The 115,343-nt window shown below is 65.1% G+C and carries 89 protein-coding genes and 6 pseudogenes (1 of these 95 running past the window's edge); 49 read left to right on the top strand and 46 right to left on the bottom strand.

Translation table 11 applies throughout. The annotated features are described in order from the left end of the window. The first annotated feature begins 226 nt into the window (after positions 1 to 226). Entirely contained in the window at positions 227 to 2,125 is a 1,899-nt protein-coding gene (locus Q5H91_RS07615) for an AI-2E family transporter (RefSeq protein ID WP_305172771.1), read from the top strand. A 200-nt stretch (positions 2,126 to 2,325) separates the two neighbouring features. Here the strand turns inward: Q5H91_RS07615 and Q5H91_RS07610 are convergent, their stop codons facing one another. From Q5H91_RS07610 to Q5H91_RS07595, 4 genes are all read right to left on the bottom strand, one after another. Further along, positions 2,326 to 2,850 carry an anthrone oxygenase family protein gene (locus tag Q5H91_RS07610; RefSeq protein ID WP_305172770.1) on the bottom strand — a complete coding sequence of 175 codons (525 nt, stop codon included), beginning with the start codon at positions 2,848 to 2,850 and terminating at the stop codon, positions 2,326 to 2,328. A gap of 302 nt (positions 2,851 to 3,152) precedes the next feature. Continuing rightward, positions 3,153 to 3,818 (bottom strand): dihydrofolate reductase family protein, encoded by a 666-nt coding sequence (locus tag Q5H91_RS07605; RefSeq protein ID WP_305172769.1) that lies wholly within the window; start codon positions 3,816 to 3,818, stop codon positions 3,153 to 3,155. A 68-nt stretch (positions 3,819 to 3,886) separates the two neighbouring features. After that, the gene (locus Q5H91_RS07600) at positions 3,887 to 4,177 is read right to left on the bottom strand and encodes a hypothetical protein (protein WP_305172768.1); all 291 of its coding nucleotides are present in this window, start codon (positions 4,175 to 4,177) and stop codon (positions 3,887 to 3,889) included. 56 nt (positions 4,178 to 4,233) lie between these two features. Then, positions 4,234 to 4,608 (bottom strand): HIRAN domain-containing protein, encoded by a 375-nt coding sequence (locus Q5H91_RS07595; protein ID WP_305172851.1) that lies wholly within the window; start codon positions 4,606 to 4,608, stop codon positions 4,234 to 4,236. 168 nt (positions 4,609 to 4,776) lie between these two features. On the opposite strand from Q5H91_RS07595, the pseudogene Q5H91_RS07590 reads away from it, so the two are divergent. Further along, positions 4,777 to 5,019, top strand: a pseudogene (locus tag Q5H91_RS07590) (IS6 family transposase); the annotation flags it as partial. Positions 5,020 to 5,174: 155 nt separating this feature from the next. Beyond that, positions 5,175 to 5,393 (top strand): hypothetical protein, encoded by a 219-nt coding sequence (locus Q5H91_RS07585; protein WP_305172766.1) that lies wholly within the window; start codon positions 5,175 to 5,177, stop codon positions 5,391 to 5,393. Positions 5,394 to 5,560: 167 nt separating this feature from the next. Here Q5H91_RS07585 and Q5H91_RS16575 read toward each other — a convergent pair. Then, positions 5,561 to 5,671 (bottom strand): annotated as a pseudogene (locus tag Q5H91_RS16575) (PEPxxWA-CTERM sorting domain-containing protein); the annotation flags it as partial. 708 nt (positions 5,672 to 6,379) lie between these two features. Here Q5H91_RS16575 and Q5H91_RS07565 point away from each other — a divergent pair. Then, positions 6,380 to 7,100: pseudogene (locus tag Q5H91_RS07565) on the top strand (IS6 family transposase). Positions 7,101 to 7,261: 161 nt separating this feature from the next. Here Q5H91_RS07565 and Q5H91_RS07560 read toward each other — a convergent pair. Continuing rightward, positions 7,262 to 9,997 carry a TonB-dependent receptor plug domain-containing protein gene (locus tag Q5H91_RS07560; RefSeq protein ID WP_305172761.1) on the bottom strand — a complete coding sequence of 912 codons (2,736 nt, stop codon included), beginning with the start codon at positions 9,995 to 9,997 and terminating at the stop codon, positions 7,262 to 7,264. Positions 9,998 to 10,260: 263 nt separating this feature from the next. On the opposite strand from Q5H91_RS07560, the gene Q5H91_RS07555 reads away from it, so the two are divergent. The 4 genes from Q5H91_RS07555 (at position 10,261) to Q5H91_RS07540 (ending at position 16,705) form a co-directional block, all read left to right on the top strand. After that, a complete protein-coding gene (locus Q5H91_RS07555; RefSeq protein WP_305172760.1) occupies positions 10,261 to 10,977 on the top strand; it encodes an IS6 family transposase in 717 nt (238 codons plus the stop codon). A gap of 221 nt (positions 10,978 to 11,198) precedes the next feature. Next, entirely contained in the window at positions 11,199 to 13,451 is a 2,253-nt protein-coding gene (locus Q5H91_RS07550) for a PAS domain-containing sensor histidine kinase (RefSeq protein WP_305172759.1), read from the top strand. Between the two features lie 50 nt (positions 13,452 to 13,501). Further along, a complete protein-coding gene (locus tag Q5H91_RS07545) occupies positions 13,502 to 13,876 on the top strand; it encodes a response regulator (RefSeq protein ID WP_305172850.1) in 375 nt (124 codons plus the stop codon). A 372-nt stretch (positions 13,877 to 14,248) separates the two neighbouring features. Beyond that, positions 14,249 to 16,705, top strand: a complete 2,457-nt coding sequence (locus Q5H91_RS07540; RefSeq protein WP_305172758.1) for a PAS domain S-box protein — start codon at positions 14,249 to 14,251, stop codon at positions 16,703 to 16,705. Between the two features lie 237 nt (positions 16,706 to 16,942). Here Q5H91_RS07540 and Q5H91_RS07535 read toward each other — a convergent pair whose 3' ends face one another. Then, complete coding sequence (locus tag Q5H91_RS07535; protein WP_305172757.1) at positions 16,943 to 17,851, bottom strand: LysR family transcriptional regulator; 909 nt, start codon at positions 17,849 to 17,851, stop codon at positions 16,943 to 16,945. A gap of 137 nt (positions 17,852 to 17,988) precedes the next feature. On the opposite strand from Q5H91_RS07535, the gene Q5H91_RS07530 reads away from it, so the two are divergent. Genes Q5H91_RS07530 through Q5H91_RS07515 form a run of 4 tightly spaced genes read left to right on the top strand, consistent with a single transcriptional unit; the run spans position 17,989 to position 20,419 of the window. Then, a complete protein-coding gene (locus Q5H91_RS07530; RefSeq protein WP_305172756.1) occupies positions 17,989 to 18,477 on the top strand; it encodes a (R)-mandelonitrile lyase in 489 nt (162 codons plus the stop codon). 4 nt (positions 18,478 to 18,481) lie between these two features. Continuing rightward, positions 18,482 to 18,736 carry a tautomerase family protein gene (locus Q5H91_RS07525; RefSeq protein WP_305172755.1) on the top strand — a complete coding sequence of 85 codons (255 nt, stop codon included), beginning with the start codon at positions 18,482 to 18,484 and terminating at the stop codon, positions 18,734 to 18,736. Further along, a complete protein-coding gene (locus tag Q5H91_RS07520; protein WP_305172754.1) occupies positions 18,733 to 19,623 on the top strand; it encodes an aldo/keto reductase in 891 nt (296 codons plus the stop codon). Before Q5H91_RS07525 ends, Q5H91_RS07520 begins: the two co-directional genes overlap by 4 nt. A 40-nt stretch (positions 19,624 to 19,663) precedes the next feature. After that, positions 19,664 to 20,419: an SDR family NAD(P)-dependent oxidoreductase gene (locus tag Q5H91_RS07515; RefSeq protein WP_305172753.1), complete on the top strand. Its 756-nt coding sequence runs from the start codon at positions 19,664 to 19,666 to the stop codon at positions 20,417 to 20,419. Positions 20,420 to 20,602: 183 nt separating this feature from the next. On the opposite strand, the gene Q5H91_RS07510 is transcribed toward Q5H91_RS07515, so the two are convergent. From Q5H91_RS07510 to Q5H91_RS07495, 4 genes are all read right to left on the bottom strand, one after another. Further along, positions 20,603 to 21,436, bottom strand: coding sequence for an SDR family NAD(P)-dependent oxidoreductase (locus tag Q5H91_RS07510; RefSeq protein ID WP_305172752.1), 834 nt, complete (start codon positions 21,434 to 21,436; stop codon positions 20,603 to 20,605). Continuing rightward, positions 21,433 to 22,419, bottom strand: a complete 987-nt coding sequence (locus tag Q5H91_RS07505; RefSeq protein ID WP_305172751.1) for an aldo/keto reductase — start codon at positions 22,417 to 22,419, stop codon at positions 21,433 to 21,435. The genes Q5H91_RS07510 and Q5H91_RS07505 overlap by 4 nt, the downstream gene beginning before the upstream one ends. 4 nt (positions 22,420 to 22,423) lie before the next feature. Then, positions 22,424 to 23,437, bottom strand: a complete 1,014-nt coding sequence (locus tag Q5H91_RS07500) for an aldo/keto reductase (protein ID WP_305172750.1) — start codon at positions 23,435 to 23,437, stop codon at positions 22,424 to 22,426. Positions 23,438 to 23,811: 374 nt separating this feature from the next. Next, positions 23,812 to 24,873, bottom strand: coding sequence for an SDR family oxidoreductase (locus tag Q5H91_RS07495; protein ID WP_305172749.1), 1,062 nt, complete (start codon positions 24,871 to 24,873; stop codon positions 23,812 to 23,814). A 91-nt stretch (positions 24,874 to 24,964) separates the two neighbouring features. On the opposite strand from Q5H91_RS07495, the gene Q5H91_RS07490 reads away from it, so the two are divergent. Beyond that, entirely contained in the window at positions 24,965 to 25,345 is a 381-nt protein-coding gene (locus Q5H91_RS07490) for a winged helix-turn-helix transcriptional regulator (RefSeq protein ID WP_305172748.1), read from the top strand. A 113-nt stretch (positions 25,346 to 25,458) separates the two neighbouring features. Here Q5H91_RS07490 and Q5H91_RS07485 read toward each other — a convergent pair whose 3' ends face one another. From Q5H91_RS07485 to Q5H91_RS07465, 5 genes are all read right to left on the bottom strand, one after another. Next, positions 25,459 to 25,902 carry a hypothetical protein gene (locus Q5H91_RS07485; RefSeq protein WP_305172747.1) on the bottom strand — a complete coding sequence of 148 codons (444 nt, stop codon included), beginning with the start codon at positions 25,900 to 25,902 and terminating at the stop codon, positions 25,459 to 25,461. 108 nt (positions 25,903 to 26,010) lie between these two features. After that, entirely contained in the window at positions 26,011 to 27,399 is a 1,389-nt protein-coding gene (locus Q5H91_RS07480) for a glycoside hydrolase family 47 protein (protein WP_305172745.1), read from the bottom strand. Between the two features lie 202 nt (positions 27,400 to 27,601). Next, positions 27,602 to 28,177: a YdeI/OmpD-associated family protein gene (locus Q5H91_RS07475; protein WP_305172743.1), complete on the bottom strand. Its 576-nt coding sequence runs from the start codon at positions 28,175 to 28,177 to the stop codon at positions 27,602 to 27,604. A gap of 92 nt (positions 28,178 to 28,269) precedes the next feature. Further along, the gene (gene uvsE / locus Q5H91_RS07470) at positions 28,270 to 29,445 is read right to left on the bottom strand and encodes a UV DNA damage repair endonuclease UvsE (RefSeq protein WP_305172742.1); all 1,176 of its coding nucleotides are present in this window, start codon (positions 29,443 to 29,445) and stop codon (positions 28,270 to 28,272) included. Next, positions 29,442 to 30,518, bottom strand: coding sequence for a single-stranded-DNA-specific exonuclease RecJ (locus Q5H91_RS07465; RefSeq protein ID WP_305172741.1), 1,077 nt, complete (start codon positions 30,516 to 30,518; stop codon positions 29,442 to 29,444). Before Q5H91_RS07465 ends, uvsE begins: the two co-directional genes overlap by 4 nt. A 361-nt stretch (positions 30,519 to 30,879) precedes the next feature. Here Q5H91_RS07465 and Q5H91_RS07460 point away from each other — a divergent pair, with 361 nt between their 5' ends. Beyond that, positions 30,880 to 32,964, top strand: coding sequence for a beta-galactosidase (locus tag Q5H91_RS07460; RefSeq protein WP_305172739.1), 2,085 nt, complete (start codon positions 30,880 to 30,882; stop codon positions 32,962 to 32,964). 193 nt (positions 32,965 to 33,157) lie between these two features. Here the strand turns inward: Q5H91_RS07460 and Q5H91_RS07455 are convergent, their stop codons facing one another. From Q5H91_RS07455 to Q5H91_RS07440, 4 genes are all read right to left on the bottom strand, one after another. Continuing rightward, on the bottom strand, positions 33,158 to 34,705 hold the full coding sequence (locus Q5H91_RS07455) for a cation:proton antiporter (RefSeq protein ID WP_305172738.1): 1,548 nt from the start codon (positions 34,703 to 34,705) through the stop codon (positions 33,158 to 33,160). A 672-nt stretch (positions 34,706 to 35,377) separates the two neighbouring features. After that, positions 35,378 to 37,075, bottom strand: coding sequence for a recombinase family protein (locus Q5H91_RS07450; protein WP_305172737.1), 1,698 nt, complete (start codon positions 37,073 to 37,075; stop codon positions 35,378 to 35,380). Continuing rightward, positions 37,072 to 37,485, bottom strand: a complete 414-nt coding sequence (locus tag Q5H91_RS07445) for a DUF2924 domain-containing protein (RefSeq protein ID WP_305172736.1) — start codon at positions 37,483 to 37,485, stop codon at positions 37,072 to 37,074. Before Q5H91_RS07445 ends, Q5H91_RS07450 begins: the two co-directional genes overlap by 4 nt. After that, complete coding sequence (locus Q5H91_RS07440) at positions 37,482 to 37,991, bottom strand: DUF3489 domain-containing protein (protein ID WP_305172735.1); 510 nt, start codon at positions 37,989 to 37,991, stop codon at positions 37,482 to 37,484. The genes Q5H91_RS07445 and Q5H91_RS07440 overlap by 4 nt, the downstream gene beginning before the upstream one ends. A 291-nt stretch (positions 37,992 to 38,282) precedes the next feature. Between Q5H91_RS07440 and Q5H91_RS07435 the strand changes: the two genes are divergently transcribed. Together Q5H91_RS07435 and Q5H91_RS07430 are read left to right on the top strand one after the other, a co-directional pair. Next, positions 38,283 to 39,518: a M48 family metalloprotease gene (locus tag Q5H91_RS07435; protein WP_305172734.1), complete on the top strand. Its 1,236-nt coding sequence runs from the start codon at positions 38,283 to 38,285 to the stop codon at positions 39,516 to 39,518. After that, positions 39,515 to 40,237 (top strand): hypothetical protein, encoded by a 723-nt coding sequence (locus Q5H91_RS07430; RefSeq protein WP_305172732.1) that lies wholly within the window; start codon positions 39,515 to 39,517, stop codon positions 40,235 to 40,237. The genes Q5H91_RS07435 and Q5H91_RS07430 overlap by 4 nt, the downstream gene beginning before the upstream one ends. Before the next feature lie 116 nt (positions 40,238 to 40,353). Here Q5H91_RS07430 and Q5H91_RS07425 read toward each other — a convergent pair whose 3' ends face one another. From Q5H91_RS07425 to Q5H91_RS07410, 3 genes are all read right to left on the bottom strand, one after another. Beyond that, entirely contained in the window at positions 40,354 to 40,569 is a 216-nt protein-coding gene (locus Q5H91_RS07425) for a DUF5818 domain-containing protein (RefSeq protein WP_305172730.1), read from the bottom strand. 455 nt (positions 40,570 to 41,024) lie between these two features. Beyond that, complete coding sequence (locus Q5H91_RS07415; RefSeq protein ID WP_305172728.1) at positions 41,025 to 41,228, bottom strand: hypothetical protein; 204 nt, start codon at positions 41,226 to 41,228, stop codon at positions 41,025 to 41,027. A gap of 46 nt (positions 41,229 to 41,274) precedes the next feature. After that, complete coding sequence (locus tag Q5H91_RS07410) at positions 41,275 to 41,892, bottom strand: hypothetical protein (protein WP_305172726.1); 618 nt, start codon at positions 41,890 to 41,892, stop codon at positions 41,275 to 41,277. Positions 41,893 to 42,045: 153 nt separating this feature from the next. Here Q5H91_RS07410 and Q5H91_RS07405 point away from each other — a divergent pair, with 153 nt between their 5' ends. Then, a complete protein-coding gene (locus tag Q5H91_RS07405; RefSeq protein WP_305172724.1) occupies positions 42,046 to 42,348 on the top strand; it encodes a hypothetical protein in 303 nt (100 codons plus the stop codon). 11 nt (positions 42,349 to 42,359) lie between these two features. Here the strand turns inward: Q5H91_RS07405 and Q5H91_RS07400 are convergent, their stop codons facing one another. The 3 genes from Q5H91_RS07400 to Q5H91_RS07390 are packed head-to-tail and all read right to left on the bottom strand — an operon-like array spanning position 42,360 to position 47,846. After that, the gene (locus Q5H91_RS07400; RefSeq protein WP_305172848.1) at positions 42,360 to 45,635 is read right to left on the bottom strand and encodes an error-prone DNA polymerase; all 3,276 of its coding nucleotides are present in this window, start codon (positions 45,633 to 45,635) and stop codon (positions 42,360 to 42,362) included. Next, on the bottom strand, positions 45,635 to 47,419 hold the full coding sequence (locus tag Q5H91_RS07395; protein ID WP_305172722.1) for a Y-family DNA polymerase: 1,785 nt from the start codon (positions 47,417 to 47,419) through the stop codon (positions 45,635 to 45,637). The genes Q5H91_RS07400 and Q5H91_RS07395 overlap by 1 nt, the downstream gene beginning before the upstream one ends. Next, positions 47,337 to 47,846 (bottom strand): ImuA family protein, encoded by a 510-nt coding sequence (locus Q5H91_RS07390; protein WP_305172720.1) that lies wholly within the window; start codon positions 47,844 to 47,846, stop codon positions 47,337 to 47,339. Before Q5H91_RS07390 ends, Q5H91_RS07395 begins: the two co-directional genes overlap by 83 nt. Before the next feature lie 721 nt (positions 47,847 to 48,567). Between Q5H91_RS07390 and Q5H91_RS07385 the strand changes: the two genes are divergently transcribed. Then, complete coding sequence (locus tag Q5H91_RS07385) at positions 48,568 to 49,194, top strand: SOS response-associated peptidase family protein (RefSeq protein WP_305172718.1); 627 nt, start codon at positions 48,568 to 48,570, stop codon at positions 49,192 to 49,194. A 27-nt stretch (positions 49,195 to 49,221) separates the two neighbouring features. Here Q5H91_RS07385 and Q5H91_RS07380 read toward each other — a convergent pair whose 3' ends face one another. After that, positions 49,222 to 49,548 (bottom strand): DUF427 domain-containing protein, encoded by a 327-nt coding sequence (locus Q5H91_RS07380; protein WP_502619619.1) that lies wholly within the window; start codon positions 49,546 to 49,548, stop codon positions 49,222 to 49,224. A gap of 89 nt (positions 49,549 to 49,637) precedes the next feature. On the opposite strand from Q5H91_RS07380, the gene dinB reads away from it, so the two are divergent. From dinB to Q5H91_RS07350, 6 genes are all read left to right on the top strand, one after another. Further along, positions 49,638 to 50,720, top strand: coding sequence for a DNA polymerase IV (gene dinB / locus Q5H91_RS07375; RefSeq protein ID WP_305172714.1), 1,083 nt, complete (start codon positions 49,638 to 49,640; stop codon positions 50,718 to 50,720). After that, on the top strand, positions 50,717 to 51,280 hold the full coding sequence (locus Q5H91_RS07370) for an alpha-ketoglutarate-dependent dioxygenase AlkB (RefSeq protein WP_305172712.1): 564 nt from the start codon (positions 50,717 to 50,719) through the stop codon (positions 51,278 to 51,280). Before dinB ends, Q5H91_RS07370 begins: the two co-directional genes overlap by 4 nt. Next, on the top strand, positions 51,277 to 51,732 hold the full coding sequence (locus Q5H91_RS07365) for an exonuclease domain-containing protein (RefSeq protein WP_305172710.1): 456 nt from the start codon (positions 51,277 to 51,279) through the stop codon (positions 51,730 to 51,732). The genes Q5H91_RS07370 and Q5H91_RS07365 overlap by 4 nt, the downstream gene beginning before the upstream one ends. 116 nt (positions 51,733 to 51,848) lie before the next feature. Then, entirely contained in the window at positions 51,849 to 54,221 is a 2,373-nt protein-coding gene (locus Q5H91_RS07360) for a glycoside hydrolase family 31 protein (RefSeq protein WP_305172708.1), read from the top strand. Then, complete coding sequence (locus tag Q5H91_RS07355) at positions 54,221 to 57,889, top strand: family 43 glycosylhydrolase (protein WP_305172706.1); 3,669 nt, start codon at positions 54,221 to 54,223, stop codon at positions 57,887 to 57,889. The genes Q5H91_RS07360 and Q5H91_RS07355 overlap by 1 nt, the downstream gene beginning before the upstream one ends. Positions 57,890 to 57,898: 9 nt before the next feature. Continuing rightward, entirely contained in the window at positions 57,899 to 58,615 is a 717-nt protein-coding gene (locus tag Q5H91_RS07350; RefSeq protein WP_305172704.1) for an IS6 family transposase, read from the top strand. 130 nt (positions 58,616 to 58,745) lie between these two features. On the opposite strand, the gene Q5H91_RS07345 is transcribed toward Q5H91_RS07350, so the two are convergent. The 3 genes from Q5H91_RS07345 to Q5H91_RS07335 form a co-directional block, all read right to left on the bottom strand. Next, positions 58,746 to 59,012 carry a hypothetical protein gene (locus Q5H91_RS07345; RefSeq protein WP_305172702.1) on the bottom strand — a complete coding sequence of 89 codons (267 nt, stop codon included), beginning with the start codon at positions 59,010 to 59,012 and terminating at the stop codon, positions 58,746 to 58,748. Between the two features lie 263 nt (positions 59,013 to 59,275). Next, a complete protein-coding gene (locus Q5H91_RS07340; RefSeq protein WP_305172700.1) occupies positions 59,276 to 59,689 on the bottom strand; it encodes a response regulator in 414 nt (137 codons plus the stop codon). Between the two features lie 217 nt (positions 59,690 to 59,906). Then, positions 59,907 to 60,056, bottom strand: coding sequence for a hypothetical protein (locus Q5H91_RS07335; RefSeq protein ID WP_305172698.1), 150 nt, complete (start codon positions 60,054 to 60,056; stop codon positions 59,907 to 59,909). A 392-nt stretch (positions 60,057 to 60,448) separates the two neighbouring features. Between Q5H91_RS07335 and Q5H91_RS07330 the strand changes: the two genes are divergently transcribed. Beyond that, the gene (locus Q5H91_RS07330; protein WP_305172696.1) at positions 60,449 to 60,985 is read left to right on the top strand and encodes a helix-turn-helix domain-containing protein; all 537 of its coding nucleotides are present in this window, start codon (positions 60,449 to 60,451) and stop codon (positions 60,983 to 60,985) included. Between the two features lie 295 nt (positions 60,986 to 61,280). On the opposite strand, the gene Q5H91_RS07325 is transcribed toward Q5H91_RS07330, so the two are convergent. Then, positions 61,281 to 61,730 (bottom strand): DUF3617 domain-containing protein, encoded by a 450-nt coding sequence (locus Q5H91_RS07325; protein ID WP_305172694.1) that lies wholly within the window; start codon positions 61,728 to 61,730, stop codon positions 61,281 to 61,283. A 703-nt stretch (positions 61,731 to 62,433) separates the two neighbouring features. On the opposite strand from Q5H91_RS07325, the gene Q5H91_RS07320 reads away from it, so the two are divergent. The 4 genes and pseudogenes from Q5H91_RS07320 to Q5H91_RS07305 all read left to right on the top strand — a co-directional run. Next, entirely contained in the window at positions 62,434 to 65,247 is a 2,814-nt protein-coding gene (locus Q5H91_RS07320; protein WP_305172692.1) for a TonB-dependent receptor, read from the top strand. A 459-nt stretch (positions 65,248 to 65,706) separates the two neighbouring features. After that, positions 65,707 to 65,895, top strand: a pseudogene (locus tag Q5H91_RS07315) (GntR family transcriptional regulator); the annotation flags it as partial. 33 nt (positions 65,896 to 65,928) lie between these two features. Next, positions 65,929 to 66,378, top strand: a complete 450-nt coding sequence (locus Q5H91_RS07310) for an FCD domain-containing protein (protein WP_305172847.1) — start codon at positions 65,929 to 65,931, stop codon at positions 66,376 to 66,378. Positions 66,379 to 66,385: 7 nt separating this feature from the next. Then, positions 66,386 to 66,769, top strand: a pseudogene (locus Q5H91_RS07305) (IS6 family transposase); the annotation flags it as partial. Positions 66,770 to 66,839: 70 nt separating this feature from the next. Here Q5H91_RS07305 and Q5H91_RS16550 read toward each other — a convergent pair. Further along, complete coding sequence (locus Q5H91_RS16550) at positions 66,840 to 67,157, bottom strand: PilZ domain-containing protein (protein WP_370655241.1); 318 nt, start codon at positions 67,155 to 67,157, stop codon at positions 66,840 to 66,842. A gap of 4 nt (positions 67,158 to 67,161) precedes the next feature. Further along, positions 67,162 to 68,877, bottom strand: coding sequence for a FecR domain-containing protein (locus tag Q5H91_RS07300; RefSeq protein WP_305172689.1), 1,716 nt, complete (start codon positions 68,875 to 68,877; stop codon positions 67,162 to 67,164). Between the two features lie 134 nt (positions 68,878 to 69,011). Between Q5H91_RS07300 and Q5H91_RS07295 the strand changes: the two genes are divergently transcribed. The 4 genes and pseudogenes from Q5H91_RS07295 (at position 69,012) to Q5H91_RS07270 (ending at position 74,236) form a co-directional block, all read left to right on the top strand. Further along, on the top strand, positions 69,012 to 70,664 hold the full coding sequence (locus Q5H91_RS07295; protein WP_305172687.1) for a ShlB/FhaC/HecB family hemolysin secretion/activation protein: 1,653 nt from the start codon (positions 69,012 to 69,014) through the stop codon (positions 70,662 to 70,664). Between the two features lie 3 nt (positions 70,665 to 70,667). Then, the gene (locus Q5H91_RS07290; RefSeq protein ID WP_305172685.1) at positions 70,668 to 72,962 is read left to right on the top strand and encodes an EAL domain-containing protein; all 2,295 of its coding nucleotides are present in this window, start codon (positions 70,668 to 70,670) and stop codon (positions 72,960 to 72,962) included. 71 nt (positions 72,963 to 73,033) lie between these two features. Further along, a pseudogene (locus tag Q5H91_RS16545) lies at positions 73,034 to 73,745 on the top strand (IS6 family transposase). Between the two features lie 245 nt (positions 73,746 to 73,990). Continuing rightward, positions 73,991 to 74,236 carry a hypothetical protein gene (locus Q5H91_RS07270; RefSeq protein ID WP_305172677.1) on the top strand — a complete coding sequence of 82 codons (246 nt, stop codon included), beginning with the start codon at positions 73,991 to 73,993 and terminating at the stop codon, positions 74,234 to 74,236. Here the strand turns inward: Q5H91_RS07270 and Q5H91_RS07265 are convergent. The 4 genes from Q5H91_RS07265 to Q5H91_RS07250 form a co-directional block, all read right to left on the bottom strand. Further along, positions 74,219 to 74,668: a (deoxy)nucleoside triphosphate pyrophosphohydrolase gene (locus Q5H91_RS07265; RefSeq protein ID WP_305172675.1), complete on the bottom strand. Its 450-nt coding sequence runs from the start codon at positions 74,666 to 74,668 to the stop codon at positions 74,219 to 74,221. The two genes, Q5H91_RS07270 and Q5H91_RS07265, sit on opposite strands and share 18 nt — an antisense overlap. 56 nt (positions 74,669 to 74,724) lie before the next feature. After that, entirely contained in the window at positions 74,725 to 75,228 is a 504-nt protein-coding gene (locus Q5H91_RS07260; protein WP_305172673.1) for a Ros/MucR family transcriptional regulator, read from the bottom strand. Between the two features lie 58 nt (positions 75,229 to 75,286). After that, complete coding sequence (locus Q5H91_RS07255) at positions 75,287 to 75,856, bottom strand: GDSL-type esterase/lipase family protein (RefSeq protein ID WP_305172671.1); 570 nt, start codon at positions 75,854 to 75,856, stop codon at positions 75,287 to 75,289. A gap of 128 nt (positions 75,857 to 75,984) precedes the next feature. Next, the gene (locus Q5H91_RS07250; RefSeq protein ID WP_305172853.1) at positions 75,985 to 76,299 is read right to left on the bottom strand and encodes a hypothetical protein; all 315 of its coding nucleotides are present in this window, start codon (positions 76,297 to 76,299) and stop codon (positions 75,985 to 75,987) included. On the opposite strand from Q5H91_RS07250, the gene Q5H91_RS07245 reads away from it, so the two are divergent. The 4 genes from Q5H91_RS07245 (at position 76,250) to Q5H91_RS07230 (ending at position 79,659) form a co-directional block, all read left to right on the top strand. Then, entirely contained in the window at positions 76,250 to 76,717 is a 468-nt protein-coding gene (locus Q5H91_RS07245) for a sterol desaturase family protein (RefSeq protein ID WP_305172669.1), read from the top strand. The genes Q5H91_RS07250 and Q5H91_RS07245 overlap by 50 nt on opposite strands. 116 nt (positions 76,718 to 76,833) lie before the next feature. Continuing rightward, the gene (locus Q5H91_RS07240) at positions 76,834 to 77,451 is read left to right on the top strand and encodes a fatty acid desaturase (protein ID WP_305172667.1); all 618 of its coding nucleotides are present in this window, start codon (positions 76,834 to 76,836) and stop codon (positions 77,449 to 77,451) included. Between the two features lie 262 nt (positions 77,452 to 77,713). Further along, complete coding sequence (locus tag Q5H91_RS07235) at positions 77,714 to 78,634, top strand: alpha/beta hydrolase (protein ID WP_305172665.1); 921 nt, start codon at positions 77,714 to 77,716, stop codon at positions 78,632 to 78,634. 44 nt (positions 78,635 to 78,678) lie between these two features. After that, positions 78,679 to 79,659, top strand: a complete 981-nt coding sequence (locus tag Q5H91_RS07230; RefSeq protein WP_305172663.1) for a substrate-binding domain-containing protein — start codon at positions 78,679 to 78,681, stop codon at positions 79,657 to 79,659. 13 nt (positions 79,660 to 79,672) lie between these two features. Here Q5H91_RS07230 and Q5H91_RS07225 read toward each other — a convergent pair whose 3' ends face one another. Continuing rightward, positions 79,673 to 80,605, bottom strand: coding sequence for an alpha/beta hydrolase fold domain-containing protein (locus tag Q5H91_RS07225; RefSeq protein WP_305172661.1), 933 nt, complete (start codon positions 80,603 to 80,605; stop codon positions 79,673 to 79,675). Positions 80,606 to 80,757: 152 nt separating this feature from the next. On the opposite strand from Q5H91_RS07225, the gene Q5H91_RS07220 reads away from it, so the two are divergent. The 10 genes from Q5H91_RS07220 (at position 80,758) to Q5H91_RS07175 (ending at position 94,780) form a co-directional block, all read left to right on the top strand. After that, positions 80,758 to 83,037, top strand: a complete 2,280-nt coding sequence (locus Q5H91_RS07220) for a TonB-dependent receptor (RefSeq protein ID WP_305172658.1) — start codon at positions 80,758 to 80,760, stop codon at positions 83,035 to 83,037. Positions 83,038 to 83,043: 6 nt separating this feature from the next. After that, positions 83,044 to 84,681 carry an alpha,alpha-trehalase TreF gene (gene treF / locus Q5H91_RS07215; RefSeq protein WP_305172656.1) on the top strand — a complete coding sequence of 546 codons (1,638 nt, stop codon included), beginning with the start codon at positions 83,044 to 83,046 and terminating at the stop codon, positions 84,679 to 84,681. Further along, on the top strand, positions 84,678 to 86,000 hold the full coding sequence (locus tag Q5H91_RS07210) for an acetyl-CoA hydrolase/transferase family protein (RefSeq protein WP_370655240.1): 1,323 nt from the start codon (positions 84,678 to 84,680) through the stop codon (positions 85,998 to 86,000). The genes treF and Q5H91_RS07210 overlap by 4 nt, the downstream gene beginning before the upstream one ends. Continuing rightward, the gene (locus Q5H91_RS07205) at positions 85,997 to 87,250 is read left to right on the top strand and encodes an MFS transporter (RefSeq protein ID WP_305172654.1); all 1,254 of its coding nucleotides are present in this window, start codon (positions 85,997 to 85,999) and stop codon (positions 87,248 to 87,250) included. Before Q5H91_RS07210 ends, Q5H91_RS07205 begins: the two co-directional genes overlap by 4 nt. A 4-nt stretch (positions 87,251 to 87,254) precedes the next feature. Then, positions 87,255 to 88,298: an alpha/beta hydrolase gene (locus tag Q5H91_RS07200; protein ID WP_305172652.1), complete on the top strand. Its 1,044-nt coding sequence runs from the start codon at positions 87,255 to 87,257 to the stop codon at positions 88,296 to 88,298. Between the two features lie 2 nt (positions 88,299 to 88,300). Continuing rightward, positions 88,301 to 89,896: an AMP-binding protein gene (locus Q5H91_RS07195; RefSeq protein WP_305172650.1), complete on the top strand. Its 1,596-nt coding sequence runs from the start codon at positions 88,301 to 88,303 to the stop codon at positions 89,894 to 89,896. A gap of 108 nt (positions 89,897 to 90,004) precedes the next feature. Beyond that, positions 90,005 to 91,189 carry a lipid-transfer protein gene (locus Q5H91_RS07190; protein WP_305172648.1) on the top strand — a complete coding sequence of 395 codons (1,185 nt, stop codon included), beginning with the start codon at positions 90,005 to 90,007 and terminating at the stop codon, positions 91,187 to 91,189. 282 nt (positions 91,190 to 91,471) lie between these two features. Beyond that, entirely contained in the window at positions 91,472 to 92,629 is a 1,158-nt protein-coding gene (gene dgoD / locus Q5H91_RS07185; RefSeq protein ID WP_305172646.1) for a galactonate dehydratase, read from the top strand. Next, positions 92,623 to 93,357 carry an SDR family NAD(P)-dependent oxidoreductase gene (locus Q5H91_RS07180; protein WP_305172644.1) on the top strand — a complete coding sequence of 245 codons (735 nt, stop codon included), beginning with the start codon at positions 92,623 to 92,625 and terminating at the stop codon, positions 93,355 to 93,357. The genes dgoD and Q5H91_RS07180 overlap by 7 nt, the downstream gene beginning before the upstream one ends. Position 93,358: 1 nt before the next feature. Then, positions 93,359 to 94,780 (top strand): sugar porter family MFS transporter, encoded by a 1,422-nt coding sequence (locus Q5H91_RS07175; RefSeq protein ID WP_305172642.1) that lies wholly within the window; start codon positions 93,359 to 93,361, stop codon positions 94,778 to 94,780. Positions 94,781 to 94,805: 25 nt separating this feature from the next. On the opposite strand, the gene Q5H91_RS07170 is transcribed toward Q5H91_RS07175, so the two are convergent. The 3 genes from Q5H91_RS07170 to Q5H91_RS07160 all read right to left on the bottom strand — a co-directional run bounded on the left by Q5H91_RS07170 (position 94,806) and on the right by Q5H91_RS07160 (position 100,235). Then, a complete protein-coding gene (locus tag Q5H91_RS07170; RefSeq protein ID WP_305172640.1) occupies positions 94,806 to 97,700 on the bottom strand; it encodes a DUF8487 domain-containing protein in 2,895 nt (964 codons plus the stop codon). Between the two features lie 283 nt (positions 97,701 to 97,983). After that, positions 97,984 to 98,685, bottom strand: coding sequence for a SapC family protein (locus Q5H91_RS07165; RefSeq protein WP_305172638.1), 702 nt, complete (start codon positions 98,683 to 98,685; stop codon positions 97,984 to 97,986). An 8-nt stretch (positions 98,686 to 98,693) separates the two neighbouring features. Beyond that, entirely contained in the window at positions 98,694 to 100,235 is a 1,542-nt protein-coding gene (locus Q5H91_RS07160; protein WP_305172636.1) for a tryptophan halogenase family protein, read from the bottom strand. Positions 100,236 to 100,399: 164 nt separating this feature from the next. Here Q5H91_RS07160 and Q5H91_RS07155 point away from each other — a divergent pair, with 164 nt between their 5' ends. Further along, positions 100,400 to 103,288: a TonB-dependent receptor gene (locus Q5H91_RS07155; protein WP_305172634.1), complete on the top strand. Its 2,889-nt coding sequence runs from the start codon at positions 100,400 to 100,402 to the stop codon at positions 103,286 to 103,288. Between the two features lie 362 nt (positions 103,289 to 103,650). Here the strand turns inward: Q5H91_RS07155 and Q5H91_RS07150 are convergent, their stop codons facing one another. From Q5H91_RS07150 to Q5H91_RS07135, 4 genes are all read right to left on the bottom strand, one after another. Then, on the bottom strand, positions 103,651 to 105,726 hold the full coding sequence (locus tag Q5H91_RS07150) for a beta-galactosidase (RefSeq protein ID WP_305172632.1): 2,076 nt from the start codon (positions 105,724 to 105,726) through the stop codon (positions 103,651 to 103,653). Between the two features lie 38 nt (positions 105,727 to 105,764). Further along, a complete protein-coding gene (locus Q5H91_RS07145; protein ID WP_305172630.1) occupies positions 105,765 to 107,330 on the bottom strand; it encodes an alpha-L-fucosidase in 1,566 nt (521 codons plus the stop codon). Between the two features lie 228 nt (positions 107,331 to 107,558). Next, complete coding sequence (locus Q5H91_RS07140) at positions 107,559 to 109,043, bottom strand: tryptophan halogenase family protein (protein WP_305172845.1); 1,485 nt, start codon at positions 109,041 to 109,043, stop codon at positions 107,559 to 107,561. Positions 109,044 to 109,303: 260 nt separating this feature from the next. Beyond that, positions 109,304 to 112,351, bottom strand: coding sequence for a TonB-dependent receptor (locus tag Q5H91_RS07135; RefSeq protein WP_305172628.1), 3,048 nt, complete (start codon positions 112,349 to 112,351; stop codon positions 109,304 to 109,306). Between the two features lie 431 nt (positions 112,352 to 112,782). Between Q5H91_RS07135 and Q5H91_RS07130 the strand changes: the two genes are divergently transcribed. Beyond that, positions 112,783 to 113,580 (top strand): IclR family transcriptional regulator, encoded by a 798-nt coding sequence (locus tag Q5H91_RS07130; RefSeq protein ID WP_305172626.1) that lies wholly within the window; start codon positions 112,783 to 112,785, stop codon positions 113,578 to 113,580. Between the two features lie 102 nt (positions 113,581 to 113,682). Here the strand turns inward: Q5H91_RS07130 and Q5H91_RS07125 are convergent, their stop codons facing one another. Continuing rightward, positions 113,683 to 115,343: the 3' portion of a TonB-dependent receptor domain-containing protein gene (locus tag Q5H91_RS07125; protein ID WP_305172624.1), read on the bottom strand. It continues 1,183 nt past the right edge of the window; the window shows 1,661 of its 2,844 coding nt (coding positions 1,184-2,844); the start codon falls outside the window, past its right edge; its stop codon occupies positions 113,683 to 113,685.

The raw sequence follows: 115,343 nt of genomic DNA, 5'->3' as shown, positions 1-115,343 counted from the left end.
ATCAACGCCCGCTTGAGCGCCGGTGTCCGTTTGGCGGTTCGCCGGGCCGACCTGAAATGAACGAGCGACCGCTTCCGGGGAACGCGCGTGTCGGACTCAGTGACCGATTGTGGGTCGTCACTCCGTAACAGCCGTGGACATAGAGACGCCAATTTCCAGTCCCGACTGACAATCTCTCGGACCGAACCCTGCCAGCATGAGTTTGCCCATTTCGAAGGGGATAGGAATGGCGATCGGGACGGACAAAGCGGTAGAGGCAAGTGGCGTAGTCGCAGCCAAAGTGCCGAGCAGAGACGGATTGCTCGGCCTCGCGGTCGCGGTTGTGGTGATCGCTGGGCTCTTCCTGGCGAAGGACGTGCTGGTGCCCGTCACTCTCGCAATCCTGTTGTCCTTCGTCCTCTCGCCTATCGTCCTCTTGCTCCGCCGTTTGCACATGCCAAAGGGGCTGGCGATCTTCGTCGCCGTATTGGGTACGTTGGGCGTGCTCGGCGGAATCGGCACGCTGGTTGGCACGCAGGCCGCGTCGCTGGCCGACCGGGCGCCGACCTATGTCGCGACGATCCAAGCCAAGGTCGACGGGGCGAGCGGCTATTTGACACAGCGTCTGCCGTTCCTGCGGCCGGCGGCCACCCAATCTCTGGCCAGCGCCGACGCCAATGTTCAGCGCGGCACCAGGAGCCATCCGCTGAACGTCCGCGTGGTGGAAAAGGAGACCCCGGTGCTGGAGGAGGTGGGTGGCTATCTCAGCCCGGTGGTGGCGCCGTTCGAGACGTTCGTGATCGTCCTCGTCGTCGCCGTCTTCATCCTCATGCAGAAGGAGGATCTGCGCGATCGCCTGATCCGCCTATTCGGTTCGTCGGATCTTCACCGCACGACCGCGGCGATGGATGAGGCCGGCGCGCGGCTCAGCCGCTACTTCCTGTCGCAGCTCGCGGTGAACGCCAGTTTCGGGCTGACGGTGGGCATCGGCCTGTGGCTGATCGGCCTGCCGGTCCCCGCGCTCTGGGGCATCCTAGCCGGCGTCTTGCGCTTCGTGCCCTATATCGGTGCGTTGCTCGGCGCCGCGCTGCCACTGGCCGTGGGGGCCGGCGCGGATCCCGGCTGGTCGACGATGCTGATGGTCGCGGCGCTGTTCCTGGCGCTCGAACCACTGATCGGCTATGTCGTCGAGCCGCTGCTCTACGGCCACTCCACCGGCCTATCGCCCTTGTCGGTCGTGCTGGCGGCGGTGTTCTGGACGTGGATTTGGGGGCCGGTCGGGCTGGTCTTGTCGATGCCGCTCACGCTGCTGCTGGTCGTGCTGGGGCGGCACATCCCCAGCCTCGAGTTCCTCGACGTGCTGCTCGGCGATCGGCCGGCGCTCACGCCCGTCGAGCGCTTCTACCAGCGCATGCTCGCCGAAGACCCCGACGAAGCGCTGGAACAGGCGGAAAGCCAGCTCGCGACCCGGTCGCTCACCGCTTATTACGACGAAGTGGCTCTGGCGGCGCTGAAGATGGCGGCCGCGGACGTCGAACGCGGCGCGATCACACGCGAGCGCGCCGCGAAGGTGGTCGATTCGATGCTCGTGTTGGTCGACGAATTGCGGCAGCAGGACGACACCGCCACCCCTTCCAAAGCGGGTGGGAGCCTGCTGACCCCGTTGCCGGACAGCGGCGCGGGGTTCCAGGAGACGGCACCGTCCATGCTGCCCTCGGCACCGGCGGCGTGGCATGCGGACGGCCGAGTGCTGTGCATCGCCGGACGCGGCGTCCTCGACGATGCGGTTACCGCGATGCTGGAACAGTTGCTGGCCAAGCGCGGGTTTGGCGTCAACCGCGTGTCCCACGAGGCGGGATCCCGCGCGAACGTCGACCGGCTCGATGCCTCACAGGCGCGCCTCGTCTGCATTTCCTACCTCGAGATTGGCGGATCGCCTTCGCATCTGCGCTATCTCGTGCGGCGAATCCGTTCTCGCGCCGGCAACGTGCCCGTCCTCGTCGGCCTGTGGCCGGAAGGCGAGGCGGCTCTGACCGATCGCGAAATCCAGCGGATCCTTGGCGCCGATCTCTATGTCGGCAGCCTGGGCGCGGCTGTGGAGGCATGCCTCGATTACGCCACCAGTAACCTGGAGCGGGCGGCGTGACCGCGCCCGATCCGAGCGCCAAAGAGGGCTGGTCTCTGAACAGCAGCATTATCGAGCTGGTTAGCCTACTCCGGCGTAAAACGCTGAGCGTTGACCTGTAGATGAATGGACGGCCGCTTCAGGGAAGCCGTTTGCTCATGCTGGACAACTGCAAATGGGTCCTCAGCGCCGCGGACCTGACGCAGAAGTCGCAACTCGTATCACACGTTCGACACGAACCACACAATGAATCCCGCCACTCCAACCACGGCCACAGCGAGCGCAACCCGGACAAGGGGCGGATCTCTCGGTGCGACTTCTGTAGGCCACGACACGGTGAGTGCCCGCAGGGGTCCGACGAAGGCGGCGGTTGCGCCCGCGACGCGAACCCAGTCCAGCACCACCCAGCGCTGCGTCATTGCAATCGACTGAGCGTCCGTGATCGTGTCTTTGGGTGAGCCGATACCGTGATAGTATAGCGCGGCGTTCATCGGCCAGAACGCGACAACCGTCAGGATGAGCAGGAGCAATATGCCAATCGACGGCAGGCAAAGCAGCCATCGATAGCGCCACGGGGTGCGCCACCCGGCGGCGAGCGCCCCAAACCCGGCGATCAGCATGCCCGCCGAGAATGGAATGAAGAACACGCCGGTGTCGACTGGCCACGCCTTCCCGTAGGGCATCATCGCGAGAGACGCAGGCGGACGAGCGCTCCATGCGCCAGCAAGAACGAGAAGATCGAACAACTTGGCGCCGAGCAGCGGTCCTCCCGCTAAGACCGCAAGCCACAAGAATGCTCGGGTGACATTTTGCCTTCTTGCCATATCGCCCTCAGCCAAACTCGCGCGCAGTAGTCCGCTCGATTGGAATCATCTCCTGAAAGCTGCCCGGCGGCAAGCCAGCACTCGCGCCGTGCGTTTTCTCAAAAGTGGCCGTTAAGCAGACGGCGAATGCGGAGAAGCGAGCGGCCGCTTTCCGGAGGCAGGCGAGCGCGATTGACTGGCAGAGTTTGGGTCGAGGGGACGAGGCTAGAAGCCCAAGCGGAAGACTACCATGTGCCTTCCGCCATTCGTTTCTGGCGCTCGACCTCAGCTGCGCTGGTGCTCGGGTCGGGATGGTTGGCGGTCGGAACCGGCCCGGCCGGTGCCCAACGTGTGACGATCACGCCCTTTTCGCCAACCTGCTGTTGGAGCAGGCGCCACGCGCCCGGCGGCGTCCCGTCGCCGAACAGACGCTTCCCGGTTCCTAGCACGACAGGGAATGTCATTAGCACCAGCTCGTCGATCAGCCCCGCAGCGAGAAGGGGCGGGTAGAGCGTCGACGATCCCTGGATCAGCAGGTTGGGACCGTCGCTCTCCTTGAGCATTCGTACCGCAGTGGTGCCATCAAGGCGGTGGCTGTTGTCCCAGCCGAGCGGCTGGTCTCTATGCGTCACGACGTGCTTATCGGCTGCGGTCAGCGCCTCGCCCATGCCGGCCATCTCGCCCTCGACGTACGGCCAATAGGCGGCAAATATTTCGTAGGTACGCCGACCGAGCAGCAGAGCGTAAGGCGCGCCGAACAGGCTGTCCAGCACTGGGTCGATCACATCGTCGCCGATGCCGAACACCCAGCCCCCTTGGTCGAAGCCGCCGGTCGGGTCCTCAGTCGGCCCTCCAGGTGCCTGCATCACACCGTCGAGCGATAGAAAGACTGCGCCAGTTAGCTTACGCACCAATCATTCCTGTCCAAGACGCCTCGCCGACAGCCATACTTGACCGGAACACATCGAGCAGCAAGCGATCAAGTTCGGCTCAGAAGCGCTTGAACAAACGACCGCTTACGAGCAGCGGCCCTGCGCCGCGGAACGTTGGCTTCTGGGTCGAGGCAGCCGGTACGATCTCGGCCTGCAATGCCGTCAGTTACCAGTGCCAACATCCCGATCGGTACGCCGGTGAACGGGTTCATGGACGAGGATGTGCCAGTGGCGTTCTCGACCGCGACGCCGCAGCCGATGATCGTCAGCTCGCCTGCCGCACCCCAGACCGCTTCGGCCGTTCTGACAACGATCTCTACGCCGGCAAAGTAATTCATGCCCCGCTGTTCGAATGGTCGGCAGCGGGGCCAGCCTTTGATGGGCATGTCGGTGATTAGCTGCCGAACAAGCGGCGCATGAAGCTGGGCTTTGCCGGCTGCTCACCTTTCAGGTTCAATCGGATGAGGACACCCCGGCTCGGCTTACCCTTCGTGCCGCCGTGAATGCGCTCGATCAGCGCCAACGCGTGATGCCCGTCGTCGATCTTACCGCCGATCCAGCGGGCATGTTCAGCAGCGACGTAGCCGATCTGAACACCTCGAACGCTGTGCACCGCCACCGCGTTGGTGTCGTGACGGTTGTCCGGCTCGCGGGTCAGGGTCACGGCTTCTCCCGCCCTGCAACGCGCTATCTCAGTCTGGCGACTAGACCCATCCGGATTGCGATAGCTCTCGCCGACCACGTTCAGCGACCAGTCGTTCGTTCCCATTGGCCAAGTTTCTTGTCGATAACGGCGTAGGTCAACCGCCATGCCGTTCGACACCGATAGGGGAAGATCGGATGAGGCCCCCGGCTCGACTTACCTGTCATGCCGCCGGACTGCGTCAAACCAAATGCACTGGCTGGTAATCGGGTGATGGTGGGTTAGGGAGGGGGCATGCCACGCCCGCGCAAGCCAGCCTCGCCGTTCCGCTACCTCAACTCCTCGCCAGAGGTGATCCGGCTTGTGGTGCTAATGTACGTGCGCTTTCCACTCAGCCTGCGGAACGTCGAGGACCTGCTGTTCGAGCGCGGGATCGACATCTGCCATGAGACGGTGAGACTCTGGTGGAACAGGTTTGGCCCGATGTTCGCGAGCGATATTCGTCGAGCGCGGTTGAGCTGCATGCGGGGCTTCCAGGATGGCGTCCTCAAAGACCGACGTGCATCGTGGTGAGCGGGTCGCGTTAGACTAACAGCACCATTGAGAAGGCAACCAGAGTGGAGGAACTGTCAACTAAACGGATCTGCCGGCTCCGGAGCCGCGCATGGCTGACAGTCTCGAGCATCTAAGTTATGGCTTTCGCTTCTGGTGCTGCGAACTTGCTTGGTATTCGCGAGCTCGGCCGCCGTTTATTTAATAAGCAGCGAGCATACGGGCAAAAATCCGCCTTCGATCGGCCGTGTGCCGTTGCTTTGACGGCACCTTCCTGGTTGAAGGCGGCGAAGCTGCGTCAAGCATTTTCCAATGGCGATACTGCGCTGTGCTTGATCCGTCGCGCCGATCTCGCTTAATCGTTCTATATGACTGGAGAGCCACAATGATCCATGCTCCCCTAGGACAGCCCAGATTGCTTTGGCCTCGTCCATCTCCGCACTAGGTGACATCTTCGCCCTCCCAACTAACCGAAAAGGCCGCCGGATCGCTCCGACGGCCTCCTCTTGGTCATCCTCGCGGAGGATCAGGCGTAAGCTGCCTTGGTGCTGCGACGACGGTAGCGGGCGGCACCGGCGACCATACCGAACCCGACGAGCATCATCGCCCAAGTGGCAGGCTCAGGAACGGCTGCAGTAATTTCCGAAATGGTCACGGAGGTGAACGAGCCGGTGTTGTTCTGATTTCGACCGCGGATAAAAAGATAACCGCCGTCATAATACAGGTTGAACGGCGAGCCGCCCTGTGCGGTTGTGAAGCTCACACCCGCGAGGTCGAAATACGGTGCCGTCGTCTTCAGGATGTTGTCGTTCGAAACGACACCGTCAACCGGGTAGGTGCCTACCGCCGACAGACCATTGATGGTCTGCACATTGTTGCCGTTCCCGGCCGGCTTCACCGTTCCAGTGATGCCAGTGATCAGGTATCCGGTGTTGTTGCTATAACCGACGTTGTCCGAGCTGTCGGTGGTCGTCAGCGTGGCATCGATGTTGAAGCTGCTGCCAGTCGCAGTCAGCGTGAACATGCGAGCAGCCATAGCCGGCGTAGCTGCGCTCAGCGCGATGAGAGCGGCACTAGCCGCCAATGCAAACTTCTTCATTGCTTCCCCCTTTTGAGAGCCGGCCGGCAAGTCCGACATGGCCGATTTGTGCTATCAAAGGCGCAGAATTTTCATAGGGGTGATTAACCTCCTGTTCATAGTGAAATCTAAGATCCTGTACCATATCGGTACATGGTATCTGTTCGATTATGCTCAAACCTTGGATGGCTCCGACTGACAAATGCAACTGCTGGGATACTGTAAAGCCGACGTGGCATGCGGGGTAGAGGCTGATACTGGCCCGGAATGCTCCGCAGATCACGAGCGCTCCGGCCTAGCCCGTTCCGCCAGTTTATCTCGTCACCCGAGGTGATCCGGCTGGTGGCCCTGATGTACGTGCGCTTTTCGCGCAGCTTGCGCAACGTCGAGGACCTGCTGTTCGAGCGCGGGATCGACATCTGCCATGAGACGGTGAGGCTCTGGTGGAACAGGTTCGGTCCGATGTTCGCCGGCGATATCCGCCGGCAGTGGTAAGCCGCATGCGAGGGTTCAGACACTGGCGCTGGCACCTGGACGAGATGTACGTGAAGCTGAACGGCGAGGTGGTCTACCTGTGGCGAGCGGTAGATCATGAGGGAGAAGGCTGGAGAGCTACGTCACCAAGACCCGGGACAAGGCAGCCGCGCTCACCTTCATGAAGAAGGCACTGAAGCGGCACGGCTCGCCTGAGGCAATCACCACCGATAGTTTGCGCAGGTACCGTGCCGCGATGAACGAGCTCAGCAATGCCGACAAGCAGGAAATCGGCCTCTGGGCGAACAACCGGGTGGAGAACTCACACCTGCCATTCCGACGACGAGAGCGGGCGTTGCTGCGGTTCACGCAGATGAAGACGCTACAGAAGTTCGGCTCCGTCCACGCCAACATCCACAACCAGTTCAGCCCGGAGCACGACCTCACTGATCGCAAGACCTACAAGGAACGACGCTCTGCTGCCCTGGCGGAGTGGCAGATCCTCTCGAGCTAGGCTGCTAGCCATAAAGACCAGGGTGCATTGTGTGGAAAGCGGTCCGCGTTGCCGACAGGGCCGCCACACACTTTAAATCATTCAAAGCGCGAGCACATCTCGAAATTTCCGGCGCAAATACGTGCCTGCTCCGTGATATTTCTGATCCGATCATAAATTCTTTAGAACTGAGCAGTGACCCGCCCGTAGATGAAGCGCCCGTTAAATCCGAAAGGCGAGAAGCCGCTGTAAGGTATATAGATCTGGTTTGCTGGATTTTGGCCGCCGACAGAGGCAGCGCGTGGGCCGAAGGGCAAGCGCGTCGGATAGACGTCAAACAGGTTGTTCGCACCGATCGCGAAGGTCATGTGCTCCTTGAAAGTGTAGCGGGCTTCCAGATCGGTGATCCACTTCGGCCGGAGAAATACGTCGTCGGGTCCATAATCGCTCAGACCGAGGGTGGTGCCCGTGAGCGAGGTCGCAGTGGGAGCGATGACGCGGCCATAGCGCGTGGAGCGCGCAGTGACCCCGAACACGCCGAGATCGCCGTCGGCTGACAGCACCACCTTATCGCGGGGCTGTCCCTTCTCGAACCGAATGCCTTCCACCCGGCCGAACAGGATGATGTTAGGGTTCGACGCGAGCGGCCCTAAGTTATTCAGGCGCTTGTCAATTTTGTTTTGCGTGTAGTTGTAGGCGGCCGACAGTGACCAACTGCCCAGATCGCCGAGGCGCAAGCGATAGGTGCCGACCACATCGACGCCCTGCGTGGTCGTGTCCAGCCCGTTGATGAAGAAGCGCGCGGCGCCGACCGAACTGAAGCCGTTAGCGTTGAGCGCCGCCCGCGCCGCAGCGTCCGTCACCGCGTTGCCCGACGACCCCAGATTCTCGGTCAGAACGATGCGGTCATTAATCTTGATGTGATAGTAATCGGCGGTCAGGTTGAATCCACGGAACGGGTTCGAAGTGATGCCGGCCGAAAGATTGATCGACTTCTCCGGATCAAGCGGCTGAGAGCCAAGTGCGCGGGCGATGGGGCTCGAGACCTGCGCCGTTACGATGTCGACCGGAACGCCCGCTACGAAATTGGTCGAGGTGGTGGTGAAATATTGTTGGTGCAGCGAGGGGGCTCTGAAGCCGTTGGAGATCGAGCCGCGGACCGCCAGCGCAGGCGCGAACTCGTAACGCAGCGCGAGCTTGCCGTTCAGCGTGTCGCCGAAGTCGCTGTAATGCTCGTAGCGCCCGGCTGCGGTGGCAGTCAGTCCAGCAAATAGATCGGTATCGAATTCGATGTACCCGGCATAGCTGTCGCGGCTGTTGTCAGTCGCGGCGGCCGCGGGGATGCCGGGGAAACCCTGCTGGCCGATCGCCGCTCCGCGTGAGGCGAACGGACCGGCAGCGTAGGACTCGACCTGGCCGGCACGCTCTTTAAAGTTCTCGTGTCGGTACTCAGCACCGACAGCGAAGGTTAGCGGCTTGACAAATCCCAGGTCGAACTCGCGCGTGACATCCAGGTTGGCGGTGAACTGGCCGAAGCGGATGCCGCCCGCATCGACGTTGCGTGGTCCCGCCGATCCAAAGGAGGTGTTGATGCTGTTGAGAGTGCGGTAGTCTATCTCGTTGTGGCCGTAGACGCCGGACAGGTCGACGGACCACGGACCAAGGTCGCCCTTCACGCCGGCTGCGATGGAATAATCGTCGTAATCCGACTGGATCAGCGGCAGAAAACCGTCCGCATAGATCGCCACGAAATTAGCGTTCGTCAGCGCGACGTTCGCAGGGACGGCGGAATAGTCACGATTGGCGGCATTGGATGCCTGGCGGTAATTCGCCGCCGACAGCCCGTCACGATGCGCGTAGCTGCCAAACGAGTAGAACTCGAAGCCGGAATTGCCTAGCGGCATGCCGGCGTTGACGAAGACGTTGTAGTCCTCGGTCTTCGGGTCGCCGAGCTGAAAATTGAGACGGTTGAAGGTGAGTTCGCGCGCGTCGAAGGTCGTCGTGCTCGGGCGGAGGTAATTGGGGCGAGTGTCGTAACCTGCGCGGTTCACCGCGTCGCGGTCGCGGTACTCGCCCGTCACGTTCAGATAGCCCGGGCCGATCGGAATGCCGATATTTGCGCCCAAAACCCATGTATCACCATCGTTGCGCTTTGCATCGCCGCCATAGTTGCCGGCGAGATAGCGCGAGCCTGCGGCCGCCTGACCGTTGACCGCGGCGACGGCATCGTTGGGATCGAAGAACGGCTGGCCGCCCGACGTTTGCAGACCGAGCAGTTCTGGTACGCCTGCCATGTGCGTCACGTACTTGCCGTAGCTGACCTGCGCCCGGCCGGTGTTGACGCCCCTCTTTAGCTGGACGTTGATGACGCCGGCAATCGCGTCCGAACCGTATTGCGACGAGGCGCCGTCCCGTAGCACCTCGATCCGCTCAATCGCGAGGGCCGGGATCGTGTTAAGATCGACCGCCGCCGAACCGCGCCCGACCGTACCGTTGATGTTGAGGAGCGACGAGACATGCCGGCGCTTGCCATTGACCAGTACCAGCGTCTGATCTGGCGACAGTCCGCGAAGCGTCGCGGGGCGGATCACATCTGAACCGTCGGCGATTGAGGGCTGGGGGAAGTTAAACGATGGAACAAGCTGGTTCAGGATCTTGTTCGTGTCGCCCGTGCCTGTCGCATTGGTCAACGCTTCGGAAGAGATGACGTCGATCGGCACATTCGATTGAGCGACGGTACGATTAGACGCGCGGGTACCGGTCACTACGATCTCGGACTGCGGGTCGATCGCGGTAGGTTCGGTGCTGTCCGTCTGGTCGATGGTCGGCGGCGTCGCGGTTGATTGCGCGATGGCGGCGCTCGCCATCACGAGCGACGAAGCGGATACCGCAAGCACTGCCGTGAACGACTTCAACATGGTTTTCCCCCTGCTAGCCCTAAGTTGCAACCTCCGGGATTTTGGGTGCGTGGCAACATGTTAAAGTCATCCAGCAGATGTTTCGGTAACAGCTGTTGCATAATGGCGACAACGCTTGCGATTGCAGACCGGAGCCGAAGGGCGGGCTCCGTCAAACCAAATGCACCAGCTGGTAATTGGGTGATGGTGGGATAGGGCGGGGGGGCTCCGTCAAACCAAATGCACCAGCTGGTAATTGGATGATGGTGGGGTAGGGCGGGGGCATGCCCCGCCCGCGCAAGCCAGCTTCGCCGTTTCGCTACTTCAACTCCTCGCCTGAGGTGATTCGGCTGGTGGTGCTGATGTACGTGCGCTTCCCACTCAGCCTACGCAACGTAGAGGACCTGCTGTTCGAGCGAGGGATCGACATCTGCCATGAAACGGTGCGGCTTTGGTGGAACAGGTTCGGTCCGATGTTTGCCGGCGACATCCGCCGCCAGCGCGTGAGCCGCATGCGTGGCTTCCGGCACTGGCGCTGGCACCTGGACGAAATGTACGTGAAGCTAAGCGGCGAGATGGTCTACCTGTGGCGAGCGGTCGATCAGGAGGGCGAGGTGCTGGAGAGCTACGTCACGAAAAGCCGAGATAAGGCAGCGGCGCTCACCTTCATGAAGAAGGCACTGAAGCGGCATGGCAGCCCTGAGGCAGTCACCACCGATGGCCTTCGCTCCTATCGTGCAGCGATGAATGAGCTTGGCAATGCCGAGAAGCAGGAGGTAGGCCGCTGGGCCAACAACCGGGTGGAGAACAGCCACCTGCCGTTCCGACGACGAGAGCGGGCGATGCTGAGGTTCAGGCAGATGAAGACGCTACAAAAGTTCGCCTCTGTCCACGCCAACATCCACAACCACTTCAGCCTGGAGCGCCACCTTACTGATCGCAAGACCTACAAGGAACGACGCTCTGCCGCCCTGGCAGAGTGGCAGATCCTCGCGAGCTAGGCTGCTGCCCTCAAAGACCAAGGTGCATCGTGTGGAGAGCGGTTCGCTTTAGACTGACAGCACCCACCCAAGACGGCAGGTGCCGAGCTCCGCCGCTGCTGCGGGATGGGCAACCACCCGCTGGAAATCGGATGAGGATGCAGCTACTTGGATCGCGGTAGGGGCGGCCCGCCGATAGTTCGCAAGAACGCTCTGCCAGGCAGTCTCGGAACCAAACCTCTATGCTCTCCAATCCGGCTCACTCGTCCAGCCCTTTTCCGCCGAGCGGTGGCGAGTGCGCCGCCATCCTACGCGACATCGACTGGTCAACGCATCCGCTCGGCGATCCGGTGGGCTGGCCCCCCGAATTGAAGACGGCGATCCAGACAGCGCTCACCTCGCGCTTTCCATCCATGGTGCACTGGGGCGACGAGCTCTTCACCTTTTACAACGACGGCTACGCAGCCATACTCGGGCGCAAGCACCCGGGACATCTGGGCCAACCCGCGCAGGCATGGTGGTCCGAGATGTGGGACCAGCTCACCCCATTTTTTGCCCGCGTGTTGGCCGGCGAGAGCTTCTATACCGAGGATGCGCTGTATACCCCTGACCGGGACGGCACTCCGCAGGCCGCGTGGTTCACTCACAGCCACAGCCCACTCTGGAATGACATCGGCGAGGTTTGCGGTATCTTCGTCACAGCGATAGAGACCACGACGCGTGTCCGCGCCGAACTGGCACGCGCCAGCGACGAGCGGCGCAACCGTCAGGTCCTCGACAGCGCAATTGACTACGCGATCATCGCCACCGACATTGAGGGTCGCGTGACCCGCTGGAATGAGGGCGCTCGGCGCATCCTCGGCTGGACCGAGGAGGAGATGGTGGGGGAAACCGCCGAGCGCTTCTTCACGCCGGAGGACGTGGCGGGCGATCGGCTCCAGGTGGAGATGGACGCGGCGGTCGCATGCGGCCGCGGCAACGACGAACGCTGGCACCTGCGCAAGTCCGGCGAGCGCTTCTGGGCACAGGGCGAGATGACGGTGCTCCGCGACGAGCACGGCAACCACGAGGGCTATGTGAAGGTGCTGCGCGACCGCACCGAGCAGCACCTGACCCAGATGAAGCTGGAAGCGAGCGAGACGCGGTTCCAGCTGGCGCTCGGTGCCGCAGGCTTCCTTGGCTCGTGGGATTGGGACATTGCCGCGGATAAGGTCTACGCCGATCCGCACTTCGCCGAGTTCTACTCGGTGCCACCTGAGCAGGCTGCCGAGGGCCTCCCGCTTGCCACCTTCGTGGCCGGCATTCATCCTGACGACCGGGATTGGGTCGGGGCAAGGATCGCGGAGACGGTCGCCACCTGCGGCGAGTTCGCCGAGGATTATCGGCTGCAACGCCCGGACGGGCGCGTGTCGTGGGTTGCCACCCGTGGGCGGGTCTTCTGCGACGACGAGGGCAAGCCTACGCACTTCCCGGGCGTAGCCGTCGAGATCACCGAGCGGCGTGCCATGGAAGATGCGCTGCGGGCGAGCGAGGCGGGCACCCGGCTGGCACTCGATGCTGCCGACATGGGTATCTGGCAGACCGCGCTCGATCTCAGTGACCAGCAGTGGGACAGCCGCACGCGTGTGCTCCTCGGCCACGATGCGGACGAGGACGTCGGCTTCGACAGCTTCCTAGACCGCGTCCATGCGGGTGACCGCGACCGGGTTCAGGCCGAGATCAGCGCAGCACTCGGTTGCGCCACCGAAAGCCTCGACATGCAGTACCGCGTTCTCGATCGTAAAGGCGGACAGCATTGGGTTCACGTCCGCGGCAGGATCGTTGGCGATGGAGGTGGACCGGCACGACTGGTAGGCACCATCCGAGACATTACGCCGCAGAAGGCAGCAGAAGAGCAGAGTGCCTTGCTCGCGAAGGAGCTGAACCACCGCATCAAGAACACGCTGGCGGTGGTACAATCCATCGTCAGTCAGTCACTCCGCCGTGCTGACACGCCGGAGCAGGCGCGCGACGCCATTGGCGAGCGCCTTGGTGCTCTCGGGCGAGCGCACGACCTGCTGACGCAAACCAGCTGGATGGCAGCGCCTCTCCGATCCGTCGTCGAGGGCGCAACGCAGGTAGACGGTAGGGCGACAAGCCGGGTCTCCGCTGAAGGGCCTGAGGTACGGTTGAAAGCGAAAGCCGCACTCGCTTTTTCGATGGCTCTTCATGAGCTCACGACCAACGCAATGAAGTATGGCGCGCTGTCCACCGAGTGGGGTGCTGTTGCGGTCCAGTGGCGCACAACGGTGGAGGCAGGCGCACGGGCGCTTGAGTTTAGGTGGATCGAAACCGGCGGTCCGCCGGTGACGGTTCCAGAGCGCTCGGGCTTCGGCTCACGACTGATGAAGGGTCTTGCGCGTGACCTTGGCGGGGAGGGCCAGGCCGATTACCAGAGGTCGGGCTTCAGATGGCTTCTAAACGCCAATCTGGAAGCGATCGAAGAAAACGCGTAAAACCGTAGCTTGCAGGGAACACAGCCGTACCCGGCCTGTTGAAAGCACCTATGTCCGCAGATACAAGTCAACGTAGGGTCGTCCTCGTCGTAGACGATGAGCCGTTCATCCGGATCAACGCGATCGACGTGCTGACCGACGCGGGCTTCGATGTTCTCGAAGCTGCTGATGCCGATGAGGCGCTGGAAATCATAGCGACTCATTCAAAGATCGGCGTGCTGTTCACCGACATCAACATGCCAGGGTCCATGGATGGCCTCGACCTCGCGCGGCGGGTGCACAGCATGCGGCCGGACATTCATCTCATCCTGACCTCGGGCAAGGTCCGGCCGAACGTCGAGCAGATACCCGACTCTGGCAAGTTCATCGGCAAGCCCTACCAGGAAAGGCAGTTCGTCGCCTTGGTGCAGGCGGCGTTCGCCTGACGAAACAAACTTCGCGTCTGTTGATAGCGCTGTGGCGAACTATTGCTCGTCCACGTTCACTTCGACGCCTCGTCGTGACGCGCACGAACCTAAACGAACATCCGCTGTCAAATTCAGCGGGAGCCCTCCTGAACGTCTTCAATCGTGTTACATTTCGCGGCTTGCTAGCGATCAGCGGTACGACCGCGGCGGAGGGTCTCTGCTGCCTCCCAGGTCCAAATGCCTGTGCCTTCCGGACGTCAGCGGCGCGCAGTCGCAAGTTCCTGAGACGTCGCCTCACGGTTGAAGCGGAGCGTTTCTGGACAGGTCGAGTTTGACCGTGGCAGGCACCAGCTCGACGACAGAGCCGCGCCGTGAGGGCCTGGACCATTGATGAACGTGGACCACATGGACGAGCGTGGAACCGAGCGTGCGGCGGCGTTGGCCTACTATGAGATCCTCGACAGCCCGCGGGAGGAGGCGTTCGACGAGTTGGCGGCGCTAGCCGCCAAACTGTGCGACACGCCAATTGCGGTCGTGAATCTGATGGCGGCAGACCGTCAATTCTTCAAGGCGGAGGTCGGGCTCGACGTGCGCGAGACGCCGTTCGATAGCTCGTTCTGCGCCAAGGCGCTGCACGAGGAGGACTTCCTCCTCGTGCCGGACACGACCAAGGATGCCAGGTTCGACTGCAACCCCCTCGTTGTGGGCGAGCCGTACATCCGCTTCTATGCAGGCGTGCTGCTGAAGACGCCAGAAGGCGTGCCGATCGGCACGTTGTGCGTGATGGACTTCCGTCCGCGCGAGATGTCCGCGCTTGAGCAGGAGACCCTGCGCGTGTTCGGCCGCCAGGTTATGGCGCAGCTTGATCTGCGCCGGACCGCGCTGGAGCGGGAGCGAGAGCAGGAGGCCGCCTTCGCGAGCGAGTCACGCTACCGGGTCCTGTTCGAGTCCATCGAGTCCGGCTTCTGCTTGGCGGAGGTCAGGCTTGGGGATGGAGACGCTCCGACCGATTACCGCATCGTCGAAGCCAATCCGGCCTTTTACCGACAGACCGGCTTTCCCGAGGCGATTCTGGGGCAATGGCTGCGCAGGGCCGCGCCGGGCCTGGAGGAGCATTGGTTCGAGACCTATGGGCAGGTCGCGCGCACCGGCGAGCCCATCCGCTTCGAGGACGGCGCGATCGCGCTGGACCGGTGGTTCGATGTTTCCGCGTTCCGGGTCGGCGAACCGGACGAGTACCGCGTCGCAATCCTGTTCAACGACATCTCGGCGCGACGCCTCGCCGAAGAAGCGCTGCGGCAGCTGAATGAGACGCTGGAGGACCGCGTTGCTACGCGAACTGCCGAGCGCGACATGCTGTGGCGCAACACGCAGGACATCCAGGTCACTCTCGACGGAGCGGGCCTGTTCCAGTCGATAAATCCCGCTTTCACCGCGATCCTGGGCTGGGAGCCCGACGATGTGCTCGGCAAGCCTGTCTTCGACTTCGTGCTGCCCGAGGACGAGGAACTGACCGATCAGGCGCTTCAGCATGCGCGGACGTCGGCGCTGCCGATCGTGGAGAACCGCTACCGGCACAAGGACGGCGGACTGCGGTGGATCTCTTGGGTAGCGGCGCCGGCGGAGGGACTGATCTACGCGAGCGGTCGGCACATCACCGCCGAGAAGGAGCAGGCTGCGGCGCTGAAGCAGTCCGAAGACGCGCTCCGCCAAGCGCAGAAGATGGAGGCGGTGGGTCAGCTTACCGGTGGTCTGGCGCACGATTTCAACAACCTGCTCACCGGCATGATGGGCAACCTTGAATTGTTGCAGTTGCGCGTCGCGCGCGGGCGGCTGGAGGACCTCGATCGCTTCATCAACGCGGCGCAGGGCGCGGGGCGGCGGGCGGCATCGCTGACTCAGCGCCTGCTGGCCTTCTCACGACGCCAGACGCTCGATCCCAGGCCTACGGACGTGAACAGGCTGATTCTTGGCCTAGAGGAGATGCTCCAGCGCACGATGGGAGCGACGACCGACATCGAGATCGTCGGGGCGGCGGGATTGTGGGCGGCCGAGATCGATGCCGGCCAGCTGGAGAACGCCATCCTCAACCTGTGCATCAACGGGCGCGACGCGATGCCGGGCGGCGGACGGCTGACGATCGAGACGGCCAATAAGTGGATCGATGACCGGACCGGCCGCGAGCGCGATCTCCCGCCAGGTCAGTACATCTCCGTGTGTGTTACCGACTCGGGAACCGGCATGAGCCCGGAGACGATCGAGCGGGCGTTCGAGCCCTTCTACACGACCAAGCCGATCGGACAGGGCACCGGTCTCGGCCTGTCGATGATCTATGGCTTCGCTCGTCAGTCTGGCGGGCAGGTACGGATATACTCCGAACTCGGGCAGGGAACGACCATCTGCATTTACCTGCCGCGCCATCATGGAGAGGCTGTGGACGAGGTGGGCAATGATGTTGCCGCCCTGGTGGAGGCGGGGTCGGGGCAAACCGTTCTGGTCGTGGACGACGAAGCCACGATCCGTCACCTGATCGACGAGGTTCTCGACGAGATCGGCTACACTGTGATCGGCGCGGCCGATGGCGCAGCCGGGATCAAGGTGCTGCAATCCGGCGCACGGATCGAGCTGCTGATTACCGATGTCGGCTTGCCCAATGGAATGAACGGTCGCCAGGTCGCCGACGAGGCGCGTCGGCTGCGGCCGGGGCTGAAGGTGCTGTTCATCACCGGCTTCGCCGAGAACGCCGCAGTCGGCAACGGACATCTCGAGCCCGGCATGGAATTGCTCACCAAGCCGTTCACGTTGGAGGCGCTGTCGGCCAAAGTGGCTCAGATGTTGAGCGGTTGATCGCCGATCCGACGTGGAGAGGCGTCTGCGGAGGTGTGAGTTTAGACCGACGCCGCTCGCTTATCTGTTGTCGCTGCGTGTCCCTCTAAACGCGGCGCACCAACTCAGCATGGCGGCATACCCGCGAGATGAACGAGCGGCCGGTTTCGGTTATTGCCTGAAAGGCACTGGACGGCCGACTTTGGGTCCGTGCTGTCACAATCGGCCGAGCAGCAGCCTTGAAACTTGACTGCTAGTTCAACTTCGTAACGGCCTAATCTCCCGGATGAGATCGATCAGCAGGCGCAGCCCGGTGGGCAGATGCCGGCGCCCTGGATAATAGACGTGGAAACCGTTTCCCGTCGTCGTCCAGTCCGGCAGGATCGCCACGAGCGTGCCGCGCTCGAGATGCGGGCGCAGCACCGCTTCCGTGGCGTAGACGATCCCGACGCCCGCCAGTCCGAACGCCAGCGCGGCGTGGCTGGCGTCCACCGTCAGCGGGCCGGGCGTCGCGATCGCGACCTCCTCGCCATTGCCTTCGAACTCCCACTGGTAGAGCTGGTCGTTGCCCAGCCGGATGCCGACGCAGCGATGGTTCCGCAGGTCCCGCGGATTGGCCGGCGCCCCGAAGCGGTCGAGATAGGACGGGGCCGCCGCCGCCATCCAGCGCAGATCCGGCGACAGCCGCTGCGCGATCATGTCCTCCGGCACAGTGCCGCCGTAGCGGATGCCCGCGTCAAAACCGCTGCCGACGACGTCGATCAGGCGATTGTTTACGCTGATGTCGACCGTGACGTCGGGGTAGCGATCGGCGAAGATCGGCATGACCGGTTCGAGCAGCAGGCCGACCGCATCCTCCAGCACGTTGATCCTGATCCGCCCCGCCGGCGCGTCGCGGTGGCGGTCGAGGGTCTCGCCTGCCGCCTCGATCGCCCGCATCGGCGCTTCGATCGCCAGGCGAAGCTCCTCGCCCGCCGCGGTCAATGTGACACTGCGCGTGGTCCTGTTCAGCAGTCTGACCCCGCGCCGCCCCTCCAGAGCGGTGATCGCGTGGCTGAGCGCGGAGGGGGTAACGCCCATCGCGAGCGCCGCCTGCCGGAAGCTGCCATGCCCCGCGATCGTGAGGAAATAGGCGAAGTCCGCGAGGTCGGCCCGGCTCAGCTGCATGGCGGTGGCGTACACCATTGTTGAGCGGCGTTCACCGGCTCGTTGCGGGTCCGCGCGCTAATCGCCCCGGGCGCAAGCGCCTACATTCAACTCCAGAACGGTCGTCACGGTGGCGATCGACCACTCAGGAGGCGTCCATGATCAAGCGGAGCCTGTGCCTGGCCGTGCTGCTGCTGCCGATCGGTACCGCGCACGCACAGAAGGGAGCTAACGGAATGACCATCGAGCGCAAGGCGGACATGAAGACCGTCGACGGCGGGACCGAGAACTTCACCGGCAAGGCGACCATCACCGGCCAGTTCCAGCGCGAGGCGCCGTCACGCGTCACCGGCGCGATCGTCCGCTTCGAGCCCGCCGCGCGCACCGCGTGGCACACCCACCCGGCTGGCCAGACGCTGATCGTGACCGAGGGCGTTGGCTGGACCCAGATCGCCGGCGGCCCCAAGCTGGAGTTCCACGCCGGCGACGTCCTGTGGTGCCCGGCCGAGCACAAGCACTGGCACGGCGCGACGCCCCACGGCGCCATGACCCACGTCGCGATCCAGGAGTCGGTCGACGGTTCGAACGTCACCTGGATGGAGAAGGTCAGCGACGAGGACTATCTTGCGCCGCTGGGCAAGGAGTGAGCCGGTGCCGCACGTCGTCGTGAAGCTCTGGCCCGGCAAGTCCGATGACCAGAAGCGCCGCCTGACCGACGCGATCGTCCGGGGCGTGACCGACACGCTCGGCTACGGCGAGGACGCGGTGTCGATCGGGCTGGAGGAGGTCCCTCCCGCCGACTGGACGGCCCGCGTCTACCAGCCCGACATTCTGGCCAAGTGGCCAAGCCTGACCAAGCAGCCCGGCTATGGCGAACGGCCGCCGGCGCGAAAGGACGCGCGATGATCTTCGACGAAGCATACACCCTTGCGGGCGGCGTCGCGATCCCAAAGCTGGGGCTCGGCACCTGGCGCATCGACGACGACGCCGTCGGTCAAGTCGTCCGCGCGGCGATCGCGATCGGCTTTCGCCACGTCGACACCGCGCAGGCCTATGGCAACGAGCGCGGCGTCGGCGAGGGGCTACGCGCCACCGGCGTGGCGCGCGACGCGCTGTTCGTCACCACCAAGCTCGCCGCTGAATCGAAGAGCTACTTGGACGCGAAGGCCCGCATCGACGGCTCGCTGCGGGCGCTCGGGCTCGATCACGTCGACCTGATGCTGATCCACAGCCCGCAGCCCTGGGCCGCGTTCCGCGAGGGCGGAGACTTCGATGCCGGCAATCTGGAGGCGTGGCGCGCGCTGGAGGAGGCGCACCACGCCGGCAAGATTCGCGCGATCGGCGTCTCCAACTTCGAGCGCGCCGACCTCGACAACATCCTGAGGCACGGCACGGTACGGCCGGCCGTCAATCAGGTGCTGGCGCATGTCGGCAACACGCCGTTCGACCTGATCGACTATTGCCGCGAGCAGGACGTGCTGGTCGAGGCCTATTCGCCGATTGCGCATGGCGCGGCGCTGGCCAAGGCCGAGCTCAAGGCGATGGCCGCGGGCTACGGCGTCGATGTTGCGCAACTGTGCATCCGCTACTGCCTGCAACTCGGGCTGCTGCCGGTGCCCAAGTCGACCGACCCCGACCACCTGCGCAGCAACGCGGCGGTCGACTTCGCGATCGGCGCGGACGACATGGCGCGGCTGACCAGCCTGTCGGGCGACGTCGACTATGGCGAGGCGAGCGCCTTTCCCGTCTTCGGCAAGCCGCGCCAGGTCCCCGCCGCGAACACCAACGGCTGATCGGCCGCTACTCTCCCACCAGTTCGAAAGGTCATCCGCCATGTCCGACGCTCATCGCTTTTCCGGCAAGGTCGCCTTCGTCACCGGCGCGGCGAGCGGCATCGGCCGCGCCACCGCACTCGCCTTCGCCGCGGAGGGCGCCCGCGTCGCCATTCTCGACCGCACCGAGGATGCGCTGGCCGACACCGCCGACGCGGTGCGGCGCGCGGGCGGCGAGGTGCTGGTGATCGCCGGCGACGTGTCCGAGCCCGATCACGTCGAGGCGGCGGTGGCGCGCGTGGTCGCGACATACGGCCGGCTCGACATCGCCTTCAACAATGCCGGCGTCGAGAACAAGGCCGCCCCGGTCCACTCGATCGAGCTCGCCGAATGGGACCGCATCCTCGACATCAACCTGCGGGGCACCTTCCTGTGCATGAAGCACGAGCTCGCGCAGATGGTACGCCAGGGCGGCGGCGTGGTGGTCAACACCTCGTCCGGCGCGGGCGTCCGCGGCGTCGCGGGCGGCGCATCCTACGCCGCCTCCAAGCACGCCATCATAGGCCTCACCAAGTCCGCCGCGCTCGACTATGCCAAACAGAACATTCGCGTGAATGCGGTCCTGCCCGGCAACATCGAATCCCCGATGATGGACCGCTTCACCGACGGCGACATCCAGAAGGCCATTGACCTGGAGCCGGTCGGACGCCTCGGCAAGCCGGAGGAGATCGCCGACGCCGTGCTGTGGATGAGCGCCGATCGCGGCGCGTTCGTCACCGGTGCGGCTATCTCAGTGGATGGGGGCTGGTCACTTTAATAAGCCGGGTCTCGGCTGATCCAGCCTTCAATTTGACGATTGTCGCTGTTGGAGCGCTTGGGATTCCATGCTTGCCGCGGATGAACAAGCGTCTGGTTCTGGCACGCTGACAAGCGGCGCCGAGCGTCCGAAACTGGGTCTTGTTACATCTTCCAAGTCCTGTGAATTGCCGACATCGACCGATCAGTCGCGCATGAAGCGCGCGAATGCATCCTTCCAGGCGGGGTGCCACCTCGACAGGGCCGGACGATTGTCAACCAGGTCTCGCGCCGCCCAGGCGATGCGCTTTGCGTCCTGTTCGGGCGTTGTCTCATTGTCCGGGCACAGGATGTAGAAGTCGCCGCAGGCGAGCCGCTCCATCATCAGCGCCACGACCTGTTCAGGCGTCCATGCGGCGGCGGGCTTTTCGGACAAACGGGACGCGGTCATGCCGGTCCAGGTGAAACCGGGGACGAGCAGATGAGCGCTGACCCGGTCACCGGTACGTTCGCGCAAGGTGTGGGCGAGCCCTTCGGTCAGCGCCTTCACGCCCGCCTTGCTGACGTTGTAGGCGGTGTTGCCGGGCGGTTGCGTGATGCCCTGCTTGGAGCCCGTATTAATCACCAGCGCTGGCGCTTCGCCATTGATCATCGCGGGGACGAACGCCTGGACGCCGTTGAGCACGCCGAAGAGGTTGACGCCGAGCACCGCGTCCCATGCAGCAGGGTCTGCGAAAGCGTCGCCGCCTGCACCGATGCCGGCGTTGTTCATCAGTATCGACACCGGACCGTGGTGCTCCACCACTGTCCGGGCCAGCGTGTCCATGGCGGCGCGATCGGCAACGTCGGTGGGCAGCGCGGTCGCACCCTCGATCGACGCAACCGCATCGTCCAGCGCCGCACTGGGGCGATCGACGAGCACGACACGCATGCCAGCCCCAGCAAAGGCCCGCGCCGCTGCCAGCCCAATGCCGCCGGCGGCGCCGGTTACGACCGCGACCCTGTCGGGCGCAATGGCAGCGAACGATGCCGCGCTCACCGGTTTACGCTCGCCATGGAGGCCTGGGGGTAGCGGGTGCCCTCGGCCGCTCCGGGCGGCAGCACCTCGTCAAGGCGGGCGAGGTCGGCATCGGCCAGCCGCAATTCTAGTGCGCCCAGATTGTCTTCCAGATACGTCCGCCGCTTGGTGCCGGGGATCGGCACAATGTCCTCGCCTTGACGCAGCACCCACGCGAGCGCCAGCTGCGCGGGCGTGCAACCTTTGTCGCCCGCCATGGCGCTGATCGCGGCGACCAAGTCGAGGTTCTTGCCGAACGCTTCGCCCTGAAAGCGGGGATGGTTGCGGCGGGTATCGCCTGCCTCGAGATCGTCGGACGATGTGATCTGGCCGGTCAAAAAGCCGCGTCCGAGCGGACTGTAGGGCACGAAGCCGATGCCGAGTTCGCGGCAGGTCGGCAGGATCTCGGCCTCCACGTCGCGGCTCCACAGCGAGTATTCGGTCTGAAGCGCTGTGATCGGGTGCACCGCATGCGCACGGCGGATAGTCGCGGGCGCGGCCTCGGACAGCCCGAGATACTTCACCTTGCCTGCCGCCACGAGCTCGGCCATCGCACCCACCGTTTCTTCGATCGGCACGTCCGGGTCGACCCGGTGCTGATAGTAGAGGTCGATGATGTCGAGGCCCGTGCGCCTCAGGCTCGCGTCGCAGGCGGCACGCACATAGTCGGGACGGCCGTTGACGCCCTTGAAGCTGCCGTCCTCGCCGCGAACGTTGCCGAACTTGGTGGCGACGACGACCCACTCGCGCCTCTGGCGCACCACGCGGCCGACCAATTCCTCATTGGCGCCGACACCATACATGTCGGCGGTGTCGAGAAAGTTCACGCCGAGATCGATCGCGCGGTTGATCGTGGCCATCGACTCTGCCTCGTCGCGGCCGCCGTAAAAGTCGGACATGCCCATGCAGCCAAGGCCCAGGGCGGACACTTCGAGGCCTTGCTGGCCGAGCTTGCGGGTCTGCATCGTATCAGTCCTTGTTGACCGGTGTGGCAGCGTCGGGGTGAAGGATGCCAGCTGAGCGGAGCTCTTCCCAGAAGGCAGGCGGGATCTTGGCCCGGAGCGCGGCGTGGTCCGCGAGGATGTGCGCCGGACTGGCGGTGCCGACGATCAGCGCAGACGCGACGTCGGGAGCGAGGCTGAATTGGAGCGCAGCTGCGACCAAGTCGACCCCGTGGCGGTTCGCGATTTCGCGCAGCATCGTCAGCCGCTCGCGCTTGTCGTCGGGGATCAGCGTGTTCTCCTCCCCGTAATTGTACCGTGGCTCGCCGCCCAGAAAGCCTGCGTTTAGAGCAGAGCCGACTACGAAGCTGACGTCCGCCGCGCGTGCTTTCGGAAAGAGCTGCTCCACCGCATTGGCGTGATCGACGAGCGAATACTGGCTGGCGAGCAGATGGACGTCGCTGTCCGCCGTCTCTAGGCAGCGCAGGATTGGCTGCGGACAGTTGACGCCCATGCCCCAAGCGTCGATCACGCCTTCCTTGCGCAACCGGGTCAGCGCCGGAAAGGCGCCTTTCTCCGCGACCGGCCACAGCGCTTCCCAGTTCTCCGGGAGGTACTTGTTGTCGGGCGACAGGTCGTGGACGAAAACGATGTCGAGCCGGTCCAGCCCGAGCCGCTGCAGGCTGTCCTCAATCGAGCGCAGCACGCCGTCGGCCGTATAGTCGAAGTGCGGCGTGTTGGGGGACGTGCCAAAGGGGAAGTATTTCTTCGATTGATTGTCACGGCTGGCGCGCAGCAGCTTGCCGACTTTGGACGATAGGATGAATTCGTTGCGAGGTTTGCGGGCCAGGAAGCGGCCAAAGCGACGTTCTGCGAGTCCGAGACCATACCAGGGCGACACGTCGAAATAGCGCACCCCGGCATCCCAGGCTGCGGCTAACGTCGCCTCCGCCTGCTCATCGGTCGCGAACTGGAACTCGTTGCCGATCGCCACGCCGCCGAGGCCGAAGTCATGTGGGGGACGGTAGTGCTGGGCAGGCATGACGGACCTCCTCGAGATAGAACGCGTAGAACCCTGTGGCGTGGCCATGTTTCCGCACGACCTTTGAAGGAGCGGGCAGATCGTCGAACCGTGGAAGAACGTGAGCCTGAAGGCAGCGCTGGCCCAGATGCATTCTTGGCACCTACATCAGGATGAACGAGTGAACGGAGTGGGGGGAGCGGTGAGCAGCTGCGAACGTCTGGGTATGGGTCGCTGTGGGCGCTGTTTGTGCTCAAGGAGCGATACTCGAAAGCACGAACTTCGCAGGTTGATGATGGTCGCGACTGGCTAAGCGGACGTCTCGCTTTCACCCAGTGGCGCCCAGGAAAGGCAATGCAGACTGTCGGTGCCTTTGACGTCCGTCATCGACGTTCTCACGGGATCAAGCGGTCGGCGCGGAGTCGTTCGAAGAGAGCGTAGAACGCATCGTCGGTGGGCTGGTAACGGGTGAAGCCCAGGCGACGGCTCTTGCTCATGTCCGTGACCACCTCAAAGGGACGGCCGAGGTCCGCGTCGGTATGCCAGGGGGAGGCCAAGCGGTCGAGGTCGTGTTCGACCAGCCTCTCGCGTTCCGCGATCTCACGCCACAGTCCGGCATCGTCTGTCATCTGCTCCTCGAGCGGCCGCACGGTGCCGTCGAACGGTGCCGCCTCCACACCGAACCAGTCGGCGATGCGGCTCCACATCCACTGCCAGCGGAAGACATCGCCGTTCACGATGTTGAACGCTTGGTTGTGCGCCGGCTCGGTCTCCGTCGCCCAGAGAAGGTGGCGGGCAAGCTGCGCAGCATCGGTCATGTCGGTCAGCCCCGACCATTGCGCGGCGGAACCGGGAAAGGTGAACGGTCGTCCCGTCTCACGGCACAGGGTCGCATAAACGGCAAGCGTAGTGCCCATGTTCATCGCGTTGCCGACCGCGAGCCCGATCACGGTGTGGGGGCGATGCACACTCCAGGTGAAGCCGTCGCGCTCTGCCGCGGCGAACACTTCATCTTCTTGCGCATAGTAGAAGTTGTCGACGTCGAGCCGCCCTTGCTCCTCCCGGAACGGAGTCTGCGGCAGCCTTCCCTTTCCATAGGCCTCGAATGGTCCGAGATAATGTTTGAGTCCGGTGACCAGCGCGACGTGGCGCGGACCGGTGGTCCCGCGCAGCCCCTCGAGCAGGTTGCGCACCATGGCCGAGTTGACGCGGATATTCTCCGCCTCGCTGTCCTGGCGCAACCAAGTGGTGATAAATACCGCGTTCGGATTTAGATCACCCAACGCCGTCGCGGTCCCCGCCGCATCCTGCAGGTCGGCCGCGATCGGCTGCACACCCGTCTGCGTAGTGGGGCGCCGGGCGAGGCCGTGTACCGTCCAGCCTTGCTCCACCAGCAGCGCCGCCGTCGCGCTGCCGACGATCCCGCTCGCGCCCACCACCAATGCCGTCTTCGTCATGGATGCTCCTTCTCTGCGTCAGAGCTAGGCATGGACGGCCGGCGCTTCTAGACGGCACCAATCAGGCCCCCAGGCACTAAAAGGTAACCACATGCAGCCCGGAACTCCGGATGAGGAATGGCGGGAGGATTGCGCCCCGCGCCGCGTGCTGGAGCTATTCGCGACCAAGTGGACCAGCATGGTTCTGCACACGCTCCATGCCCGTCATGACGGTGTTGCGCGCACCGGCGTACTTCAGCGCAGCCTGCCGGGCATTTCAAAGAAGATGCTGACTCAGACGGTGCGTGATATGGAGGCGAGCGGGCTGCTGAGCCGCCATGTTCAGAGCACGATCCCGCCGATGGTTGAGTACCGCCTAACCGATCTAGGCCGGCGCTTCGTAGAGCCGGTCGAGCTGCTCTACGGCTGGGGACGAGACAACCCCGATGCGCTGGATCGCTTGGTGCCTCGACGAAGCTCACGACGGGCGTAGTTGGGGCAACGGGCAGCTCACATGAACCAACGCCTGGAACTTGGGAGCCGAAGATTGGCTCTAAGCGACCATTGTTGGGTCGTCGGCATGCTTCTGATTTTAGCAGATGGTTCTTATCGGCTTAGCCGCTGCCGGGTGAGACGAGGATCCTCATAGAGGTCGCGGCAGGCACGCAGCCGGAACCGGTTCCACCAGCGCTGCCACCGGTGCTCGGCGGCAGCGTGGAGGGTCTGGCAGCGTTGGCATAACGCCTTGAGATTGCCGGGCGTGCTGTTGCCCGGATCATGGTCAAGATGCGCGCAGGCAAGTACCACCTTGGTCATCCGCACCGCACCGAGCGCGATCCCGGTTCTGATCGCGTTGCGCCGGCCGCGATCGCTCCGCCAGCAGCGCGCCTCGCCATCCCTCCAGCGCCCATCGCCGAGATGCGCGACACGGCGCAGATGCGGCCGTCCGCATTGTTCGCAGCGCGCGCCGGCGCGGCGGAAGCGCACAGTCGCCGACAGCTGCTGCCAGTCTATCGGGTAGAGCCAGCGGTTCTCGGGGCGGATCGGCATGCCAATTCTATGAGTCAGTTGTGGGCAGAGCAAAAGGGAATCTTCCGGCGAGGTGATCGTTCGGTGGACGAGCTACTCAGATGAGACGGGGTGGGTGTAGCTTCTATCCTACGCTTGGTTGTGACGCAGGCCTTTGAGAATGTTGCCTTCGGTCGACAGGTAGTTGTCGCAATAGTCAAAGCGCGGCGTATCTGCGAACAGCAGGTAGTAGTATTTCATCTGCTCGGACCACCAGTAACCGGGGCAGTGATCGGCCTGACGCTTTGGCGTGACTGTCACGTCGGCTAGGTCCGTGTAGCCATAGGGAGCCTTGTTCCACCGCTTCATCGCCTCATAGTGGAGGCGACCAATCTCGCGCCAGCGTGGGTTTCGATCGATCAGCCAGAGTGTGAAGGCCGCGTCGGCGAGTTCGGGGCGCAGTGCGTTGGTGACCTGGGTCGGTCGTGATGTCGCATAGTCATAACCTTCCGGCAGGACACCATAGCGCGCCTGCACCTTGGCCCAGCTCTCGGTGTAGGCGGCACCCTGTTTGAGCGCGCCACCCTGGCCAAGCAGGCCACCATAGAAGGAGGCGAGCTCGTCCTGCTCGGTCGAGACCACGGCGCCGCTCTCGAAATCGACGTCGGCGAACCACAGCTGATGGTCCTTCCAGACCTGCTGATGCTTAAGGATGGCGGCAGTGCATACATCGTACATGCGCTTCCATTCGGCATCGCCGAACAGCTGCCAGCTATCCCACAAATACTCGAAGAAGCTGTCGCAATAGGAGCCGATCGTCGCGGTGCGGGAGCGCCAAGCGCCGCTCAGCACGTCGATCTTGGTCGCCACCAGATCGAGGGGCGAGCGCCGCTCGAAGACCGCGATCATCGCCTTGCGTGCGGCTGCCGCATAACGAGGATCACCGGTCAGGCGGCTGAGCGTGCCCCATTCGGGCAGATAGGTGGCAATATCGGCAGGACTGGTGACCGCCTCGCGCGGCACGCCGGTTCTGAGGTTGATGAAGCGGTAGGGCATGCCGGTCGGCGTCGCGAAGGCCGGCAGCAGCCGGTCCGCCAGATCGCGCGCCTTGGCGAGCAACACCGCGTCGCCGCACGCGAGGTGGGCGGAGAGCAGCCCGCCGACGAGACGGATCGATGTCTCAAACACCGAGACCTCGCCATCGACGTTTGCGTCGAAGTGGGTTTTGACCCACGCGACGCCGTCCTCGAACCGGGAGTCGAGACCCATCACCCACAGCGTGTCGAGCGCCTCGATTAGGCTGAGCCCCAGATGATGCGTCTTGAGCGGAAAGCTCGAGAAGGTGCCGCTCACCGGCTTGATCTCGTCCTTGCCCCAGGCACGATCACGGTAACAATCCCAGGACCATGCCATCTGCGCTTTCACATCCCCTGCTAGCGCACGCCACCGCGCGTCGTCTCGCGCGTAGGATGAATCCGATATCGCTGTACCGGTCAGCGCAGTTGCCGCGCCGATGACGGTTCGCCTGGTAATCTGCACTCGGCCTCATCCTCTTTCGTTGCGACTTTATGCAGAGGAATGCAGCCTGCTGTTCCCGACGTCTACCGGCGGTGATTGCTACAGGCTCATCCGAAAAGGGTAACCGGCTGACCCACTCGGCGAGGAACTGCCGTTCAACCAGATTAACGAAGGTCCGGAAGTGAGAGGCGGGGAAGGGCGCTCGGATGTCGACTTGTGGGTCTCAGTGGAAGCGCTCACCTCGAGCGAGCTGTTCGAGTATTAGCTGCATCCTGCGCGCTCGCATTTCCGGCCGCTTGGCCGTCTGGAGCCGGTAGTAGATGGAATATAGGTTCTTGCGGTCGAGCGTCCGGAAGAACGCTTCAGCCTCGGGCAGAGCTGACAGGGCTTCTAAGAAGTCTGATGGGATGACCATGGCGGCCGAGCCCTCGTAGGCGAAGTTCCAGCGCCCATCTGCGCGCGCGGCCTCGACATGGGCGAGCCCAGCCGCAGTCATGCGCCCTTCAGCTATCAGCCGGTCTGCGTGATCACGGTTTTTAGCGGACCAGCTCGATCCTGACCGGCGCGGCGTCAGGCGCTGAAGGTAGGAGCGCTCGTCACCTGGCCGCTTCAAGCCGTCGATCCAGCCGAAGCGGATCGCCTCCACGACGCACTCGGTCCATGTGACCGATCGCTGTCCCGAAGCGGCCTTGTAGATGCGCACCCAAAGTTCGTCGCTCATCGCGTGGTGCTCAGCGAGCCAACCCGCGAGATCCTCAGGGGCCTCGAACGCAAGGGCATTGGCTTGAATGATCGTCATTGCCTGAAGCTAACCAATGCTCATCCTTCGGAGAAGCAGTATGGCGTTCCTCCCATCCTCCCACGCTTGGCGAAGCGTGCCTCTCCCGCCAGCTATGCCGTCCCTGCCAGCTCTCCTTCATCGACGTCCGCCTCTGCCTCAGCATCGACGCCGCGCTCCAGCCTAGCTTCGTCGGCGGCGAGAGCCGCGGCATCCTGATCCGTGATCCCGAACCTGGCCGCAACATCTGGCGCAAAGCGCAGCAGGTCCGGGCGGAGGCGCAGCAGGCTGAGATCCTTGGATTTGCCCTCCATCATCACATCAAACACCAGCCCTTCGGCCATGCGCATGAAGGTCGCGAATTCGAAAGGATTGGTGAAGTCGGCATGTCCCGTCCAGATGGGCGGACGCAGCACAGTCTTCACGCGGGCGGTCGGCTTGACCGGCGCCTTCAGCAATTCACCGTTCTTAGCCTTCGCCTTGCCCGCCTTTGCTGCGGCACGCGCTTTGGAGGTGATCTTCTGCTTAATCTCCCGCAGCTCCGTACGTGGAGAGGAGAAATGGATCTTTGGTCGCACGCCAGTAGGCCAGGTGGCGAGAAAACGTTCCAGCGTCTGGCGCATATCCAGCCGCTCAGGGTTGAGGCACCACATGTGCTGGTAGTCGAAGATCAGCCGAACGCCGGTGCGCTCGTGAATCCACAGCACGTCGGCAGCCGAGAAGCGGATATCGTCATTCTCCAGGACAAGCCGGCGCCGGACGTGCTCGGGGCATTGCTCCCACCCCTCGATCCAGCGGGCGCGGCTTGCCTCGTGATCGTCGTACACGCCCCCGACGTGGGTGATCATCACCGCTTCGTCATCCAGTCCCATCCTGTCGAGCATCTCGGCCTGGCTCGACAGATCCCAGATACTCTTCTTTGTCAGCTCCGGATTGGGCGAGTTGAGCAGGACGTACTGCGACGGGTGGAACGACAGTCGGATGTCGTACTCCTTCGCCTTGGTTCCAAAGGCGCGAAGCTCCGCATCGCTATCCGCCACCATCGAGTGGAACTGCGGCATGTCGGGATGAGTGGCATAGGGGGCGATGTCCGAGGACAGCCGGTACATGTCGAGCTTCTCGGACTTGAGGTAGTCGAGCACCTTGTCGAGCACCTTGTCGAGCAGCTCCAGCGAGCATTTCAGATGCGGATCCTTCTGCCACCGCCGTGTGTCCTGGCTCTTGAGGTCGGGCCTGCCCATTACCTTGACGGGGAAACCGAGACGCAGGGGACGGTTCGTGCCGGTCATGCTTCTACCTGTGCTTGGGGCAGGCCGAGGCCTGCTATAAACTCGTTCCAGACGGCGATTGGCAGCGCGCCGCCGGTGGCCTGAGCATGCCCATTGCCATAGCGCCCGTCGGCGCTGGCCGGTCGGTGCTCGGCCAGAAAGGCTATGAGGTCGCGACCGCTTGCCGAGCGTGCGGCGAAATGCACCCACCCAGCCCGGTAGCCCCGGTTGGCGGCGATCACGATCTTGTCCTTAAGCCGGCCGCGCCACTGCTGCGCGATCAACGGGTGGATCTGACATGGCGAGTTGAGCGCGATCAGCGCAACGTCGCCTGCGACGAGCGGGGGCACGCGCTTGCCCTCGTCCATCGCCGCGCGGACCTCCGCCTTGGCGGCATGGAGCGCCTCGGCATCGGCGTCGTCACCCTTGGTGATCCGTTTGGGACCATCCGCGCTCAGCAGAAGGCGGAGCGCCGGGCCGGCGTCGGCCGCCGCCGTCCGGCGGGGCGCGTTGATCAACGACGTCGCATCTCGCAGCGCCGTCTTGCCCCAGCGCACTTGTGCTTCGGCTAGTTCCGGAAACTCCGAACCTTCCGCCATGTCACCGATCAGGCCGATGGCTGCCAGCCATAGGAGATCCGACTGGTTGCCCAGTGCCCCTGCCGCCCACCACGCCAGCAGCGCCGATGTCGGCTCGGGATCGAGCCCGTTGCCGCTGATCGTTATGGCTTCTTCAGGCTCGCCCGTTGGCACGTGATGGTCGATCACCAGGGTAGGGCAGCCGGGAAGCACAGGCTCCGCTCGGGTGCCGAGGTCCGTCACGATCAGGCCTGTGGGCCCCAGCGCCCGAAGGCGGTTGCGGGTATCTGCTTCCCATGGCGATCCGGTTTTACCGATCACCATCGGTTCCGCGGCCCAGCCCGCTTGGCGAAGAGAGCGTATGAGCATCGCGGCAGCGCCAAGCCCATCCGCATCGAAATGGCTAAGCACGATAACAGGGCCATGCTGTCCGAAAGAGGCGAGTGCGTCGGCCATGGCGCTTCGCGCTGCGGCTCGAACGTCATCCTCTTGAGAAAGCCTGCCGATCATCGCCATGCAACGCAGTATGAGCCACGCGGCTCCGGCATCTTCTTCAAAGGCAGGGTTTAGCCTGTGGTACGCCGCCGCCTGCAGCCCGTCGATCTCATCTCAGCTGCTTGCGCCTCGGGCGCGTGTTATGGTGAGGCTGAACGAACGGCAGAAAGCGGGAAGTCGAAGCTGGGCCACGACTGTCTGATTGGGGGTCGCACGAGATGTGGTAGCTCACGGATTGGCGATCATGCTTGACGTAGGTTGTGCGTACAGCCGGCTTGGGTCGCTGCGAGCTTGTGTCTGGCTCGCTCGGTCATCGTTGGCCACGAGCACAGTTGTTCCAAGCTGATCCACGCTTATACTCGGACAAAACGGAGAGTGGATAATGCGCCTTCTGATCGCGGTTGGTCTAGCCGCTGCCGCAATCGCGTCCTCGCCGGCGGTGGCGCAGTTGCCAGACACGATCCTCTATGGTGTAGCCTACTACGACGAATACACTCCGGTCGATCGGGTCGAGGAAGACGCTCGGATGATGAAGGCGGCCGGCATAACGGTCGTCCGCATAGCGGAGTCCACATGGGGGACACTTGAGCGGCAGCCCGGCGTCTTCGACTTCAGTCATATCGATCGGATGCTCGCGGCCATGCATCGCCAAGGCATAAAGGTCATCGTCGGGACACCGACCTATGCGGTCCCGACATGGTTGGCGCGTACCCATCCGAACGTGCTGGTCGTCACGCCGCAAGGACGTGCCGATTACGGCCGGCGGCAGAACATGGACATCACTGATCCAGATTACCGCGCTGCTTCGGAGCGGGTGATCGTCGCGCTGATCGATCATGTGAAGGATCATCCGGCGGTCATCGGCTACCAGCTCGATAACGAGACCAAGGCCTATAACACCAGCGGTGCCAATGTGCAGGCAGCGTTCGTGGCGTCGATGAAGGCCAAGTGGCCAAGCCTGGACGGGCTCAACAAGGCGTACGGCCTGGATTATTGGAGCAACCGGATCAACACGTGGGAGGACTTCCCTTCCGTCAACGGATCGATCAACGCCAGTCTGTCAAATGCCTTTGCCGCGTTCCAGCGTAGTCTCGTCACCGATTTCCTTGCCTGGCAGGCAAAGCTCGTCCGTGCCCATGCGCGCCCCGGACAGTTTCTGACGCAGAACTTCGATCTTGGCTGGCGTGGCTATTCGTTCGGCATACAGCCGGAGGTCGACCACTGGAAAGCTTCTCAGGTGCTGGATATCGCTGGCATCGACATCTACCATCCCAGCCAGGATAAGCTGACCGGTGCCGAGATTGCATTCGGTGGCGATGTGACGCGATCGATGCGCAATGGCCAGAACTACCTCGTGCTGGAAACGGAAGCGCAGGGCTTTCCAGATTGGACGCCCTATCCCGGGCAGTTGCGGCTACAGGCTTTCAGTCACTTGGCGTCCGGCGCGCAGATGGTCGCGTATTGGCACTGGGCAACGACCGCTAACGCGATTGAGACCTACTGGCGCGGATTATTGTCGCAGGATTACAAACCAAACGCTGTGTATGCCGAGGCGTCGACGGTCGGCGCCGATCTGAAGCGCATCGGGTCGAAATTGGCCGGGATGAAGAAGCGCAATCGCGTCGCCATTTATGTCAGCAATACCGCACTTAGTGCGTTCGACTCTTTCAAGCCGAATGGCGGCGTCGACTATAATCAGGTGCTACGTCCATTTTACGACGCATTGTACCGGATGAATGTGGAGGTCGACATCCTATCTCCGAACTCCACTGCCAAGCTCGACGATTACAAGCTCATCGTTGTGCCCGCGCTTTACGCTGCCAGTGACGCAGAAATCGAGAGACTTAACGGCTTTGCCGAGCGTGGCGGTCATCTACTCTACACGTTCAAAAGCGGCTTTTCCGATGAGAACACCAAGGTCCGCTACGCGACGCAGCCCGGTGCGATCGCGAAGGCGGCTGGCGTGACCTATCAGCAGTTCACGATACCCGAGGGCGTCACGCTGGAGGGCGACCCCTTTGGCGTTGGTGAGAAGGATAATACCGCGCGGTGGTGGATGGAAATGTTGAAGCCAACCACCGCCAAGGTCGTTGCGCGCTACAAACATCCGTCATGGCCGGCGTTTGCTGCGATAACACGTAACGCGTGGGGCAGGGGCGAAGTCAGCTATATCGGCTTCATGCCGAGCGACGCGCTGATCGAGAAGATCATCGCTGCGGCGGTGGACCGTGCTGGAGTGCAACCTAGCCAGCCTGGCGTACACTTTCCGGTGATCGTGAAAAGCGGCACGTTGAAGAACGGGCACACGGTGCGCTACGTCATGAACTATTCCGCAATGCCGCAAAGCGTCGTGGCTTTGCAAGATGGCACCGACTTAATTCGGTCAAAGGTGATTGCTCGCGGTCGACCGATTGACCTCGGGCCTTGGGATGTTGCAATCATTGAGGAAGATGGCCCTGGCAAGTAAGTGTGCGTTCGCACAATCGGCTAAGCTAAACGACATCTGCAGCACAAGTCACGATGTTGCAGGGGCTGTCCATCCCATCACGTCATTTCGGCGCTTTAAACCGTATACGGGTCGCGGATTAAAGAAAGTCCGCTTTAGGAGTTGTTCAATTCGGTCTGAGTGTCTGATCCGGGGTTCAGCCGGCCGTAACAGCTTACGAGGGGCGAAGCTCATTCTCTGCGAATGAGCGCGCCTCGACCTCCGACCAGTCGAGCTCCTCGAGAAGGCGGCGATAGACATCCTCCGGAACCTCGCCGTGCGCACGCATGTGGTTGAGTGTGCAACGCTGCCGGGCGAGCACCCGTAGGTGCAGCTCATCGAACTCTGAAGGTGCTTGGGGATCGTCGGCATGCGCAACGACGTGACCGGCCGCCCCATAGCGAACGCGCAGGGCGTTTGCGGCGTCGTCGCGCTGATCGCCAAGTGCTTCCAGACCGGCGTCGATCAATGTGCGACGCGCCCTGCCGACGGCGTTGGCCAGTTTGCCATCCTCTCCGACGTTCAGGCGACGGATCAACCAACCTAGCGTCAATCCTTGGATCACGAGGGTGCCTATCACAACAGTGAACGCCGCGAGGACAATGAGGTCCCGCCCGGTGACGCTGGCGGGCACTGCAAAGGCGGCGGCCAGCGTCACTAGTCCACGCATACCCGACCAGCCGAGGATCAACGACGCGCTCCAAGGTGCCGGCGTCGGCAACCAGGAGGGTTTCGACCGGCGGACGATGCCTGCCTCAACGGCTCGGACGGCGAACACCCAGACAAGACGGCTGAGCAGCACAGTGGCCAGCACGACGAGCGAGAAGCCGATCGCTGGTAGCCGTTCTTCCCCGGTCAACCGCGAAAGAATGTCGCGCGCCTGCAGGCCCATCAGCATGAACGCGACGGCGTTCAGCACCAGGATCGCGGCCGACCAGACCGCGCTGGTCTGGATCCGATCTCGGGCCGGCTGCTCCATCGGTCGCCACGTCGACACGATCATGCCGAATGCCACTACGGCGAGTACCGGCGAGACGTGAAAGCGCTCTGCCAGCAGCCAAATGGCAAAAGTAATGGCAAAGTCAGCCAGACTGGAGCCAAGCGTTCCCGAGAACAGCGGCACCACGCGCAGATAGCCCCAGGCTGAGACTGCTCCGAACAGGATGCCGCCGGGCACTGCAGCAGCGAGCACCCAAGGAGTTGCTGGGGTGTCGCTGTGCGTGGCAAGCGCGAGCGCGAGACCGAACAGTAGCAGGGCAGTAGCGTCGTTCAGCAAACTCTCGCCCTGGAGCAACAGCATGCCGCGCCGCGGAATGCCGACTTCGGACAGCACCGCCTCCGAGGCTGCGGCGTCGGGCGGCGCGACGATGGCGCCGAGTACGAACGCAGCTGCGAGCGACAGACCGCCGACAGCAACACCGGCCAGTGTCACAGCGGCGGTGGTGACGATCACTGCGACTACGGCAAGGGCGAGTAGCGGGAACCACATGCGTCGCAAACCGCGCGGGCTGGTGTGATAGGCTGCATGGAGCAGCGCCGGCGCGATGAAGAGGGCGAGCGCGAGGTCAGGTTCGACATGAATGTCGGGAGCTATTGGTAGCGCGGCGAAGCCAAGGCCGGCCGCCGCAAGCAGCGTCGGATATGGAAGTTTCAGCTTGCGTGCGACCACCAGCAGCAGCAGTGCCGCCACGAGGATTGCATCAAGGCTCTCGAACAGGCGCATGCAAAGACGAACGAGCAGGAAGCGTGATCGACGCAACCTCTCGCCAGTTGCCCCTTGCGAGCTGATCGGATGAACGATTGTCCATAAGCGTGCGGCGTGAGCGGCCGCCGATCGTCTGGCTCGGGGTCATGTCGGTAAATTCGCTAAGGTAAGCAATCGGTTCAGCGTGGGCATCAAGGCTGCGAGTGTCTCCGCAGGGGAACGGTGCAGATGCTGTCACCAGTTGAAGGTGGATTGCGCGCGACGCGGGCTCACAATGCCTGTGCTACTTGCGGCAACTGCCCCGAAATGAGACATGCGTGCTCGAGGCCCGCTTCAACGCCTCGGCGCGTCCGCTTCTCCCCGTTGTCGGGCGCGCCACTTCGGATCATCGGCGATAGCTATCCTTCGACCCGTCGGAACAGATCTGAGTTACTAAATCTGCACGCGTCTTCGTGGCGGACATGATCGTTCCTGAGGGCTCCTCGACCCTCACCGAAGGTGTGCATGACTATCTGGCATCCCATTGCCACAGCTCCCGAGCACGTCATTGTGCGAACACGCGTGCGGAGTGACGGCCGCAACCGACCGGTTCTACGCGCGCGGCGGATGGGCAGCCTATGGTTTACCGCGGACGCGCCGCCCAAGCTGGTCTACGACACGCCAACCGAGTGGCAGGTCGCCTAGCGGCTATCAGGCCGGCCATAACGCCGCGGCCGGCGCAGTGGCCGCGCTGCCGGCCTGCTCCAACCAGCTCGCCTCAACGGTGCCGGTGAGGGTAAGCGAGCGCACATCCATGCCGGCGGGTTGCCGGCCGGCGAGGATCGCCTGAGTGAGGGCGGGCGAGAGAAAGGCCAGGCGCAGGACGCGGGTGAGATAGGATGCGGTTACCTGCTCGCGGGCGGCAAGGGTAGCAAGGCTGATCTCGCCGCAGCGCAGCTCGGCCCACCAGCGATGTGCTTGGGCAAGGAGGCGGACCAGCGCTGCGTTCGGCTGCTCGGGGGAGGGGGCACCCGCCTGGACCAGCCGCAACACCTTGCCTGAGCGGGTCAGCCGCGCGTCGATACGGGTCACCGCCGTCGCAGGCGCGTGCGGGTGCTGGGTGACGGCGAGGGTTTCGGCGATGGTGCCGGTGGCCCAGTGGATCTCGACCTGGCTGTCACCCAGCCGTACCTGGCTGACCAGGTCGGCCAGCTGCCGGGCATTGCCGGGTGACTCGGCGAGCTGCCGGCACCGGGCGTGGAAGCCGGCCATGTCGCTGGCGGGCACATCGAGCCAGGCAGAAGCTGCGAGCGCCAGCGGGTCACCGAGGAGCAGCACGGCCTGCTCGGTCACCAGCCGCTCGATCTCGCGGGCGGGCACGCGCAGGCCGCTGGTGCTGGTGCCGTGATGGAGAGCCCGGCTGACATAGTAGCGGTAGCGTGCCGCTCCCTTGGTGGCATGGCTGGCGATGAGCGGCTCGCCGTCAATATCGACGATCTTGCCGGCGAGAGGGCTGACGACGGCCCTGCCGCCGCGGCGGTGATCACCCTGGCGATTGTCGGCAAGACGCGCCTGCACCGCGTCCCATGTCGCCCGGTCGATGATGGCGGTGTGCAGTCCCTGGTGGATGCGGCCCTGATGATGGACCTCGCCGACATAGGTCGGGCAGCGCAGGATGCTGTAGAGCTGCCCGCGCGAGAAGGCGCCGCCGCCAAAGGCGGTGCCCTTGGTTGTGGTGCGCACCGGCGCACGGACGTGGTCGCGGGTGAGCTCGTCGGCGAGGAGGCGCACCGAGCCGAGTGCCAGATAGCGGGTGTAGACGCGCTGGATGATGGCGGCATGGTCGGGGACAATGACAAGGCTGCGCCCATCAGGGGCATAGCCCAGGGGCGGGGTGCCGCCCATCCACATGCCCTTGGCCTTGGAGGCGGCGATCTTGTCGCGGATGCGCTCGGCGGTGACCTCGCGCTCGAACTGGGCAAAGGACAACAGCATGTTGAGGGTGAGGCGGCCCATGCTGGTGGTGGTGTTGAACGACTGGGTGACCGAGACAAAGCTGGTGCCGCTCGCATCGAAGGCCTCGACGAGCCTGGAGAAGTCGAGAAGCGAGCGGGTGAGCCGGTCGACCTTGTAGACGACGATGATGTCGACCCGGCCGGCCGCGACATCGGCGAGGAGGCGCTGGAGGGCAGGGCGGGCCAGTGTCCCGCCGGAGATGCCACCATCGTCATAGCGCTCGGGCAGCAGCGTCCAGCCCTCGCTGGCCTGGCTCAGGATGTAGGCCGCACAGGCCTCGGCCTGCGCGTCGAGCGAGTTGAAGTCCTGCTCCAGCCCCTCCTCGCTCGACTTGCGCGTGTAGATGGCACAGCGCACCGCACCTTTGCGCGGGGTAACGGGCTCCCTGCTCATGCTGCCACCTTCTTCTTCAGCCCGAAAAAGGCCGGCCCCGACCAGCGGGTGCCGGTGATCGCACGGGCGACCTCGCTCAGCGAGCGCCACTCGCGCTCATCCCAGCGGATGATCCCATCCTCGCCGACGGTGACGACATGCACCCGGCCCTGCCACGCGCGCACCAGCCGCATGCCGGGGCGAGCCGGGGTGGTGCGGGTCTTGCCTGTGCCCAGCTGGTCGAGGGTACGCACCACCCCGCGCGGTAGGCCGCCGAGCGCGCGCGCCTGGATCTCCCAGGCGAGCGCCAGGCGCAGGAGCCTGGGGCTAATCCGCGGCACCGGTCCGAGCGCCAGCCTGGTCCAGCGCTCGCGCAGCGCGGCGGAGGACAGATGGTCGAGAGCCGCGACCTCCAGCTCGAGCTTGCTCATGCCGCCACCGCGATCCGGTAGCAGGTAGCGCCGTCGCGGGTGCCGCGGACGATGTCGTGGCCCTTCTTGCGCAAGCCGGTGAGCGCTGCGCGCGTGGTGTGCGGGAGCCAGCCGGTCGCGGCGATCAGCTCGGGCAGGGTCGCGCCGCTATCGCGCTCGAGGAGAGCAACGACGGTTGCCGCCTTGGTGACCCGGGCAGGTGCGGCGGTGTCTGCAGCAGCAGGAGGCGAGGTCACGCCTTCATCACCGCGCGCCTCCACACCGATGGCGGCAAGCCCGGCAGCGGTGACGAACAGGCCGAAGCCCAGATCGCCGTCGCTGCGGCGCACCGCCTCCTTGTCGCTCGTCTCGCGCTCCTCGGCATAGCCGGCCGCCACCAGCGCTGCGACCGCTTTGGCGGTGCCGCCGCCGGGGCGCAGGGTCTCAGGGAGCGGGTAGAGGCTGGCACTCTCGCGCTGGCTAGCCGCTGCCAGGATAATCGCTTGCGTGTCGGTGAGTTTGCCCATGGCTGTGGTCTCCAGTGGCAGCCGGCGTCATTGCCGCTGCCACCAGCCACAGCCCCCTCGGTCGCACCGAGCAGGGCTCTACCCGGCGACCATCCCCAAGGCCGCTCGAGTCGTGCTGCTGTCGCTCTGGTGCGAGGAGAAGTCGAGCAGAAGTCGAGCGGATGTCGCAGTGGCCTGACTTAGATTGTTGCGAATACCCTTGAGCCAGCAGGTAGGATCGGGCGGTGTGACTGCCGCGCTGGCGCCTTTCGCAGCGGCGGTCTAGCCTCGGTGGATGGGGGGCTCCTGACGATGATGACGATGCTTGAGTTGGCCGTGGTGCAGGCGCCCGCAGCGCAGATGTTCGATCCGGTGGCTGCGACCCACGCCTACCTCGCCACCGTGAACGGCGCGGCCCGCGCGCGCTCCGATGCGTACTTCGAAGGTGGTTACTGGCTGATCCTGTGGAACGCGGTGGTGGGCGCTGGCATCGCCTGGGGATTGCTGCAGACCGGCATCGTCGCGCGACTGTCCGGCAAAGCGGAAGCATGGGCCAGAGGACGCAAGGCCGGTCGCGCCTTTCTCTTCTCGATCCTCTATCTGGCGCTCACCAGCATCGTGACGCTGCCCTGGACGATCTACGTGGGTTGGCTGCGCGAGCATCAGTACGGCATGTCCAATCAGACGCTGCCGGCCTGGCTCGGCGAGTGGCTGATTGGGGCTGCGATCAGCACCATCGTAGGTGGTCTGGCACTGCTTGCGCTGTTGACGCTCTATCGCAAGCTGCCGCGCAGCTGGTGGGCGTGGGGGACGCTCGCGAGCGGCATCTTTCTGTTAGTTGGCCTGCTGCTGGGGCCGGTGTTCATCGAGCCGCTGTTCAACCGCTACACGCCGATGCCGGCGTCACCGCTGCGCGATCAGATCCTGCAGATGGCGCAGGCGAACGGCGTACCGACCGACAATGTGCTTGTGGTCGACGCCTCGCGCCAGACCAAGCGGATTTCTGCCAATGTGGCGGGCCTCGGTCCAACCGTGCGCGTCGCGCTCAACGACAATCTGCTACATCGCACCTCTGCGCCGGAGGTGCGCGCGGTGATGGGCCATGAGCTTGGCCACTATGTCCTGGGCCACACAGCGTCGTTGCTGATCGGCTTTACGTTGATCGCTGGGCTGTTCCTGCTGGTCCTTGATCGCGCCACGCCGTGGCTGGTGTCGCGCTGTGGCCGCTCGTGGCGCATCGCAGGGCGCGACGACCCGGCCATGCTGGTGCCGGCAACCATCGTCGCAACGGTTCTTGCTGTCCTGCTCACGCCGGTGACCAACAGCCTGATCCGCTTTCATGAGAGCCAGGCCGATTATTTCGGCATCAACACGTCGCGGGCACCTGATGGCTGGGCCAGGGTGGCGTTGAAGCTCGGCGAGTATCGCAAGCTGGAACCCGGTCCGCTGGAGGAGATCGTCTTCTACGACCATCCGTCCGGCCGGACGCGCATCCTGATGGGCATGCGATGGAAGGCGCACCACCTCGGCGAGCCCGACGTGCAATGACCCCGCTGGTTGCCGTAATCTGCGTCGCCCTGTCCCAGCCGGTGACCGACTATTTTGGCGATTCACCCGACTTGCGCACGCCCAAACCGACTATCCCGTCGAGCGCGGCGACGGCGACTGGCTTCGTGCCGCGCAGCTGGACGTTGGAGCGGGCAATTACCGGCGATCTGAACCGCGACGGTCGCCCAGACCTCGTCGCGGTGCTGAAAGGCGCCGATCCGATCTGCGTCGTGCGGATCGACGATGCCACGCAGCCGATGGACACCAACCCGCGTGTGGTGCTGGTCGCCTTCGGTGGCCCAAATGGCTACCACCTGCAGCTGGTGAACGCCGCCGTCATTCCGCGAATCGACGATCGGTACATGGACGATCCCTTCGATCCCGACGCGCTCACGATCCGCGGCGACGTGCTGCGGCTCGGCCTGAGATACTGGCGGAGCATGGGCGGGTGGACGACCTTCACGTCGACGCTGGCCTTTCGCTGGGATGGTACGCGATTTCGCCTGATCGGGTTCGACAAGGAGTCCTTGCAGCGGAACAGCGGCGAAACGGAGACGGTCAGTGCGAACTTCGTCACCGGCCGGGTGAAGACCGTCACCGGATCGATGGAGGACGATGTCGGCAGCAAGACGCGTTGGCAGAAGCTTCGTCAGGCGCCCACTAACCTGGAGACCATCGGCGACGGCTTCAGCTTCGAGTTGCCGATCAGCGGCCACTAATTCCGCGTCCTGATAACCGTTTGCAGGGTACGTGCTCCGGCCCTTTGGCTATAGCACGATGCTTTCGATGTGTTGTTAAGCGGTGTGATACCCGATCATGGCAGCGGAGAGCCGTCTCAATCGGCTCGGATGATCGCTGTGACTCCAATAACGTCGAATGCGTCACGCACGCCCAGGACACGCACGCGCTGCCCCAGCATCCGGTTTGCTCGCCACTCGGTAATGAGTCCGCAATCAAGCCGCCATCGACCACCGCCATCGCGGCGAAGGATCAATTCCTTACCATCCCGGTTGAGCCAGCCCGTCTCGATGACCTTCGATCCCCTGGGCATCAGAGCACCGCACGCGGACAGGTTCGCGCCACTCGCAAACCATTATCCCACTGCGACTTATAGATCGCCTGCTTGTGCACGAGTCGCCAGCAGGACAGGTCGCCAACCTGACTGGCCCCCATCGCGAGTGTGCGGCCATAACGATCCTGGCCGACCCGATTGATTGTCAGCGATCCGTACAGCGCGTCGGCCAGACTGCGTGAGGATGCAATTGGATCGCCATCGACGCACCGGCGGCCGGCACGACAATGCCCCTGAAGCTCGGGTGCGTCGATGCCAAGTAGTCGAATGCGCTCGTCATCACAGCGGATCGTGTCGCCATCGGTTACCGAACAAGCGAATAGTGGCGAAGCATAGGAGCGGCGCCGCTCGACGCCGTCGTGGTCAACGCAGGTGCGAAGCCCACAACGGCGCCGATGAGCACAGCACCGGCCAAAGCGCTGATCGCAAAGAGCTTAGACAGGCTTTGCCCCTGGCGTACCGCACTTGGCAAATTTGCCTTTAGCGTCCTTGCACTTCGTAGCTTTGACCGGCGCCTTGTCCGGGCACTTGACGAACTTACCCTTACCGTCGCGGCACGGCGCAGCACTGGCGGGTGCAGCGGCGAGACCAGCAAGAGTGGCGGCGAGCAGAAGTGCTTTCAGCATCATGATCTCCATCGACCAGGGTGGAGCACTCGAGAGCGCTCCACTGATGATAATAGACCTACTTGGCGGGCGTGGAAATCGTCGTGAGCGTCGCCGGTGCCGCTTGTGAGGCTGCCGGAGCGCCGACCGCCATGGGACCCGGGCCGGCGGCAGGCATCGCCAACTGAACATCCTCGTCCATGAAAGCTCTGACTGGCGTTCCGACCTCCAGCTTCGCGCTTGTCCCGGTCATAAAGAAGCCCGCCACTGGGATCAGGACAGCCGATGTCGCGACGGCTCCGACACCGCCAGCAACACCCTTGTCGTCGAACACGCCGGTGAGGCGCAACTGCCGGCCATTTACTGTCGTGTACAGCACGCGACCCGAGAGATGACCCGACTTGCCCCACATGCCCTTGTTGCGAACATCGGTGATCTCGCCCATCGCCGGTGATCCGGCTGGAATAACCACAACGCCATTGACCAGCACCGGCTCTGCAACTTCCAGATGTACGCGCTGACCGGATTTCAGCTTCTTGCCCTTGGTGGTCAGCATCTCGCTTAGTTTCAACGGCACTTCGGTGCCGGTACGAAGAACTGCTCCACCTGATGCCAGTGCCATGATCGGCGAGCCAGTTTGTGCAACAGCAGCAGACGACGCGAGCAGCACCGCGCACGCGAATATAGATACCTTCATTATGGCCTCCCCGGTCGAACTCCCCCCGGAGTTCGTAGTTAGAAACATGACGAGATCGTCACACATGTCAACGCAACATATGCAGCGCGTCAGTACCGTTTTCGCGCGAGAACCTCGGCCAGCCTGGTGCCGCCAGCCCAATGAATGCTCAGGGTGACGCTCAGCACAGCTGTCATCACAGCAAGCTCGCTACATGATCGTCGTCTATCGGCGATCGTCTACCTGTCTCAAGATGCCATTCAGCGCGGCCGTGCAACCTTGCGCCCGGCCGATGTCGTGATCCGTCCCCGCCGAGTTCCAGAACATGTCGAGCGGCCAACGCTCTGGGCAGTGTGCGAGGAGGCACCGCAGTGCGAGGCGAACTTCGATCGTGTCGACCTTTCCCTTGTTGGAGCGCGCGGCAGCTGCACGCAAGATGTGGAGGGACAGGTCGATGATGATCCGCTGGTGCCGTGACACGGGAGCAATCAGTGGAAGTCGCGGGACTTGACCCGCACGACGTTTTCCGGGTCCATTCCGTTGGCGTGCGGCGGCCAATAGCTGTCGCGGGGAGCGGGACGCCAGCCGGCGTCACCACGATCCGGGCTGCCGGCGTACCGAGCGCCGTCGCCTCGGCCGGTCGCATGCGGGAAGTCCATTTGGCCGACCTGAGCAAGGAGCGAGCTATGGTCGATGATCCGGTCGCAGATGACATGGATCACTTGGCCTTCTTTCTGCACCTGACCCTTCATCCCGATCATCGCCGCCGACATGACAGTGCGGCGCTGTGCTTCGAACCGATCGGGCCAGAGGATACCGTTGGCGACCCCGGTCTCGTCTTCGATGGTGATGAAGAGCACGCCTTTGGCCGAGCCGGGTTTCTGGCGGACGAGGATGATGCCGGCGACCTCGACATGACGCCCTGCCTTTATATGCTGAAGATCTGCGCAGCGCACGATGCCGCGGCGGGATAGATCCTGACGCAAGAAGGCGAGAGGATGAGCGCGCAGCGACAGTTGAAGCGCGCGGTAATCTTCGACGACCTCGCGTCCGTCCGACAGCGGCCGGAGCGATACGTCAGGTTCTAGCCCCTCCGGATTGAACAGCGCCTCGCGCGCGTCGGCGGCGGCAAAGAGCGGCAGCGGTGCTTCACCAAAGCCTTTGACCTTCCATAGACCCGGACGTCGGTCCTCGCCCAGCGCGTGAAAGACATCGGCTTCCGCCAGCCGCTCGATAGCGGCGCGCGGTACACCGGCGCGGCGCCAGACTTCCTCGATTAAAGTAAAGGGCGCCGCTCCTCGCGCTGCGACGATCGCTGCGCCATGGGCATTGGCTAGCCCGCGTACTTGGCGCAAGCCGAGCCGCACGGCGAGATAGCGGCCAGCGGTCGGCTCCAGCGTGCAGTCCCAGCGGCTGGCGTTGATGCAGGCCGGCCGCACCTCCACGCCATGTTCGCGCGCATCCCGGACGACCTGCGCCGGCGCGTAGAAGCCCATGGGCTGGGCGTTGAGCAGCGCCGCACAGAAGACGTCCGGATGATGATGTTTCATCCAGCAGCTGGCATAGGCGATCTTGGCAAAGCTCGCTGCGTGGCTCTCGGGAAAGCCGTAGGAGCCGAAGCCTTCGATCTGCTTGAAGGTGCGCTCGGCGAAGTCGAGGGGATAGCCGCGCGACACCATCCCCTCGACCAGCTTTTCGTAGAAGTGGCTGACCCCGCCGGTGAATTTGAAGGTTGCCATGGCCCTTCTCAATTGATCCGCCTCAACCGCGGTGAAGCCCGCGCCGACGATAGCGACCTTCATCGCCTGTTCTTGGAACAGCGGCACGCCCAGCGTCTTCTCCAGCACCGCGCGCAGCTCTGGGCGTGGATAGTCCGGTTTCTCCAGTCCGGCGCGACGGCGCAGATAGGGATGGACCATGTCGCCCTGGATCGGGCCGGGCCGGACGATCGCAACCTGAATGACGAGGTCATAGAAGCGCGCCGGCTTCATTCGCGGCAGCATCGCCATCTGCGCGCGGGACTCGATCTGGAAGGTACCAAGCGTGTCGGCCTTTTGGATCATCGCATAGACGTCCGGATCGTCGTCCTGCAGGTCGGCCATGCTGACCCGAATGCGTTTCGCTTCCTCCAGCAGGTTGAAGGCACGGTTCATGCAGCCAAGCATCCCCAGCCCCAACACGTCGACCTTCATGAACTTCAAAGCGTCGATGTCGTCCTTGTCCCATTCGATGACCTGCCGGTCGATCATCGCGGCCGGCTCGATGGGTACGAGATCGTCGAGGCGGGTCTGGGTCAGCACAAAGCCGCCGGGATGCTGCGACAGATGCCTCGGCACGCCGATCAGCTGGCGAGCGAGCTGCAAGGCGAGCCGCAGGCGCCGCTCGTTCATGTTGAGGTTGAGCTGCGCGACCTGTTTCTCGCCGACGCCCTCCTGGCTCCAGCCCCAAACGAGGCCGGCGAGCGCCTTGGTCAGATCCTCGGGTAGGCCGAGTGCCTTGCCAACCTCGCGCACCGCGCCGCGCGCGCGGTAGCGGGTGACGACCGCGGTCAGCGCGGCATGGTTGCGGCCGTAGGTGTCATAGATCCACTGGATGATCTCCTCGCGCCGCTCATGCTCGAAATCGACGTCGATGTCGGGCGGCTCGCGGCGTTCGCCCGAGACGAAGCGCTCGAACAGCAGCTCGTGTTTGATCGGATCGATGCTGGTGATGCCGAGCACGAAGCAGACGCAGCTGTTCGCCGCCGAGCCGCGCCCCTGGCAGAGAATGCCGCGGCGCCGGCTCTCGGCGACGATGCTGTTTACGGTAAGGAAGTACGGAGCGTAGCCAAGTTCGCCGATCAGCCGCAGCTCGTGCGCGATCTGGTCGCGATAGGCTTGCGGCAGGCCGTCGGGGAACATCCGCGCCGCCGCCGTCTGGGTCAGCTGTTCGAGTGCGCCCTGCGCGGTCAATCCCTCAAGCACGCGCTCGTGCGGGTACTGGTAGCTGAGCTCGCCGAGGTCGAAGGTGCAGGCGCGCGTGATCGCGGCGGTCGCGGCGATCGCATCGGGGAAGGCGGCGAAGCGCCGCTCCATTTCGGCCGGGGATTTGAGGTGCCGGTCGGCATGCCGTTCGCGCCGGTAGCCGAGCGTGTCGACCGTGCATTTCTCGCGGATCGCGGTGACAACGTCCTGCAACAGCCGCGCCTCGGGCGCATGATAGAGGATGTCGCCGAGCGCCACGGCGCGAATGCCTGCTTCTGCGGCAAGCGCGGCGAGGTCGTGCAGCCGCAGCGTATCGTCGGGGCGGCGGCGGAAGGCGAGGCCGCAATAGCCGCGTTTGCCGAAGGTCGTGCGCAGTTCGGCGAGTTGCGCCGCAGTCACCGCATCCGCCGCGTCCGGCAACAGGATTGCGATCAGCCCCTCGCTCCAAGCCACGACGTCGCTCCAGCCGAGCGTGCAGCCGCCTTTGCCGGCGCGCGCCTTGCCGAGCGTCAGCAGTCGGGTCAGCCGCGACCAGGCGGGCTTGTCGGTCGGGTAGAGCAGCAGCGCGAGACCATCGTCGAGATCGACCCGCGCGCCTGCGATCATCCGCACGCCCGTTGCCTTCTGCGCCTCCCAGGCGCGTACCAGCCCGGCGACGCTGCCGCGGTCGACGATGCCGAGCGCGCGATGGCCTTGCAGCGCGGCGGCCGCGAATAGCTCGTCGGGGCTGGAGGCGCCGCGCAGGAACGAGAAGTGGCTCGTCACCTGAAGCTCGACATAGGTGGTGGTTGGGCCTGCCATCAGCCGAACAGCCCGTGCAGATACCAGCTGAGGTCGCCGGTCGTGGCATCGACCCCGTCGCCGCGGCGGAACAGCCAGAAGCGCGCGCCGCGCTCGTCTTCGACCCGGAAATAGTCGCGCACCGCCCAGACCTCGCCGTCGCGCCGCCACCATTCGCCATGGATGCGCTCCGGCCCGTCGCCCGCAACCACGGCATGGACTTGCCCTCGCCAGGTAAAGCGGCGCGGCGGCGCATCGGGGAGGAGCGCGAGCACGCCGGTCAACGGCTCCGGCCGGTTGAGCAGCCGCACGGGTCGCCGCCATGCGGGCCAGCCGGTCGGCGCGGCGAGCGGCGGGGCGCGGCGCACCGCGCGTTCGGGCACGTCGCTCTCGACCGGCGCGGCGGTGAACAGCGCCGTCTCGCCGACACGGCCGGCGATCTGATCGACGAGCGTCGCAACATCGGGCACCGCCGCCTCGCCGGTCAGGTCACCCGCGACCGCGGTCGCACCGAGCGGATCGGTGCGTGTCGCGGCGAGGCGCATCGTCTCGATCCCGTCGCCCGGCTCGATCCGCTCGATCCGCAGATGGAAGAGGCGGGCGAGATGCACGGCATCACGGGTCGCGCGTGCGGTGCCGATCGCAAGGCGCTGGTCGCTGCCGTCGATCCGCTCAACCAGCAGCACTAGCATGCGCACGCCGCGCCCACGTTCCTGCAACAGCAGCATCATGTCAGCGAGGAGGTCGGCGATCACCTGCTCGATCGCCTCGGCGGTGCCGATCGGTTCGAGCAGCCGGCGCCTGGCGACGGGCATTTCCTCGGGTACGACCGGCACGATCGGCTCCGCCGCCCGGCCGAGCGCCGCATCGAGCCGGTTCACGCTGGCCAGCCCCAGCCGCCGGGCAAGCGGCCCGCGTGGCAGCGGAAGCAGGTCGGCGATCCGGTCGAAGCCGAACCGTTGTGCCGCCGTGATTGCGTCGGGGGTTAGCCGCAAGGCGGCGGGGGGCAGCGCGCTGATCGCCTGCGCCTCTCCGCCGGTTGGGGCTAGCGTTACCGCTTCGCGCCCATAGCGCGCCAGCGCATGCGCGGCTCCCGGCGTCCCTGCCACCGCGACCCGCGCGGTATAGCCGAAGCGCCGGCAGAAGCGGACCAGGCGCGCACAGAAGCGTGCCTCGCCGCCATGAAGATGCGCCGCCCCGGTGAGGTCGAGCCACAGCCCGTCCGCCCCGCTCGGCGCAGCGGTCGGGGTCCAGTGGCGCACCGCGTGGAGCGTCAGGCCGTCGAGCACCGCCCCGTCTGCCGTGGGATCGGCGGGGCGGATGTCGAGATCGGGCACCAGCGCGCGAGCATGGGTAATCGCCATGCCGGGCACAAGGCCCAGCGCCAGCGCCGCCGGGCAGGCGGCGGCGATCACCTGCCGCTGGCCGATTGTCGCGGCGAGGATCAGCGGCACCGCATGCTCCACCGCAGCTGCCGCCACCGGCTGGCGGACCACCGCAGCCGTCGCGCGCTTGAACGGATGCTCCGCCGCCTCCGATCGGCGGCCGAGTTCGCGCATCGTTGGTTGCTGGTGGAGCGGCAGCGCCGCCGCTTCCTCGGCGATCGCGGCGCGCGCGCCTTCGGCTTGCGCCCAGCGCGCGCCTGGCCGCCAGCCGCCGCCCCGCGGCACCGAACAGGCGCCGGGGTCGTCGTCGACCGGCAGCAGCGGCAGCGCGGGCGCGTCAGGCAGCGCGCGCGGCCGCTCCAGCCGCCGCAACCGCTCGATTGCAAGGTGCGGCAGGTAGAGCGAGGCGACCCGTGGCATCGCAAGCCTCCAGTTCGAGGATAAAGCCCGGCCCGCCGCGCTGGCGGGCGAGCTCGACGGTCCAGCGTGGCCGGCCTACGCCAGGCGCGTGCAGGGGAGTCGACGGTGCACAGGCGATCCGCCAGCGCGTCATGGCGGCGGAGAGTTCGGTCAGCGGGTCTGTAGCCTGGCGTCGCCAGCGTCGCGACAGCAGGGCAGGGGTCGCGCCAGTCATAGCGGCGAGCTGGAGCCGGCGACTGGCGACCATGTCCGCGCGTTTCACCTCGCCGACGACAGCGGCGAGCCCGCCGTGGCGCAGGGCATCCTCCATGACCGCCAGCACGTCCTTGTCCTCGCGTACCTCGACAAACAGCAGCGTCGCCGGATCGAGCCCTGCCTGTTCCAGCCCCGGCGCATAGAGGTCGAAGCGGGTCACCGCCCACAGCACGCGTCGGCTTCGATCGGCTGGGGCGCGCGCCGCGATTCCTACGGTAAAAAGGGTCGCGGCCGCATCGTCGCTCAGCGTCGACGTCGCCGGCGACACCTCGTGTAACCCGTTCAGGGCGAGGCCTCCCGCCGCCAGACGTCCATCCATCGCCTCGATCCCGAAGGGCAAGATGGCCGTCTCGTCCGCACGCGCACCATCGCTGCACTCTCGTAGGAGGGCCTCGGCTTCTTGGCGGCGAAGGGCAGCGGACATCATTGCAGCGACTCACGTGTTCGCTTTATGTTCCGTACTTCTTGATGAAGCGTCAAGGCATTGCGGAGCCAAATCGATGAACCGAACTGCCCCGGAAGCTCCGGCCGCCAGCACGCGCCACGCCTCGTCCAGCAGCGAATATGATCATGTCGGCCGCCGTCTGCGGACGCTCGAGCAGTGCGCGTTACACAAGCGGACGCTGCGGCTTACCTGTCCTGAATGCGGCCACATCCGCGTCCTTGACGCCGTTTCGTTGTGGTGGCTGTTCCATCGGCGTGGTTGGGAGGACACGCTGTCAGCGGTGTGTGATCGGCTGCATTGCTCCCCCTGCCGGATCCGTGACGGGCTGAAGACACGACCGCAGATCACCGCGGGTCGGGAGCCGCCGACAGGCGAACCGCTGCCCTATCCCGACGCTGCGACCTGGAAGAGGCTTGTCTCGCGCTATCGCTCGTGATCGAACGGCGAGATGTGCAATCTTTACAGCCTGAAGGTTGATCCGCGCGGCTACTTCGACGCGATGGCCGCCGCCGAGGACTCGGCCAACTCCCTGGCGGTCGAGAAGGATTACGCCGCCCCCGGCAAGCCCGGCTTCGTCGTGCGGCAGGAGGGGAAACAGCGTGTGCTAAGCACGATGCGTTGGGGTTTTCCCACCCGCAAACCCCGCAAGCGACCGGCGCGGGAGGGCGAACTGCCCTTCCTCTACGACTGGTGGACCAACGCCCGAAATATGCAAAGTAACATGTGGAAGCCGTGGCTGCTGAAGGCCGAGCATCGCTGCCTCGTGCCCTTTACTCGCTTTGCCGAACCCAAGGCCGCCGCCGACCGGCAGGCACCCGGCGACACCAACTGGTGGTTCACCGTCCAGGACCAAGCGACGCCTTGCTTCGCTGGCCTTTGGAAGTTCGACCAGGACCACGACCGCGTCTATGCCTTCTGCACGACCGAGCCCAATCCGCTGGTCGCGCCGAAGCATCCCAAGGCGATGCCCGTCATCCTGATGGCCGAGGATCAGGACCGCTGGCTCACCGCGCCCGTCGAGGAGGCAGTGGGGCTGCTGACGGCATACCCATCCCAGCTTATGGGGGTAAGCTGAACGGAGCGGTGGATCGGCCCGGGACGCTCAGCTGACCGTCACGCCTTTCCAGAAAGCGACCCGGTTCCGGACCGCCTCCGCCTCGGGCTTCGGATCGGGATAGTACCAGGCTGCGTCGCCATTCTCGACACCATCGACGTCGAGGCTGTAGTAATGCGCTGTGCCCTTCCACGGGCAGGTCGACGTGGTTGCACTCGGCCGGAGGACCGACTGGTCGACCGAGTCTACGGGGAAATAGTGGTTGCCTTCGACCACCACGGTATCGTCGCTCCTGGCGATCACCGCGCCGTTCCAACGTGCCTCGACCATCCTGCGTCTCCTTTGCACGGTAAACGTTGGGCGGGGCGGCGGCATGGTCAAGCCGGTGTGACGCTCATTGGTACATTTCCCGGCGCGTCCAACAGGATGTTCCCAATCCGTTCCGCCTGCGGTAAAAGGGTGCCATGGCGGTGCGCAAGATCATCCACGTCGACATGGACGCTTTCTTCGCGTCGGTGGAGCAGCGCGACGATCCGTCGCTGCGCGGCAAGCCGGTCGCCGTCGGCCACGCTGCCGCGCGCGGTGTCGTCGCCGCGGCGAGCTACGAGGCCAGGGCGTTCGGCGTCCGCTCCGCGCTGCCATCGGTCACCGCGCTGCGGCGCTGCCCCGACCTCGTCTTCGTGCCGCCGCGCTTTGAGGTGTATCGCGACGTGTCGCGCCAGATCCACGAGGTGTTTGCGCGCTACACCGACCTGATCCAGCCACTGTCGCTCGACGAGGCCTATCTAGACGTCACCGCGAACAAGCGCGGGCTGGACACCGCCTGGTTGACCGCCAAGGCGATCCGCGCCGAAATCCTGGCTGAAACCGGGCTGACCGCGTCAGCAGGTGTCTCGTACAACAAGTTCCTCGCCAAGCTCGCCTCCGATCATCGCAAGCCCAATGGCCAATTCGCGGTGACGCCGGAGATAGGGGCCGCCTGGATCGAGACGCTGCCGGTCAACCGCTTCCATGGGGTCGGGCCGGTGACGGCGGAGAAGATGAAGCGGTTGGGGATCGAGACGGGCGCCGACCTTAAGGCCAAGTCGCTCGCGTTCCTGCAGCAGCATTTCGGCAGCGCCGCCGAATGGTATTATGCCATTGCGCGCGGCGAGGACGATCGCCCGGTCAATCCGAACCGGGTGCGCAAGTCCTCCGGATCGGAGACGACTTTCGACCGCGACCTGACGGAGGCGGCGGAGATCGAGGCGGGCGTGCTCAGGATGGCGGATGACGTGTGGTCGTGGTGCGAGAGCCGCCAGGCGTTCGGCCGGACGGTGACGGTGAAGGTGAAATATGCCGATTTCCACCAGATCACTCGGCGCCGCAGTCAGCCTGTGGCGGTCGCCAGCCGGGATGGGTTGCACGGCGCCGCCCTGGCGCTGATCCGCTCGGTGCTGCCGACGCAAATGGGTATCCGGCTGGTCGGCGTGACCGTCTCCAACTTCGCCGAGGTGAAGGCCGAATTCGCCAACGAACTGCCGATCTTCGTCGAAGCGGCGGCATGATGCTCGACCTGTTCGACGCGCCGCTGCTGCCAGGTCTCGCCCAGCAAGCGTCGCTGATCAGCGCGGAGGAGGAGCGCCTGCTGATCGAACGAATCGATGCCACCGATCTGGCGCCGTTCCGGTTCCAGGGCTGGACAGGCAAGAGGCTGACGACCTCGTTTGGCTGGAGCTACGACTTCGACGTGGGCCGACCCAAGGACGCGCCGCCGATGCCCGACTGGCTGCTCCCTATTCGCGATCGCGCAGCCAAATTCACCGGGCTGGCACCGGCAGCGCTGATCCAGGCGCTGCTGATCCGCTACGATCCGGGCGCGGGGATCGGCTGGCATCGTGACCGGCCGATCTACGGCCATGTCGTCGGCCTGTCGCTCGGCGAGCCCGCCACCATGCGCTTCCGGCGCCGGCGCGGTGACGGGTTCGACCGCGTGTCGGTGCCTCTCCACCCGCGTGCTGGCTATCACATGAGCGGCCCCGCACGCTACGAATGGGAGCACAGCATCGCATCGATCGAACGAACGCGGTGGTCGATCACCTTCCGCAGCCTAGCGGAAGCGCGATGACTGGCGCGACGGGCAGACCTGAGGCGGAGCAGTCCAGTGGTTTGGATGTCCCCGACTTCGTCGTCGTCGATGTCGAGACGTCCTGCTCGCGGGTAAGCAGCATCTGCCAGATTGGGATCGTCGGATTTAAGGACGGTCGAGAGACCTTCGCCTATGAGACGTTGCTCGACCCATGCGAGCGCTTCTCGTCGTTCAATACGCGTATCCACGGCATCGCCGCCGACCATGCCGCTGGTGCACCAACACCCGCCGATACGCACGCGATCATTCTGAGCCATCTGTCTGGACGGGTCACCGTCTCCCTTTCGGTGTTTGACAAGGGCGCGCTAGCCGCCTTCCATCTGCTACATCGGCGCGGTCCGATTGCGGCGACGTGGCTAAATAGCGTCCGCGTGGCCAAGAGGGCTGGGCCCGATCTGCCGAGCCACCGGCTTAACGTGCTGACGAATTAGACTGACAGGATCCGTGAACTGTCAGATCAAACATCTCGTCTCCATCTGGATTGACCCTCCCAATTAGTCCGACATAATCTAAGCTCAGATCGGCAGTAAAGTCCGGGGGAGATAGGATGCAACGTTGGATCGGCGCGACCGCGATCGCGGCAATTATCGCCGCAACTCCGGTGCGGGCGCAGGCGCCATGGGAAGCGACCACCTCGGCGCCGGCAGCCAAGACCGTGTTGGAGGAGAAGAGCGCTGCCGGCGCCCGCTTCCGCATCCCGGAGGGCGTCATGCAGGTCACCCCTTGGGGCAACCGCGCGATCAGGGTGACCGTGTCCAAAGTGGCGGAGCAGATCGGCAACGGCCCGGCGGTGCTCGGCGGGCCGCAAAGCACCGCGTGGACGATGACTGAGGAGCCCGACCGCTTCGTGATCGCCACGCCGGCGATGCGGGTCGCGCTAGCCAAGGCGGACGGTCGGCTGGCGCTGCTCGGCGCGGATGGCAAGGCGCTGATCAGCGAGACCGATCCCGGCAGTCGCCGGCTTGGCGAGGTGGTGGACCCGGACGGCAGCGTGCAGCAACGCTTCGATATCGGTGGCGGGCAGGCGATTTATGGTCTGGGCCAGCATCAGGCGGGGCTGCTCGACTATCGCGGCACCACCGTGCGGCTTCAGCAGGCCAATACCGATGTCGGCGTGCCGGTAATGGTGTCCAGCTCGGGGTACGGACTGTTTTGGAACAACCCAGCGGTGACGGAGATCGCGGTCGCGGTGCCGCAGGCGACCGATCGGCTGGTGTTCCGGTCGCAGGCGGGAAAGAACATCGACTATTTCCTGTTCGGCGGCCCTGACGTCGATGACGTGATCGGCGCCTATCGCATGCTGACAGGGCAGGCGCCGCTGATGGCGCGCTGGACCTGGGGGTTGTGGCAGTCGAAGGAGCGTTACCAGTCGCAGGCCGAGCTGCTAGGCGTCGCCGCGCGGTATCGCGCACTGAACATCCCCCTCGATGCGGTGGTGCAGGACTGGCAATATTGGAAGCCGGGCGAGTGGGGCAGCCACCTAATGGACCCGGCGCGCTTCCCCGATCCCAGAGCGATGCTCGACACGCTGCACGCGCAGAAGCTGCACAGCATCGTGTCGATCTGGCCGCGCTTCGACCTGGGGCTGGACACGGCCAAGGCGCTCGAGGCGGTCGGTGGGCTTTATCCGAAGGTCTATCCCAACGTGTACCCTGCGGGCGAGGGGCGCTGGTACGACGCTTTCTCGGCGGCAGGGCGCAAGACCTATTGGCGGTACGTGTCGGACCGGCTCGGGCGGCTCGGCTTCGACGGCTATTGGCTCGACGGCAGCGAGGCGGAGCTGGGCGGCCTCTGGGGCGAGATGCGCGCCGTGCAGACCGCCATGGGGCCGGGCGCGGAGGTCTACAACGCCTATCCGCTGCTCCACACCAGCGCGGTGCATGACGGGATGCTGGCGGACTATGCCGCCAAGCGCCCAATCATCCTGACTCGGTCGGCTTGGGCCGGGCAGCAGCGCAACGCCGCGATCACCTGGTCGGGCGACGTCGCCGGCCGCTGGGATGTTTTGCGTGCGCAGATCCCGGCTGGGGTCAATTTCTCGATGACTGGCATCCCGTACTGGTCGGCCGATATCGGCGGGTTCTTCGGCAGCAGTCCAAAGGATCCCAGCTATCAGGAGCTCTTCACCCGATGGCTGCAGTTCGCGGTGTTCAACCCGATGTTCCGCATCCACGGCACCGGCGACGGCAAGGAGTTGTACAGCTTCCCGAAGGAAGCACGCGGGCCGCTGCTCGAGGCGGTGACGCTGCGCTATCGGTTGCTGCCCTTCTTCTACGCGCTGTCGTGGCAGGTTACCGATCGCGGTGCGTCCTTCATGTACCCGGCGGGCATGATCTTCCCGGGCGACGAGCAGGCGCGTGACTTGCGCGACGAATATATGTTCGGCCGTTCGCTGCTGGTCAGCCCGGTGATCGAGAAGGGCGCGACGGCGCGGCAGGTCTATCTGCCGGCGGGAGCGGACTGGTACGATTTCTGGACCGGTGTCCGGCTGGCGGGCGGTGGGCGAGTTACCGTCGCCGCGCCGATCGGCCAGATTCCGCTCCACGTCGCGGCAGGCACGATCCTGCCGATGGGGCAGGCGGTGCAATATGCCGAGCAGTCGGTGGCGCTGCCGACCGAGCTGCGCGTCTATCGCGGCGCCGACGGACGCTTCACCCTCTACGACGATGCGGGCGACGGGCAGGGCTGGCGCAAGGGCGAGCGGGCGACGATCGAACTGACGCTCGACGACAGGGCTGGCGTGCTGACGATCGGCGCGCGGCAGGGCCGCTATCCGGGGATGGCGACGGCGCGCACCTTCCGCATCGTGTCGGTTGCGCCGGGCAACGGCACCGGGCTGGCCGCGGGCGGGGGGCGCACGATCCGCTACACCGGGCGGGCGGTCACGGTATCGCTGGACGATGCGGGGGCGGCGAAGTGATGCGGCGTTCCGACATAGCTCGACTCGCCTGGCTGCTGCCGCTGGCGGTGATCGCGCCGGCGATGACGGTCACGGCCCCGGCCCGCCCCGCCGCCGCCGCGCGCGCTCAGGCCGTCGCGCGGGCAATTGCGGCCGATCCCGTCTGGAGAGCGCCGATCCGCGGCAGCGTCACGCTGGCGGATACCGGTGCGGGCGCCGCCGCGATCCGCTGGCGCTCGTCCGACCCCTCGCTGCTCTCCGACACCGACCGGCACGTCGGCAGCGACCTGATCCGCAAGGGCACGGCCACACGAGGCGCGACCGACAAGGCGGTGAGGCTGACCGCGACCGTCCTCGTGCCTGGCGCGGCGCCGGTCACCGTGCCGCTCGCCCTGACCGTCGCCGCCGCGCCTGCGGCCGCGCGGGAGGAGAAGCAGGCCTATCTCTTCGTCTATTTCACCGGCGACAGCGTCGAGGGGGAGAAGCTGCGCTTTGCCGTGTCGGACGGCAACAACGCGCTCCAGTGGAAGGAACTGAACGGCGCGCAGCCGATCCTAGAGTCCGCCTTCGGCACGCGCGGCCTGCGCGACCCCTTCGTCCTGCGCTCTGCCGAGGGCGATCGCTTCTTCCTGCTCGCCACCGACCTGTCGGTCGGGCGGAGCGGCTGGGGCGAGGCGACCAGCCATGGCAGCGCCCATTTGGAAATCTGGGGATCGACCGATCTAGTCCACTGGGGCAAGCAGCGCCACGTCCGGGTGAACACCCCCGACGCGGGCATGACCTGGGCACCGGAGGCGAGCTACGATCCGGCGATCCAGGCCTATGTCGTCTACTGGACCTCCAGCCTGTACCGCGACGCCGCGCACAAGATGGGCGACGGCAACGGGCCGCAGATCCTGATGTCGACCACGCGCGACTTCCGGACCTTCACCAAGCCCGAACCCTGGTTCAAGTCCGTGGACGTGCCCGGGCTGGTCCGCGACAAGGGAATGATCGACGCGACGGTCTTGAAGGACGGCGACGACTATTACCGCTTCACCAAGGTCACGCAGGCGCAGGGCTGCGCCTCTCCCGACATCATCGGACAGCGCACGACTGTGCTCCGTGCGCCGGGTGCGTCGCCGCAATGGACGGTGGTCGCCAGCTGCATCGGGCGCGACGCCGGCACACCCGAGGTGGAGGGACCGAGCGCCTTCATCGCCAATCCCGGCGACGTCAGCGGTTTCCGTTATTACCTGTGGGTCGATAATTATGGCGGCGTCGGCTACATCCCGCTCGCGACCAACTCGCTGAAGGGCAAAATTCGCTGGACCTATCCGGCGAAGTTCCGGCTGCCCGTCTCGCCCCGCCACGGATCGGTGCTGTCGATCACCGCGAAGGAGCGCGACGCGCTTGTTGCCCGCTGGGGCACGGCGCCCGCCGCACCGCTAGCCAGCGCCAATCCGGCGCAGGTTGGCGACGCCTGGGTGGTTCCGCCGGTGCTGGCATCCGGCACCCGGCTGCCAGCACCGGCCGGCGCCCGCGTCCTTTGGATGGCGGACGGGGCCGGGTTGGAAGGGGACTTTGTCATCAACGCGAACGTCCGGCCGGTGACGCTGCGGCTGACCGGCACCGCCGCGCTGCCGGCGGGGGGCTCGATCGCCAAGACCTTCACTGTCCAGGTGCTCGGCCAGAGCAACCAGCGGCTGACGGCCTACGCCCGAACGCCGACCGACGCGCATGACGCGAACCAGCCGATGATCGCGCGCAGCGTGCATTTGGCGCTGGGTGACGGCAGCGCGGCACCGCGTCCTCTGAACGATGACTATGGCGTGCTGTTCGCCAGCGGCGACTATACCGGGGTCGACCGGGTGTCACTCCGCGGCGTCGCCGATCCGTCGCCCTTCTATTTTGCCGACGGCAGCCTGGGCGTGATCGGAACGCGCGTGCAGATGTCAGGCGCGCCCGACCCCTCGCTGGCGGATACAGTCATCGTGTTCAAGGCAAAGGCCGGATCGCCGGCCGACTTCGTTGAACTGGGGACGGTGGACCTGCGGACGAAGGGAGGTGTCACCGTGCCATCTGCCGTGTGGGACTCGGCGGCGAAGCGCTACGTCGTTGCGTGGACGGATCGCACGGGCAACCCGCGCTGGACCACGGTGTCGGATCTGGCGCGCACCGAGCGGGTCGCGACGCCCTATTATCCACTCGACGGCGGGCGTCGCTCCCGCATCATTTCGGACGGCAATGTCGGCGTGATGCGCATGGGCAGCGTCGCGACGGGTAACGTGACGAGCGGCCTGCCGGTCAGCAACGAGGTCGCCACCGCCTTGCAGCAGCGCTTCGGCCGCGTCGTCAACACCGCCGCCGCAGTCGACGCGCGCACGATCGCGCCCGGCGACATCGCCGCCGTGCGGGCGAGCCGGGTGCGCCTGACCTATTCCGACGGATCGATTGCGACGCGCGGCGTCGACTGGAACCCGGCCGACCTCGGTCGCCTCAGCAAGGCGCGCAGCGGCACCTACGTAATCCACGGCACCGTGCGCCTGCCGGACTATCCGCAGATCTTCGCCTATAACCGCGCCGATCCGGACATCTTCCGCTACGACCATGCGGGACGGACCCGGTATTTGTTCATCGCCACCGACGATGACGGCAACGACAATGTCGGGTCGGCCCACCTGCCGCTTCGCGTTGCCGACAGCATCGACGCGCTTGCCGACGACAATGGCGGCCGCGCCCGTGAGGTCGACCTGCTCAACCGCCGCACTCGCCGGGACCGGACGGTCGAGGGGCGGGTCATCGCCGGCTGCTACTGGGCGCCAGAGCTGCACGAGATCGGCGGGCGGCTGACCATCCTGTTCGCCCCCTGCTTCAACCCGAACGACGACCAGTCGAATGAAAAGGGCTCATGGTCGACGGTCCAGTCGCACATGATCCAGCTGCGCGAAGGCGGCGATCCCGCCAACCCCGCCGACTGGTCGAGAGCCGCCGCGATCCGCAAGGCGGACGGCAGCCCGCTGGGCCGCGCGGCGTTCCCGAAGAACATCAGTCTCGACATGTCCTATTTCGAGATCGGCGGGCAGGGCTATTACACGTGGTCGCAGCGTTACCTGCCGGCAACGGGTACGCTGGGCGATCCGCTGACCTGGATCGCGAAGGTTGATCCCGCCGCGCCAAGCCGCCTGACCTCCGAGCCGAGGCCGATCATCGCGCCCGACCTGTCGTTCGAGGAGAATCTGTCGGAGGGTGCCTTCGCCCTGTTCCACGACGGCCGCGTCCACCTGGTCTATTCGGGATCCGGGGTGAGCCCGACATACGTCGTTGGCGGCGTCTGGGCGGATGCGCAGACGGACCTGACCGACATCGACAGCTGGCACAAATATGGCGCGCCGCTGCAAAAGAGCGAGCCGATGCCGGCCGGGGTGACCGACTATCGCCGGTACGAGCAGGGCCCGGGGCACGGCGCCTTTACGACCGATGCCGACGGCAACGTGCTGTACGTGTATCACAGCTGGGGTAACGGCGTCGGCGGCGATGGCCGCGACGCGCGGGTGCGCCGCATCCACTGGGCGGCGGACGGGCGCCCGCTCCTCGACATGCGTGCCGAAGAGGAGGTTGCGCTGGCGAAGCGTAAAGTCACGATGGCGGTAACGGTTAGACGGGCTGCGTCAAACCAAATGCACCTGCCGGCAAGGAGGGCTAGATAGGGCGGGGGCATGCCCCGCTCGCGCAAGCCAGCCTCCCAGTTCCGCTACTTTAACTCTTCGCCTGAGGTGATCCGACTGGTGGTGCTGATGTACGTGCGCTTCCCGCTCAGCTTGCGTAACTTGGAGGATCTGCTGTTCGAGCGCGGGATCGACATCTGCCATGAGGCGGTGCGGCTCTGGTGGCACAGGATCGGTCCGATATTCGCCGGTGACATCCGCCGCCAGCGGGTGAGCCGCTTGCGAGACTTTCGGCACTGGCGCTGGCACCTGGACGAGATGTACATGAAGCTGATCGGCGAAATGGTCTACCTGTGGCGAGCGGTCGACCATGAGCGAGAAGTGCAGGAGAGCTACGTCATCAGGACCCGGGACAAGGCAGCCGCGCTCACCTTCATGAGGAAGGCACTGAAGAGGCATGGATCGCCAGAAGCCATCACCACCGATGGTCTGCGCAGCTACCGCGCCGCGATGAACGAGCTCGGCAATGCCGACAAGCAGGAGGTCGGCCGCTGGGCGAACAACCGGGTGGAGAACTCACACCTGCCGTTCCGACGACGAGAGCGGGCGATGCTGAGGTTCAGGCAGATGAGCAGCTTACAGAAGTTCGCTTCTGTCCATGCCTACTTCCACGACCATTCCAGCCTGGAGCGCCACCTCACTGATCGCCAGACCTACAAGGAACCACGCTCTGCCGCCTTGCCGCAGTGGCAGATCCTCGTGAGCTAGGCTGCGTGTCTCAAGGAGCGCCGTGCATGCTGTGAAGAGCGGTTCACTTTAGACTGACAGCAGGACCGACGCTGTTGAGCCGGCCGCTATCGTACTTTTCGCAGCGTATCCAGCATGCTGCGCAGGCTATCTATGCAGTGGAGTGGATCGGCTTGATCCAAAGCTCGATGCCGCCTTCCTGCTTGAAAGCAGGCAAACGAGATGGAATTGTGCTCCGATCCGGCTGGTGCAGTTCCTTTGCCAATACCGGTTTAATGCATAGACCGTAGGTGCTGTAAAATCTCAAGCCATGACTGCTGCGCTGCTCCTTCTGCAAGCCTAAGCTGCTGGCGAGCGATTTCTTCGGCTCGATCGCCAGCCTCACGGTGAAGAGCAAGTGCGTAATGTCTCGCGTCATGCCGAGAAGCTCCGAGCACGGACGCGCTACTCTCGCGTTCCAGGGCGTTGATGGCGGAAGCGAGGTGAGCCGATCCCAGCGGACAATCGAGCTCATCGAGCTGCGTTAGAGCCAGCTGCAGTTTGCGATGCAACAGCTGAAGCTTTCCCTCGTCTCGAACCATGCAGAGCCTCCTGGCGCTTTTCGCTAGCCCTCTTCGACATCGTTCAAGCGGGAGGCGAAATGTAAAACATAACGGCGTGTCATCAATTTTCTATCAAGGCCTATGCGGAAAGGAGCTCCCTTACCTGCATAGACAATGTCAACGGATCGAACGGCTTTCCTATGATGCCAACGGAGCCCAATTCGCGCATAGCTGCAACTTCGTGGCGCATCAGCCTACTCGTTAAGAAGATCAATGGTAATGCGGTGGCGCGCGCGTGATAGCGAAACCTGTCTAAGGCGCTTACCTCTGTCGACGTCGTCGGTACAGAGTCGATTATGACAGCATCAAATTGGAGGCGGAACGCCTGCATTTTGATAGCAGCAACAGTGATATTCGGGCAGGATATTACCTGAATCTCGTTATCAAGCTGCAGCGCTACGGACGTGATAAGGCGGCGGTCTGCATCTCGCTCAACGTGAAGTAGCGATAGCGCTCCCTTTTTCACGCGCGCCTCCTGATCCGTGACAATCATCACGCATCTTGGCAGGAGTGGCAATGACCTTCTGTATCGCTTTCACCCGAATAGCGGCGCAAACCTAGGCCAGAACCGCGTACTCTGTCCTTGACGGCAATTTTTCTCAAATTGTAGAGGCGGAGAAGTAAGTGGGTCCAACGTTGGCGTAATATCCTGCATTTGCTGACTTTGGCCTAGCAGTATACTATCGCGTCAAGTATCATTGAACAAGTTCCTAAGCTTCGCCGTTTTTCTCACGCGCTGCTTCTATCGCCATCTCGATGTGAGCTGCGACAAGTGGACAATTATTTTCATCTGCAAGTGCAAGGGCTTGAACCAGCAACTTGACGGCTTGGTCCAATTTTGACGGTAGTTCATCTGTCATGGGAGTTATCTCTGTGGATCAAAGCCGCACTCGCTGAGAGAGCAATCGATTTAGTTTGGTAAAGGTTCCGTGTTGATGCTAGCGTAATGCATGACAAAGCGGTCATTACACCGTTCGGTCTTGAATGCCGTATCCTCACGGGCGGTGGGCCCAACGATCGCACGGTCAAAGCGCGCCTTCAAACGGGTGGGTAATTCTGCCATTGTTTGATGCCGATCCGGTACTATATTATCTAGGTATTAAGGCGGAGAGAACCTATGCCGTCGGCTCATTGTGTATCAACTCGTGAAGGTATCATCCTTAACGGTGACCAGGGCTTCTGCGAACTGCTGCAGCGCCAAGAAGCTGACATCGTTGGGCGGTCGTACCGGGCCTTTACTGATCCAAGGGACATGGAGCGGAGCAAGCGCATGCTCGCAGTGCTCGAATGCGGTGCAGCGCCAGTACGGCTGCAGAAGCGCTATATTCGCCCGGATGGCAGCAGCGTCGCGGCAAACCTGTTCGTCACGCGTTTCTCCGAACCGGATCGGTTGGTGAGCACGTTGTTTTGGAGCGAACACGAGCGACCACTTCCGCCGGCGCGCTTATGGGAAGCAGCATTGCGCATCCGCCATGTTCATGCAGCCCGCGCAAATCTGTTTGGTAACGATTTGAGTACGGATCCTGTAGGATCGCTCCTTACAGGTATGTACTTGGCGGAAGCTGAAGGGCGTAATTTCTCACTCGTCGAAGCCGCCGAGTTCGCTGGCCTGACGTCGTCCACGGCAACGCGTTGGCTCACGCTGCTTCGGCAGAAAGGTTTCGTCCAACACGACCTTAGCTCCGGGCGCGGAATTCAGCTGACGCAGGAAGGGCTGCTTCGGACCGAGGCTATGCTAGCAGCTGTCTATGAAGTACCCGATACGGTGATGACAGTGTCTCAGCACTGAGGAGGGCTCCGTAAAACCAAATGCAACAGCTGGTAATCGGGTGATGGTTGGGAGGACGGGGACATGCCTCGCCCGGACACTGTCAGGCCAACGTGGCAAGCCTCGGTCCAGCGCCATGGTGATAGGCAGCCTGGACGGCTGAACTATGCTGAACGCGCTGGCAGTGTCGCCATTTTGCTCGGTATCTTCTGAGATCGATTGCCGTTTGCCTGCTCATCAGCAAGCATGGGGGGTAGAAGCTGGGCCTCAGATCAGTGTGCCCCGTTTCTTTGATATCACCTCCGCAACCAATCGGTCAGTTGCGGCACTTGCCAGCGACCCGCGCGGCGCGTTGATCTAGGACGACATGCATTGCGCCCTTCGGCGTCTGTCCGGTCATCTCGGCGCGGCCGACAAAGCCGCTGGCATTGTAGGTGCCGGCCCGGTTCACCTGCATCGGTGCACCTCGCTTCTGCGGACAGGTCAGCGCCTGCATGTAGCGGCCATCGGCGATCTGCTGTTTGTCGATACGGCATTGCGCCTTCGGGTCTGGGGCCAGGAGCGCAGCGACGGCTCCGCCGGCCGGGACGCACTTGTGCTCCGCTCGCGACTTGCCCTGGGCCATGCGGAGGAGAAAGTCGGGTGCGCCCGGCACCGTCAGGTTGACCACGGTTGAGGTGACATCCCATCGTTCAGGGGAAGGCGGCTGACCCAGCCCGGCAGTGGGAGGCGCGACAAGTGCTGCCAGCAGGACGGCTTTGTGCATGACGTAAGGGTGGCCCTCGTACCGGGCGAGCGCAAGGGCGGGCTGCTCGTACGTCGCTTGTGCGGGGCACTGGTCGTGACGATACTAAACTAGACGGTCAGATCGAGTAGGTAGAAATACTTACCGATCTGCCGCCCAGCCGTTTCACCGACCTAGGTCGGCCTGAACTGCCGGTCGTTGGACCCAGCCCGATCTTGGAAGCCATAGAGCGCTCATGGCAGGTAGATGATGGAGCGCGGCGGATGACAGATGGTCGAGGGCCGCGACCTCCAGCGCGAGCTTGCTCATGCCGCAACCGCGACCCGGTAGCAGGTGGCGTCGTCGCGGGTGCTGCGGACGATGTCGTGGTACTCGCCAGCTAGGCTGGCGTGCGCAAAGACCGACGTGCATCGTGGAGAGCGGGTCGCGTCAGACTGACAGCACTTACCCGACCCGCAGGCCGGCGGACGATCGTGGCGATGCGCGACCTGCGGTCGCACAAGGCTTTATCAGCCTCGGCGCAATGTCGGGTGCCACGACACGCCGCCGTGCTGATGCGGATCGAGAGACAAGCCGAGCGGAACTGACCTCCCGCTTTACCGCCGGGTTTGTCCGTCATTTGGTCCGCGAGCGTCGGCGCTCTGCTTATAGGGGCGCAGCTTAGCCCTATGAATAAGTTGACAACAACCAGAGCTTGTCTGAGTATACCATATAAGGAATATAGATGAGCGGGGAGATGACAATGCGTGACATACTGCGTTTTGGAACCATGGTGGCTGCGATCTCGCTGCTGCCTATCGGAGCGTTCGCACAGACCGGAGCCACCGCGGCGACGCAGGATGCCAATCCGGCCGAGGATCGTACCGAAGTCGTCGATCCGACCGGCACTCCGGACGGTTCGGCGAAGACCGACATCCTCGTGATTGGCATCCGTGGCTCGGTTACGTCCGCGGCCAACAAGAAGCGCAAAGCCAAGCAGATTGTTGACTCGGTCGTGTCTGAGGATGTCGGCAAGCTGCCCGACAACAATGTGCCCGAGGCGCTGTCGCGCATCACCGGTGTGCAGATCACGCGCGAGCGCGGGCAGGGGCAGAGCGTCGCGATCCGCGGTCTTTCTGGCGTGCAGACCACGATTAATGGCAACGACACCAGCCTGGGCGTCGGCCGCTCGCTGAACCTGGCGGACATCCCGGCCGAGCTGTTGAAGTCGGTCGACGTTTACAAGACCCGCACCGCCGACCAGGTCGAGGGCAGCATCGCCGGTACAGTCAATGTCGAGCTGCGCCGGCCGCTCGACCTGGCCAAGGGCTGGACGATCGCCGGCAGCGTCAAGGGCATTTACGACGACATCGCCGAAAAGGTCAGCCCCTATGGCAGCCTCCTGGTCGCTAAGCGCTTCGACACCGGGATCGGCGAGGTCGGATTCCTCGTCAATGCGTCATGGACGCGAACAAATTACAAGGAAAACTATATCGAGAGCGAGTCGCCTGACGTGCCTTTCGGCAGCGCGGCTGAGCCGAACAGCCCGCGCGCCGGTCTGCCGGCCGGTTTTGAGAATACGGTCATACCGTACCGCGCCTATTACGGACTAGAGGAAGGACGCGTTGACCGTCCGTCGATCAGCGCGGCGTTGCAGTGGCGTGCCAACGACAATCTCGATTTCGTGATCGAGGGCCAGTATCTAGGCTCGGACGCGCGCAACACGTCCGACCGGCTCTATCTGCTGACCCGCGAGACGGGATCACGCTATAGCAACATCACGCTCCAGCCCGACGGGCGGACCGTGCGGTCGCTGACCGTCACCGTCCCGATAAACTCGGTCACGCCGGAGGGGCTGCAGGCTGGCATCGACTCGATCTACAGTCGCGCCAAATCGGACCTGTACACCACCAATTTCGAGATGCACTGGCGGAGCGAACGCGCGCTGCTGAACACCAGCATCCAGTACAATTGGAGCAATGTGGACACGGTGATCGCCGAGCATCTGACGCGTCCCTATGGCCTGACCTCGGCCACGGTGGACTTCGCGTCCGACGCCTACTCGCGACCCGTACCCTCGATCACATTTAACGGCATCGACCTGTCTAATATCAACACCTACGGCGTACAGCGGTATCAGGATCTGACCAACGCCGAGCGCAATCGCGAATTCGCGACCCAGACTGACCTGACACTCATCGTAAGCGATACTGGCCTGCTACGCACGATTCAAACCGGCGTTCGCTTCAACCAGCGCACCAACCGCCGCGACTATGGCTATCGCGACGGCCTGCCGCGCATCAACGGTCAGTTCACGCCGCTGGCGCAATTCCCCGGCGGCAGCCAGGCGGAACTGGTCGGGCCGGACCTACCCGGTGCGCTGCAATGGTATCGCATCCCTGGAGACGTCGTCTTCGCCAACCGCCCGGCGATCCGCGCCTACATCCAGGCCAATGATCCCGGCAACGCCGCGCGCTTCTCGACCGAAGCGATCCCGCCTGATCGTGGGCAGAATTTTGAGTCGGTGGAAAATCGTCTCTCCTATTACGCGCAGCTCAACTACGACTTTAACCTGTTCTTCCCGGTCGAGGGCGTGGTGGGCGCCCGCTACACCAATACCTGGGGCAACGTCTCCAGCTTCAATTTCCGGCCGGGCAACGCCAGTAACAATTTTCAGGACATCGTTGAGAGCGGTGCCGGCAAGGTCAATTACGAAGATATCCTGCCGAGCGCGACCGCGCTGATTCACTTCACGCCTAAATTCCAGCTTCGATTAAGCTACACAACCAATGTTCAGCGGCCTGCCTTCTACGACCAGCGGCCTTTCTACTTTGCCGAAACGCGGGCGGTGCCGCCGATCATCTTCGCAGGCAATCCGGATCTGAAGGCTCAGCGCGAACACGCGTTCGACGCCAGCGCCGAATATTATTTTGGTCGTGGCGGCCAGCTGACCTTGGCCGGTTACTACAAGAAGGCAACGGGCTTCCTCTACTACAGCCGCGAGGTCGTCGATAATCTCGCTCGTTACGGCTTGCCGGGGCAGAGCGGGTTCGTCGAGCAGGTGCGCAATGCCGGCGACGGCACCTTCGCCGGCGTCGAGGCGAGCGCCCAGACTTTCTTCGATATTCTGCCGGGGTTTTGGCGCAACTTCGGCGTAAGCCTGAACGGCAGCTACATCGCCAAAGCGCGGATTGAATATCCCTATCCGGAAGATTTCCCCGGCGCGTTCGACTCGACGGATACGTCGAAATGGACGGCGAATGCCGCGCTCTTCTACGACACGCCCACTTTTAGCACGCGCGTGGCGTTCAACTATCGCTCGTCGTATCGTCTGTTCGTCTGGACTAACAATCCCGAATACTCCTGGTACAATGACGACACGTACCGGCTGGACGCAGCGGTCAATTTCACGCCGGTCAAGTTCATGACCCTGTCGATAGAGGGCACCAACTTGCTCGGCAACGACGTGTACCGCTATTTCGGTCAGCAGAACCTGCTGCCGCTTGGCGTGCGCACGCTGGCGAGGACGGTGCAGGGAAGTGTGCGCTTCCGGTTCTAGGTCGTTTTCGAGCGGTCGGCGGGCAGCGGGACGCAGGGTCGTTGTGATCCTGCGATCCGGTGCCTGCCAGTATCACGTTACCGCCGCGCTCCTTAATCTAATGCACTAGCTAGTTAGGCGCGCACCGTATCGAACACGCCTGCGTCGATCATCCCCGCCGCCCTGCCGACGTACTCCTCGAAGGAGCACCGTCAGTTCAAAGGCGCCAGCCGGATCACCTCGGGTGAGGAGTCTAACTAGCGGAACGGCGAGGCTGGCATGCGGTGGCGATGCCTGCCCGCTCAACGCGGCCATCACCCGATTACTCACCAATGCATTTGGTTTGACGGAGCCCTCGTCAGCGGCTGAGCTAAAAACATCGATAAGCAAAGTTTGACAGCGCCCTGTTTTCCCAAGAAGATCGTTGGTTGCCACAAATTAGTATGATCACTGCAGCAAAAAGCTATTGGAAGGATTAAAGTGACTCGTACGCTTTCGAACCGTACATTTGAGATCGTGCGAGATTGGATAGCGTCGGGGTTTCTCCCTTGTAATGCCCCATTAATACAAGATGAGCTCGCTACAAAACTTGGTGTAAGTCGCCTAACTCTGCGAGAGTCGCTCGCGCGTCTGGAGCAGGAAGGCTTTGTAGTTGGTCGAGCAAACCGGGGATACTTCGTTCAGTCCATGTCTGTGGATCAAATGAATGAGATTTACGCCTTGCTCCTTGCGCTTGAACCAAATGCTGCTGCGCATGCGGCTGGACTAGCAACGTTGGTCGATCAAACTGCAGCAATTGAAGCATACCATAGGCTGGAAAGCGCCGTAGACCAGGATATTTCTATCATCTCCATCTGCAATCGTTTTTTTCACCTTTCTATGGTAAGGCCTGGCAATCGAGATTTTACAACGCAGCTCATCGAGCGTCTTTATACTCTGTCCGCGCGTTATGTCGTAGCGTATTTGCAGCCGAAATCTCGCTGCATTCAAGCTTACAAAACGCACGCCACATTGCTTGATGCCTTTATCTCACGGGATCAAGCAGGCCTGTCTGAACTTCTCTCTGATCATATTCGGATCACGTTAGAGGACCTCGTTCATCAAGTTGAGCTGTCAAAGCGGCTCCGTCAAACCAAACGTACCAGCTGGTAATTGGGTGATGGCGGGGCATGCTCGCCGGCGTAAACCAGCCTCCCCGTTCCGCTACTTCAACTCATCACTCGAGGTGATCCGACTGGTGGTGCTGATGTATGTGCGCTTTCCGCTCAGCCTGCGGAACGTAGAGGGCCTGCTGTTCGAGCGCGGGATCGACATCTGCCATGAGACAGTGCGGCTCTGGTGGAACAGGTTCGGTTCGCTGTTCGCCGGCGACATCCGCCGCCAGCGGGTGAGCCGGATGCGTGGGTTCCGGCACTGGCGGTGGCACCTGGACGAGATGTACATGAAGCTGAACGGCGAGATGGTCTACCTGTGGCGAGCGGTCGACCAAGAGGGAGAGGTACTGGAGAGCTACGTCACCAACACCCGCGACAAGGCGGCGGCGCGTGCTGTAATTCAGTAGTTCAGGTGTGGGTTGACAGCGCACTTGTCATGCGATTTCAGTAATGATCGAGCTACAGTGGATGGGACGCGAATGACTGAGCGATTTGATTGGCGTTCAGCTCACGTTTGAACTTTAAGCCCAAGCGGTCACCTCTCGACCAAATTATCCTCGCTTCGTGAGCTTCATCGTTTAGCCGAAGCACGGCATGTTCTCCGACTTTAGCCGCAGAGTGAGTGTGGATACGCGCACCTGAGGCAGAGAGATCCAGCAGGTGGGCGCGGGCCGGAATGCCATTGAGGATGAGCTCGGTTGGTACGAATACCTTGACCCTGCGCGTTTTACGCTGATCGACGCCGCCGTTGCTGGCGGGAGCTGGAAGGTCCAGCACTTGCTCAAGGACCCTTCAGCTTCTTCAGCGCTTCTTCGGCCGCCTTGGCGGCATCGTTGATCTGCTTTTCAGCCTCCTTGGCGACCTTCGCTGCTTCCTTGGCCGCGTCGTCCGCAAGTTTCTTAGCCGCCTTAGCTGCGTCCTCCTGCTGCTTGGCAAGATCCGCGGCAGTCTTGGCGGCATCCTTCGCTGCCTCCTTGGCCGCCTTTTCGGCATCCTTATCCGATTTGTCCTTGGTGGCTTTAGCTGCATCCTCGGCTGCTTTCGCCGCGTCCTTGGCAGCCTTCTCGGCATCCTTGTTGGAGGCGATCTTGGCAGCTTCCTTCTGGGCCTTATCGGCGGCGGCCTGTACCGCCTCAGCCGCAGTTCTTATCGCAGCGGCTGCTGCGTCCGCCGCCGTTCTCGCTGCCTGTGCCGCCGCGGCTTTGGTCGCGTCGTCAGCAGTCGCTTCTTCCGCAGCCTTGGCAGCGGTCTCGGCCAGCCTCGCGGCATTCGCCGCATCGGCATCGGCTTTGGCCTGTGCTGCCATCTTCGCAGCAGCTTCTGCTTCAGCGCGCGCAGCATCGGCGGCTGCGTCGGCAGCGGCCTTGGCGGCTGCGTCGGCCTGCGCTGCAGCGGCAGCCTTGGCGGCGTCGCTGCGTGCATGCTCTTCGGCAGCCTGAGCGGCAGCCTCGGTTGCGCGTTGCGCCGCGGTGGCTGCCTCCTGGCTCGACTGGTCGGCGACACGCTTCGCCTCTGCGGCTGCTGTAGCGCTCTCTGCCTGTTTGGCGGCGGCGGCGCTGGCTCTCTGTTCTTCAGCAGCGGTTTCAGCTGTCGCCTCCGCGACCTGCACAGCCTTGATTGCACTGGTCGCGGATTCTGCGGCGATCTTCGTCGCCAACGCGATCTCGGCGACATCGCCGCCGACGCTGCCGGACACGAGCCCGTCGGTGACCTTCGCAAGCGACACGGGTGACTCATAGATGGCTGACGTGATGCCGCCTGCGACGACGCTAACCGCGGTACCGGCGGGGGAGGGGGCTTCGGGAGCCTCCACGGGCTCATCAGGAGCGTCGGTGCCTGGCGGGGATGTGGTCGCTGGCGCTGCAGTATCGCCAGGTGTTGGTCGGGCGGGCGAATCAATCGTGCGTCGGACGCCGTCCGCCTGGATCTGAAGCCGATAGATGTTGCTCGCGCCGACCAGAGCGACGGCACCAGGACGGAGCAGATCATGGGCGCCACCGTCCCCGGTTGCAACGTCGACCGCGCCTTCCAGCACCTGGACAGAGGCTCCCTGCGGCGTAACCCCGACCGAGAAGGTCGTGCCCTTTACCACCGCGGCGAGATAGGGCGTCTTCACCTCGAAGTGCGGCGTAAGCTTTTTCTTGATCATGAAGACGACGTTGCCGAAGTCCTGCATAACTTGGGTGAAGCCGCGTGCTGGCGCCTCGGTGGGGAGACGAAGCTGCGAAGCCGGGGCGACCATCATGAACTCCGTGCCACGCACCAGGACTGCACGGCCGCCTGCTCCCGTCGTGACAACATCGCCGGCTGCGATGGCCGTGCCACGCATCGCAACCTTGGTGATCCCAGCATGAGCGACACGGACCGGGCCGCTAGCCTCGCTGACCGTCCAAACTCGATCCTGTGCCAGCGCCATGGTCGAGCAACTTGCCGCCAGCGCAGCTAGCATATGCTTCACCATTGGAATCCCTTTTTCACGCATGGCGATCGTCGCCACCCCACGCGATCTGCGGACCTTCCGTTTAGGATCAGGTTCAACGCTACGGTAAATTCCGTATTAGGATAAGGGCGCGGCAACCATTTGCAAACGCTTGCCCACTAGCTGCTGCATCAAGCATTTAGGGGAAGTCGATGCCGCGCCGTTTGATCCTGGCGACAACCGCCGCCAGTGCCGTGTGCATAGCCGTTCCGGCCGTCGCACAGGTACAGCTGGATCGGGCCGACCCGACGATCGCCGAACAGGTGCTTCCGAAGCCCAATGATAATCCTCGGCCCACCACTGAGCCGTTCACCGTGGCGCCTACTGTCGGCACGCCGCGCCTGCGCTCGCCAATGTCTACGCCTGGTGCGATCGTGGTATCTGGCAATACGGCGGTTGCAACGGCCGCATTCGCGCCTGCGTTGGTGCCGTTTCTGGGGCGGCAGCTCACAGGCGAAGATCTCACTCAGCTCGCAAGCGCCGTTGCGACGGTGGCTCGTCAGGCGGGCTATCCGTTTGCGAACGCTTCTATCGAGCCGCAGTCGATGTCAGACGGCATTCTGCGCGTGTCGCTGGATGAAGGGCGCATCGCCGCCGTTCGCGTGGTCGGCGCAGTCAACCCGCTTGCTGACCGACTGCTGACGGACGCGCTGGTAACGGAGGAACCGGTCCGTCGTACCACCCTCGAGCGCGCGATCCTGCTCGTGGGTGATGTTGCCGGGGTCACCATAAAGGAGAGCCGGTTTGTAAGGCAGGACGGCTTTGGCATTCTGCTAGTTACCATCGAACAGGATCGCGCCAGCGCATATGTCCAACTCGACAATCGCGGCAGCGCCGAGATCGGGCCGATCCGCGCCACGATGCTCGCCAATTTCAGGGGCATTGCCCAGGCAGGCGACGAACTGCGCCTGATCGCTGCGACGACACCCGTCCACCCCGGTGAATTCGCCTTTCTTCGCGCTGCCTATGCCGCGCCGGTTGACCTGCACGGAAGTACGCTGTCGGTCTCCGGATCGATCGGCCGCGCCAATCCAGGCGGCTGGCTCAAGCCGCTCGATGTCATTGGTGACAGCGTGGATGTCGCGGTCGCCTATACAAGGCCGCTGGAGCGCAGCCGGGCGCGGAGCCTCTGGGCCGGGGTGGAGTTGCGAGCGCTGCGCACAAACCAGACATTGCTGGGCAGCACCTTGCGGGACGACCGGATCGCCACGATCACCGGCTCAATCAACGGCGTGGTGCGACTCGGACCGGGAGTCCTGACCGGCGAGATCGCGATGGTCGGCGGATTGCCGCTTCAGGGCGTCACCCATGTGGGGGATGCGCGGACGTCTCGCGTCGATGGAGACGCACGGTTCATGACATGGGGCTACACGGTGGACTGGACCACCCGTCTGAAGGGACCGTTCGTGCTGGCCCTGGCCTCCACGGGGCAACTCGCCTCGCGGCCGCTGCTCGCCACCACCGAAATTGGCGTCGGCGGTCCGGCGTTCGGACGCGCCTATGACTATGCCGAGCGGACCGGCGATCAGGGCATCCTCGGCTCCGCCGAACTGCGTGCGGATCTTGGCCATGTCGAGGGAGCGATCGACCGCGTGCTACTCTACGGCTTCGTCGACGGCGGCTATGTCGATAATTTGCGCGGTGGTGCTGGCGGCGGCTCGCTGCTCTCGACGGGCACCGGCGCTCGGCTCGGACATGGCGCGCTGGACGGGATGGTTGAGATCGCCTTTCCGCTCAACGCGGATCGGTTCGACACTGGCACGCGGCGCCCGCGGGTGTCCTTCCGCGTAGCGCGGCGGTTCTGACCCATGCGTCTGGATCGCCGCCCTTCATCCTGGATCACGCTGGCGCTGATCGTCGCGCTGGGTATCGCGATGATGACGAGCCGAACGGGCGACGCGATCGATCGCGGGCTGATGCCGTTGCGCTTTGCTGCAGTGGATCGATCGGCGAGCGGCACCATCGTGATGGTCGAAATGGATGCCGAGAGCGCCGCTGCCATTCGGCGCTGGCCATGGTCGCGGACGCATTACGCCATGGTGGTTGATCATTTGCGGAAGGCGGGTGCAGCCTCGATCGTGTTCGACGTCGATTTCTCGTCGGCTTCTGATGCGGCCGGCGACCAGCTCTTTGCCAACGCGCTGGCGCGGGCGCCGGGGCTGGTCGCACTGCCGACCTTCAGCCAGAATGCGAGCAGCAGTGATCGCCGATCGATCGACGCCTTGCCGATCCCAATACTGCGCGATCATGTCGCGCTGGCATCGGTCAGTATTCGTCCTAGCGAAGATGGGCAGGTCCGCGATATGCCGCTGGCAACGGTGACCGAGGGACAGCCGCGCCCGTCGCTTTCGGCATACATCGCAGCCCGGTCCGGCGTGGTCGACCAGCAGTTTCCGATTGATATGTCGATCGATCCGGCGACCATCCCGCGAATGAGCTTCGTCGATGTTCGCAATGGGCTGTTCGACCCCGCATTGGTCAAAGGCCGGAATATCCTAATTGGCGCCACTGCGATCGAAATGGGTGACCGTTACGGTACGCCTCGCTGGGGGGTGGTTCCCGGCGTAGTAGTTCAGGCGCTGGCGGCGGAGACGCTGTTGCGTGGGACACCACGCTATGGCTCTCGCTCGGCCATGCTGATGCTTGGAGCACTAATCGCCGCAGCAATGCTTCGGTGCCGTTCCGCCATGTCGAGTATCGTGATCGGCGCGATCGCGGGGATCGCGATCGTCATCGGGGTTCTGGTCGCGCAATATCATACGCTCATCGTTATGCCGTTGGCGACGGCTCTAATGATGATCTTCGGGGCCGCCGTTACGTGCGGCGTTCGCGACGTCCTGCGCCGTTTCCATGACCAGCGATTGAGTGACGAGGCGACCGGCCTCGCCAACGCGCGAGCGCTGCTGCGGCAGGCAAGCGGACAGGATATGGTTGTCCTCGCCGCGGCGCAGATCGGCAATTACGATGCCCTGCGCGCGGTGTTGGGCGAACGCGCCATCGGCGATGTCGTGATCCGCATCAGCGAAAGGCTGGCTCTGGCCGGCGAGCGTCGGGCGGTTTACCGCGCCACCGATCACCAACTCGTCTTCCTGCTGGGGGTCGAACAGGCGATTGACGACACGCTTCACGGCCTGCGCGCCTTGCTCCTCCAGCCAGTCGAGGTCAGTGGTCGCCGCGTCGACGTCGCGCTCACGATTGGCGTTGCTACGGGCGTTCGAGCGAATTTAGAACGGCTGCTCGCCGGGGCCACGCTCGCCGCTGATGAAGCACGTGCCGGCGATAGCTTCTGGCGCCGTGCCGAGATGGACACGGACAGCTTGGATCGATCAATCTCGTTAATGGGTGAACTGGACGAGGCGATCGCCGCAGGTCATGTCCAGGTCTTCTACCAACCCAAGTACGACCTGCGTCGCCATCAGATCACCAGCGTCGAGGCGCTGGTGCGTTGGCGCCATCCGGTGCGCGGTTTTATCGGGCCGGACCTGTTCATTCCGGTTGCGGAGAAGTCCAACCGCATCGCACCGCTGACGCTGCATGTGCTGGCGCAGGTGCTTCATGACCTCTCGGCGTGGCGGATCGACCACCCGCATGTTACCGCCGCGGTCAACATCTCTGCGAAGCTATTGTCCGATGCGGCCTTCAACGGCGCGGTAGAACGGCTCGTCGCCAGCGCCAGTGTTCCCACCGCCGCCATCGTATTCGAGGTGACCGAGTCGGCTGCGATGTCGGACGCCAGCGCGGCCATAGCTTCACTCAATCGGTATCGTGAACTGGGGATCGCGATATCGATGGACGATTACGGCACCGGTCAGTCGACGCTCACGTACCTGCGGGAGTTGCCGATAAGCGAGCTCAAGATCGATCGCACCTTCGTGCAGTTTGCCCATTCCAACCATGACGATGGCATCCTGGTTCGCTCAACGATTGAACTCGCCCATCAACTCGGCCTGAAAGTGGTTGCGGAAGGTGTGGAGGAAGAAGCGTGTCTGACGTTCCTTACAGCTTGCGGATGTGATCTGATACAGGGTTATTTCATCAGCAAGCCTCTGCCTCTGGCAGACTTAAGGATGTTGCTCGATGAAGGTATGCAGCGAGCGGCATAGGGCAGGTTGGGGCTCCGTCAAACCAAATGCACCAGCTGGTAATTGGGTGATGGTGGGATAGGGCGGGGGGCATGCCACGCCCGCGCAAGCCAACTTCGCCGTTCCGCTACTTCAACTCGTCACCCGAGGTGATCCGGCTGGTGGTGCTGATGTACGTGCGCTACCCTCTTAGCCTGCGTAACGTAGAGGACCTGCTGTTCGAGCGCGGCATCGACATCTGCCATGAGACGGTGCGGCTTTGGTGGAACAGGTTCGGTCCGATGTTCGCCGGCGACATCCGCCGTCAACGGGTAAGCCGCATGCGCGGGTTCCGGCACTGGCGCTGGCACCTGGATGAGGTGTACGTGAAGCTGAACGGCGAGATGGTCTACCTCCGGCGAGCGGTAGATCACCAAGGCGCTCGAGAGCTACGTCACCAGAACCCGTGACAAGGCAGCGGCGCTCACCTTCATGAAGAAGGCGCTCAAGCGCCATGGCAGCCCTGAGGCAGTCACCACCGATGGCCTTCGCAGCTACCGTGCCGCGATGAATGAGCTCGGCAATGCCGAGAAGCAGGAGGTAGGCCGCTAGGCGAACAACCGGGTGGAGAACAGCCACCTGCCGTTCCGACGACGAGAGCGGGCGATGCTGAGGTTCAGGCAGATGAAGACGCTACAAAAGTTCGCCTCTGTCCACGCCAACGTCCACAACCACTTCAGTCTGGAGCGCCACCTTACTGATCGCAAGACCTACAAGGAACGACGCTCTGCCGCCCTGGCAGAGTGGCAGATCCTCGCGAGCTAGGCTGCTAGCCTTAAAGACCAAGGTGCATCGTGTGGAGAGCGGTTCGCTTTAGACTGACAGCACCGCCACAGTTTTACGCACACCGTCTTGCAGAGAAGGTTTTCGGCTGGAAGCCTGCGCTATTTCGCGCGTCATTCTCCACCCCAGATCCAGCCAGTACGGTTCGCCGGATGGCTTCGAAATTATCGTCATGCGACCACAGCGACGCCCGGGCGTTCATCGGCCGACACGGCTGTGGATAGGAGATGATGATGACCGAGCCTGAGGCCAGCGAGCCGACCATCGAAAGCTTCGCCGATCTGCCGATCCAGCCAACCGGCTCCGGGGTCGCCGATCTGGAAATCGCCTATGAGCAGATGAAGTTGGCCGACGAGGCGGGTGCGGGAGGGGACATGGCATCGGTAGGCGGGGCGGACGACCCGCGCGCCCTGGCGGCCGTGCCAACCGAGATCAGCGACGACGCTGTCGAGAGTTCAGCTCATCCGAGCTGATGCGCTCGGCTGAAGGGCACCGCGCTTGAACAGGTCTCGTAGCCTCCGCGCGACAGGGATGTCTGCCGGCGCCAGCTCTAGCGACAGGAGGTCGCTGGCCGGCACCCAGCGCGCGTCATCATGAACGCTCAAGCGGAAGCCATCCGAGGTGAGCGTGACGATCACGGCGATGAGGTTGATTGCGCCACCGGAATAGGTGTGGCGATGCTCCATCAGAATACCGCCGGCCGTGCAGTCGACCGACAGCTCCTCGGCAATCTCGCGGACAATACAGGTCTGTGGGGTTTCCCCGGGCTCGAGCTTGCCGCCAGGAAACTCCCACAGGCCCGCCATCTTCTGGCCCGGCGCCCGCCGGGTCACCAGCACCCGATCTCCGCGGCAGGCAATGGCCGCAGCGACGTTCTGGACGGGGTACATGGCGGCGGCGTTCACAGCTTGCCGATATGGACGGGATGCACGCGCGCAGAAAGCCGGTCCGGTGTCGCTGCTTACGCGACCGGCTCGGCCGCCTTGCGCTTCTGCGGCGTCTTGGTCGGTGCTTGAGCAGGTGCCTCCTCCGGCGTTGCCGCCCTGGGCTTGCGGCCGAGGCCGATCTTCACCGCCATCGCACGTCGCGCTTCGCCGTAAGCTTGCGCCACCATGGGGTAATCCGCCTTCAGCCCATATCGCTCGCGATACTCGTCCGGGGTCAGACCGTTGGTGGAGAGATGGCGCTTCAGCGTCTTGTACGTCTTGCCGTCGATCATCGAGACGATGTGATCGGGCGAGGCGAGTGACTTCCGAACGGACACGGCCGGCGTGTATTCCGGGCCGCCAACCGGCTCCGCGATGGCCTGGCTGGTCCCCGACAGCTGCTGGACGGTCTCGTACATCTTGATGAGAAAGGCCGGCACGTCATCGCCGTTGACGCGATTGTTCGGGTTGGCAAGCCAGGCGGCGGTAAGCTCGGCTGCCAGCATCACCAGATCTGGCTTGTTGTCTGTCTCAGTCATTCATGACCCCTGCACCACTGTAGAAGACAGCATCTGAGTACAGCAGCACCGGCGCCGATCAATGGTCGTCCAATAACTTTTCAACAGTCGACAGCAGCGCATCTACGACGGCGCTGATCGCCTTGCTGTTCGGATGCATTCGATCGGCCAGCACCATCGCCGGATGACCCAGTACACCATCCGGAAAGAACGGTGCGGTCACGGCGCTATGGAGCGCCGCAAGCTCCTGATGGATGCCGATATAGGCAGCGGCCCGGTCGCGCAGCAGCGCTGGCGGCTCGACCGTCGTCAGTAGCACCGGTATCTCGCAGCGGCCGAGTTCGAGCAGGATCGCCTCCAGACTGGCGCGCACGACAGATGGCGGCACCTGTCGCAGCACGTCGTTCGGCCCGACCTGAACAATGGCGAGCGAAGGACGAGCGGGGAGGCGCGACAGCAGAGCCGGCAATCGCTTCAGCACGCCGGCAGCCGTATCGCCCGAGACGCCGGCGTTCATCACCCGAGCGTCGGGGAACGTCGCGCGGAGACGACGTTCGAGCTGAGCGGTGAAGCTATCCGCCTGAGTAAGGCCGTAGCCCGCGACAAGGCTGTCGCCGATCGCGAGGATCACAGGATGAGGTCTGGTCATGGTTGGCTGAAAGATAGGTGACCGTGCCGCGTGCAGAAGACGTGGAGGCTCTGCCCAGGTCGGCACACTGGCGAGCTGCTGCCGCGGCATCAGGTCAGGTCCCCTGTGCTCAGCTTTGTCCTCGTGGCTCAGGCGAAACCGTTGCGAGACGCACGACTGGCAGCGGGGGACACAAGCCTGGATTTGGCCTGGCTGGTGACGGTTTCGGCCGCCGATCGCAGGCCCTCCATCACGGGCGGCTGCTTGCCTAGGGCGCAATCGCGGTCGTCGGGCATCTGACATTCGAGGAGCAGGACACCACAAGGATGTTTCGGCTCGGCCAATGTGGTAAACAGGCCGCGCGCGCTGTCGATCCATGCTCCACCAGCAGCAGCGACCGCGCCGGAGTTATCAATGACGTGGTATGAGAAACTGCTGCTCGTCGCGGCGATGGTCGTGTTCATGGAGTGTTTCGCGTGGGCGACGCACAAATATGTCATGCACGGCTGGGGATGGGGCTGGCACCGTTCACACCATGAGCCGCATGACGGCGCCCTTGAGAAGAACGATCTCTATGCCGTGACCTTCGCGGCGATCGTCATCGGACTGTTCGTGGTCGGCATCTACCTGGAACCGGTCTGGTGGATTGCGTTCGGCATCACCGTTTACGGCGCGATCTACGCCTTTGTACATGACATGCTCGTCCATCAGCGGTTCGGCATGCGGTGGGTGCCACGACGCGGCTATTTCAAACGGCTCCACCAGGCGCATCGGCTGCACCATGCCGTCAAGGGCAAGGATGGCGGCGTCAGCTTCGGCTTCCTGTTCGCTCCTGACCCCGTCAAGCTGAAGCGCCGGCTGGGCGAAAGAGCAAGCCGGTGAGTTCCGGCGGGCAACGCATAGCAGATGCCAGGCGCGGCCCCCTGATCGCAGTACTGATCGGGGGTGCGTGGCTGGGCGTTCACATCGGCGGCATCTTCTTTTGGCAATGGAACAGCGTGACGATCCCGCTGGCGGGGTTGATCGTCCTGCTGCAGGCGTGGCTCAGCACCGGGCTGTTCATCGTTGCGCATGACTGCATGCACGGATCATTGGCGCCGGGTCGGCCGAGTTTGAACACCGTGGTGGGAACGCTGTGCCTGGGCGCCTATGCCGGGCTATCCTATGGAGCGCTGCTGCCCAAGCATCACGCGCATCATGCTGCCCCCGGCACACCAGAAGATCCCGACTTCCATGCCGGCGCACCCAGGCGCGCGCTGCCCTGGTTCGTGTCCTTCTTCCGCAACTACTACACCCACGGGCAGCTGGTGCGGATCACGTTGGCGGCTGTCGTCTACCTGATCCTCGGCGCCTCGCTTCTCAACATCGTCGTGTTCTGGGCGCTACCGGCTCTCCTGGCATTGGCGCAGCTGTTCGTGTTCGGCACGTATCTGCCACATCGTCACGACAGCCGGCCCTTTGCCGACCGACACAATGCCCGCAGCAACACGCTGCGACCGGCACTGTCCCTCCTGACCTGCTTTCACTTCGGTGCCTATCATCACGAACACCATCTCAGCCCCGGCACACCGTGGTGGCGGCTGCCGGCGTTCAGGCGCGAGAAGCTGAGACAGTAATCGCAGTGTCAGCGGGCCAAGTCCGCGGTCGTGGCGGTTGCGCTGCGATGGTGCCACCGATCGGCTATATCCTGGACTTGTGCCTGGAGGCGCTGTCGCCGGTGGCTTCGGGTAGCCGGCCGACGTGCATTTCGTCTTCGTCGCGCTGGTAAACGACAGACGGCAGACAATGATGACGCGCCACCCCGCCACGCACCGCTTGCGCTCGCGATGATATCGATGTCAAACGGTGAGGGAGAAGTCGGCGAGGAGAAGGTGCGACATGGTCGGGACGAGGGACACTGGTCGGGACGATGCGGCTCCGGCGCAATCCGGCGAGCCAAGCCTCGCGGATGTGCCCGCGCTGCGTATCGGGATGGCCGAGCAGGGCCGGTCGCTCCCGGCGCCTCGGGTGGACGCGCGGTCCTATGTTGCCGACGACGTGCCGCTGCGGCTCTATCGCCCGGTCGAGCGACCGGGTGGCCCGGAGGCGCCTTTGCCGCTGCTCGTATTTCTGCACGGGGGCGGGTGGCTGCTCGGTGACCTGGACACGCACGATGCGCCGTGTCGATGGCTGTGCGCGAAGGCCGGGTGCGCGGTGCTGGCTGTGGGCTATCGCCTCGCGCCGGAGCACCCGTTTCCGGCCGCGCTGGATGACACGATGACGGCATTCCGCTGGGCAAGGGCCAATGCGGCCGCGCTCGGGTGCGATCCGCGGCAGGTCGCCATCGGTGGGGAGAGCGCGGGCGCGAACCTCGCCGCGGCGATGACGCTCGTCGTGCGGGACGGTGGTGAGGCGCCACCGGTGTTCCAGCTGCTCGTGCATCCGCCGACGGACCTGCGCATGCAGCAGCCGAGCTTCGACGAGGTATCGCTGCCCGGCCTCAGTCGGTCGTTCCTCGCCGACTGCATCGGCGCCTATGCGGGCGCGGCATCGCTGGACGACGCGCGTCTGTCGCCCCTCAGGGCCGATGACCTGTCCGGCCTGCCACCCGCCATCGTCATCACCGTGGAGAACGATCCGCTTCGCGACGATGGCGAGCAATATGGCCTGGCGCTCGCCCGCGCCGGCAACGATGTGAGAATGCAGCGCCTGCCCGGTCTGCCCCATGGCTTCATGTTCCTGCCGGCCACCCAGCCCAAGGTAGCCGCCGCGTTCCGCTTGCTCGGTTCGCGTGTGGCACGGTACTTCCACGCGCTGTGACAGGGCGAACGCACTTTCAGCCGGGCACGGCGGCTCGACCTACGATGGCCACGATCGCCGAGTTGGCGGGGGTATCGAAGATCACGGTGTCGCGCGCGTTGAGCGGCAGCGAGGCGGTTCGCCCCGAACTGCGGGAGAAGATCGCCGCGATCGCGCGCGAGGCCGGCTATCGCATGAACGTGGCGGCGCGCGCGCTCCGCACGCGACGCAGCCGGACGGTCGCGCTGGTGATCGAGCGCCTCGTCGCCGGCGACCGGCCGATCTCCGACCCGCTCGTCCTGGCGATCATCGGCGGCCTGCTCGAAACCCTCACGCCCGCCGGCCAGGCGATGCTCGTCACTTCGAGCGATCACTTCCTCGACAGTCAGGTGGTCGATGCCGACGGCATCGTCATGCTCGGACAGGGCGTGGGTGCGGAGCGGGCGCGGATCATCGCCGCCCAGGGCCTGCCCATGGTCGCCTGGGGAGAACGTCTTCCCAACAGCGATCTGGTCGTGATCGGCAGCGACAACCGTCTGGGTGGCCAACTTGGCGCACGGCATCTCATCGACACGGGGCGACGCCGGCTGGCGTTCCTGGGCAACGTCGACCATCCCGAGGTCGCCGCCCGGCTGGAGGGGGTGCGGGACATCGTGGCGACGACTCCGGCGATGATCGCCGCCGTCGTCCCGTGCGATTTCTCCCGCGTGGACGGTACCGCTGCGATCCGCGCGCTGCTGGCGGACGGCGTGCAATTCGACGCCGTCGTCGCGGCCAGCGATTTCATCGCGGCGGGCGCATGCGACGCCCTGCTGGAAGCCGGACGTCGCGTGCCGGCCGATGTCTCGGTCATGGGCTTCGACGATATCGCCGTCGCGGCGAACAACCGGCCACCTCTCACCTCGATCCGTCAGGACTGGTCGCGGGCGGGCCGCCTGCTGGGCGAATCGGTGCTGGCGCTCATCGGGCAGCCGGAGAGCTACACCCCGCCGGACCTGCTGCCGGTCGAGCTGGTCGTCCGCGAGAGCACGACGGTGGCGGCCTAGTTGCGAAGCCGCCTCACTTTCGGTGGAGGTGCCGCCCGAAGTGGCCGGCCATGATCTGATAGACCTCCTTCGACTCGGGCAGGAGCGTGTCGACGTGATGCGCGTGCCACATGCCGTCGAAGAGGAAGAACCGCGCATCGACACCAGCGGCGACTAGGCGGCGATGCATCACCGACGCGCTGCTAGCGGCGAAGTCGCGTGTGCCGGTGACGAGCAGCGATGGCGGGAACGACGCGAGTATCGCCGGATGCTCGCCCGGAAAGACGAGGGGGTCGGCGGGATCGGTGCCGGCGAAATAGGGCAGGTCGTGCATGCGCTGGATGTCCGCCGCCGCGGGCGAGCCGTTCAGCTGCGCGGCCACGGACAGCGAGTCGCCGCCGACCTCCATGCCTGATCCATGCAGCAGCGCGATGGCTGCGGGGAGGGGGCGGCCTTCGGTGACGAGGCGCGCGACGACCTGTGCGGTAAGGTAGGCACCGGCAGAGCAGCCGTAGATGCCGATCGGGCCGATATCGGCGTCGATCAGCGCGGCATAGACGGCAGCGGCGTCGTCCACCGCGTTCGGGAAAAGATATTCGGGAGCGAGTCGGTAGTCGACGGCGAGGACGCGCATGCCCGTCGCCGCGGCGACCGGAACCGCCTCCAGCACCGCACCGGCACCTGCGCCCCACAGGAACGCGCCGCCGTGCAGGCAGATCAGGACGCCGTCCGGACATGGCTGCGCCGGGACGACCTCGTGCACCAGAACCCCGGCGATCTCCCGCGACGTGACCGTCATGGGATGATCGCGCAGAGCGCCTGCCAGCCGCGCCGTGTTGATCGCGTCATAATAGCCGCGGCGCTCTTCGAGGTCGGCGGGCGCACAGGACGGAGCACGCACCTCTTCGTCGAAGAACGTGCGGGAGGTGGGGCTGACCCACCGCGCGTGTTCAGGCGGACATGCCATCCAGAAACCCCTGCTATCGATCACATTGGTTAGCATGCCGAGCCGCGCCATGCCTGCCAACCCCACAAATGTCGTTGTTGACATCGATATCATTACGCGAGAAAAGAGCGATAGGAAAGCCGCTGCTAAACGCGGACGTTTGGAGGATGCTGATGAGGTCACTATTTTTCATGACGGCCAGCGCCGTCGCGATCGCACTCATCGATCCTGCCGCTGCGCAGGACGCTCCGGCGGACGCGACCGCAACGGCGACGCCCGCTGCGTCGGAGCAGGCCGAGGACGTCTCGTCGACCCTCGGCGACATCGTGGTGACCGCCCGCCGGCGCGAGGAGCGGCTGCAGGACGTTCCGCTTTCGGTGACCGCGTTCTCGCCCGAGAAGCTGGCGGACGCGCGGATCGTCAATCGCACCGACCTGGCCAATTTCACGCCGTCGCTCATCAGCATCACCGGGGGCTATCCGGGTGAGTTCGCGTTCTTCGCCTTGCGGGGTCAGGGGCCGGCCTTCGGGTCGGTGCCGGGCGTCGTCAACTATTTCGCGGAGGTGCCGGCGCTGGTCGGGATCGACGGTCGGGTCGGCACCTTCTACGATCTCGCCAACGTGCAGGTCCTGGCGGGGCCGCAGGGCACGCTGTTCGGCAAGAACGCCACGGGCGGCAACATCCTGTTCGAACCGGCGCGTCCGACCAACCGGCAGGAAGGTTACGTCCAGCTCGAATACGGCAACCTGCGCGACGTCCGCGCGGAGTTCGCCGTCAACCTGCCGATCGTCGACGACAGGGTGCTGCTGCGGGTCGCCGGCGAAATCGGCCGCCGCGACGGCTACACCAAGGACGTGGGGCCGTTCTTCCGCGGCAAGGACTATGACAATCTCGGCTACCAGAGCATCCGGGCCAGCCTGACGCTGCGCCCCGTCGACGGCGTCGAGCTCTACACCGTCGCGCGCTATCACCACTCGGACAATAACGGGCCGGGTACGGTCCTTCAGCAGCTCGATCCCGCGCTCGGCGCCCCGGCCGCGCCTGCCGCGCTGTTCCTCCCCGGCTTCGGCAGCGCCCTTTCCAACCAGCAGAGCTACGGGCCGCGTCGCGTCGCCTACGACATCGACGAGTTCGCGCGGACCGATTACTGGCAGGTCGTCAACCACGCGACCGTGTCGCTCGGCGATGCGCTGACGCTCAAGAACATCGCCAGCTATTCCGAGCTGACCTACCGCTACGGCTATGATTACGACGCAACACCGCTGTCGATCAGCGGCCAGACGAGTGCGACCGGTGCACCGACGCAGGCGCCGACCTATTTCACCGAGGAGCTGCAGCTGCAGGGGCGGCTGTGGCAGGATGCGGTCAATTTCAGCGTCGGTGGCTATTACGACCGATCCGGCCTGCGTCGCGACCAGGGTCTGTTCGTCATCCAGTTTCCGCTGACGGCCGTGGTCGGTCCGGTGCCGGCGATCGTCAACAATCGTGCCCGCAGCCACGCGGTGTTCGGCCAGGCGACGATCGATCTCGGCAAGGCGGGGCTGTTGCCGGGGCTGAGCGTGACCGGCGGCCTGCGGCATACGTGGGACGAGACGTCGAACTACACGCAGATCTTCGTGTTGCCGGCGACCAGCGGCACGGGCAAGTTCGACTATACCAGCTACAACGCGTCGGTGGATTATGCCTTTGCAGACGGTGTCCACGCCTATGTGACGGCGCGGGACGCGTTCAAGGCGGGCGGCGTCAACGGACCGGTCCCGACCGACTCCCCTTTCCGCACCTTCCCGCCCGAGAAGCTGGAGGATGTCGAGATCGGCCTGAAGAGCCAGCTGCGCATCGCCGGGGTGCCGACGCGCTTCAACGTCGCGGCCTATCGCGGGATCTACACGAACATCCAGCGCACGACGCAGGAGGCGATCGGCGGCACGATCCTGAACGTGACGCGCACCGCCGCCCGCGGGCGTATCCAGGGCGTGGAGGTCACCGCAGCGGTCGAGCCGGTCCGGGGGCTGGCGCTGAACGGCAGCTATTCCTACACCGACGCCAAATATACGCAGGTGACCGATGCCTCGGCAGGCGCGATCCTGCAGGGTGCCGCCTTCCCCTACACGCCCAAGCACAAGGTGACGCTGGGTGCGAATTACCGCCAGGATCTGGGCGCCGCCGGCACGCTCGCCCTGTCCACCAACTGGGCGTACCAGAGCCGCTTCTCGACCGCACAGAACAATCTGGCGCGCGTTCCCTATCTGCCGTCCTACGACACGCTTGCGGTGCGCGCGGGGCTGCAGGGGATCGGCGGCAGCAATCTCGACTTCACGCTGTTCATGGCGAATGCGACCGACAACACCTTCGCGACCGGGTTGCAGGACCTCTACAATGTCGGCGGTGGCACCGTGACCTATACGTACGGCGAGCCGAGAACCTACGGGGCGCAGCTCCGCTTCCACTGGTAGGCGGTCATGTCGGCGCTCCTCGCGCAGAGCCCGTCCGACGGGTACCTCCTGCCGGGCTTTCGCAGCGCGGCCATGCCGGACATGCTGGTCGGCCGCGGCGCGATGGAGGTGGCGTCACCCGCCGACCTGTTCGGACCGCTGTTGGTAGAGGTGCAGCTCGGACGCCTGTTCGCGGACGGCAAGACCTTCGTCGATGCCGTACCCGTTCGGGAACCGGGACAGATCCGGGATGCCTTCGCCTTCCTCCCCGCGGACGAGGCGTCGCTGCGCGGCTTCGTGGCGGAGAACTTCACGCTTCCCGCTCCCGCACGGGTTCATGGGGCGCATGGGGAGCGCGACCTCAGGCGCTATCTCCGATCGACATGGGCGGACCTCTGCCGCGAGACCGTGACGCCGAACGCCGGTGGATCCCTGCTGCCGGTCGCGGGCGTGCATCCGGTGCCCGGCGGCCGCTTCGCCGAACTCTATTACTGGGACAGCTATTTCACGATGCTGGGCCTGATAAGGGACGGCTTCGAACAGGTCGCCGCCAGCACCGTGGACGCGTTCGCCGAACTGCTGGAAACCTATGGCCGCATCCCCAACGGAACGCGCAGCTACTATCTCAGCCGGTCGCAACCGCCGATCTATTTCGCGATGCTCGGCCTGGTACCCGATGCGAGGCCGGCCACACGGCGCCGGCGGCTCGATGCGCTGCTGATCGAGCATGCGTTCTGGATGGATGGTGCCGCCGATACCGGTCCGGGGGAGAGTGCGAAGCGAGCCGTGCGGATGCCGGACGGCGCGGTCCTGAACCGTTACTGGGACGATCGCGCCACGCCCCGCGACGAATCCTACTGGGAGGACTTCCGCACGGCGGACCAGTCGGGTCGATCGCCCGGCGAGGTCTATCGCGCACTGCGGGCCGGCGCCGAAAGCGGCTGGGACTTCTCCTCGCGCTGGTTCGCCGAGGGTGAGGGGCTGGAGAGCATCCGCACCACCCAGGTCGTGCCGGTCGACCTCAACGCCTGCCTGTATGGCATGGAGCGGACGATCGCGGAGGTGGCCGACGGCCTGTGCGACGACGCGGTCGCGAGGCGGTTCGACGGACTGGCACGGCGGCGCCGCGCGGCGATTCACCATTGGCTCTGGCACGATGCCGGCTATTTCTGCGACTTCGACACCGACACCGGAGAGAGGCGTGCGCAACTCACGGCCGCTACGCTGATGCCGCTGTTCACCGGGGTCGCGACCCGGATGCAGGCGACGCGCGTGGCGCGCGTCACGGCGGACAGCCTCCTTGCTGCGGGTGGATTGCGCACCACCCTGATCGAGACGGGCGAGCAGTGGGATTGGCCGAACGGCTGGGCGCCCTTGCAGTGGATCGCCTTTGCCGGCCTCCGCCGGTACGGCCATCGCCGCCTCGCCCATGCCATCGCCGCCCGCTGGGTCGGGACGGTGGATGCCGAGTTCCGGCGGAGCGGCTGGATCCACGAGAAATACGATGTGGAGCGCGGCACGGGCGGCGGCGGCGGCGAATACGTGCCCCAGATCGGCTTCGGCTGGACGAACGGCGTCACCGTCTCGTTCATGGACCTGCTGGGGATCGGCTCGGGCGAAGGGCCTGCCCGTTTCCCGGCGCAGATGGCGGAGACGGACCGGTGACGCGCGATAGTGCAGCGTACCGCGCCCGCGTGATGACCGCCGAACAGGCGGTCGCGCTCATCCCCGACGGAGCGCGCATCTGCATGGCACTCGGCGTGGCCCAGCCGCCCGCAATCCTGGCAGCGCTCGCGGCGCGGGCCGCGGCAGGAGAGATCGAGGGCGCGAGCCTCTATTATCTGCTGTCGACGTCGGTGGCGGGGCACACGGTGCTGCGGCGCGACCTGCGTCACCGGCTGCGGCCGATAAGCCTGTTCCACAGCGCCGTCGAGCGCGCGATCGACGTGGAGGCGGCCGCGATCGGCGATCGGGATGTCGACCTGATCCCCGTCGCCTTCAGCCGCGTGCCGCGCATGCTGCGCGACGAGGTCGGCGTCGACACGCTGGTCACGCAGGTGGCGCCGCCCGACGAGAATGGCGACTTCAGCCTGGGCACGAACGTCGATTATGCGCACGGCGCGGCACGGTCGTGCGCGCGGGTGATCGTCGAGGTGAACCGCCACATGCCGCGCACCGGCGGCAACGGCACGATCCCCTTGTCGGCGGTGACGGCCATCGTCGAGCATGACCGGCCCCTGCCGGAAATCCCATCGGCGGCGCGCAGACCGGAGGACGAGGCGATCGGGGCCATCATCGCGGGCCTGATCGACGACGGCGCCTGCCTGCAGATGGGGATCGGCGCGGTGCCGGAGGCCGTCTGCGCGGCGCTGCACGCGCACCGTCACCTCGGCATCCATTCGGAGTTGATGACGCCCGGCCTCGCCGCGCTGATGCAGGCGGGTATCGTCGACAACAGCCGCAAGGTGAACCACCCTGGTCAGACGATCTTCACCTTCGCGATGGGCGACCGGCAATTCTATGAATTTCTCGACGGCAATCCGGACGTCGCGGCCCATCCGGTCGATTACGTCAACGACGTCGCCGTGATCGCGCGCAATCCGAACATGGTCTCGGTCAACGCCACGCTGGAAGTCGACCTGCACGGCGCGTGCAATTCGGAAGGCATGAACGGGCGTCAGTACAGCGCGGCCGGCGGGCAGCTGGACTTCGTGCGGGGCGCCTCCGCGTCCGTCGGGGGCAAGTCGATCATCGCCTGTCACGCGACGGCGGCGCGGGGCACCGTCTCGCGCATCGTGCCGCGCCTGTCCGGCCCCGTCACGACGCCCAGGAACGACGTCCATATCGTCGTGACCGAGTTCGGTGCAGCCGACCTGCGCGGCAAGTCCCTGACCCAGCGGGGTGAGGCACTGATCGCGATCGCCCACCCCAGGTTCCGGGACGAACTGACCGCGCAGCTATACGCCCGCAGGAGCGGTCTATGACCACGTCGTCGTCGCTGCCGGATATCGGGTCCGCCGTCATCGCGCCGCCCGGAACGCCGCGGGCGGGGCTCTCCGTCAGGATATCGGGGCTCTACCTGGCGCTCTATCTCCACTTCGGCTTCTTCACCTTTCTGCCGCTATGGCTCGCTGCAACGGGCGCCCCGCCCGGTGAGATCGGCATGCTGATGGCGATCCCGCTCATGCTGCGGCTGGTGACGGTGGCTCCGTTCTCGGCATGGGCCGGTCGGACCGGGCGCGTGCGCAACGCGATCACCGTGACCGCGCTTGGCTCGGCGGCGCTGATAACGCTGCTGCTTGGCCAGCCGGATCACCTCGGGCGCATCCTCATCGTCATCGCCTTTTCGATCACCTGGGACCAGATACCGGTGCTGACCGATGCCTATGCGGTCATGGCCGTCCGGCGCGACGGGCTCGACTTCGGACGGCTTCGCGTCTGGGGATCGATCGGCGCCGTGGTGTCGAGCGCGGCCGCCGGCTGGGTATTCGACCTGACCGGTATCGCCGCGCTGCCGTGGCTGGTCGCCGCACTCCTCCTTCTGCCGGCGATCGTCGCGCTTCTCCTGCCGTCGGACCGGCGCACAGCCGACGTGGCCGCGTCCGCGGCAGGAAACTGGCGCCAGGTGGTCGGCGATCGGACGCTGATGCGCCTCATCGTCGCGGCGGCGCTGGTGATGGCCAGCCACGGTGTGCTGACCAGCTTCGGAGCCATCCAGTGGAGCGGGCGCGGCATTTCGACGGGAACGATCGGCGTGATCCAGGCCGTCGCGGTCAGCGCCGAGATCGTCGCCTTCTGGTTCGGATCGAAGCTGCTGGGGCAAAGGGATCCGGGCGTGATGATCTGGATGGCGGGTTGCGTCGCCATTCTGCGCTGGCTGGTGATGGCGGGCGATCCGCCGGCCGCGGTCCTCCTTGTCGTGCAGCTTATGCAGGGCGTCACGGCGACCGGCGCGATCCTCGGTACGATGCTGGTGATCGCAAAGCGCGTACCACTGGTCTCGAGCGCGGCGGCGCAGGGCCTGAACGCGGTCCTTCTCGGGCTCGCGCTGGCGATGACGACCGCGGGCTCGGGGCTGCTGTGGCAGCGAGGGGCAGCCACGGCCTATCTTGCCATGGCTGCGCTTGCGGTGCTTGCCGTGGCGCTCGCCTGGCCACGCACCTTCCGGCGGGATGACGAGGCGGCGTCCGCCACGGTGCCCGGCCGTTCGACCGCATTCCCGGAAAGGAGCTGAAGCGATGCCCTCCAAGATCCGATACCTGATCCACAAGGCCGTCATGGCGGCGATGGTCGCGGCGGTGGCCAAGGGGGCCGCGACCGCGCAGACGCCGTCGCCGGGCTCCAGGAACCTGGCCAGGTGGGAGCTGCCGAACACGCTCAGTCCAGAGGGACGTGCCATGGCGGCGGCGCTTGCCGCGGCTCCGATACCCGATCCCGCGCCTCCGCTAGAGGCGCAAAGACGGTTCGTCGCCGACCTGCAGGCGGGCATGGGCGGGGAGCTGGCCAAGCGCTACGACGTCCGGGTCGAGCAGTCGACGATCGCCGGCGTGCCCGTGCGGATCCTCTATCCCAAGGGCGTGAAGGCGCTGGGCAAGGGGCCGATCCTCCTTAACCTGCATGGCGGAGGATTTCAGGCCGATTCGGGATCGCTTACCGAAACCATCCCGATCGCCGCGCTCACCGGCATCCCCGTGGTCGCGGTGCTGTACCGCCTGGCGCCCGAACATCCCTATCCGGCCGCACTGGACGACGCGCTCGCTGTCTACCAGGCGCTCGAGAAGGATCACACGGCGTCGCGCATCGCCGTCTACGGAACGTCCGCCGGTGCTGCGCTGAGCGGGCAGCTCATGGCGCGGCTCACCGCGATGAAGCGGCCGATGCCCGCAGCCATGGGCTATTTCTCGGGCAGCGCGGATCTTAGCACCAGTGGCGATTCCGAATCCTGGATGCCACTTCCGGGCGGCGCCAGGACGATGACAGAGAGCGTTGCCGGCTATGTCGGCAAGACGCCCGTCGATGATCCGATCCTGTCGCCGCTGATGGGCGACATCTCGCATTTCCCGCCGACCCTGCTGGTCACCAGCACGCGCGACATCCTGCTGAGCCCGACATCGATCTTCGCCCGCAAGCTGATGGAGCAGGGGGTCGATGCGCGGCTCGTGGTGTTCGACGGTCTGCCGCACGCGTTTTGGGCCTATATGGCGATCCCGGAAACCGATCAGGCCAATGCCCTGATGGCACGCTTCCTGAAGGCCAGGCTCGAGAAGACGGCGGGACGCTGACGATGTACTCGGGCATCTCCGATTTGAGGCGCTGGAGCTTTCCGGCGGTGATCGAGGAGCAGGCCGAGGCGCAGGGCGACCGCGTCGCGGTAACCATGACGACGACCGGCGAACGGCTGACCTATCGCGAGCTGCGCGATGATGCGGCCCGTGTCGCCGGGATGCTGGCTGCCGCTGGTGCGGCGGCCGGCGACCGGATCGCCGTGATGCTGCCGAACGGCCTCGACTTCCTGCGGGCCTGGGCCGGCATCGCTCGCCTGTCGGCGACGGCGGTGATCCTCAATGCCGAGCTGACCGGGTCCTTTCTCGCCCATCCGCTCAGCGACGCGGCGCCGTCGATCCTGATCGTCGACGCGCGCTACTGGCCCCGGCTGGCGGACCTCGACGCAGCCACCGCCAGCCTGCGGACGATCTTCGTCGTCGGCGATCATGTCCCCGGCACCAGCGCGTTCGACGCCTGGCGGGCGGCCGAGCCGTCGTCTGCACCGTTGCCGCGTGCCGACGACATCGCGTGCATCATGTACACCTCCGGCACCACAGGTGCGCCCAAGGGCGTCCTGATGCCGCACGCCCACTGCTTCCTCTTCGGTCTCGGCGTGGTCGAGAATGCGGGCGTGACCGCGGACGACATCTATTATGTCTGCCTGCCGCTATCGCACGCGAACGGCCTGCTGATGCAGATCGGCGCGGTTCTGATCGCGGGAGCGAGCGCGATGCTGCGCGAGCGCTTCTCCGCTGCCGGCTGGCTGCCCGACCTCATCCGATCCGGCGCGACGCTGACGAACGCGCTCGGCGCGATCAGCGCGTTCGTTCAGGCGCAGCCACCTGGTGAGCGCGATCGCGACCACCGGCTTCGCCTGCTCATCGCCGCGCCGAACCTGCCGGACCATGATCGCTGCTGGCGCGAGCGCTTCGGCATCGCGGACGTGTTGAGCGGGTACGGCATGACCGAGACCAATATCGCGCTCTATGGCCGTCGCGGCGAGCCGCGTCCGGGGACCTGCGGCGGCGTGTACCCGCGGTTCGAGGTCCGGATCGCCGATCCCGAGACCGACATTCCCGTCGCAACGGGCGAGGTCGGCGAGATCATGGTCCGCCCTTGCGTTCCCGGCGGCTTCATGGCCGGCTACCTCAATCTGCCGGGCAAGACCGTGGAGGCATGGCGGAACCTGTGGTTCCACACCGGCGACGCCGGCCGGATCGACGCCGACGGCCATGTCACCTTCGTCGACCGGATCAAGGACTGCATCCGCCGCCGGGGCGAGAACATCTCGGCCACCGATATCGAAGCTGCGCTGGAGGACTTTCCCGGCATCGATCAGATCGCCGCCTATGCCGTGCCTTCCGACATCCCCGGGGGTGAGGACGAGATCATGTGCGCCATCGTGGCCTCCGCCGGCGCTGCGATCGATACGGCCGCGCTTGCCGCCCATGCTGCATCCCGCATGCCCCGCTTTGCCCAGCCACGCTTCATCGAGTTCATGCCCGCGTTGCCGCGAACCGCCACGGAGAAGGTCCGGAGGGCCGATCTGCGCAAGCGTGGCGTGACATCGGCGACGCTGGACCTCGACGTCCGTTCGGAAAAGCGCGACACATGACGTCCGAGCCCCCGATCGGTTCATCCGTTGCTGCGGCGGCAACCGTTCGGGTTGCGTCACGCGATGGAACCACCGCCCAGATGTCGGCGGCTTGAGGGGAGGATCGGAATGGGCACAGCCCGTGTCGCCGGGGTCGGAATGATCCCGTTCACCAAGCCCGGCCAGAGCGCCGACTGGGACGTGATGGCCGAGCAGGCGGTCCGCCTGGCGCTCGCCGATGCGGGGCTGGAGTACGGCCAGGTCCAGCAGGCTTTCGTCGGCTATGTCTACGCCGATTCCACCGCCGGCCAGTCCGCGCTCTACCGCCTCGGCCTGACCGGCATCCCGATCGTCAACGTCAACAACAACTGCTCGACCGGCTCCACCGCGCTGTACCTGGCGAGGCAGATGGTCGAGGCGGGTGTGATCGACTGTGCGCTGGCCGTCGGGTTCGAGCAGATGGTACCGGGTGCGCTCGGCATGGTCTTCGCCGATCGCAAGCGTACGCTCGACATGGCGCTGGTCCGCCAGGGACAATTGCAGGCCCATGACGACCAGTCCCCCTTCGCCGCGCAGCAGTTCGGCGGTGCCGGGCTGGAGCATCAGGCACGCTACGGCACGAGCGACGAAGCCTTCGCGCTCATCAGCGTGAAGGCGCGCCGCCACGCCGCACACAATCCGATGGCCTTGTTCCGCACGACGATCGACCTTGCGGAGGTCATGGCCGCGAAGCGCCTTTACGGACCGATCACCCGCCTCCAGGCGTGTCCCCCCACCTGTGGCGCCGCGGCGGCGATCCTGGTGTCGCCGGCCTTCGCGGCACGGCACGGCATCGATGCCGGGGTGGAGATCGTGGCACAGGCGCTTACCACCGACCTGCCCGGCACGTTCGAGGACGGCGGCATGATGCGTGTCGTCGGCCATGATATGACGCGAGAGGCCGCCCGGCAGGTCTATGAGGCGGCCGGGATCGGGCCGGAGGACATCCAGGCCGTCGAACTCCATGACTGCTTCACGCCCAACGAGCTGATCTCCTACGAGGCGCTGGGGCTGACACCTGAGGGCACGGCCGAGCAGTACATCCGCGATGGGCAGAACACCTATGGCGGCAAGCACGTCACCAACCCTTCGGGCGGCCTGCTGTCGAAGGGGCACCCCCTGGGAGCGACGGGCCTCGCGCAATGTTTCGAACTGATCCACCAGCTGCGTGGAAGCGCAGGCGCGCGTCAGGTCGACGGCATGCGGTTCGGCTTGCAGCACAATATCGGGCTTGGCGGCGCATGCGTGGTGACGCTGTACGGGCGGGCGGCCTGATGAGCAGACGGGACGGCAAAGTCGCGCTCCAAGGTACGTAGCTGCGTTCTGAACGCTTCTTCAGTTCCCGCTCTCAATTTCGCGGATCCCGCGCTCGGACGGCTCGGTTGCCGCCGTGTATGCGCCGCGGATCGCCGCGGTTGGGGAACGGGCAAGGCAGCTGTCGCACGCCCTAAATCCGGCGGCAGGCCAAAAATATGATATTTGCTTGTTCGTGATCGAGGATGCGTTTAACCTCCGCCGATCGGGCCGCTGGATGAGCGGATAGGGAGTGGGGGAAGCGTGTCGCAATCCGTTGACCGGATCGGTCGTATCGAGTGTTTTCCGGTACTGCCGCGCTGGCTCTTCGTTCGGGTCGAAACCGACCAGGGCGCGATAGGCTGGGGTGAGGCGACGCTGGAGGGGCATGGCGAGGCGGTGATCGGCGCCTTCGAAGCGGTGCGCGACCGGTTGATCGGCCACGATCCCGACCGGATCGAGGATGCGTGGCAGCTGCTCCACCGGCTGGGCTTCTATCGCGGCGGACCCGTCCTTTTGTCGGCCATCGCGGGCGTCGATCAGGCGCTGTGGGACATCAAGGCGCGCAAGCTCGGCGTGCCGGTCCATCAGCTGCTCGGCGGCCGGGTTCGCGACCGCCTGCCCGTCTATGCCTGGATCGGCGGCGACCGGCCGGCGGATGTCGCCGCGGCCGCCGCCGCGCGGCAGGCGCAGGGCTTCGCTGCGGTCAAGATGAACGGCACCGAGGATCTCGACTGGCTCGACAGCAGCGCGCGGGTGGACGCACTTGTCGAGCGGCTGGGCCAGGTGCGCGCCACCGGGATCGACGTCGGCGTTGACTTCCACGGTCGCGTCCATCGCCCGATGGCGCGCACCATCCTGCGCGCGATCGAACCGCTGACGCCGCTGTTCGCGGAAGAGATCGTGCTGAGCGACAATGTCGATGTCGCCGCGCAGCTGGCCGGATTCACCGCCGTGCCGCTGGCCTGGGGCGAGCGGCTGTACAGCCGCTGGGACTATCGCGCATTCTTCGAGCGCGGCGCGGTCGACATCGTCCAGCCCGACCTCAGCCACGCGGGTGGCATCTCCGAGTGCCGGCGGATCGCGGCGATGGCGGAAACCTATGACGTCGCCTTCGCCCCGCATTGCCCGATCGGGCCGCTGGCGCTCGCCGCCTGCCTGCATGTCGGGGCCGCGACACCCAATTTCGCGATCCAGGAGGTGTCGATGGGCATTCATTACAACGCGCCATCGCAGGATCTGACGACGCTGGTCCGCAATCCCGAGATGTTCGCGATCGAGGGCGGGACGATGGCGGTGCCGTCGCTGCCTGGCCTTGGCGTCGAGATCGACGAAGCCGCGGTGCGGGACATGGCGAAGACGCCGCATCGATGGCGCAACCCCGCCTGGCGCGGGCCGAACGGAGACCTGCGCGAATGGTAAGCGGCCGCAGCGTGATCGTGACGGGGGGCCTTGGCGGCATCGGCCTCGCCAGCGCCCGTGTGTTCGCCGAGGAAGGGGCCTCGATCCTGCTCGTCGATGCGCGCGACGATGATGGCGGCGCGGCGGCGGCGTTGCTGACCGGGCTGGGCGCCGCAGCAGTGCAGAGCGTCGCGGCCGACATCGGCGACGGCGACCAGGTCGCCGCCGCGGTCGACCAGGCGTGTGCGGCATTCGGCCGGCTCGACGTGATCGTCAACGTCGCCGGCATGATGATCTACAAGCCGCTGGCGGAGCTGGACGCGGGCGACTGGCGGCGGCTGCTCGACGTCAACCTCATCGGCGCGGCGCTGTTCACCGGCCATGCTTTGCGCCGGATGCGACCGGGCGGATGCGTGGTCAACATCGCCTCGGTCCACGCGCGGCGCACCTCGCCACTGGTCGCGCCCTATGCGGCGGCTAAGGCCGGGCTGGTCAGCCTGACGCGCTCCGCGGCGATCGAGGGCAAGCCGCTCGGCATCCGCGTCAACGCCGTGCTGCCGGGCGCGATCGACACCCCGATGTTGCACGCCAGCCCGAACATCGCGTCGGGCGCGGAGACGATCGATCCGGAAGACCTGGGGCAGCCGGAGGACATCGCGGCGGTCGTCGCCTTCCTCGCGTCGGACGCGGCGCGCTTCATCACCGGCGAGGACGTGGTGGCCGATGGCGGCCGGATGGGGAGACTGTGACATGCACGTGATCGACGCGGGCGGGCCGGCGGACACGGCGACGGTGCCGCCGCCGGCTTCGGCAGTGGTATGGCTGACTGCATCGGTGGCGGCGCTGGGCGGGCTGCTGTTCGGCTATGACTGGGTGGTGATCGGCGGCGCCAAGCCGTTCTACGAGGCCGCCTTCGGTCTCGTCCGTCCGACCGACCAGGCCTGGGCGGTCAGTTGCGCACTGATCGGCTGCCTTGCCGGCGCGATGACCTCGGGCGCCCTCGCGGACCGGTTCGGCCGGCGACCGGCGCTGCTGCTCGCCGCGGCGGTGTTTGCCGTCTCGTCGATCGGCACCGCGCTGGCGGGCGGGTTCGACGCCTTCGTCGCCTGGCGGATCGCCGGCGGCGTGGCGATCGGCCTCGCCTCGGGACTGTCGCCGCTCTACATCGCCGAGATCGCACCGCCGGCGCATCGCGGCCGGCTGGTCGTGCTGAACCAGATCGCGCTGGTGGTGGGGCTGCTCGCGGCGCAGATCGTCAACTGGCTGATCGCCGAGCCGGTCGCGCCGGGGGCGACCACGTCCGCCATCGCTGCGAGCTGGAACGGCACCACCGGCTGGCGCTGGATGTTCGCCGCCGCCGCGATACCGGCCGCGGCGTTCCTGCTCGGCTGTCTGCTGATCCCGGAAAGCCCGCGCTGGCTGGCGCTGCGCGGTCGCTGGGACACGGCGGCGGGGGTGCTGCGCCGGCTGGGCGGCGACGCCTATGCCGACAGCGCGGTGCGCGACATCCGCCAGGCGCTCGATGCGGGGCCAGGGCGCGGCCTGTCCGCGGTGCTGGCCGAGCCGCGCTTCCGCCGCGTCCTGCTGATCGGCATTGCGCTGGCGGTGCTCCAGCAATGGTGCGGGATCAACGTGATCTTCAACTACGCGCAGGAGATCTTCGCCGGCGCCGGCTATGCCGTGTCGGACACGCTGTTCAACATCGTCATCACCGGCGTGGTCAACTGCGTCTTCACCTTCGTCGCGCTCGGCACGGTGGAGCGCTGGGGCCGGCGGCGACTGCTGCTGATCGGCTGCGCGGGACTGGCGGGCATCTACCTGCTGCTCGGCGGAGCCTATCTCGTCGGGATGCAGGGCTGGCCGCTGCTGCTGCTCGTGGTCGCGGCGATCGCGGTCTATGCGATGACGCTGGCGCCCGTGATCTGGGTGGCGCTCGCCGAGATCTTTCCGGGCGAGGTGCGCGGCGCCAGCATGGCGGTGGCCACCACCGCGCTGTGGGCGGCGTGCTTCGTGCTGACCTACACCTTCCCGCTGCTCAACGCCGCGGCCGGCACGGGGATGACCTTCTGGCTGTACGGCATCATCTGCGCGGCCGGGTTCGTGTTCATCCATCGCACCCTGCCCGAAACCAAGGGCAAGACGCTGGAGCAGATCGAGCGCGACTGGCGGTAACCGCCAGTCGCGCCCGTTCGCCCGATCAGCTGGTCGCCAGCGCCCGCAGTTGCGCGGGCGACACGCGCACCGCCGGGCGGAACGCCTCGCTCGCCATGTAGCGCTCCAGGCTCGCGACCAGCTGCCTGCTGACCGGATCGTCCGCCCCCTCTCCGTCGAGCGCGAAGCCGCAGACGATGGCGCGGCCCTTGCCGACCGCGACCTCGATCACCAGCCCCAGCGGGCGCGCGGTGAACCAGTCGTCGATCACCCGCACGATAGGCTCGACGCCCGCCGGCAGCCGGTCGAGCCGCAGCGCGCCGGCGCGGTGCATCGGATACCACCACTGCCAGTTGCTGTGCGCCTCGGTCGGGAAGTCGGCGAGCGCGGGGTGCGCGGGATCGCACAGCACGCCCAGCGTCGTCGGCGCCTGCCGGTTGGTCCAGAGCGTGCTCCAGAAGATGCTCGAGAAGCCGAGCTTGACCGGCCGGTCCTCGTAGTTCGCGACCGTCCCGGCAGGCAGGCCGATCAGCACGTCCTCGCCCTTCGCCAGCCGCGCCAGCACTCCGGCGTCGATCCGGTCGGCGCGCGTCACCCGCTTCGCGGCGGCGGGCGTAGCGGCGGGATAGACCCACAGGTCCCAGTCGTTGCGCGCCACCACCTGACCGCGGCGCAGGATCGTCACGATCAGCCGCGCCGCGGTCGCCTTGTCCGCCCGCAGCACCGCCCCCGCGGCGAGCGACAGCGGCGCGTTGCCGACGGGAATCGTGCGCGCGGGGAACCCGCCCTCGGCCAGCGGCGCGCCGCCGGCGTCGGTCACCTGCCAGGCGATCTCGGCTCCCTCGATCGGCGCGGGCGAGAAATTGGCGACGTCGACCGTGAAGTCGAGCCGCTCGCCCGAGCGCAGCACCCGCCGATCCATCCGCGCCAGCGGGACGACGGCATCGCAGAAGCGGCGATATTCCTCACCGGTGACATAGCCCTTGTCGTCCCAGAAGGGATCGACGACGCCGACCAGCGCGGTCCCCTGTCCCGGAAAATCCTGCAGGCCGAGCAGCTGGAACCCGCCCATGTGCGGGGTGCGGAGCACGCTCTCGACCTCTTCCTTGTAGCACATCAGCTGGAGGCGGCCGGAGGCATAGAGAAATTCGGGCGCCAGGTCGCGCAGCCCGTTCTCGCGCATCCGGTCGGCGAAGATGTCGAAGTTCTTCGCCTTCAGATAGCCGGTATATTTTCGCCGCTCGCCCAGGTCGGGATAGACGCACCATTGCCCGATCTCGTGACTGATGACCGGCACCGCGCGCTTGTCGATGAAGTCGCGATAGTCGGTGCGCGTCTCCGGCGGCCTGGCGTTTATCCGCGACTTCAGCCCCTCGCCCCAGGCCTGGATGCGCGGATCGGGGGTGACGTGGTACTGGTTCTCGGGCAGCTCGGGCCAGCCCGATCCCGACGTCCACAGCCGCCGCGGATCGCGCGCGGCATAATCGAGGACGTATTTGGCGAGGTACGCGTCGCGCTTCGCATTGCCGATCTTGGTATCGCCGCCGCCCGGTTCGTTGCCATGGGTCATCAGCACGAACGAGGGATGGTTGCCGTGCGCGGCAAGGATGCGGTCGGTCTCGGCATAGACCCAGGCGTCGACCGGCAGGCCCTGGCCGATCGCCACCGACTGGTTGGCCCATACCGTTTCCACCTGCATATAGATGCCCGCCTCGTCGGCGGCGTCGAACGCGGCCTCGGGCGGCGTGTAGCTGTGGAAGCGCAGGTGGTTCAGGCCGTAATCCTTGGCCCGGCGCATCACCCGGCGCCAGCTGGCAAGGTCGGTCGGCGGGTGGCCGGTCAGCGGATAGATGCTGCAATCGAGCGCGCCGCGGAACATCATCGGGCGTCCGTTGAGCGTGAAGCCTTCCCGCCCGCCGGCCAGTTCGCGCCAGCCGAACCGTCCGTGCCAGTCCTCGCCGTCCGCCAGCCGCACGGCGACGTCGTGGAGCACGGGGCTGAACTCGTCCCAGGGTCGCGCCGCGGGATCGTCCGGCGCCACCTGGACCCGCGCCTCGAACCGGCCCTCGGCATCCTGCCACGTCACGCGTGCGCGCGTCGTGCGCCCGGCGAAGCGGATTTCCGCCGTCTTCGCCGCCCTGCCGCCCGCCAGGCGGCGCGCCTGCCCGCGCACCAGCAGCGTGCGGTCGGCGAAGCGGGGGTGGAGATCGACCTGGTCGATCCAGGCCGGCTCGCTCGCGCGCAATTCGATGCGGCCGGCGATGCCGTTCCAGTTACCCTGGGTGTGATCGGTGATGCCGTGGCCGTTGACGCCGATCTGGACGATCATCCGGTTGTCCACGCGGATCGTCAGCCGGTGGCGACCCGGCGTCAGGCTCTGCAGATCGTAGCGGTGCGGTACGTGGAGCGCGTCGCTGCGCCCGAATGGCCGGTCGTCGACCCAGACGCGCGTTTCCCAGTGCGGTCGCTCGAGGAACAGCTCCACCCGCTTGCCACGCCAGTCCTCCGGCACCTCGATGTCGCGCTGGTACCAGACCGGGCCGCGATACCAGGTGTCGGGCTGGAGGAAGAACGGCACCTTGACCTGCCCGGGCACGCGATAGGGTGCATCCTCCGGCGCGGTGAACCAGCGCCGGTCGTTGATGTCGCCGGTCCAGGGCGTGTCCGGCGTCACCATATTGCCGATACCTGCACGCTCCAGGCTGCCGGGCAGCGGCAGCATGTCGGAAAGGTCGCGCGCGAACCAGCCCGCCGCCTCGCCCCGGTCGTCGGCATCGAGCGCGCGGCGCCAGACGGCGGTCAGGTCGGTCGTCTCCCCGGCATCGTCCGCGCGCGCCACAGCCGGCACGGCGGCGGCAAGGCCGGCGACCGGAATCGCCCCCATTGACTGGACGAGACGCCGCCTGCTGATCGCCACGGTCGAGCCGTCGGGGTCGCTCATCGCCTGCATTCCTTTTCGGATAATCGGTCACGATCTTAGGATTAAATATGACATAATTCAGAAGGCGTCGAGCGATTTCGCCACCGATCGCGCGCGTGGGGCGGCGTCGTCACAGCGCGGCATTCACGACACAGCGCGACACCCGGCGATCGTCAGCCAGCTTGGGACAGCATCGCTGCGCCTTCGACGGGCGGGTGATCGGAGACATGGTGACATGCCGAGGGGCAAGGTCGTTGTTCGCGCGTCCGGGACATTCGCGAACGCCCCGCCGCCGCCGGGCCGATCAGGGGAGGTCGACCTCCGCCCGGTCGAATGGCACGCTGCTCGTCGCGTTATGGAGCTGGCGCAGCCGCTCCACCTGCGCCAGCGACGCCGACATCAGGCTGGCAGCAGAGAGAAACCCGCAGCGATACAGGTCGAGCACATCGGCATCGGCCAGCGTCGCCAGCCCTTCGGGATCGAGCGTGTAGAGACCCTCCAGCGCCTCCTCGCCGTCGCCGCGACCCAGCACGACGGTCATGGCCCGGATCAGGTCGAGCGCGGCGAAGCGGGCGATCATCGCGCGGGCGGCGTCCACATCCGCCACCAGTGCCTCGAGCGCCGGCCGCACGGCGGCGAGCGCAGGGGAGGGCCGCCCCTCCGCGAACAGCGGCTCGCCATCGGTCGCCCAGCCGTCACCGGCCTCGTCCACCGCAAGGCCCAGATCGCTGTGTGCAGACAGGCGGAACGGCGCCAGCCGTGCTCCCTCGGGCAGGTAGGTCGACTGCCAATGCCCCTCGATACGGAACAGATTGCGCGGTTCGGTCAGCGACAGAAGGGCGATCAGGTCGAACCGTCCGGTCTGGCCATCCTTTGCCAGGCAGACGGGAAAGTCGGCGACCGCCAGCGGCAGCTCCGACAGACCGAGCAGCGCATAGCGCATCGCGCCGCCGCCAGGCCGCGGCGACAGGCGCAGCCCGGCGTGGCGCTGCACCGACAGGGGCACCACCGCGCTCATACCGCCTGCAACCCATGGTCGCGGATCGCGCGGAGCAGCTCGCGATGCCGCGGCAGAGCGCGCGCCGCCTCTGCCTTCATCCCGGCGGCGCGGGCGATCAGCCGGTCCGCCTTGGCGTGCCGGGCAGGCGGTGCGAACTCGGCATATCGCGTCTCGAAATCCATGCCGTGCAGTACATATTGATAGCTCGGCCAGCCGAACACCTCCGGCGCGTGCGGGAAATCCGCCGGACCGGGAGGATGCGCTCGCCACAGCTCCAGTCGATCCGCCAGGCCGTCCGGCACGCTCGTCGCCGCGACATTGTCGCGCCAGAAGTCGCTGTCGGTACGCCGGGTCAGGACGTAATGGAGCTTCAGGAACTCGACCACCCGTTCCCAATGATGGTCGAAGGCCGCGTTGAACTGGCGCGCGGCGACGCGCATCGCGGCCGGGGTGCGCGGCAGGCGGTCGGCGATCGCGTCGACCGCCACCTCCACCAGCATCAGCGACGAGGCTTCCAGCGGCTCCAGGAACCCGGCGGACAGGCCGACTGCGACGCAATTGTTCTGCCAGAAGATGCGCCGCTGCCCGGCATTGATGGTCAGCCGCCGCGCCGTCAGCCCCTCGGCCTGCGGCCCGACATAGGCCCGCAACTGGCGCTCCGCCTCGTCATCGCTGATGTGCGCACTCGAATAGACATGCCCGATGCCGCGCCGTGACCATAGTCCGATGTCCCAGATCCAGCCAGCCGACTGGGCGGTCGAAACGGTGTGGCAGGTAATCGGCGCGTCGGGCGTGTCATAGGGGACCTGCAACGCCAGCGCCCGGTCGGCGAACAGCACGTCGCTGCGGTCGCGCAATCCGACGCCATAGACGCCGCCGATCAGCAGCCCCTTGAACCCCGAACAGTCGACGAACAGGTCGCCCGCCTGCAACGATCCGTCGGCGAGGTGCAGTGCGGTGATGTCACCGTTCTCCGCCTGGTCGACCGTCGTCACGTCCTGCCGGATGTGGCGCACCCCCAGCCGCTCCGTGCCGTGACGCCGCAGCAGCTCGGCGAACTTGCCCGCGTCGAGGTGATAGGCATAGTTGGCGATGCCGCTGAACTGCGGGCTGGTGATCTTCTTGGGCGCGAGGCCCGCGTCGCAGAGCGACGCCTGGAAGTCGACGCAGTCCGCGAAACTGGTATTTCCGCCGCCCCCGTCGACCCAGCGGCTCGCCAGATCGACCTCACCCGCGCCGATCGGCGGGTTGAGCGGATGGTAATAGGCGTCCTCGCCGCCATGGGTCCAACCCACGAAACGGGCACCCTGCTTCAGCGCGGCATCGGCCTCGCGGATGAAGTCGGCCTCGGCGATCCCGATCCGTGCCAGTGTGTTGCGCATCGTCGGCCAGGTGCCTTCGCCCACCCCGATCGGCGGCGTCGTCGGCGATTCGATCAGCGTTACCGACGCATCCTCGTGCGCCGCGGCGATCCGGCACGCGGCGATCCATCCCGCGCTGCCGCCGCCGACCACGACGACGCGAAAGCCGCGACCGTCCTCCACCCCTTCCGTCATTCGTCCCTCATTCCAGGCCGTAAGCCGCGACTGTGTTCTCGTTACAACAACACATCTGATAAATAATGCAACGCCTCTTGTCGTTCTTCGGGGGCTGCAATATGCAATATGTCAGATATTAAGTCACGCCACCAATAGTCGGTGGTTCAGAGGAGGGGAAACGTATGAAGCTGTTCATTCAGCCCCTGGCCGCATCGCGCGCCGGGATCCGTATCACCAGCAGCGCGGCGGCACTTGCCATCGCCCTGCTCTCCGGTCCGGCACTCGCCGCGGTCATGGTAGACGGGCAGGCCGGCGCCGCTCCGCAGACCAGCGACACGACCACCCCGTCGACCGATCAGGCCGCCGCCGCGCCCAACGCGACGATCGCGCAGCAGGAGGACAATGGCGATATCGTCGTCACCGGCATCCGTGCCAGCCTCGAATCGGCGGCGGGCCGCAAGCGTGACTCGGCGATCGTGCAGGACAGCATCACCCAGGAAGATCTGGGCAAGTTCCCCGACGCCAACGTCGCCGAATCGCTGCAGCGCATCCCGGGCGTCGCGATCGACCGCAGCAACGGCGAAGGCCAGTTCGTCACCGTTCGCGGCCTCGGCCCGCAGTTCAACACGGTGCTGTTCAACGGCCGCAGCTTCGCGTCCGACAATTATGGCCGCGCCTTCTCGTTCGACCTGCTGGCCGCCGAGCTCATCAGCGGCGCCGACGTCTACAAGACGTCGCAGGCACGGGTGCAGGACGGTGGCATCGGCGCGACGATCAACCTGCGCACCTCGCGGCCGCTCGACCTGAACGGCTTCCGCGCGATCGCAACCGCCAAGGCCAATTACGAACCGAACAGCGAGAAGACGACGCCGCAGCTCTTCGGTCTTATCAGCAACACCTTCGCCGACGGCAAGCTCGGCATTCTGGGCTCGATCTCGTACCAGAAGCGTATCGCCAACATCCGCAGCGTCTATTCGGAAGGCTATCTGCCCGACATCCAGGTCGGCCCCTCCTCCGCGCCGCTGCTGAACGGCCAGCGCGTCTATGCGCCGCGCAACCTCAACGTGAACGGCACGACCGACCGGCGTAGCCGCCTCGGCATGACGCTGGTCGGCCAGTACCGGCCGAGCGACCAGCTGACCGTCACCGTCGATGGTCTCTACAACAAGTTCAAGTCGGACCAGACCAGCAAGGCGCTGGGCCTGTGGTTCGAGCCGTCCGCACTCCGCGACGTGCAGATCGACGCGAACCGGAACGTCACCTCGCTGACCACGACTGCGAACGCCGACATGATCGACGCGTCGGGCGTACGCGATACCGACACCTACCAGATCGGCGCCAATGCCGATTTCCACCCGACCGACGATGTCCGCATCGTTTTCGACGTCACCAAGTCGCGCGCCAAGAACGACGGCGCCGGCCGCGGCTATTTCACCGTCGCGGGCGTGCCGACGTCCTACACCTACACCGCCGGTGGCCCCGGCGAGCTGCCATCGATAACCAACTTCACGGCCGGCTCGCTCACCGATGCGGCGGCGGCGCGCACCCACCTTGCCAGCAACCGCGGCAACAACGTGCAGGAAGACGTGGTCGAGTCGAAGTTCGACACCGAGTGGAAGGCGAACGGCACCCTGTCCGCCGTTCGGTTCGGCGCCAGCTACACCAATCGCAAGCGGCAGAACCAGGGTTCGGGCACGCTGAACGTCAGCTGCCTCTATTGCGGGTACAACACGCTGGCCGACCCGTCGCTGTTCAGCGTCTACAACGTCGGCAAGGTCGGATCGAGCGGCAACATCCCCACCTCGTTCCTGCAGTATAATCCGGACGCCTATCTCGCTTTCCTGGCCTCGCCGGCCGCGCTCAGCGCGCTGGACACGGCTCTGAAGCGGCCGGCCGGCACGTCCGCCGCTCAGCTCCAGGCCGATTCGGAAGGCAACGGGTTCCGCGCGGTCCTCGATCCGCCCGACTTCGTCCGCGAGCGCGTCTATGCCGGCTATGTGGAGGCCGATCTCGAGGGTGATCTGGGCGGCCTGCCCTGGTTCCTCAACGTCGGTGCCCGCTACGTCCATACCGAGCTGGCCTCGCGGTCGCAGTCGCGCCAGCTCATCGACCTGCTGCCGATCGCGACCGACGCGTCGATCTACAACCCGGTCTATCTGAACGGCAATCGCACCACGCCGATCACCGCGAAGAACAGCTACGACGCGTTCCTTCCGGACTTCAACCTGAAGATCAATCTGGCGCCGCGCGTGAACCTGCGCTTCGCCGGTTCGGAAACGCTGACCCGTCCGGCGCTCAGCGACCTGCGTCCGGTCACCTCCTATGACGTGACGCGGCCGGCCGCGCTCCAGTCGAGCGGCGGTAACCCGAACCTCCAGCCCTACCGTTCGACCAACATCGACGCATCGCTGGAATGGTATCCGACGCCGACGACCACCTTGTCCGCTGCCTTGTTCTACAAGCACATCAAGGACTTCATCGTCACCACCCTCGAGCCGGAGACGACGCCGATCCTCAACAACGGCAATCTGCCGGTGGGCGGGTTCATCACCGGGCCGAACGAGGCGACGTTCACCGCATCCCGCCCGCGCAACGCCGACGCAGCCGACGTGCGCGGCCTGGAGCTTAACGTCGTCCACACCTTTGACTGGGCGCCGGGCATTCTCAGCGGCTTCGGTACGCAGGTGAACGCGACGTTCGTGAGCACCAACAGGGGCTTCGACGAGATCACCGCGACGCAGCGTTTCGCGATCGTCGGCATCGGCAACTCGCAGAACTTCACCCTGTTCTACGAGAAGTTCGGCATCTCGGCGCGCATCGCCTACAACCGGCGTGAACGCTTCCTGCAGTCGATCGCCAACGGTTACGGCAGCGAGCCGCTGTTCGTCCGCAACTATGGCCAGTTCGATGCCAGCGCGTCCTATGATGTGACGAAGTTCGCGCAGGTGTTCGTCGAGGGCACGAACATCTTCAACGCGAAGTACGTCACGGTGGCGCGCTTCGACAACCAGCTGCGCAGCTTCGAGAATTACGGCGCCCGCTTCAACGCAGGCTTCCGCCTGCGGTTCTAAGGCGACGCAGCAGAGATGCTGGCAGCAACAGCTGCCAGCATCTCGCAACCGCAAGGCTCGACCCGGGATCCCGCCTATTCAGGCACGCCGAGAAGCGGGATCCCACCGGGCTCACCACCTGAAACGGGCGCTGCCCTGTCGAACGCCCGCCAGTCGTAACAGTGTAGGACTGGCCGGCCGGCCGGCCCCGTCAGAGCCGCAGAGGGTTGCCCGCACGGCGCACCGGACGGCGACCAGCCTGCTCGCAGAGGGGCTGTTCCCGATGTATCGGGGCGCATGCTGCACGCTCGCATGTCCAGACAACCCATGATGTAAGCGAGCGGCGCTCGATGCGTGCAGTCCTGGTCGCTTTCGCCACTAGCCTATTCCAGGAGTTCGGCTCCGTAGCCGGCCAGCGTCATCTCACCCTGGTATCGCTTGCCCGACAGCACGGCGCGCCTGGCGCCGCCGATCTGCACCGTCACCGGTGTGTCGGTGGTGTTGACGTACAGGGTTCGTCCGTCGACGATCCGCGCCACGACGCCCCTGGGTGTCTGCGGTCCGCGTTCGATGTTCAGCGACTGGTACAGCGACCGGATCAACGGACCGGTGAAGCCGGGTTGAGCCGCCGTCGCCAGGTAGACGGCCTGCCCCTTGCCGAACCGGTTGATGGTCACCGCCGGGCTTTTCGCCGGCGTGTTCTCGAACGACGCCAGCACCCTGGCGGTGCCCGGCTCCAGCACCTCGTAATAGCCGTCGGTGCCTGTCCGGCTCACGCCACCGATGGTGACCTTCAGCGGCTGGTCCGACCGATAGAAGGCGTTGGTCCGCACCCCGAACACATCGGTCAGCCGCCCCGGAAGCGGCGTCTCGAACCACTTGCCCGTCTCGTCGACCTTGGCCGAGTAGCCTGTCATGATGACCGTGCCACCCCTGGCGACATAGGATCGGACGGCGTCCGCCGTCTCCTTGTCCATGATGTAGGCGCTCGAGAGCACCACGAGCTTGTATCTGTCGATCGGGTCGTGACCGATGTCGATCACGGCGGTGTCGACATTATCCTCGAACAGGGGCTGAAACGCGGCCTTCACCTGTTCGCGGTAATTGCCCCTGAAATACTCCTGCATGGTGTTGGGTCCGGGCGGCGGACTAGTCAGCCAGCTCGTCTCGAAGGAGTAGTGGATGGCGACTTCCGGCGGCCGGTACCGGGGAAATCCCAGTTTGCGCAACGTCGCGAACTCGCGCGCGATCTGGCCGAACTCGCCGACCTTCCAAGATGGCCGGCCGTCATGATCGACCAGGCCGAACAGCGCCTGTTCCTCTCCCCCGATGTGCGAGTTGAAGGTCCAGGCAAGGAAGGTCTGCGCATAATGGAGCAGGCCGAAATAGGCCCACATGCGTGACCGCCCCGGCGTGCCGTAGTTCCCGCCGCCGCCCGCGGTGAACTCGTTGAACCAGACGGGTGTGTCGTGACCGGACCGGTTGGTCATGACATCGAGCGCGGCACTCACCGGATCTCCGGGGTAGAAGCCTTGCGCGCCATAGGTGGAGAATTTCTCCCACGAGCGTGGATAATTGAACCCCTTGGTCCATGCATCCGGCCAGAAGTTCGATGCGGTCGGCAGGTTCGGCGCCCATTTCTGGCGGACGGCCTCCAGATCCTCGAGCGCACCGATGGTGTCGTCGGACCAGTATCGGCGCAGGTCGAGATACCGCTCGTTCGGTCCGGGGCCGCGGCCATAGGGCAGGTCCACCTGGCTCCAGTCGTTGATCCGGCGGGACCAGCGCTGCGTCGCCCAGGCCTTGTTCAGCGCGTCGATGGACCCGTATTTCTTGCGCAGCCAAGCGACGAAACGGCCACGATCGGCGTCCGAATAGGACATCTGGCCATTGCCGATCTCGTTCGTGTAGCCGAGCGCGATCACCGCCGGGTTCCTGGCGTAGCGCTGCATCATCTTCTCGGCCAGGCGCTTCGCCAGGCGCCGATAGTCGGGATCACTGATGTTGTCCCAATAGCGGGTGGCGGCGTTGAGCCTGACCCCATCCTGGTTGACCAGGTCGACACCGGGATAGCGCTTGTGCAGCCAGATCGGCGCGGGCTGGCCCGGGATGTCGACGATCACCTTGATGCCGGCGGCGTGCATCTGGCGAATGACGTCGTCGAACCATTCGAAGGTGAAGCGTCCCTCCTCGGGCTCGAAGGAATCCCAGGACAGGTCGCCAATCCTGACCATGGTGAAGCCGGCCCCCTTCATGATCGCGATGTCCTGGCTGATCTGCTCGGGCGACCGGTCGATGGGCTGGTAGCAGGCGCCGACGAACAGGTCGCCGCGACCCGGCCACTCGGGATGGGCGCCGCCGCCCTGCGCCACGGCGGCAGGCAGGCCGGATGTCGGCGTAAGTCCGGCAGCCAGCGCGGTTGCGATCGCGACGGCACCCAGGTGGAGGAGGCGAGGCATAGATATCTCTCGGATAAGGGGCGGGAAGAGCCGGCCGATCACGCGAAGTCGATCGCGAAGGCGCTGGCGTGGCGGGTAGGCAGGGTGGGCGGGACGTCGATCACCAGAGCGGCGTCGGTCTGGCGGAACGACACCGATCCACGATGCCCCAGCAGCCTCACCTTGCGGACGCGGCGTCGTTCGTGCGGATTGTCGAGCCGCAGCGCGGTGATCGCCACCGTCGCGGACGGCTCGCCCAGCGTGAGGGCGTAGAGCGTGTCGCCCTTGGTCGTGAACCGAATGTCCCGGGCGGAATAGTCGCCGCTTTCCTTGAACATGCCGGCGGCCGTCTCGGTCGGGCCTTCCCCGAACGACACCCATGGCCGCGTGCCGTGGATCGCCTCGCCGTTCACCTTGATCCACGGCGCCAGTTCGGCGAGCAGTTGCTCCGACTGGGGTGGCAGGCTGCCATCCGGAAGCTGGACGACGTTGAGGAGCAGGTTGCCGTTCTTGCTGACGATGTCGGCCAGCATCGTGATGACGTTCGCCACGGTCTTGTAGGGATGTCTGTCGTTGAAGAACCAGTCGCCGTTCGACGTGCAGGTCTGCCACGGATAGGCGTTGATGCCTGGCAGGACTCCGCGCTCGACATCCTGCACGCTGGCCTCGCGGTGGAACTCGCCCGAACCGGAGTCCTTGCAGGTGTAGACGGCGTCGACCCTGCCCCCGGTCCGCGCGGCGCTCGCATTGTAGAGATGGGCGACAAGGCTGCGCCCGACCGCGCCGAACGGCAGTCCGCCATCCGAATAGAGGAGATCCGGCTGATATGCGTCCACCAGATCGCGGATCCGCCGGAGCCAATGTTGGTGAAAGGCGGTGTTGAGCGTGTACCAGGATTGCGGCGTGTTGATGAAGGGTTCGTTCGCGTTGTCGTGGTATAGATCGGCCAGCTTGGGATCGGCGCCGTCATAGGCGACGCCCAGCTTGGGCCAGAACTGGTCGTACAGGTGGCTGGGATGCCACCAGGTATAGCTTGCCGCGAGATGTTCGGAGACGCCGAAGCGAAGTCCGCGCCGCTTCGCCGCGCTTTTCCACGCACCGACGATGTCGCGCTTCGGGCCCATCGTCGTGGCGTTCCAGCGCTGATGCCGGGATTTCCAGAGGTCGAAATTATCGTGGTGGACGCCCATGGAAACGAAATACTTCGCTCCCGCGGCCGCATATCTTTCCATCAGGGCGTCGGGATCGAACCTGTCGGCCGTCCAGAGCGGGATGAGGTCCTTGTACCCGACGGCCGACGGGTGGCCGTACGTCTTGACATGATGGTCGTAGTGCGGGTGACCGGGAACGTACATGAACCGGGCGTACCAGTCCCCTTGTCGCGGCACTGCCTGAGGGCCCCAGTGCGACCAGATGCCGAACTTGGCGTCGCGAAACCAGTCCGGTGTCCGGTAGGTCTTGAGGGACTCGACGGTCGAGGTGAACGGCCCTGTCGGGAATGCTGCCGGGAGTGCTGCCGTGTCGTCTGCGGCGCTGCTGGCGAGAGAATGGGCGTAGCCACCCTTGCCAAGGCCGAGCGCGGCGATCAGCGGCGCGGCGAGAATGTCGCGTTTGGTCAGCTTCACGTCGAACCTCTCCTTGGTAACGACCTCGCACCAGCTCGGCAAACGTCGTCCGATCTGGGTTGAATTCATATTTGCAACTGGATATCATCGAGCAAGCGTGCTGCACGCGTTGAAGCGCTGCAGGTGCCGATTGCTCCTTACCAACTAAGGATTGTCCGTTCCTCTCGAGAGATGATATTCATTAGAGCCACTGAAGAAGCTGACTGAGAGTGCCGGACAGTCATACGACTAGCGTCCTCTCGCCAGGAACGAGGCGTGGCTCGGCATCGCGTCTGCCCCGCGCTGGATCAGGCCGCGCATCCGCTGCAACTGCTGGCGTATCAGCTCCTCGGGAAAGGCATCCGCCTGTGGATCATGGCCGCGCGGGGCGGGGCCTTGCCCCAGCAGCACAGCGGCCCAACTCGTCTCGGTAAACAGCTCCCCGGGTTCCAGGATGATGCGCCCGTGCGAGCGGAAGACCTCCAGTCGGCTGGCCAGGCTGTCGGGCACATCCATCGCGGCGACCGCCCGCCAGAAGGGCGTGTCGCGGCGCAGGGTGTGCTTGTAGTGCAGGATCACGAAATCCCGCACTCGTTCGTAATCCTGCTGCATGAGCCGATTATATTGAGCGACTTCCGCAGGCTCGATCGAGGCGCTGGGGAAAAGCGCCATCAATGTCTGCACACCTTGTTGGACAAGGTGGATGGAGGTCGACTCGAGCGGTTCGATGAACCCTGACGCCAGGCCCAGCGCGATGACATTGTGGTTCCACGACAGCTTCCTGCGCCCGGTCGTGAAGGTCAGGCGCCGGGGTTGCGCCAGCGCGGGGGCGTCGAGCCCCTCGATCAGCTGCCGCTCCGCACTGTCGTCGTCGAGGAAGCTGCTGCAATAGACGTGACCGTTACCCGTCCGATGCTGCAACGGAATGCGCCAGCGCCACCCCGCGCCCGTGGCGGTCGAGCGGGTGAACGGAGTGGGTTCCCCGGTCTTCGCACACGGAACCGCGACGGCGCGATCCATCGGCAGCCAGTGCGACCAGTCCTCATAACCGGTTCCGAGCGCCTGCTCGATCAGCAGGCCGCGAAAACCCGAACAGTCGAGGAAGAGGTCGCCGGCCATGACGCGTCCGTCCTGGAGGACGAGGGAGTCGACGTCGCCGCTCTGCCCGTCGCGCCGTACGTCGACGATGCGTCCTTCGACGTGAACGGCGCCATCCGCGATCGCCCTTTCCCGCAGGAAGCCGGCATACAGGCTGGCGTCGAAGTGCAGCGCGTAGGACATCTTCGACAGCACGCTGCGCGGATCGTCGGAAGGGCGACTGAACTTGCCTGCATAGGCAGCGACCTGGGGAAGCGAATACTCTCCCAGCCGCCCTTCGCGCGTGCGCAGCCAATGCTGATGGAAGGACAGGCCGCCGATCGGCGCGCCGTAGCTGCCGAAGGGATGGAAATAGCTGTGGCCGGGTTCGCGCCAGTCGCGAAATTTGATGCCCAGCTTGTAGGTGCCCTCGGTGCGCCGGACCAGCTCGTCCTCATCGATGCCGAGCAGGCGATTGAAGTCGAGGATCGGCGGGATCGTGGCTTCGCCCACTCCGACGATGCCGATCTCTGGCGACTCCACGACGGCGATGCCGACGCGGCCGGCGGGCAGGCGGCTCGCCAGCATCGCCGCCGCCATCCATCCCGCGGTTCCGCCACCGACGACGACGACGCGACGGACGGGCTTACCGGGCACGGCGGTTGCTGTCGGCGAGGGGCATCGACTTTCCTTGATGGACCGACCTGAGCGGCCCTTCGTGCTGCCGCAAATGGCGCGATGCCGTGCAGGACATTCCGGCCGGCCGGCGAAGATGGAAAAAAGGTGGCCGCCAACCGGCGGCCACAGAGGGGGATCGTGACAGCAGCGTTCCACTTGGATCACGGTTCTCGACCGTTGCTGCTGGCGTTTCGGTGCTCATGCGATCCTCGGATAGACAAGGCATGAGGAAAACTGATCTAGAAGCGAACCCTGACGCGGGCCGACAGCCGCCTGTCGTTCACCTGGAAATCACGCGGCGTGGCCGGCGTTCCCAAATAGCTGCGATATTGGGCATTGTTAAGGTTCGATCCATCGATAGTCAATGAGAAATTGGGACTGAAGTCGTAACTGATCGAAGCATCCAGTACGCCGTACGGCTTGACGAATTCGGGCAAAGTCTGGGTGCCGACACCGGTTGTGGTCAGAAGGTAACGACTGCGCCAGTTGTAAGCTACACGAAGATTGAAGCCGTATTTGTCGTATAGGCCGATCAGGTTGTAACTGTACTTGGACAGGCCGATCAACGGCACCGCCACCAGGTTGGTGCTTCCTACCGTCCCCTGCGCCACGACGCCCGCGTCGCTGTCCGACAGCGTGAAATTGGCCTGCACGCCGAGGCCCGAGAAGACGCCCGGCAGGAAGTCGAAGAAGCGCTGGCCGCCGACTTCGAAGCCTTTGACGCCGCCCTTCGACACGTTCACCACCGAACTGACGTTGAACTGCACGGCACCGACGCCGGGGATCGTCTGGTTGACGGGGAAGGTCCTGTTGTCGAGCAGATCGACGAGGTTCTTCTTGAACACAGTCGCAAAGACATAGCCGGTCGGCGCGAAGTACCATTCCAGGGCGCCATCGAACGACGTCACCTGCTGCGGACGGAGGTTCGGGTTGCCGGACACGTTGCCCGTTCCCGCATAGGGGTTCGAGGTCGCGTCGTACGGCAGGTTCGGGTTGACCGTCTGCGGAGTGTTGCTCGATCCGTTATAGGTCGGGCTGAGGTTGAAGCTCGGATTGAGCTGGTTGAAGTCGGGTCGGAAGATATTCTTCGAGAATGCGAACCGGGCCTGCAGCTTCGATGTGACGTGCAGGCGCAGGTTCACGCTGGGTAGCCACTTCGTATAGCTGCGGCCGCCGGTGAACGGTTCGCGGGTGGTGACGTTCGCCGGCGGCGTCACCGTTCCGTCCGGGTTGGTCACGGGTGCGCTGTTTGGATCGCGGTATGTCAGCCCGCGCGATCCGATGCCCACCTCTTCCGTCCTGACATAGCGGATGCCGGTGTTTCCGTCCAAATCCATGCCCAGGATGCGCGACCCGAAGCTGGCCCGGAAATATGCCGAGATGTCCTTCTCGTCGACCGTCCCGTTGAACGCGCTGGGGTCGTCGAAGGGCGTGAAACCGATCCTCTGCCCCGATATGGCCTTCACATCCGCGAAGCCCTGGTCGGGATTCGCGGCAGAACTCAGACGCCATTGCAACACCGGCCCAAAATACAAACCAGCCGCCCTCCCACGCAGAAGGGTCGCCTGGAGCGGGTTGAGTTCCGTGAACTGCGGGAACGCACTGGGCTGGTAACAGCCGGCTGGCGACGACCAGTTCGCGCAGGTCGAGCCGATCGTCGACCATGTGCTGGAGTTGCGGTTGATCGCCTCCTTGACCGAATAGCGGCCACCCGCGCTCAACTTGCGCAGGAACGAATCGTCATCGAAATCCCATTCCAGGTCGCCGCGCACGGCGTCGCCGTTCGCCCGATTGCGCTCCTGAAAGGGCTGAATCGCGGTAAACTCGAAGTTGCGGGGATCCGTCAGGTAACCAGGCCGGTCGATCACCATCGACGGAAGGTCGCCGCGGGTATCGAACAGGACGTTGAAGTTGGAACCCAGGCCCGGCAGCGACGTGGACGGATTCACGACGTTCATGGTCAGGTTCAGGCTGCGGTTGTTCGCCGTCGAGTGGATGTGCTGATAATCGACGCTCGCATGGAGGCGATCGGTGACGGCCCACTTCGCGCCGGCGGAGTAGTCGCTGGTCATCGTGGCCCGGTTGCCTTGATACACCACGTTGCTGCTCGACGGATTGCTGAGCGATCCGGACGTCGCCACGCCGTCCTCGACCGTGAACGTCGCGCCGGGCGTCGGCGTCATCGGCGTGCCCGCTGCGAAGAACGACAATCCATAGTCATGGTAGCGGTAATGTGCGGTGAGGAACTGTGCGTAGATCTCGAGATTGTCCGCGGGTTTCCACTGGAAGGCGGCCGCGGCGCTGAAGCGCTTCCGGTTGCCCACCGCATCGTTGAAACCGCCGCCGTGCGGCACCAGGACGTTCTGGTTCTCGAAGCCGGGGACCAGGGTGTTCTCGACCGTCGCGCCCTCGATCGGGGTCGGGCCATGGAAATGATAGGGCTCGATCTGGATCTTGTCTTCGCGAAAGGCGGTCTGCTGCCAGGAGGCGTTTACCAGGAAGCCCACATCTCCGATCCCGGTTTCCCAGCGATTGCTGTAGAGGCCCGAGGCACCGAAGCGGTTCTTTTCGGCGAAATCGTACCGGGTGACCGATCCTGTGACCGAGATGATCTGCCCCGGCGCGTCGAATGGCATGCGCGTGCGCAGGTTCACCGTACCGCCCAGCGATCCCTCGATCAACTCGGCGGAGGGATTCTTGTAGACGTCCACACCGGCCAGCAGGTCGGGGCCGATCTCTTCAAAGGAGAGCCCGCGGCCACCGTTCGCCGAGAAGATGTCGCGTCCGTTCAGTTCCGTTCGCACCTGCGTGAGACCGCGGATCGCGATCGCGCTGCCTTCACCGCGATTGCGCTGGATCTGGATGCCCGAGATGCGCTGTAGCGCTTCCGAAACGTTGGTGTCCGGCAGGCGGCCGATGTCGGTCGCGGTGATCGAGTCGACAAGCTGTTCCGAGTTCCTCTTGATCGCCTGAGCGGATGCAAGGGACTGGCGAAGGCCGGTCACGACGATATCGTCTCCGGCAGCGCTGGCCGTAATGTCGCCGCCCTCGGTAGCGCCCAACACGGTGCCCGGTGTCGCGACCTGTCCGCCTGCGGTGGCCGGCGTGCCCGCCGGTACATCCGACTGGAGCGGATCGCCGGTCTGGCTGGTCGCCGCCGGGGCGGCCGAGGCTGCGCCGTTCTGCGCCAGCGAAGGCGTGGCCGTCATCGCGATGGCGAGCGCCAGGGCCGATGCCCCCCGTAATGCTGTCCGTTCCTTTCTCACATCCATCTCCCCTTGACGCATTCTCAGGCGCCTTGCCTCGTCTTAGCATGTTACCGCGCACATGAAAGTGAAAAATGAAATATGAAACTGCGGTGGCGGGGCTGCTGTTTGGTGCCGAGGGGATGGGACAGGTCCCAAGGCTCGGCTCCGACGGCAGGGCTTCGCTCTTACCCATTGGCATCCGAGAGATCTGGTAGCGCCGGACCGGCGTTTAGGAGGCGGCAGGTGCTCTGCGCGCCCGTAGTCGCCATTACGTGACATGCTGCACCTGGGTTCGGTCGGTCGACGGAACCGGGATTGCTGGGTTACGCCCATGATCCTGCACACTCGCAGGTAAGCTCTCTCTGAATCGTGGCAGGGTGTGACGGCGGCGTCTCTTGCCCGGCGCGGGTGCAGGACCTATTCGCCAGCCGGGCAGCCGAACTGTCACGCGAAGAGAGGGTGGATTCGGAATGGAACGACAGGGGCGCAAAGGCACCTATGCCGCGCCGGCGCTCGACAAGGCGTTCCGCATCATTGAACTGCTGGCGGACAGACCCGAGGGCATGCTCATCAGCGAGATGGCGGCTGCGCTGGGCCGCTCGCTCGGCGAGTTGTTCCGGATCGTCGTCGTGATGGAGGAGGCGAGATATCTCGAGAAGTCGCCGGTCGACGATCGCTATCGCGTCACGTACAAGTTTCTCGAGATTGCGCACCGCGCGACGCCTGCACAGCGCCTGACGGCGGCGGCACTCCCTGAGATGCAGCAGTTGGCGCAGGCGATCGGCCAATCCTGCCACCTCGTCGTCATCCAGGGTGGAGCCGCGCTGGTCATCGCACGGGAGGAGAACCCCGGCACGCGCGGTTTTGCACTTCGCGTGGGGGCTTCGATCGACATACTTCGGAGTTGTTCGGGTCGGGTGCTGCTCGCCTTCTCGTCGGCCGCCGAAGTCGACCGCGTACTGGGACGTGCCGAACTTACGATGGGAGCGCCGATCGGCCGCGCCCGCCTGACTGCGGAACTGGAGCGGGTACGCAGCCAAGGCTTCGACCTGCTGGAAAGTCCGATTACACGCGGGGTTACCGACGTCAGCTATCCCGTCTTCGGTTTCGGAGGCGAGTTGATGGCGGCGCTGACCATTCCCTTCCTCGAGCTGATCGATGGATCGCAGTCGGTGAAGATCGACGAGGCGAGTTCGGTCCTGGCGGCGACCACCATGAGGATCTCGAAACTGCTTGGCTATCTGGAGGCTGAGGCGACGACCACCTGACGTCGCCGTTCAGCAGTCAGCGGCGGCGGCCGATGGCGGTCGCATCCGGCCTGGTGGCATAAACCGGGGGGACGGAGTGTCGCCACTCCGCCCCCGACGGCATCAGAACTTCGCGCCCAGGCGAACATAGCCGAACTGGCCCGGCAGGTCGTAGGTGGTCGGGTCGAACCCGCCACAGCTCAGGCAGTCGGGTGCCCGCTTGCCCAGAATGTTGTTCACGCCGAGTGCCAGGGTGAAGGCGCGTGCGGCGAAGGGCAGGTTCCAGCCGATCTGCGCGTCCAGATACAGGGTCGGCTTCAGCTCGTTGTCGTCATAGGCCGGCTCGGTGACCTTGCTGATATAGCGGCCGGTGATCGACGCCAGGAAGCTCTCGCTGCTCCAGTCCAGCGTGGCGGTCGACTTGAACCGCGGATAGGCCTGGTCACCACGCTCGGTGCCCTGCCGCTCCAGCTTCACCGAACCCGTGGCGCTCGGCAGCGTGGTCGAATATTCCAGCAGGTAGTTGGCGGCCACGTTCAACCCGATCGTGCCCGCTCCGACCGGCGGGCTGCGATAGGTCAGGATCGCGTCGATGCCCTCGCTCTTGATCCCGCCGATATTCTGCAGAAGGCCGCGAATCTGGGTGATCTCGCCGCGGGCCGACCGCGTGATCGTGCCGCAGCTGACCGCGTCGTTCAGTCCGGTGCAGTTCGCCAGCAGTACGTCGGCACCGATCGATGAGATCGCGTCGTCGACCTTGATGGTGTAGTAGTCGACCTCCAGGCTCAGGTTGCTGGCAAAGCCGCCGCGTGCCCAGGAGGGGCTATAGACGCCGCCCAGGATCCAGCTTTCCGACGTTTCAGCGCGCAGGTTGCGATTGCCGCCGGTCAGGATCGGCAGCTGCTGGTTCGCCTGCACATAGCTGCCGTTCGCCGGCACGCCCTGCGAGACGCAGTTCTGCCGCACGGTGGCGGAGGCGCCGTTGTTGTTGAAGTCCGAGCAGGGATCGATGACGCCGCCGTCGAAGCGCGACGGCGTGCCGAACAGCTCGCCGATGCTGGGCGCCCGAAACCCTTGCGCCCAGGTGCCGCGCAGGCGCAGGTCCTCGACCGGCTTCCAGCTGAGGCCGCCCTTCATCGTCGTCTTGCTGCCGCTGGTCGAATAGTCGGAATAGCGCGCGGCGAACGATCCTTCGAGCAGGCGGAAGAACGGCACGTCCTTCAGCACCGGGATGCTCAGCTCGCCGTAGACCTCGTGCGCGTTGATCCGGCCCGACGTGGGCTGGGCGGGAATGTCCGAACCCAGCCCGGCGGCGACGATCGCGTCAGGGGTGAACGATCCGTCCTGGCGGCGGAACTCGTACCCGACCGCGACGCCCAGCGGACCGGCAGGCAGCGTGAACAGGTTGCCGGTGATGTTGAACGTGGCGTCGGTCAGCACCTGGTCGCTGCGATCGCGCTGGTCGAACGTGACATAGTCCAGCATCGCCGGGGTGATCGAGCCGAGGCCGCCGAAGAGGTTGATCGGCACGCACGATCCCGTGCAGGCCGACACCGGTCCCAGCGCCCGCGCCAGGTTGGCGGCGTTGACGTTGCCCTGTACCTGCTGCTTGGCATCGGTTTCGGCGTGGACGACGTTGGCGTCCCAGTACCAGGTGCCCTTGCCGATCGGGATCTGCCCGTCCAGCGTGCCGCTGACGTACATCGTGTCGACGCGCTGCGAATAGTGGCGGGGACCGTCTTCGAGGAAGCGGCGGCGCACGACCGCATAGTTCGACGGCTGGC

This window comes from Sphingomonas aurea, assembly GCF_030678875.1.
GTDB lineage: Bacteria > Pseudomonadota > Alphaproteobacteria > Sphingomonadales > Sphingomonadaceae > Sphingomonas > Sphingomonas aurea.
The sequence above is the reverse complement of the archived record's forward strand: the minus strand, read 5'-3'. Positions and strand labels throughout refer to the sequence as shown.

Bases quoted from the DNA above. Each gene is read 5' to 3' on its own strand.
- Q5H91_RS07500 (WP_305172750.1), bottom strand. From the start codon at position 23,437: ATGCCTGCCCAGCACTACCGTCCCCCACATGACTTCGGCCTCGGCGGC.
- Q5H91_RS07530 (WP_305172756.1), top strand. From the start codon at position 17,989: ATGATCAAGCGGAGCCTGTGCCTGGCCGTGCTGCTGCTGCCGATCGGT.
- Q5H91_RS07260 (WP_305172673.1), bottom strand. From the start codon at position 75,228: ATGACTGAGACAGACAACAAGCCAGATCTGGTGATGCTGGCAGCCGAG.
- Q5H91_RS07245 (WP_305172669.1), top strand. From the start codon at position 76,250: ATGACGTGGTATGAGAAACTGCTGCTCGTCGCGGCGATGGTCGTGTTC.
- Q5H91_RS07355 (WP_305172706.1), top strand. From the start codon at position 54,221: ATGCGGCGTTCCGACATAGCTCGACTCGCCTGGCTGCTGCCGCTGGCG.
- Q5H91_RS07600 (WP_305172768.1), bottom strand. From the start codon at position 4,177: ATGAATTACTTTGCCGGCGTAGAGATCGTTGTCAGAACGGCCGAAGCG.
- Q5H91_RS07175 (WP_305172642.1), top strand. From the start codon at position 93,359: ATGCACGTGATCGACGCGGGCGGGCCGGCGGACACGGCGACGGTGCCG.
- Q5H91_RS07560 (WP_305172761.1), bottom strand. From the start codon at position 9,997: ATGTTGAAGTCGTTCACGGCAGTGCTTGCGGTATCCGCTTCGTCGCTC.
- treF (WP_305172656.1), top strand. From the start codon at position 83,044: ATGTCGGCGCTCCTCGCGCAGAGCCCGTCCGACGGGTACCTCCTGCCG.
- Q5H91_RS07495 (WP_305172749.1), bottom strand. From the start codon at position 24,873: ATGACGAAGACGGCATTGGTGGTGGGCGCGAGCGGGATCGTCGGCAGC.
- Q5H91_RS07415 (WP_305172728.1), bottom strand. From the start codon at position 41,228: ATGGAGATCATGATGCTGAAAGCACTTCTGCTCGCCGCCACTCTTGCT.
- Q5H91_RS07425 (WP_305172730.1), bottom strand. From the start codon at position 40,569: ATGCCCAGGGGATCGAAGGTCATCGAGACGGGCTGGCTCAACCGGGAT.
- Q5H91_RS07370 (WP_305172712.1), top strand. From the start codon at position 50,717: ATGATGCTCGACCTGTTCGACGCGCCGCTGCTGCCAGGTCTCGCCCAG.
- Q5H91_RS07160 (WP_305172636.1), bottom strand. From the start codon at position 100,235: ATGACGGAAGGGGTGGAGGACGGTCGCGGCTTTCGCGTCGTCGTGGTC.
- Q5H91_RS07435 (WP_305172734.1), top strand. From the start codon at position 38,283: ATGATGACGATGCTTGAGTTGGCCGTGGTGCAGGCGCCCGCAGCGCAG.
- uvsE (WP_305172742.1), bottom strand. From the start codon at position 29,445: ATGACCGGCACGAACCGTCCCCTGCGTCTCGGTTTCCCCGTCAAGGTA.
- Q5H91_RS07585 (WP_305172766.1), top strand. From the start codon at position 5,175: ATGGCTTTCGCTTCTGGTGCTGCGAACTTGCTTGGTATTCGCGAGCTC.
- Q5H91_RS07250 (WP_305172853.1), bottom strand. From the start codon at position 76,299: ATGAACACGACCATCGCCGCGACGAGCAGCAGTTTCTCATACCACGTC.
- Q5H91_RS07490 (WP_305172748.1), top strand. From the start codon at position 24,965: ATGCAGCCCGGAACTCCGGATGAGGAATGGCGGGAGGATTGCGCCCCG.
- Q5H91_RS07310 (WP_305172847.1), top strand. From the start codon at position 65,929: ATGAATGAGATTTACGCCTTGCTCCTTGCGCTTGAACCAAATGCTGCT.
- Q5H91_RS07410 (WP_305172726.1), bottom strand. From the start codon at position 41,892: ATGAAGGTATCTATATTCGCGTGCGCGGTGCTGCTCGCGTCGTCTGCT.
- Q5H91_RS07520 (WP_305172754.1), top strand. From the start codon at position 18,733: ATGATCTTCGACGAAGCATACACCCTTGCGGGCGGCGTCGCGATCCCA.
- Q5H91_RS07540 (WP_305172758.1), top strand. From the start codon at position 14,249: ATGAACGTGGACCACATGGACGAGCGTGGAACCGAGCGTGCGGCGGCG.
- Q5H91_RS07395 (WP_305172722.1), bottom strand. From the start codon at position 47,419: ATGCCACGGGTCGCCTCGCTCTACCTGCCGCACCTTGCAATCGAGCGG.
- Q5H91_RS07255 (WP_305172671.1), bottom strand. From the start codon at position 75,856: ATGACCAGACCTCATCCTGTGATCCTCGCGATCGGCGACAGCCTTGTC.
- Q5H91_RS07450 (WP_305172737.1), bottom strand. From the start codon at position 37,075: ATGAGCAGGGAGCCCGTTACCCCGCGCAAAGGTGCGGTGCGCTGTGCC.
- Q5H91_RS07270 (WP_305172677.1), top strand. From the start codon at position 73,991: ATGATGATGACCGAGCCTGAGGCCAGCGAGCCGACCATCGAAAGCTTC.
- Q5H91_RS07615 (WP_305172771.1), top strand. From the start codon at position 227: ATGGCGATCGGGACGGACAAAGCGGTAGAGGCAAGTGGCGTAGTCGCA.
- Q5H91_RS07195 (WP_305172650.1), top strand. From the start codon at position 88,301: ATGTACTCGGGCATCTCCGATTTGAGGCGCTGGAGCTTTCCGGCGGTG.
- Q5H91_RS07150 (WP_305172632.1), bottom strand. From the start codon at position 105,726: ATGCCTCGCCTCCTCCACCTGGGTGCCGTCGCGATCGCAACCGCGCTG.
- Q5H91_RS07190 (WP_305172648.1), top strand. From the start codon at position 90,005: ATGGGCACAGCCCGTGTCGCCGGGGTCGGAATGATCCCGTTCACCAAG.
- Q5H91_RS07130 (WP_305172626.1), top strand. From the start codon at position 112,783: ATGGAACGACAGGGGCGCAAAGGCACCTATGCCGCGCCGGCGCTCGAC.
- Q5H91_RS07465 (WP_305172741.1), bottom strand. From the start codon at position 30,518: ATGGCGATGATCGGCAGGCTTTCTCAAGAGGATGACGTTCGAGCCGCA.
- Q5H91_RS07595 (WP_305172851.1), bottom strand. From the start codon at position 4,608: ATGGGAACGAACGACTGGTCGCTGAACGTGGTCGGCGAGAGCTATCGC.
- Q5H91_RS07400 (WP_305172848.1), bottom strand. From the start codon at position 45,635: ATGGCAGGCCCAACCACCACCTATGTCGAGCTTCAGGTGACGAGCCAC.
- Q5H91_RS07505 (WP_305172751.1), bottom strand. From the start codon at position 22,419: ATGCAGACCCGCAAGCTCGGCCAGCAAGGCCTCGAAGTGTCCGCCCTG.
- Q5H91_RS07135 (WP_305172628.1), bottom strand. From the start codon at position 112,351: ATGCGTCAAGGGGAGATGGATGTGAGAAAGGAACGGACAGCATTACGG.
- Q5H91_RS07350 (WP_305172704.1), top strand. From the start codon at position 57,899: ATGCCCCGCTCGCGCAAGCCAGCCTCCCAGTTCCGCTACTTTAACTCT.
- Q5H91_RS07460 (WP_305172739.1), top strand. From the start codon at position 30,880: ATGCGCCTTCTGATCGCGGTTGGTCTAGCCGCTGCCGCAATCGCGTCC.
- Q5H91_RS07325 (WP_305172694.1), bottom strand. From the start codon at position 61,730: ATGCACAAAGCCGTCCTGCTGGCAGCACTTGTCGCGCCTCCCACTGCC.
- Q5H91_RS07235 (WP_305172665.1), top strand. From the start codon at position 77,714: ATGGTCGGGACGAGGGACACTGGTCGGGACGATGCGGCTCCGGCGCAA.
- Q5H91_RS07545 (WP_305172850.1), top strand. From the start codon at position 13,502: ATGTCCGCAGATACAAGTCAACGTAGGGTCGTCCTCGTCGTAGACGAT.
- Q5H91_RS07485 (WP_305172747.1), bottom strand. From the start codon at position 25,902: ATGCCGATCCGCCCCGAGAACCGCTGGCTCTACCCGATAGACTGGCAG.
- Q5H91_RS07330 (WP_305172696.1), top strand. From the start codon at position 60,449: ATGGAGCGGAGCAAGCGCATGCTCGCAGTGCTCGAATGCGGTGCAGCG.
- Q5H91_RS07225 (WP_305172661.1), bottom strand. From the start codon at position 80,605: ATGGCATGTCCGCCTGAACACGCGCGGTGGGTCAGCCCCACCTCCCGC.
- Q5H91_RS07455 (WP_305172738.1), bottom strand. From the start codon at position 34,705: ATGCGCCTGTTCGAGAGCCTTGATGCAATCCTCGTGGCGGCACTGCTG.
- Q5H91_RS07290 (WP_305172685.1), top strand. From the start codon at position 70,668: ATGCGTCTGGATCGCCGCCCTTCATCCTGGATCACGCTGGCGCTGATC.
- Q5H91_RS07515 (WP_305172753.1), top strand. From the start codon at position 19,664: ATGTCCGACGCTCATCGCTTTTCCGGCAAGGTCGCCTTCGTCACCGGC.
- Q5H91_RS07360 (WP_305172708.1), top strand. From the start codon at position 51,849: ATGCAACGTTGGATCGGCGCGACCGCGATCGCGGCAATTATCGCCGCA.
- Q5H91_RS07340 (WP_305172700.1), bottom strand. From the start codon at position 59,689: ATGATTGTCACGGATCAGGAGGCGCGCGTGAAAAAGGGAGCGCTATCG.
- Q5H91_RS07345 (WP_305172702.1), bottom strand. From the start codon at position 59,012: ATGACGCGAGACATTACGCACTTGCTCTTCACCGTGAGGCTGGCGATC.
- Q5H91_RS07335 (WP_305172698.1), bottom strand. From the start codon at position 60,056: ATGACAGATGAACTACCGTCAAAATTGGACCAAGCCGTCAAGTTGCTG.
- Q5H91_RS07155 (WP_305172634.1), top strand. From the start codon at position 100,400: ATGAAGCTGTTCATTCAGCCCCTGGCCGCATCGCGCGCCGGGATCCGT.
- Q5H91_RS07295 (WP_305172687.1), top strand. From the start codon at position 69,012: ATGCCGCGCCGTTTGATCCTGGCGACAACCGCCGCCAGTGCCGTGTGC.
- Q5H91_RS07440 (WP_305172735.1), bottom strand. From the start codon at position 37,991: ATGGGCAAACTCACCGACACGCAAGCGATTATCCTGGCAGCGGCTAGC.
- Q5H91_RS07445 (WP_305172736.1), bottom strand. From the start codon at position 37,485: ATGAGCAAGCTCGAGCTGGAGGTCGCGGCTCTCGACCATCTGTCCTCC.
- dinB (WP_305172714.1), top strand. From the start codon at position 49,638: ATGGCGGTGCGCAAGATCATCCACGTCGACATGGACGCTTTCTTCGCG.
- Q5H91_RS07230 (WP_305172663.1), top strand. From the start codon at position 78,679: ATGGCCACGATCGCCGAGTTGGCGGGGGTATCGAAGATCACGGTGTCG.
- Q5H91_RS07380 (WP_502619619.1), bottom strand. From the start codon at position 49,548: ATGCCGCCGCCCCGCCCAACGTTTACCGTGCAAAGGAGACGCAGGATG.
- Q5H91_RS07200 (WP_305172652.1), top strand. From the start codon at position 87,255: ATGCCCTCCAAGATCCGATACCTGATCCACAAGGCCGTCATGGCGGCG.
- Q5H91_RS07535 (WP_305172757.1), bottom strand. From the start codon at position 17,851: ATGCAGCTGAGCCGGGCCGACCTCGCGGACTTCGCCTATTTCCTCACG.
- Q5H91_RS07550 (WP_305172759.1), top strand. From the start codon at position 11,199: ATGCTCTCCAATCCGGCTCACTCGTCCAGCCCTTTTCCGCCGAGCGGT.
- Q5H91_RS07180 (WP_305172644.1), top strand. From the start codon at position 92,623: ATGGTAAGCGGCCGCAGCGTGATCGTGACGGGGGGCCTTGGCGGCATC.
- Q5H91_RS07555 (WP_305172760.1), top strand. From the start codon at position 10,261: ATGCCCCGCCCGCGCAAGCCAGCTTCGCCGTTTCGCTACTTCAACTCC.
- Q5H91_RS07170 (WP_305172640.1), bottom strand. From the start codon at position 97,700: ATGAGCGACCCCGACGGCTCGACCGTGGCGATCAGCAGGCGGCGTCTC.
- Q5H91_RS07385 (WP_305172718.1), top strand. From the start codon at position 48,568: ATGTGCAATCTTTACAGCCTGAAGGTTGATCCGCGCGGCTACTTCGAC.
- Q5H91_RS07475 (WP_305172743.1), bottom strand. From the start codon at position 28,177: ATGACGATCATTCAAGCCAATGCCCTTGCGTTCGAGGCCCCTGAGGAT.
- Q5H91_RS07430 (WP_305172732.1), top strand. From the start codon at position 39,515: ATGACCCCGCTGGTTGCCGTAATCTGCGTCGCCCTGTCCCAGCCGGTG.
- Q5H91_RS07365 (WP_305172710.1), top strand. From the start codon at position 51,277: ATGACTGGCGCGACGGGCAGACCTGAGGCGGAGCAGTCCAGTGGTTTG.
- Q5H91_RS07320 (WP_305172692.1), top strand. From the start codon at position 62,434: ATGAGCGGGGAGATGACAATGCGTGACATACTGCGTTTTGGAACCATG.
- Q5H91_RS07220 (WP_305172658.1), top strand. From the start codon at position 80,758: ATGAGGTCACTATTTTTCATGACGGCCAGCGCCGTCGCGATCGCACTC.
- Q5H91_RS07205 (WP_305172654.1), top strand. From the start codon at position 85,997: ATGACCACGTCGTCGTCGCTGCCGGATATCGGGTCCGCCGTCATCGCG.